Annotated in this window: 67 protein-coding genes (2 of these 67 cut by a window edge); 52 read left to right on the top strand and 15 right to left on the bottom strand. The window is 38.0% G+C overall.

The genetic code is table 11. The features are described 5' to 3' along the window. The 13 genes from ABD792_RS05575 to ABD792_RS05515 all read left to right on the top strand — a co-directional run. A protein-coding gene (locus tag ABD792_RS05575) for a DUF1501 domain-containing protein (protein WP_345004851.1) crosses the window boundary here: on the top strand, positions 1-670 show its 3' portion. It extends 788 nt beyond the left edge of the window; the window shows 670 of its 1,458 coding nt (coding positions 789-1,458); its start codon lies beyond the left edge, outside the window; its stop codon occupies positions 668-670. Between the two features lie 6 nt (positions 671-676). Continuing rightward, positions 677-1,720, top strand: a complete 1,044-nt coding sequence (locus tag ABD792_RS05570) for an NHL repeat-containing protein (protein WP_345004850.1) — start codon at positions 677-679, stop codon at positions 1,718-1,720. After that, positions 1,717-2,505, top strand: a complete 789-nt coding sequence (locus ABD792_RS05565) for an FN3 associated domain-containing protein (RefSeq protein ID WP_345004849.1) — start codon at positions 1,717-1,719, stop codon at positions 2,503-2,505. The genes ABD792_RS05570 and ABD792_RS05565 overlap by 4 nt, the downstream gene beginning before the upstream one ends. 7 nt (positions 2,506-2,512) lie before the next feature. Next, positions 2,513-4,639, top strand: a complete 2,127-nt coding sequence (locus tag ABD792_RS05560; RefSeq protein WP_345004848.1) for a c-type cytochrome domain-containing protein — start codon at positions 2,513-2,515, stop codon at positions 4,637-4,639. A gap of 37 nt (positions 4,640-4,676) precedes the next feature. Beyond that, positions 4,677-6,998 carry a GH92 family glycosyl hydrolase gene (locus ABD792_RS05555; RefSeq protein WP_345004847.1) on the top strand — a complete coding sequence of 774 codons (2,322 nt, stop codon included), beginning with the start codon at positions 4,677-4,679 and terminating at the stop codon, positions 6,996-6,998. Between the two features lie 16 nt (positions 6,999-7,014). Beyond that, positions 7,015-8,493: an alpha-L-fucosidase gene (locus tag ABD792_RS05550; protein ID WP_345004846.1), complete on the top strand. Its 1,479-nt coding sequence runs from the start codon at positions 7,015-7,017 to the stop codon at positions 8,491-8,493. A gap of 68 nt (positions 8,494-8,561) precedes the next feature. Beyond that, positions 8,562-10,826, top strand: coding sequence for a GH92 family glycosyl hydrolase (locus ABD792_RS05545; RefSeq protein WP_345004845.1), 2,265 nt, complete (start codon positions 8,562-8,564; stop codon positions 10,824-10,826). Between the two features lie 120 nt (positions 10,827-10,946). Continuing rightward, a complete protein-coding gene (locus ABD792_RS05540; RefSeq protein ID WP_345004844.1) occupies positions 10,947-13,193 on the top strand; it encodes a DUF4838 domain-containing protein in 2,247 nt (748 codons plus the stop codon). A gap of 188 nt (positions 13,194-13,381) precedes the next feature. Next, positions 13,382-16,726, top strand: a complete 3,345-nt coding sequence (locus ABD792_RS05535) for a VCBS repeat-containing protein (RefSeq protein ID WP_345004843.1) — start codon at positions 13,382-13,384, stop codon at positions 16,724-16,726. Between the two features lie 170 nt (positions 16,727-16,896). Next, positions 16,897-17,661: an endonuclease/exonuclease/phosphatase family protein gene (locus ABD792_RS05530; protein ID WP_345004842.1), complete on the top strand. Its 765-nt coding sequence runs from the start codon at positions 16,897-16,899 to the stop codon at positions 17,659-17,661. A gap of 234 nt (positions 17,662-17,895) precedes the next feature. Beyond that, on the top strand, positions 17,896-21,222 hold the full coding sequence (locus tag ABD792_RS05525; protein WP_345004841.1) for a SusC/RagA family TonB-linked outer membrane protein: 3,327 nt from the start codon (positions 17,896-17,898) through the stop codon (positions 21,220-21,222). A gap of 36 nt (positions 21,223-21,258) precedes the next feature. Further along, entirely contained in the window at positions 21,259-22,827 is a 1,569-nt protein-coding gene (locus tag ABD792_RS05520; RefSeq protein WP_345004840.1) for a SusD/RagB family nutrient-binding outer membrane lipoprotein, read from the top strand. Between the two features lie 145 nt (positions 22,828-22,972). After that, complete coding sequence (locus ABD792_RS05515; protein WP_345004839.1) at positions 22,973-24,541, top strand: FG-GAP repeat domain-containing protein; 1,569 nt, start codon at positions 22,973-22,975, stop codon at positions 24,539-24,541. Positions 24,542-24,597: 56 nt separating this feature from the next. On the opposite strand, the gene ABD792_RS05510 is transcribed toward ABD792_RS05515, so the two are convergent. The 3 genes from ABD792_RS05510 to ABD792_RS05500 all read right to left on the bottom strand — a co-directional run bounded on the left by ABD792_RS05510 (position 24,598) and on the right by ABD792_RS05500 (position 28,505). Next, positions 24,598-25,941, bottom strand: coding sequence for a Gfo/Idh/MocA family protein (locus ABD792_RS05510; protein WP_345004838.1), 1,344 nt, complete (start codon positions 25,939-25,941; stop codon positions 24,598-24,600). Positions 25,942-25,947: 6 nt separating this feature from the next. Then, positions 25,948-27,336, bottom strand: a complete 1,389-nt coding sequence (locus ABD792_RS05505) for a 3-keto-disaccharide hydrolase (protein WP_345004837.1) — start codon at positions 27,334-27,336, stop codon at positions 25,948-25,950. Positions 27,337-27,464: 128 nt separating this feature from the next. Next, positions 27,465-28,505, bottom strand: coding sequence for a substrate-binding domain-containing protein (locus ABD792_RS05500; protein ID WP_345004836.1), 1,041 nt, complete (start codon positions 28,503-28,505; stop codon positions 27,465-27,467). Between the two features lie 152 nt (positions 28,506-28,657). Here ABD792_RS05500 and ABD792_RS05495 point away from each other — a divergent pair, with 152 nt between their 5' ends. The 6 genes from ABD792_RS05495 to ABD792_RS05470 are packed head-to-tail and all read left to right on the top strand — an operon-like array spanning position 28,658 to position 34,902. Further along, positions 28,658-29,473 carry an SDR family oxidoreductase gene (locus ABD792_RS05495; RefSeq protein ID WP_345004835.1) on the top strand — a complete coding sequence of 272 codons (816 nt, stop codon included), beginning with the start codon at positions 28,658-28,660 and terminating at the stop codon, positions 29,471-29,473. A gap of 15 nt (positions 29,474-29,488) precedes the next feature. Continuing rightward, positions 29,489-30,652, top strand: a complete 1,164-nt coding sequence (gene uxuA / locus ABD792_RS05490; RefSeq protein ID WP_345004834.1) for a mannonate dehydratase — start codon at positions 29,489-29,491, stop codon at positions 30,650-30,652. Between the two features lie 60 nt (positions 30,653-30,712). Beyond that, positions 30,713-32,122 carry a glucuronate isomerase gene (uxaC, locus tag ABD792_RS05485; protein WP_345004833.1) on the top strand — a complete coding sequence of 470 codons (1,410 nt, stop codon included), beginning with the start codon at positions 30,713-30,715 and terminating at the stop codon, positions 32,120-32,122. 1 nt (position 32,123) lies between these two features. Next, on the top strand, positions 32,124-33,101 hold the full coding sequence (locus tag ABD792_RS05480) for a TRAP transporter substrate-binding protein (RefSeq protein WP_345004832.1): 978 nt from the start codon (positions 32,124-32,126) through the stop codon (positions 33,099-33,101). Between the two features lie 2 nt (positions 33,102-33,103). Further along, positions 33,104-33,595 (top strand): TRAP transporter small permease, encoded by a 492-nt coding sequence (locus ABD792_RS05475; RefSeq protein WP_345004831.1) that lies wholly within the window; start codon positions 33,104-33,106, stop codon positions 33,593-33,595. A gap of 2 nt (positions 33,596-33,597) precedes the next feature. Continuing rightward, on the top strand, positions 33,598-34,902 hold the full coding sequence (locus tag ABD792_RS05470) for a TRAP transporter large permease (protein WP_345004829.1): 1,305 nt from the start codon (positions 33,598-33,600) through the stop codon (positions 34,900-34,902). 85 nt (positions 34,903-34,987) lie between these two features. Here the strand turns inward: ABD792_RS05470 and kbl are convergent, their stop codons facing one another. Together kbl and ABD792_RS05460 are read right to left on the bottom strand one after the other, a co-directional pair. Continuing rightward, a complete protein-coding gene (gene kbl / locus ABD792_RS05465) occupies positions 34,988-36,175 on the bottom strand; it encodes a glycine C-acetyltransferase (protein WP_345004828.1) in 1,188 nt (395 codons plus the stop codon). Between the two features lie 13 nt (positions 36,176-36,188). Continuing rightward, positions 36,189-37,142: an NAD-dependent epimerase/dehydratase family protein gene (locus ABD792_RS05460; protein WP_345004827.1), complete on the bottom strand. Its 954-nt coding sequence runs from the start codon at positions 37,140-37,142 to the stop codon at positions 36,189-36,191. A 169-nt stretch (positions 37,143-37,311) separates the two neighbouring features. On the opposite strand from ABD792_RS05460, the gene ABD792_RS05455 reads away from it, so the two are divergent. Then, on the top strand, positions 37,312-37,773 hold the full coding sequence (locus ABD792_RS05455) for an Lrp/AsnC family transcriptional regulator (protein WP_345004826.1): 462 nt from the start codon (positions 37,312-37,314) through the stop codon (positions 37,771-37,773). Positions 37,774-37,802: 29 nt separating this feature from the next. Here the strand turns inward: ABD792_RS05455 and ABD792_RS05450 are convergent, their stop codons facing one another. Next, the gene (locus ABD792_RS05450) at positions 37,803-41,999 is read right to left on the bottom strand and encodes an ATP-binding protein (RefSeq protein WP_345004825.1); all 4,197 of its coding nucleotides are present in this window, start codon (positions 41,997-41,999) and stop codon (positions 37,803-37,805) included. A gap of 257 nt (positions 42,000-42,256) precedes the next feature. On the opposite strand from ABD792_RS05450, the gene ABD792_RS05445 reads away from it, so the two are divergent. The 32 genes from ABD792_RS05445 (at position 42,257) to ABD792_RS05290 (ending at position 108,415) form a co-directional block, all read left to right on the top strand. Beyond that, the gene (locus ABD792_RS05445; RefSeq protein ID WP_345004824.1) at positions 42,257-43,615 is read left to right on the top strand and encodes a Gfo/Idh/MocA family oxidoreductase; all 1,359 of its coding nucleotides are present in this window, start codon (positions 42,257-42,259) and stop codon (positions 43,613-43,615) included. A 117-nt stretch (positions 43,616-43,732) separates the two neighbouring features. After that, complete coding sequence (locus ABD792_RS05440; RefSeq protein ID WP_345004823.1) at positions 43,733-46,993, top strand: SusC/RagA family TonB-linked outer membrane protein; 3,261 nt, start codon at positions 43,733-43,735, stop codon at positions 46,991-46,993. An 11-nt stretch (positions 46,994-47,004) separates the two neighbouring features. Further along, positions 47,005-48,783: a RagB/SusD family nutrient uptake outer membrane protein gene (locus ABD792_RS05435; RefSeq protein ID WP_345004821.1), complete on the top strand. Its 1,779-nt coding sequence runs from the start codon at positions 47,005-47,007 to the stop codon at positions 48,781-48,783. Positions 48,784-48,852: 69 nt separating this feature from the next. Further along, positions 48,853-49,833 carry a LamG-like jellyroll fold domain-containing protein gene (locus ABD792_RS05430; RefSeq protein WP_345004820.1) on the top strand — a complete coding sequence of 327 codons (981 nt, stop codon included), beginning with the start codon at positions 48,853-48,855 and terminating at the stop codon, positions 49,831-49,833. 196 nt (positions 49,834-50,029) lie between these two features. After that, positions 50,030-51,571, top strand: coding sequence for an arylsulfatase (locus ABD792_RS05425; RefSeq protein WP_345004818.1), 1,542 nt, complete (start codon positions 50,030-50,032; stop codon positions 51,569-51,571). Between the two features lie 312 nt (positions 51,572-51,883). Next, on the top strand, positions 51,884-56,587 hold the full coding sequence (locus ABD792_RS05420; RefSeq protein WP_345004817.1) for a PKD domain-containing protein: 4,704 nt from the start codon (positions 51,884-51,886) through the stop codon (positions 56,585-56,587). Further along, positions 56,584-57,294: a hypothetical protein gene (locus ABD792_RS05415; RefSeq protein WP_345004816.1), complete on the top strand. Its 711-nt coding sequence runs from the start codon at positions 56,584-56,586 to the stop codon at positions 57,292-57,294. The genes ABD792_RS05420 and ABD792_RS05415 overlap by 4 nt, the downstream gene beginning before the upstream one ends. 37 nt (positions 57,295-57,331) lie before the next feature. Further along, positions 57,332-58,303 (top strand): LamG-like jellyroll fold domain-containing protein, encoded by a 972-nt coding sequence (locus ABD792_RS05410; protein ID WP_345004814.1) that lies wholly within the window; start codon positions 57,332-57,334, stop codon positions 58,301-58,303. A 98-nt stretch (positions 58,304-58,401) separates the two neighbouring features. Then, entirely contained in the window at positions 58,402-63,249 is a 4,848-nt protein-coding gene (locus ABD792_RS05405; RefSeq protein WP_345004813.1) for a LamG-like jellyroll fold domain-containing protein, read from the top strand. A gap of 235 nt (positions 63,250-63,484) precedes the next feature. Beyond that, complete coding sequence (locus ABD792_RS05400; protein WP_345004812.1) at positions 63,485-64,912, top strand: sulfatase; 1,428 nt, start codon at positions 63,485-63,487, stop codon at positions 64,910-64,912. Between the two features lie 379 nt (positions 64,913-65,291). Beyond that, positions 65,292-67,058 carry a class I mannose-6-phosphate isomerase gene (locus ABD792_RS05395; RefSeq protein WP_345004811.1) on the top strand — a complete coding sequence of 589 codons (1,767 nt, stop codon included), beginning with the start codon at positions 65,292-65,294 and terminating at the stop codon, positions 67,056-67,058. A 17-nt stretch (positions 67,059-67,075) separates the two neighbouring features. Next, positions 67,076-70,297: a GH92 family glycosyl hydrolase gene (locus tag ABD792_RS05390; protein ID WP_345004810.1), complete on the top strand. Its 3,222-nt coding sequence runs from the start codon at positions 67,076-67,078 to the stop codon at positions 70,295-70,297. An 8-nt stretch (positions 70,298-70,305) separates the two neighbouring features. Continuing rightward, the gene (locus ABD792_RS05385) at positions 70,306-72,708 is read left to right on the top strand and encodes a GH92 family glycosyl hydrolase (RefSeq protein WP_345004808.1); all 2,403 of its coding nucleotides are present in this window, start codon (positions 70,306-70,308) and stop codon (positions 72,706-72,708) included. A 90-nt stretch (positions 72,709-72,798) separates the two neighbouring features. Further along, positions 72,799-74,085, top strand: coding sequence for a glucosidase family protein (locus ABD792_RS05380; RefSeq protein ID WP_345004807.1), 1,287 nt, complete (start codon positions 72,799-72,801; stop codon positions 74,083-74,085). 58 nt (positions 74,086-74,143) lie between these two features. Then, on the top strand, positions 74,144-74,881 hold the full coding sequence (locus ABD792_RS05375) for a GntR family transcriptional regulator (RefSeq protein WP_345004806.1): 738 nt from the start codon (positions 74,144-74,146) through the stop codon (positions 74,879-74,881). A gap of 92 nt (positions 74,882-74,973) precedes the next feature. Beyond that, positions 74,974-75,900 (top strand): ROK family protein, encoded by a 927-nt coding sequence (locus ABD792_RS05370; protein ID WP_345004805.1) that lies wholly within the window; start codon positions 74,974-74,976, stop codon positions 75,898-75,900. Positions 75,901-75,910: 10 nt separating this feature from the next. Further along, on the top strand, positions 75,911-77,071 hold the full coding sequence (locus ABD792_RS05365; RefSeq protein ID WP_345004804.1) for an MFS transporter: 1,161 nt from the start codon (positions 75,911-75,913) through the stop codon (positions 77,069-77,071). Positions 77,072-77,202: 131 nt separating this feature from the next. Next, positions 77,203-80,427 carry a DUF1553 domain-containing protein gene (locus ABD792_RS05360; RefSeq protein WP_345004802.1) on the top strand — a complete coding sequence of 1,075 codons (3,225 nt, stop codon included), beginning with the start codon at positions 77,203-77,205 and terminating at the stop codon, positions 80,425-80,427. A 38-nt stretch (positions 80,428-80,465) separates the two neighbouring features. Beyond that, the gene (locus tag ABD792_RS05355) at positions 80,466-81,977 is read left to right on the top strand and encodes a DUF1501 domain-containing protein (protein WP_345004801.1); all 1,512 of its coding nucleotides are present in this window, start codon (positions 80,466-80,468) and stop codon (positions 81,975-81,977) included. 85 nt (positions 81,978-82,062) lie between these two features. After that, the gene (locus ABD792_RS05350) at positions 82,063-83,451 is read left to right on the top strand and encodes a DUF2231 domain-containing protein (RefSeq protein WP_345004800.1); all 1,389 of its coding nucleotides are present in this window, start codon (positions 82,063-82,065) and stop codon (positions 83,449-83,451) included. A gap of 79 nt (positions 83,452-83,530) precedes the next feature. Then, entirely contained in the window at positions 83,531-83,653 is a 123-nt protein-coding gene (locus ABD792_RS05345) for a hypothetical protein (RefSeq protein ID WP_345004798.1), read from the top strand. 78 nt (positions 83,654-83,731) lie between these two features. Beyond that, entirely contained in the window at positions 83,732-86,701 is a 2,970-nt protein-coding gene (locus ABD792_RS05340) for a GH92 family glycosyl hydrolase (protein ID WP_345004796.1), read from the top strand. A gap of 7 nt (positions 86,702-86,708) precedes the next feature. After that, positions 86,709-89,507, top strand: coding sequence for a GH92 family glycosyl hydrolase (locus tag ABD792_RS05335; protein ID WP_345004795.1), 2,799 nt, complete (start codon positions 86,709-86,711; stop codon positions 89,505-89,507). A 381-nt stretch (positions 89,508-89,888) separates the two neighbouring features. Beyond that, complete coding sequence (locus tag ABD792_RS05330; protein WP_345004794.1) at positions 89,889-93,026, top strand: SusC/RagA family TonB-linked outer membrane protein; 3,138 nt, start codon at positions 89,889-89,891, stop codon at positions 93,024-93,026. 19 nt (positions 93,027-93,045) lie between these two features. Further along, positions 93,046-94,902: a RagB/SusD family nutrient uptake outer membrane protein gene (locus ABD792_RS05325; protein WP_345004793.1), complete on the top strand. Its 1,857-nt coding sequence runs from the start codon at positions 93,046-93,048 to the stop codon at positions 94,900-94,902. 209 nt (positions 94,903-95,111) lie between these two features. Continuing rightward, positions 95,112-98,435, top strand: a complete 3,324-nt coding sequence (locus ABD792_RS05320; RefSeq protein WP_345004792.1) for a VCBS repeat-containing protein — start codon at positions 95,112-95,114, stop codon at positions 98,433-98,435. Positions 98,436-98,589: 154 nt separating this feature from the next. Then, on the top strand, positions 98,590-99,885 hold the full coding sequence (locus ABD792_RS05315) for a GH36-type glycosyl hydrolase domain-containing protein (RefSeq protein ID WP_345004791.1): 1,296 nt from the start codon (positions 98,590-98,592) through the stop codon (positions 99,883-99,885). Between the two features lie 85 nt (positions 99,886-99,970). Then, entirely contained in the window at positions 99,971-102,274 is a 2,304-nt protein-coding gene (locus ABD792_RS05310) for a GH92 family glycosyl hydrolase (protein ID WP_345004790.1), read from the top strand. A gap of 252 nt (positions 102,275-102,526) precedes the next feature. Continuing rightward, positions 102,527-105,670, top strand: coding sequence for a beta-galactosidase, LacZ type (gene lacZ / locus ABD792_RS05305; protein WP_345004789.1), 3,144 nt, complete (start codon positions 102,527-102,529; stop codon positions 105,668-105,670). Between the two features lie 194 nt (positions 105,671-105,864). Continuing rightward, positions 105,865-106,635, top strand: a complete 771-nt coding sequence (locus ABD792_RS05300; protein WP_345004788.1) for an MlaE family ABC transporter permease — start codon at positions 105,865-105,867, stop codon at positions 106,633-106,635. A 62-nt stretch (positions 106,636-106,697) separates the two neighbouring features. Next, on the top strand, positions 106,698-107,420 hold the full coding sequence (locus ABD792_RS05295; protein ID WP_345004884.1) for an ABC transporter ATP-binding protein: 723 nt from the start codon (positions 106,698-106,700) through the stop codon (positions 107,418-107,420). A 20-nt stretch (positions 107,421-107,440) separates the two neighbouring features. After that, complete coding sequence (locus ABD792_RS05290) at positions 107,441-108,415, top strand: MlaD family protein (protein ID WP_345004786.1); 975 nt, start codon at positions 107,441-107,443, stop codon at positions 108,413-108,415. 22 nt (positions 108,416-108,437) lie between these two features. Here ABD792_RS05290 and ABD792_RS05285 read toward each other — a convergent pair whose 3' ends face one another. The 9 genes from ABD792_RS05285 to ABD792_RS05245 form a co-directional block, all read right to left on the bottom strand. Further along, a complete protein-coding gene (locus tag ABD792_RS05285) occupies positions 108,438-109,025 on the bottom strand; it encodes a CDP-alcohol phosphatidyltransferase family protein (RefSeq protein WP_345004784.1) in 588 nt (195 codons plus the stop codon). Between the two features lie 2 nt (positions 109,026-109,027). Next, complete coding sequence (locus ABD792_RS05280) at positions 109,028-109,948, bottom strand: mechanosensitive ion channel family protein (protein ID WP_345004783.1); 921 nt, start codon at positions 109,946-109,948, stop codon at positions 109,028-109,030. A gap of 10 nt (positions 109,949-109,958) precedes the next feature. After that, complete coding sequence (locus ABD792_RS05275) at positions 109,959-110,255, bottom strand: chaperone modulator CbpM (protein WP_345004782.1); 297 nt, start codon at positions 110,253-110,255, stop codon at positions 109,959-109,961. A gap of 2 nt (positions 110,256-110,257) precedes the next feature. Beyond that, on the bottom strand, positions 110,258-111,160 hold the full coding sequence (locus ABD792_RS05270) for a DnaJ C-terminal domain-containing protein (protein WP_345004781.1): 903 nt from the start codon (positions 111,158-111,160) through the stop codon (positions 110,258-110,260). A gap of 117 nt (positions 111,161-111,277) precedes the next feature. Beyond that, positions 111,278-111,952, bottom strand: a complete 675-nt coding sequence (locus ABD792_RS05265; protein WP_345004780.1) for an ABC transporter ATP-binding protein — start codon at positions 111,950-111,952, stop codon at positions 111,278-111,280. Continuing rightward, positions 111,952-113,214, bottom strand: coding sequence for an ABC transporter permease (locus ABD792_RS05260; protein ID WP_345004779.1), 1,263 nt, complete (start codon positions 113,212-113,214; stop codon positions 111,952-111,954). The genes ABD792_RS05265 and ABD792_RS05260 overlap by 1 nt, the downstream gene beginning before the upstream one ends. Further along, on the bottom strand, positions 113,211-114,296 hold the full coding sequence (locus ABD792_RS05255; protein WP_345004778.1) for an efflux RND transporter periplasmic adaptor subunit: 1,086 nt from the start codon (positions 114,294-114,296) through the stop codon (positions 113,211-113,213). Before ABD792_RS05255 ends, ABD792_RS05260 begins: the two co-directional genes overlap by 4 nt. Before the next feature lie 16 nt (positions 114,297-114,312). Beyond that, the gene (gene trxA, locus ABD792_RS05250) at positions 114,313-114,612 is read right to left on the bottom strand and encodes a thioredoxin (protein ID WP_345004776.1); all 300 of its coding nucleotides are present in this window, start codon (positions 114,610-114,612) and stop codon (positions 114,313-114,315) included. 252 nt (positions 114,613-114,864) lie between these two features. After that, positions 114,865-115,343: the 3' portion of a hypothetical protein gene (locus ABD792_RS05245; RefSeq protein ID WP_345004775.1), read on the bottom strand. The gene runs 7 nt beyond the window's last position; the window shows 479 of its 486 coding nt (coding positions 8-486); the start codon falls outside the window, past its right edge; its stop codon occupies positions 114,865-114,867.

Below are 115,343 nucleotides of genomic sequence, written 5' to 3'. Positions count from 1 at the left end.
GCAAGAAGCAGAATTTGGAGATCCGGAAATAAATAGCAGAATTGCCCAATACGAAATGGCCTACCGCATGCAAACATCGGTTCCAGATACTATGAATATTGATGATGAGCCTGAGCATATTATCCAGATGTACGGTATGGATGCCCTAACGCCCGGAACGTATGCCGCTAATTGTTTATTAGCGAGGCGTATGGTGGAACGCGATGTTCGGTTTGTTCAACTGTATCATATGGGGTGGGATCAGCATTTTGACCTGCCTTCACAAATAGAAAAACAAGCCAAGGACATCGATCAGGCAACAGCAGCCTTAATTATGGACTTAAAACAACGTGGCTTGTTAGAGGATACTTTGGTTATTTGGGGTGGTGAATTTGGAAGAACGAATTATAGTCAGGGCGTATTAACAGAAACGAATTATGGTCGCGATCACCATCCTAAATGTTTTACTATGTTCATGGCAGGAGGCGGTGTGAAACCTGGATTTACATATGGCGAAACAGACGATTTTGGATACAATATTGTAAAAGACCCGGTGCATGTACACGATTTACAAGCTACCGTTATGCATCTAATGGGAGTTGACCATACAAAATTCACTTATAAGCATCAGGGAAGACGATTTAGACTTACCGACGTGTCGGGACATGTTGTTCACGATCTTTTATCTTAACTAATTATGAGTCGTAGAAAGTTCTTAAAGCAATCCTCTCTGTTATCACTTGGTGTATTAACTACTTCAATGTATGGTAGTGCCTTTTCCTTTAATGCAAACAGCGATGTGATAATAGGTCATAATTCGCATCGCTATAAGGTGGATATGGCGTGGGGTAATTTAGATGTATCCAAAACGCCAGTTAAAGACTGTCATGAGATGGTACAGGATTCCAAGGGACGCATCGTTTTGCTTACCAATCATACCAAAAATAATGTGATTATTTACGACAAGTCGGGCAAATTTATTTCAAGTTGGGGAACCGAGTATCCTGGAGGGCATGGTCTTACTTTGGTTAAGGAAAATGGTGAGGATTTTTTATTGATTACAGATTACGAGCGTCATCAGGTTATAAAAACAACGATTGATGGAAAGGTAGTTTTTGAAATAAATTACCCTTCAGATACCGGAAAATATAATGATAAAAGCGAGTTCAAGCCAACAGAAACAACCGTTCTGGAGAATGGGGATTTTTATGTAGCCGATGGTTATGGAAATCAATATATTACGCATTACAATCATAAGGGAGAATTGCTCAATATCTTTGGAGGCAGAGGCGCCGAAGATGATAAGTTTTTAAATGCGCATGGGATCTGTTACGATAATAGGGACAAGAATAATCCCTCGCTTTTAATATCGGCCAGAGAGTTGAATATTTTAAAACGCTTCGACCTAAAAGGCAATTATTTAGAATCGGTTCCCGTTCCTGGAGCTTTGATCTGCAGGCCGGTAATTCATAAGAACGATATCTATTTTGCTGTATTAAAATCGAAAAATGCACCGAACAGCGATTCCGGATTTTTGTTGATTATGAACGATAGAAACGAAGTGGTTTCTTGTCCGGGTGCTACCGCTCCATCATATACCAATAGTAAATTAGAAGAATTATACCAAACGGTTAGGTTGTTTCAACACCCCCATGATGTCTGTATAGACGATGACGAAAATATGTATGTCGCACAATGGAATTCAGGTCAGACCTATCCAATAAAACTAATACGTGTATGAGGCTGTTAATGGTGTTTTGTTGTTTGGTGCTTTTTAGCTGTACCCAAAAAGGAAGTACACAATTTTTACAATCCAATCAAGTGAGTTTGGCACAGCCCAGAGTGATGGCTACAAGTACCTTAATAGATTCTTTTGTAACTATTAAAGCCGAATTAAAATTGGGCGATGTATCTATTTATTACACGTCTGAAGGAGAAGAACCGAGCCAATCCGCAACAAAGTATGAACGCCCCATCAGGGTGTCAAACTCAGGAACCTTTAAATTTAAGGCGTATCATCCAGATTGGAATCCTAGTGAAGTCACAGAATTGACACTCTATAAAAAAGGATTGGATGTAGATACTATTGTATGGCATTCTAACAGCAGTGAAAAATACAAAGGACAAGGTGAAAACACGCTAATCAATCAGACCAAAGCTTCATTGAATTTTAGTGATCCCCAATGGGTTGGTTTCGATACCATTGCGTCTGCGACCGTTTCATTTAAAGACAATACGTTTGTAAAGGCATTAACCGTAAGTTATTTAAACGATGTGGGATCTTGGATATTCCCTCCTGAGTCTATAACGGTTATTTTAAATGAAGATCCGTCTGCTAGAAAAATAAAAGAAATAGAACCCCTAAAGTCTATGGTTTCAAGGAAAATGGAAACGGTAAACATTCCAATTGACACAGAAGTACAGTCTTTAAGAATAGAGGTTCATAATATACAGTCTATACCGCAGTGGCATGAGGGGCATGGAGCAAAGGCGTGGTTGTTTATGGACGAATGGATTTTAAACTAAAGAAAGTATGTTAATAGATGTAAGAAACCTTAAGGGAAGTATTTTGTTTGTGGTATGTTTATTGGTGTCAGGCTATTCCAATGCTGCTAATGGAGACGATGTTCCCAGAATAGTACTGGCTTTAGGGCGTTTACATCCGCTAATTTTACATTTACCCATAGGAGCCTTATTGTTAACATTTTTTCTGGATATTGTTGGACGAATAAGAAAGAATTATCCGGGACAAACAATAAAAAACGCCCTTGGGTTTTCATCATTGTTTGCAATTATTGCCTGTGTTTTTGGATATTTTCTTTCTTTGGAAGATGGGTATTCGGGAAAGACTTTAGATATTCATTTTTGGACAGGGATCTTATCTGCCGTATTGATTACGTTACTATTTTTAGTGTCTACAAAACAAAATAAACAGTTAAAGCGATTGTTTTTTCCGCTATTTGTTGGAACGATTATTAGTATAAGTGTTGCCGGGCACTATGGTAGCGTTCTAACACATGGCGATGATTTTTTAACAGAATATATAAAAGCGCCACCAAAACTAGAAACTATAGAACACATAGACAGTTTAAATATGTACAATAATGTGGTGTTAAAGATATTTGATGACAAGTGTGTTCAATGCCATAACACCTCAAAAAGAAAAGGCGATCTGGCATTGGTTTCCAAAGAAAGTTTGCTCGCCGGAGGCGAATCAGGAGCCGTGATCTCCTTGGGGAATGCCGCAGAAAGTTTACTCTATAAGCATACCATACTTCCTATTTCAGACGAGGATCATATGCCCCCGGAAGGAAAACCACAATTAACAAAAGACGAGTTGTGGCTTATAAAATATTGGCTGGACAACAGTAAAGAGGTAGATAATAAAGTAGTAGCCATTGCAAAAAATGATACCTTAAACAAGTTATTGAAAAGATATCTGGTTTTTGAGGAAAAATATATTGAGGAGGCTTCTTTAGGAGCTATTCAAAGTGTAGAAGACGAAGGCTTCTTGGTTCGAAAGTTGGTGCCTACAGAACCCGAACTTTGGGTAAAATACAAGCGTAAGGATATTACAAAAGATGCTATTAAAGCATTGGCAGGTCTAAAAGAACAAATTGTTGAATTGGATCTGAGTAACTCGGCTTTGACCGACGACATGACGAGCGGATTGAAAAAACTAAAGAATCTGGAAAAGTTGGAGTTAAGGAAAACGCAGATAACGGATAAAACCTTAAAACACTTAAAACATCTAAAAGCGCTTAATGTCTTAAATCTTGTCGATAACGATATTACTGAGCAAGGTTTGGAGAACCTATTGCAGTCCATAACTCCGGAGCATGTGTATGCCTGGAAAACAAAAATAGATGAACGTTTGGCCCAAAAGTTAAGTAATGACTTTGATGTTAAGATAAACAGTGGTGTTACAGGCTTTGTAGAAGCGACGCAGTTAAAAGTACCTTTTATGGTAACAAAAAAGGCATTGTTTGTTGATACCATAAGCATTAAGCTCGATTCCAAGTTAAGAAACACAAAAATATTTTACACCTTAAACGGGAACGAACCTGATACCACAGCTTTACAGTATACCAAGCCTATAATTCTTGATACAAGTGCAACTATTGCTGTTAAATCTTTTAAAAAAGGATGGAATCCCAGCGAGACATTAAAGCGTGATTTCTATAAAGTAAACCATAAAGTTTCGGATTATACAATTATCCATCAACCAGAAAAACAGTATCCCGGATCTGATAAGCTATTTGATTTGGAATTAGGAACCTTAAATTTTAAAGACAATAAATGGACAGGGTTTTTGGGTAATGATATTAATACTATTATCGATTTAGGAACTGTTAAACCTGTAACGAAAATAGCGGTCGATTGTTTAGGACAACCAAAACAGTGGATTTTGTTTCCAACAGCCATAGAGGTTTATGCTTCTAACAATATAACCTCAGGGTTTAAACGAATTGGGGAGATGAAAACAAACAAAGACAATACCAACGACATGCCACTTATTGAAAGGTTTTTTGTTGAAATTCCCAAAACCGAAGCTAGATATTATAAAGTTATAGTCAAGAATCCTAAGGTGTTGCCTAAGGGGCATGAAGGCGAAGGTAATGCGTCTTGGATTTTTGTAAGTGAAATAATGTTTTGGTAAATAATTGATTAAAGTAAAAGAATAAATAAAGATTACGATGAATAAAATAAATATGAAATATTGGGGCGTTCTATTGTTAACACTATGTTTTTCCTGTAAGGAGGAGATAAAAGAAACAGTGTCTAACGAAGGAACTTCTAATGCCCTTGTAGATTATGTCAATCCACTTATGGGAACCGATTCAGAGTTTAAATTGTCCAACGGGAATACCTATCCGGCGATAGCAACCCCTTGGGCCATGAACTTTTGGACACCACAAACCGCTAAAATGGGTGATGGATGGGCTTATAAATACGATGACACCAAAATAAGAGGAATCAAGCAAACCCACCAGCCTAGTCCTTGGATTAATGATTACGCCGCCTTCTCGTTAATGGCCGTGACAGGTGACTTGAAGTTTCAAGAAGATGAGCGAGCCTCTTGGTTTTCCCATAAAGCCGAAATAGTAAAACCATATCATTACTCCGTGTATTTGGCCGATCATGACATAGTGGCAGAAGTGGCGCCAACAGAGCGGGCATCGCAGTTTAAATTTACCTTTCCAGAATCTGAGCAGTCCTATATTATTTTAGACGCTTTTTTTAAAGGTTCAATGGTTAAAATTTTGCCGGACGAACGAAAAATAATAGGCTATTGCAGAAATAACAGTGGTGGTGTGCCCGACAATTTTCATAACTATTTCGTCGCTGAATTTGATAGGGATTTTGAGATAACACATACCTGGCATAATGGATGGGAATTACAGGAAAACGCTAATGAAAGTGAGGGCGAACATGTTGGGGCCATTATAGGTTTTAAAACCAAAAAAGGCGAGGTTGTTCATGTAAAAGTAGCGTCATCTTTTATAAGTCCGGAACAGGCGGCTCTAAATTTAAAAAGAGAAATAGGTGATGATACCTTCGAACAAACCAAAGACAAGGCAAAACAAGCCTGGGAAAAGGAACTGAACCGCATCCAAATAGAAGATGACAATATAGATCGTATTAAAACTTTTTACTCTAGCCTGTACAGGGTATTATTATTCCCGAGAAAGTTTTATGAATTCGATGCTAATGACCAAATTGTACATTACAGTCCTTATAATGGCGAAGTATTGCCCGGTTATATGTTTACAGATAACGGCTTTTGGGATACGTTTAGGGCTGTATTCCCATTTTTTAATATGATGTATCCAGAACTGAATAGCCATATTATGGAAGGATTGGCCAATACCTACAAAGAATCTGGTTGGCTGCCCGAATGGGCAAGCCCGGGGCATCGCGATTGTATGATCGGCTCCAATTCGGCGCCTATCATTGCTGATGCCTTTTTAAAAGGGAATGTAAAAGAAAAAGATGTCGATGTGCTGTTTGAAGCCGTTTTAAAGAATGCAACCGTGTCCGAAGGCAGACCCGTTAATTCGGTGGGACGTGCCGGATTAGATTATTACAATACATTAGGCTATGTGCCTTATAATGTTGGTATCAATGAAAATGCAGCTAGAACCTTGGAATATGCCTATGCCGATTATACCATTGCCCAGATGGCTGAAAAATTAGGGAAGGATGATATCGCTAAGAAATATTATGAGAAGGCTATGAATTATAAGAAGCTATTCGACCCATCAAGTAATTTAATGCGTGGTAAGAACGAGGACGGATCTTTTCAAGCCCCCTTTAATCCACTAAAATGGGGAGATGCCTTTACCGAAGGCAATAGCCTGCATTATACCTGGTCGGTATTTCAGGATGTTCAGGGACTTATAGACCTGATGGGAGGCAATGAGGCGTTTGTAGCAAAATTGGATGAGGTGTTTTCTATGCCTCCGGATTTTGACGACTCTTACTACGGACAAACCATTCATGAGATCAGGGAAATGCAAATCGTGAATATGGGGAATTATGCGCATGGAAATCAGCCGATACAGCATATGATCTATTTGTATAATTACGCTGGGGCGCCTTATAAGGCACAAGCTCATATTCGTGAGGTGCTTACCAAACTGTACTCAGCCACACCAGATGGCTATTGCGGAGATGAAGATAACGGACAAACATCAGCGTGGTACGTGTTTAGTTCACTAGGGTTTTATCCGGTTACGCCGGGGACAGACCAATATGTCATCGGAAGTCCGTTATTTAAAAAGGCGACATTGCACCTTGAAAATGGAAATACTTTAAAAATCCTTTCAGAAGACAATTCAGATGCTAATTTTTATATTCAATCTGTAAGTTTAAAAGGAACCCCCTACAATAATGCCTTTTTAAATTATGAAGTCATTCAGAAGGGAGGCACTCTACAATTCAATTTAGGAGATACAATAAACAAAGACTGGGCAAGTAAACCAGAGAATGCCCCGTATTCATATAGTAATCAATAAATAATTATAAGCAAAGATGAAAAAGACATTACTCATTATTACAGTACTATTTTCAATACAATTGTTTTCGCAGGCAATTTATGAGGACGAACGTTATGTTCCTGAAACTGACCCTTTGGTTTTGGAAAAATTAGACGAATGGCAAGGACTTAAATTTGGATTATTAATGCACTGGGGTACATACAGTCAATGGGGTATTGTGGAGTCCTGGTCATTATGTCCAGAAGAATATGGTTGGTGTGAACGAAAAAAGGGTAGTAATCCAAATGACTATTTTGCTTATAAAAAGGAATATGAGGCTTTGCAAACCACGTTTAATCCAGTGAAGTTCGATCCAGACAGATGGGCAAAGGCGGCTAAAGACGCAGGTATGAGGTACGTGGTTTTTACAACGAAGCATCACGATGGATTTAGTATGTTCGATTCCAAATATACCGACTATAAAATAACCTCCCCTAAAACCCCTTTTTCATCCAATCCTAAAGCAAACATTGCAAAAGAAATCTTTAGTTCCTTTAGGAATCAAGGACTTTGGGCAGGAGCCTATTTTTCAAAGCCCGATTGGAACGTTAAAAGTTATTGGGATCCTTACTTTCCACCAAAGGACAGAAATGTAAATTATTCACCTGTGGATTATCCCGAAAAGTGGCAAGAGTATGTAGATTTCACCCATAACCAGATTATGGAACTAATGACTGACTACGGAAAGATAGATATCCTTTGGTTAGATGGCGGTTGGGTGGCCAAAACACCTAAAGCAGAGATTACAGAATGGTATAAACATAATATTGCAAATGATGAAGAGGGGTATTTAAAGCATCGAATTATCAATCAGGATATAAAAATGGATGAGCTGGTGGTAAAGGCTCGTAAAAAACAACCAGGATTAATAGTAGTGGACCGTGCGGTGCATGGTAAAAACCAAAACTACTTAACACCCGAAAACCGTGTACCAGAGAAAACCTTACCATATCCATGGGAGTCTTGTATTATTTCCGGAGGAGGTTGGTCTTACACTCCAAATGCAAAGTATATGAGTGCCAGAGAAGGTATCCATATGCTTGTTGATGTTGTTGCCAAAGGAGGTAACTTACTGCTTAATGTTGCGCCAAGCCCAGAGGGAGAGTGGCAACAAGATGCCTACGATCTTTTAAAGGCTTATGGAGACTGGATGGATGTTAACAGCACTGCTATTTATGAAACAAAACCGATAGCACCTTTCAAAGAAAATAATATTTGTATGACCCAGAATAAAAAGGGCAATGTCTTTTTATTCTATTTGGCAGCAGAAGGAGAAGATAAAATCCCTGCTGAGGTTGTTGTAAAATCCATTACGCCAAAAAGGGGTGCAAAGATTACCATGCTAGGTTCGAATAAAAGACTAAAATGGGTAAAACAGGACGAAGGGTTTAAAGTAATTATTCCAGAAAGTTTAAGAAATAATTTGCCTTCTAAATATGCCTGGACATTAAAGATCGAAGCAGTAAATAAGTAGATGTTAGGCTGGTATGTTCTACTAATATGTCTGAAACATACCAACCTTTTTAAAAATAGAAGAAACAGATGAAGACCGTTAGTCTTAAAATTTTTTATTTAAAGTTTAGATTCCAATACAGTTTACTTTCTATAATTGCGTTGTTGTCGCTTTGCGATATTCATGCGCAACAACCCGCCGATTATGTCAATCCGTTTATTGGGACTTCAAATTATGGTGCTACATATCCCGGTCCTATTGCGCCGAGAGGAATGGCAAGTATCAGCCCCTTTAATGTGGCGGGACCTCAGAATCTGCCATCAGAAAAGGATAGTGGTTGGTTATCGAATCCCTATGTGCATCAAAATACCTTTTTAACAGGATTTAGCCAGGTGAATTTAAGTGGTGTTGGTTGTCCCGATTTAGGAGTTTTATTATTAATGCCTACCACGGGAGCCTTAGAGACAGATCATTTAAAATATGGATCTACCTATTCTAACGAAATAGCTAAAACCGCTTATTACAGTACAGAAATAGATAAATACAATACAAAAGCCGAGTTTACAACCTCAAAGCGTGTAGGGGTTAGCAAATTTACCTTTCCGAAAGGACAGGCTAATATTTTGCTGAATTTAGGACTGGGGCTTACCAACGAGCAGGGAGCGATGGTTAAAGTGGTATCTTCAACCGAGATAGAAGGCATGCGCACTGTGGGGTCGTTTTGTTATAACAGCCCGGAAGCTGCTTATCCGGTGTATTTCGTGGCCAAATTTTCCAAACCGGCCGATCATTTTGGAGCCTGGAAAACGCCTTATACTTATGAAGGGGTGGAGGCCCAATGGATGGGCTATAACGGAAAAACCCGTATTATGGAAAATGCCACCAGAATGGTCGTTGGAGATAGTATAGGGACGTACTTTACCTATAAATTTGACAAGCAGGAGACTGTTGAGGTTAAAATAGGTGTGTCGTATGTAAGCATCGAGAACGCCAGAGAAAATCTGGAAAAAGAAACCGCGAACAAAACCTTTGAAGATATCCATAAGGAAACCTATAACGAATGGAACACATTACTTTCCAGGATTAGGGTTGAAGGGGGGACAGAAGAGGATAAAACCATTTTTTATACAGCGTTGTACCATACATTAATTCATCCCAATACGCTCAACGATCTTAATGGAGATTATCCTGAGATAAAAACGGGCAAGATAGGTAATACTTCCGGAACGCGCTTTACGGTTTTTTCGCTTTGGGATACCTATAGAAATTTACATCAGTTAATGTCGTTGGTGTATCCGAAGCAGCAGTTGAATATGATCAACAGCATGCTCGATATGTACGATGAAAATGGCTGGTTGCCGAAATGGGAACTAAATTCAACAGAAACCTTTACGATGGTTGGTGATCCTGCAAGTATTGTTATTACAGACACTTATTTAAAAGGCATTAAGGATTTTGATGTAGAAAAAGCCTATGAAGCCATGCTAAAAAGTGCCGATCAAACAGAAGGTAATCCGTTACGTCCCGGATTAAAAGATTATATTGAAAAAGGCTATTTAACCACCGATAATGGAGGCTCTGTCTCAACAACGGAGGAATACAATGCTGCCGATTATGCCATTGCGTTATTGGCTAAGGAACTTGGAAAAAATGAGGACTATAAACGGTTCAAAACGCGTTCCATATCTTATAGAAAATTGTTTGACAAAGATTTGGATTTATTAAGGCCCCGGCTTCCAAATGGTAACTGGTATGAGCCATTTGATCCCAATGCAGGTGCTAATTTCACCAAGAATGTTGGGTTTATTGAAGGAAACGCATGGCAATATGCCTTTATGGTGCCTCATGATATTGAGGGTCTGGCAAAACTAATGGGTGGGAAAAAAGCCTTTTCAAAACAATTGCAAAAAGTATTTGATACGGATCAATTCGATATGGCCAACGAACCGGATATCGCCTATCCGTATTTGTTCAATTATGTAAAAGGTGAAGAATGGCGTACACAGAAACTAGTAAAAGAATTGGTTCATAAGCATTTTCAGAACAAGCCAGGAGGTGTTCCCGGTAATGATGATACAGGAACCATGTCTGCCTGGTTGGTTTATTCAATGATGGGAATCTATCCCGTTGCTCCCGGAGAACCAAAGTATGCCATTACAACTCCTATGTTTGATAAGATTACCATTCAATTGGATTCAAAATACTATAAGAAAAAAGAATTAGTAATAAAGAAAGCACGTAATAATAATGGTTACATCAAACAAGTAAAGCTTAACGGTAAGATCCATAAAGGGTACTTTATAGATCATGAAACATTGGTTAATGGAAACACATTAGAGATTGTGTTAAAATAATTCAGAATGTTGTTGAGCGCCACAATTTAAGGAGGCGCATTGGGTGGTGTATCGGGGACTGTGTTTAATTCGATATAGCACCCCATTTGTTTAGTGGAATAAAATTTAAATATATGTAAAATGAAGGCTATCGTTTTGAAATACACATTGGCATGGTGCCTTGCGGCTATTGTGGTGTCTTGTTCTAATCAGGATAAGTTGATATTGGTTAACAATGGAGAAGCGGATTATGAAATTGTGGTCCGGGACAACACTTCAGAGGATAATCATAGATCAGCAGAAATATTACAAAATTATATGCAACAAATAAGTGGAGTTACCCTTGCCATTGTTAATGAGAGCGAACAAAGTAATGATGTTGCCCAAATTTATATTGGTAGCCCCTCCGATGAAAATCTTGAGGAACATACTATTCAGATTCAAACCGATAATAAAAACCTGATCATAGCTGGTGGTTCGGATTTGTCGGTAAGGCAAGCCGTTTATGAGTTTTTAGAGGTGTTTTTAGATTGCAAATGGTATGCGCCGGAAGCAGAAGCCATTCCCGATAATAGAACAATCATACTGAATAAACCGATTGATTACAAATACACCCCCGAAATAACCACACGAACCGTGCACTCCAGACTGTTTTACGAAAATCCCGGTTTTGCAGATAAACATAAAGTTACAACAGAAGCCTTTCCGTATTACGTGCCTACGGCCAGGGTGCATACGTTTCACAAGTTTGTACCGGAAGAAGTCTTTTATAAGACGCATCCGGAGTATTTTGCGTTACGCGGGAATAAGCGTTTACCCACACAGTTATGCCTAACAAATGAAGCGGTCTATAACATTGTTAAAGATTCTGTTGCCGCTTTATTTAGTCAATTTCCAGAGGCTTCGGTCATTTCAGTGAGCCAGAATGATAATCAGCAGCACTGTACCTGTGAAAATTGTAAAGCTATTGATGCTTCAGAAGGAAGTCCTTCGGGGACTATGATTCAGTTTGTAAATAAAATAGCGGCAGATTTTCCCGATAAGACCATTTCAACATTGGCTTATCAGTACACCCGGAAACCTTCAAAAACAAGGCCTTTGGATAATGTATTGATTACATTGTGTTCTATAGAATGTGACAGGAGTGGTCCCATAGAAGAAAAATGTATCGATTTTGCCAATGATCTAAAAGGCTGGAAGGAGATAACAGAAAACATCAGAATATGGGATTATACGACCCAATTCACTAATTTTTTAGCCCCTTTTCCTAACATACATACCCTTCAGCCTAACATTAAATTTTTTAGGGATAACCATGCGAAATGGATCTTTGAACAACATAGTAGTAATCCAAGTGAATTGTTCGAACTACGTTCTTATGTCATGGCCAAATTGTTATGGAATCCTGATAGAAACAAGAATGAATTAATAACTGAATTTACCAATGGTTATTATAAAGAGGCAGGCATTTATATAAAGCAATACGTCGATTTAATCCATGAAAAAATAAAAGAACATGGTGATTTTTTCCTCTTTTTATACGGTGATCCGTCCCAAGCATTTTCATCATTCTTAAATTCTGAACTATTAGCAACCTACGATGGGTATTTTAACAAGGCAGAAGAAGCGGTTGCGCAAAATGCCACTGTTTTAAAACGGGTTAAGGAAGCCAGATTAAGTATAGATTATGCTATTCTTGAGGCTTGCAAAAAGAATTTGAACAAAGATTTTAGTATGATCCTCATAAATGCCCATGGCGGTAAAATGATTAACCCCGATGTGATTAAGCGCCTAGAAAGGTTTTACAATACCTGTAAAAATGCTAACATAACCTTAATGAACGAAATGCGATTTACGGTTGATGAGTATTATGCAAATTATAAAAACACTATGACCGTCGCCACACAACCAAACAAAGCACTTGGAAAAAAGGTGATTTTGCTTACGAAGCCGAAAAAATATGCTAATGAGGATCCACAGGTTTTGACAGACGGGGCTTTAGGAGGTAATAGTTTTTATGCTAACTGGTTGGGCTTTGAAGGAAATCATCTGGAAGCGGTTATCGATCTTGAAGAGAAACAAGCCATCCATTCCATTTCCACGGCCTTTTTACAAGTTACCAATCATGTGGTCTTTTTTCCGAAATCAGTGACCTATTACTATTCTAACGATAATAAACACTTTTCAAAATTAGGAACCGTAGTTAATGATGCGCCTTTAAGTAAGACAAGCAAGATTAACGATATTAAATATTTTGATTTAGAGTTTCCGGTTTTAGAAGCAAGATACATTAAAGTTGTAGGAGAGAACATGAACGAGCCCCCCTATTGGCATCATGCGGCAGGCCTTCCTTCTTGGATCTTTGCCGATGAGGTTATTGTTGATTAATTTCTTACAATATCTGGTAATAAGTGCTTAAAAACATCCAGGTGTTAATGGATTCGTCTTTTGCTAAGTGGTGTTGGTCGAAATAATTAAGCGTTTTAATAAAGATTTTGATTATTTTATAGCTAAACCTTTAGTAGTGTCTTAATCAAAAGGAAATACGCTCCTTTTTGTAAATCACTTATGCAATTATGAAAGAAATGATAGGGAACACAGTACAATTTAGGTTAATAATTTTGTTATTGCTTTTTGTGTCATTTGCATGTTACTCTCAAAATCAAAAACGATTTACTTTATTAAAATCATCCCATACAGGTGTAAAATTTAGTAATGATATAACGAGTACCAGAGATAAGAATATTTTCTTATATGCTAATTTTTATTCTGGAGCTGGGGTAGGTGTTGGCGATTTCAATAATGACGGTTTACAAGATATCTATTTTGCTGGGAATATGGTTCCCGATAAGCTTTATTTTAACCAGGGGAATTTAACTTTTAAAGATGTCACTAACGAAGCGGGTATAGAAGATGATGGAGGGTGGTCTGCCGGAGTTACTGTTGCAGATGTCAATAATGATGGCTTTTTGGATATCTATGTAAGTAGAGAACTTTATGATTATAATCCCGAGAAGAGAACAAACTTACTTTATATCAATCAAGGAAACGGGACATTTGTTGAATCCGCCAAAGCATATGGTTTGGACAATTCACAACGGACAAGGCATTCCGTTTTTATGGACTATAATAAAGATGGATTTCTTGATGTTTTTATGTTAATTAATCCTCCCAATGCGGGAATACTCTCAGAATATTTTGGTTCAAATAAGTTAAAGGTCGAATCGCACGTAAGGTTATATAAAAACACGGGAAAGAACTATTTTGTGGATGTTACAGAAGAAGCAGGATTAAAGTATTCAGGGTATCCCAATGCTGTTTCGGCAAGCGATTTAAATAATGATGGCTGGACAGACCTGTATGTGACAAATGATTTTCAGGAGCCTGATTTTTTATTTGTAAATAATAAAAACGGAACGTTTACTAACGTCATAGATACTTCCATGAATCATATATCAAATTTTGGTATGGGAGTGGATATTGCAGATATTAATAACGATGGACTTTTGGATGTTTTTGTTGTGGATATGTCAGCAGAAGATAATTTCCGATTAAAGTCCAACATGAGTGGAATGAACCCAGAAGCCTTTTGGAAAGTTGTTAATAAAGGAGGGCATTACCAGTATATGTATAATACGTTGCAGTTAAATAATGGAAACATGGTATTCAGCGACGTGGCACAATTAACAGGCATGGCTTCGACAGACTGGAGTTGGAGTAATCTTATAGCCGATTATGATAATGATGGGTTAAAAGATGTGTATGTTACTAACGGTCTGCTTCATGATGTTAGGAATACCGATGCAGATAAAGCAGCGGCAGATTTCATAGATAAAACATCCTATGAATGGCTTAAATTGCATCCAGATGGAGGTGGAATTACGAGTATTTTTGATATTCTGGATTTAGATAAAGTCGTTAACATGGCTCCTTCTCAACCATTATCCAATTATATCTTTAAGAATAATGGGAATTTGGATTTTAGTAAGGTGATGACGGAATGGGGTTTAGACGAAAAATCGTTTTCCAATGGAGCTGCATATGTCGATTTGGATAATGATGGAGATTTGGACATGGTAGTCAATAATGTGAATAGTAAAGCCTTTATTTACAGAAACAATTCAGAAACTTTTTCAAACGCAAATTTTATTAGGATCAATCTTTTTGATAGCGAGCATAAGTCAGTATTTGGTGCTAGGGTAACGCTCTATAATGATAAACAAATTCAGGTTATGGAATCGACAAATGTGAGAGGGATTTATTCTGCATGCGAACCTTTGGTGCATTTTGGTATAGGGAATAGAGAGAGTGTAGACAGCATTGTTGTTGCATGGCCAAACCAGAAAAAGACTATGCTAAAGGACGTGAAAGCCAATCAACTTCTGAAATTGGATATGAAAGATGCCCTTGTTGTAAATAAAGGAGATGCAAATAGTGAAAAAGATCGTATCCTTAAAGATGTAACACAATCCTTTAGTATTAAATACAGGCATAGAGAAAATAGCTTCGATGATTATAAATATCAGGTGTTGTTGCCACATAAGATGTCTCAATTTGGGCCAGCAATGGATGTGGCTGATGTGAATAACGATGGGTTGGATGATTTATTTATAGGAGGAGCAAAAGGTTTTAGTGCCGTCCTTTATATACAAGAGGAAAATGGGGAGTTTTATCTGAGTTCCGAAGCATTATGGGATATGGAGAAAGAATACGAGGATATTGATGCGTTGTTTGTAGATGTTAACGGTGATAATTATAAGGATCTATATGTTGTAAGTGGGGGAAATGCGTATCCTAAAGCACATGCAAACTATTTTGATAGAGTTTATTTTAATGATGGCAAAGGAAATTTCTCCAAGGGTATGCTTTTAAATGAAGCGACGGGTAGCGGATCAAAAGTAATAGCCGAGGATTATGATAAGGATGGAGATCTGGATTTTTTTGTTGGAAGTAGACACGTGCCACGCGAATATCCAACACCTGCATCCAGTGTGCTATTAGAAAATGAAGGAGGAGATTTGGTTAACAAGACAAATTCACTGGCTCCTATTTTGAATGATATTGGAATGGTTACTGATGCGGTATGGGCCGATTTTGACGGTGATAACGATTCCGATTTAATTATAGTCGGGGAATGGATGCCCGTTACGGTTCTTAGGAATGACGATGGGGTGTTTTCAAAAGTCTCAGTGGATGGTTTGGATAATTCTACAGGATGGTGGTTTAGTATCGAAAAAGGGGATTTTGATAATGATGGCGATATCGATTTTGTAGCAGGTAATCTTGGGCTCAACTATAAATACAAAACATCTAAGGAAAGACCTTTTGATATTTATTATTCAGATTTCGATGAAAATGGAACTAATGATTTGGTTTTAGGGTATTACGATAAAGACAAGCATTATCCACTTCGGGGATTTTCATGTTCATCACAACAAATTCCAGAACTTAAAAAGAAATTTAAAAAGTATGATGTTTTCGCTTCTTTAGAAATTGATGATGTATATGGAAAGGGTAATTTAAATGAAGCCTTGCATTATAAAGCTAATACCTTTGCCTCTTCTTATATAGAAAATTTGGGCAATAGTCGTTTTAAGATGTCTCCATTGCCTATTCAGGCACAGTTTTCCAATATTAATGATATTTTGGTTAAGGATATAGATAATGATAATAATTTGGATGTTGTTGTTGCCGAAAACCTGTATGTGTCGGAAATAGAGACGCCTAGAAATGATGCAGGGATAGGGCTTGTTATGTTGGGAGATGGTAAAGGTGGTTTTAAGTCTATTAAGCCTAGAAAAAGTGGATTTGTTATTAGTAGCGATGCAAAACAGATTGAAACGATAGAAATCGGCAATGAAGAATTTGTTTTAGTAGGGAATAACGATGCTAAGCTTCAGGTGTTTAAAGTTTTAAATTAAAGAAGCTTCATTTCTAAGAAAGTAGTGTGAATTAAAGGGTTAGTTAAGGTTTTATTAGGTAAATGTCTGGACTATTAAAAATAGGAGTATTAAATATGAAACGTTTTATTGCAGTATGTCTATTATGCCTATGTGTAGTTGGTTTATCTAATAGTCAAGTTTATAAGGCAATGACTTATAATATTCGTTATGATAATCCGAAGGATGGTGAGAACCAATGGTCAAAGAGAAAAGCATTTTTATGCAATCAAATTACTTTTTATGATCCCGATGTTTTTGGGATACAAGAAGGCTTGCAACATCAAGTGCAATATATAGATAGTACGCTTGTAAATTATGGTTATGTAGGAGTAGGAAGGGATGATGGAAAAACAAAAGGAGAGTATAGTGCTATATTTTACAATTCAGATAAGTTTGAAGTTTTGGAAAGTAATACCTTTTGGTTGTCCTCTACACCAAATATGATTTCCGTAGGCTGGGATGCATCCATGGAGCGCATCTGTACCTATGCTTTGTTTCAAGAAAAAGAAACGAAGCAAAAGTTTTGGTTGTTTAATACGCATTTTGATCATATCGGACTAAAAGCAAGAGAAGAAAGTGCTAAACTTATAGTAAATAAAATTGCTGAGTTGAACCAAAATGATTTTCCAGTAGTTCTTATGGGAGATTTTAATTTAAAACCAAACAGTATTCCAATAACATATCTGTCGGATATTTTTAGCGACACAAAATTGGTAAGTAAATCTAAACCTTTTGGCCCAGAAGGAACCTTTAACGGTTTTAAGTTTAATGAACCGGTAAAAGATAGAATTGACTATGTTTTTGTAAGTAAAGATAAAATAGAAGTTAATAAGTATGCTATACTTAGTGACTCTAAAGACTGTAAATATCCGTCAGATCATTTACCAGTATATGTCGAGGTTGATATCAAATAAGCTTAAATATTGTTTTTGCAATTATTTACGTATTTCAAAATTGTTTTGCCAACTTGAAAGCCCTTGACTTACTGAATGTGAACTTATTTTTTTCGTTAAGATTTGCATAAAAAGTTACAAGTATTCTAAAAAAACAACCTCCGTCATTTTAGACTTGTTGTTGGTCGAAAAAAGAATGATTTAATTCCTAATAATTTGTTAATTCAACAATTATTAACTCAAAACTAAAAATTTATGATTCAAAAAGTACTAAAACTACTGTTTGTGTTTTGTTTGTTCGGTTTTCAATATGCCGAAGCTCAAACTGCAGTGTCTGGTGTTGTGTCCGATAGTAAAAGCGGAATACCCTTGCCAGGAGTTAACATTATTGTGAAGGGGACTTCTAAAGGAGTTGCCTCAGATTTTGATGGGAGATATTCTATTGATGCACCTGCGGATGCTACATTAGTATTCTCTATACTTGGATATGCAACGAAGGAAGTTGCAATCTCAGGAAAAACGACAATTGATGTTCAGTTGGAAGAAAGCACTGAAGCATTAGGAGAAGTTGTTGTTACGTCGTTTGGTATAACTAAAGAGAAACGAGCGATTGGTTATGCAACAGCGACTATCAAGTCAGAAGAGTTGGTTAAAACCGGGACGCCTAACGTGGCTACGGCTTTATATGGTAAAGCGCCAGGGGTTCGAATTGAAGCAACCTCAGGAGGGTCTACCAGTGCCGTAAACATCCAGATTCGTGGATTGGCATCTATTACGAATAATACACAACCGCTTATTGTGGTGGATGGTATTCCAATACGTAACGAAAATGTTAGTAATAACAACTATTGGGGCGATCAACGTATTAGAGGTAATGGTCTTTTAGACATCAACCCAGAGGATATTGAAAACATATCGATTCTTAAGGGAGCTTCTGCTGCTGCATTATATGGTAACGAGGCAGCCAATGGTGTTGTACTTATTACGACTAAGAGTGGTAAAGGAGTTAAAAAAGGTCTAGGAGTTAGTTTTAACAGCACTTATACTATGGATAAGGCAGCTTACTTTCCAAGATACCAAAATGTAAGAGGTCCTGGTTACCCGGTTTATATATTTGATGCTGGGCAAGATGAGGATAGGTGGTTGTATTACGACCTAGATGGCGATGGTGTAAATGAAACACGTCAGCCTATAGGAACCTCTCTTAACTATGGTCCTAAATTTGATGGGGAACCAGCCTTGGCTTGGACTGGTGAGGTTATTCCTTATAAGGCACAAAATGGCCCTAAAGGTTTGTTTCAAGATGCTCACAACTTTATGAACAACGTTTCTATTGTAAATTCAACAGATAAGTCCAATTTACGTTTTTCTTACACACGTCAGGATAACGAAGGTTTAAGTAAAAATTCAGAGAACGACAAAAACATCTTTAACTTAAACTCAACATTTCACTGGAATGATGATTTAAGAACAGATGTTTTTATCAACTATATCAATTCCAAGGTTAAAAACAGACCGTATTCCATCGATCGTTTAACTAATAATTTTGGTGGTATGATGACACGTTTTGATAGTGGTGACTGGTACCATGATTATTACAAGACTAGTTTAGGCTATCGTTTTGTTACGGGTAATGGAAACAGCTTAACACCAGAAGAAAATCTAAGAATACCAGGTTATAGAGGTGATGTTTTGGATTTTACTTGGAGAGTTAATGAGCACCGGTATGAGGAAAACACCGATCGTATTATTGCCAGTATTACACAACACTGGGATATTACGGATGAGTTGAAATTGAGAGGTAGAATATCTACAGATTATACAACCTTCCAATCTACAGATAAACGTTCTACTACACGTCCGTTAATTTATGGACCTTCAGGTTATTACGGTATTCAAAATTCTATTGATAAGATTATTTACGGAGATATCCTTTTAACTTATACCAAGGAATTGACTCCCGATTTAAACATGAGTTTGATGGCTGGTTATAATGGAACAAAGCAATTCCATTACAGAACTAATAGAGGTACGTCTGGAGGATTAAGTGTAGAGAATTGGTTCTCTGTATCAGCATCAACCAATACACCTGGTGCAGGAAGTAATGAATGGGCTACAGTTAAAGATGCGTTAATAGGAACGGCTAACTTTGATTATAAAGGATATCTGTTTGTTGAAGGAACCGTTCGTCGTGACCGTACCTCCAATATGAACGCAAATATCGACAATACATTTTATTACCCTTCTGTAAACTCAGGATTTGTGTTCTCGGATGCTTTTGAGGTGCCAGACTTTATTAATTATGGTAAATTGCGTGCCTCTTGGGGTAAAGTGGGTAACTTCCCTCCAATTTATGCTGCAAATATTGCGTATAATCAAAATACTTTGGGCTCACAAGGAGGTGGATCGGTTATTTATACATCGCTACCTGGAAATGCAGGAAACGATGCTATAAAATCGGAGACTAAGCGCGATACCGAATTCGGTTTGGAGCTTAAATTGTTCAATAGTGCATTGAATGTGGATGTGACTTATTATGATTCAAGATTAGAAGACCAAATACTTCCACTATCGTTACCAAACTCTTCGGGATCTTCTTCTGTGTTAACCAACATTGGTACCATGCGTAATAAAGGATGGGAGATTGGATTAAATGCAACGCCAATTTCATCAGGAGATTTTACATGGGATACAGGTATTAATTTAGCATTCAACAAAAATACGGTAGAATCTTTAGCTCCAGGGTTAGAAGAATTAATCCATGCCAATTATGATGGTAGCGCAGCCTTGTTAAAATCAGAGCCTGGATCTGCAGTAGGAAACTTTTATGCACACCCTGTAGCGACTGATGCCAATGGTAATAAAATAGTAGATCCTAATGGATTATATAAAGTAGATCCAGACGAATGGATTAAAGTTGGTAATGCTCAGCCAAAAGTAATAGGTGGATTCTTTAACTTCCTTACATACAAAAACTTGACCTTAAGTGCTATGGTCGATTACCGAATTGGCGGACACGTAATGCCAACGGCAATAAACTGGATGATCGGTCGTGGTTTAACAGAGGAAAGTTTAAAAGGCATGGATGCCGAACATGGTGGCCTATCTTGGTATGCTGACGCAAACGGTGATAGACAATTAGTTGATACAGGAACTGCTCAAGGTCCTAATGGCGAAGTAGTTTACGACGATGGTATTATTTTAGATGGAGTTAAAGCTGATGGAACGCCAAACGATTACATTACGACTAACCCAGAGTATTACTGGATAACCTATAACTGGGGTGGACCACAGTACAGTCCTAATACACGTTATGAGTTGTATATTAAAAAGAATACCTATGTTAAAATGCGTGAACTTTCTTTAGCTTACCAATTCCCTAAAGGTGTAGTGGATAAATTAGGCTTCCAGGATTTACAATTATCGGTGTTTGGTAGAAACCTATTCTATTTCTATAGAACATTAAAAGATATGGATGCAGAGCAATTAACAGCTGGTTCTCGTTGGAATCAAAATGTAAACAATGCAGGAACAAACCCGGCTAGTAGAACATTTGGATTGAGCTTAAGAGCTAAACTATAAATTGTAAGAAAAAGAATAACTTAAAAAGTTTAAAAAATGAAGAAACATATTTTCATATTACTAATGGCAATTGTTATTGCATTTACCGGATGTCAAGAATCCGAATTTGCAGACAACTATGCCAATCCAAATAAAATTGGAGAAACAACGGTGCCAAAGCAGTTTACAGGTGTTTTGGTAGCCAACAAAGATTATGTGCTACCCGCGTACTGGAACTATTTTGTGGTGAATCGTACATCAACTAGACGGTGGACCCAATCGGTAGGATGGGCGAATGACCTAGGACAGTATGTTGTTGGTGCTGCCAGTGTTGATGGACAGTGGAATACGTTTTATTCTGTTTTTCAGCAGTATAGAGAGCTAGAGAAAGTGTATAATACGCTTTCAGAAGAAGCGCAGCAAAAAAACAGGATTTTTTGGTTAGCAGCAACAGTTTACGTTTATGATCATACTCAAGAAATGGTAGATCTGTTTGGATATATTCCATTCAGTGAAGCTGGTAAGCTAAGTCAGAATGGAGGAGATTATTTAGCATCTTTACCAGCGTACGATTCTTCAGTTAGTATTTATACAACGTTGTTAGATGATTTAAAATCTATAGCAGACGAGTTAAATGGGATTTCTTTGGATAATGCTACAAGCACAATTTTTGAAACCCAGGATTACATTAATAATGGAGATTTAACACTTTGGAGAAAGTACTGTAATTCATTAAGATTACGTATCTTAAATCGTGTATCGGGTTCTTCGGAGTTCTCTTCACGAGCAGATTCTGAAATAGCAAGTATCTTAGGAAGCTATCCAGTTATCGATTCTAATGACGAGAACATTCAAATTGATGTAATTAGTTTAGATACGCCTATCAATTCTGAAGGATTTCAGAGTGGGCTAGAAGATTGGAATGGTAATGTTGCTGGTAAGGCAATGATTGACCACATGTTGGCAAGTTCTGATCCAAGATTAGTGGCTATGTTCGAGCCAGGTGAAAATGCAGGAGGTGTTTATCAGGGTATCGATCCGTTGGCTGCTAGTAGTGATCAACAGGATTTAATAGATGACAGTATGGTAAGTATATACAACCGTTCTACATTAAGCCGAAACGATTTTTTTCCAGGTATGCTTATGAATGCTGCTGAAGTAAGTTTTATAAAGGCAGAATATTACTTAAGAAGTGGAAACGATGCGTCTGCTAAAGCAGCTTACGAGATGGGAATTGAACAATCGATAGAGTGGTATTATTGGGTTAATACACTAACGAATGATGGTATTTCTGGAGCATTAACTCCTGTAACTGGAACTGAAATTGATGCTTATATTGCTGATGCTGAAATAGCATGGGGTGGTACAAACGCAGAAAAATTAGAATTAATAGCAGAGCAAAAATGGATTCACTATAGTGTGGTTCAGTTAAACGAGAGTTGGGCAGAAATTAGAAGATTGGATTTACCAATGTTAGATTTTCAACCTGATGCATCAAACACACAATCTTTACCTCCTGTAAGATGGTTGTATCCTGATAATGAAAGATCAAGAAACACAGATAATTACCAAGCTGTTTCGTCTATGGACAATATGACAACTAAACTTTTCTGGGATGTAAACTAAAGTAAGTTTCATCAAAATTTTAAAAGGGCTATCTACATTTTTAGACAGCCCTTTTTTTATTCATCTTTTTTGTATGGAATTTGGAAAAGTAGGAATAATGATCAAGCTATTTTATTAATTTTACAATAATACATAACAATTATAAATGACATCGCTTAAAATAGTTCTAGGAACCTTGGTGTTGCTAAGCATATTTCTACTAGGGCCACAATCGGTTGAAAGTAGGCATGCTTATCGTCCTATCGATGATAAAGTTTTTTCAGATTCGATCATGTCTGGAGAACAATTGGCCAAGATTTATTGTAAGATGTGCCATTTGTTTCCTGAGCCGAATCTGTTAGATAAGGAAACATGGGTTTCGGGTGTGTTACCAAATATGGCATTGAGGTTAGGAATAAGAGCTAATAGTGTAGATCCCTATGAAGGGCTTTTGGAAGAAGAAGTTAGCATTATAAAACCATTAGGTGTTTATCCCGAAGCATCATTGCTTTCTGTAGAGCAATGGAATAAGATTGTAGATTATTATGTTAGAGAAGCTCCTAGTGAGCCATTAGGGCAGAAAAGAACAAGTGCTATAGCTAATATTGGACTTCCTAATTTTAAGGTTAAAAGTATTTCCATAGGAGATAAACCTTTACCGATGACTTCAATGTTGAAATTTGATGATTCTAATGCTGAATTATATGTAGGAGATGCCCAAGGTGTTATGTATGTAATGGATAGCAAAATGAGGCTAAAGAATACTTGGCCGGTATCCAATGCCCCAGTTGATATAGACTTTCCTAAAGGAAAGGAACCGAGAGTGTTAAGTATAGGTGTTTTTAGGCCATCAGATCAAAAGTTGGGGAGTCTTACATCTTTGTATAAGGATAAGTCTTCAGGTCATTTTGAAGTTGACTTACAGCAGTTGCCAAGACCAGTTCAATTTCAAACAGGAGACCTAAATATGGATGGTAAAGAAGATATTGTTATATGTGGGTTTGGAAACCATTCCGGTAAGCTGTTTTGGTTAGATAATTTTGAGGTGGACAAAGCGCATGTGCTAAAGGAAATGCCAGGAGCCAGAAAGGTTGTTCTAAAGGATTTAAATAACGATAATAAGCTAGACATTGTAGTTTTGATGGCGCAAGCATGGGAACAAATGTCAATTTTTTATAATCAAGGGAATAATACTTTTAGAGAGAAAACGGTTTTGCGTTTCCCGCCAGTGTATGGAGTGAGTTGTTTTGAACTTACAGACTTTAATAAGGATGGTTATCTCGATATACTTATAACAAATGGCGATAATTGGGATTTTTCCCCAATTAGAAAAAATTATCATGGGGTTCGGATTTATTTAAATGATGGACAGGATAATTTTGAAGAAGCTTATTTTTATCCGTTGTATGGTGCAACAAAGGCTGTTGCTAGAGATTTTGACGCTGATGGTGATTTAGATATTGCAGCGATCTCCTTTTATTCTGACTTTGATATTCCAGAACAATCATTTGTTTATTTGTCTAACGAAGGGAATATGGAGTTTAAAGCTTTTTCTACTCCCGAAGCGGCTAATGGTAAGTGGCTAACAATGGAGGTGGCAGATTTAGATGTGGATGGTGATTTAGATATTGTTTTAGGATCCTATTTTCATAATGTAGGAGAGATGACAAAGTTGATTTTCAAGGGAGTACTTTCTTTTCCTCAAATAATTGTACTAAACAACGAATTAAAATAAAAAAGAAGCTGTCTAAAAAAGACAGCTCCGTTAATGTTTTTGTTTACAAAATAGACCTATAACTTAGGCTCCCATCCTGGTTCGTAAGTACGCGACCATAATGTCATGGCATCGCGATCGAAGATGCGACCACTTGTTTCATCAATATCAAATGATTTTCCAATGCGGGACGCTATGTTGGCATAATGTGTCATCGCCTGACTGATGGCGCCTTGCAGTATGGGTGAGTTTAAAGATTCCTTACCCCGAATGGTCTCGAAGAAATTAACGGCATGACGTGTTGTTAAGTTGCCTCCGCCACCAAGGGCAATACCACTTTCTTTGCTTTCCGATTGGCTGTCTTTAATAAGTTTGCCTTTCAGATCGTATAAGCTATAGCCCCCACGGTCTACAAATACCGAGCCGTTAGAACCATGTATAATGGTACCACGCCCTTTGCCATACTTGTTATAGTTGTTTCTACTCTGGCAATCCCATTGTATAACGCGATTGTTGGTGAATTTAAAGGTTGCTTCCATGGTATCGTACATCTCCCAACCATCATCTTTATAATGGTATTTCCCGGATATAACGTTAACATGTTCTGGGTACTTTACATTTAAGGCCCAACGCGCTATATCAAGCTCATGTGTGGCGTTATTTCCCATTTCGGCTGTTCCGTAGTCCCAGCCATACCAATGCCAGTTATAATCCCATGTATTGTCTGTATACGCTCTTCGTGGTGCAGGTCCCTGGAACAGATCCCAATCCAAGCCATCTGGAGGAGCAGTTTGCGTTTGTTTAGGTACTTCACCTCGGCTATTAACGTAAAAGGCTATAGCCTTATATACATCACCAATAATACCATTGTGAATATCCTTTATTATTTCTGTAGTTTCCAGGGACGAACGTTGCTGATTACCCATTTGAACGACCTTGTTGTATTTTTCTTGAGCAGCTACGACCAATTCGTTTTCACGACCATTATGGCTGCAAGGTTTTTCCAAATACACATGTTTGCCAGCCTGCATGGCCATAATGGCTCCTGGCGTGTGCCAATGGTCAGGCGTTGCCATAAACACAGCATCAACGTCCTTATCTTCCAAAATCCTGCGAATGTCATTTTCCAGAGCGGGTGCTTTCTTAATATGCTTTGCTACATAAGTGGCAGCCTTTTCTCTTTGGCTTTTCATAACATCACATAAGTACAGTAATCTAGCATTGCTCTCTTTTCGCGCAATGGGTTCGATGTAAGCTCCATAACGTCTTCCAAGTCCTTGAATAGCAATATTAATGCGATCGTTGGCACCTATTATATTCGAATAGCTTTTAGCAGACATAGCATTAATACCATTACTGAAAGCAAGTCCTACAGCACCTACAGTTGTTTTTTTTATAAAATTTCTTCTATCTGTACTCATAACTAATTAGTTTTTATCGTTGTTAATTGGACGTATTTTTATATTTCTAAAAGAGACCAAATCCCCATGGTCTTGCAGTAAAATAGGACCCTTTTCGGCTTCTCCAAAATTTGGCCATTTAGCATACTTGCTTTCTTTTACCAGTTTACGGTAATCGTCGCTTTTGCGCTCATATTCTAATACTTTAGTGTCGTTTAGCCAATGTTCTACATGATTGTTTTTTGAAACTATGCGAGCGGTATTCCATGTGCCTATTGGATTGACAGGCTTTTTTGGATCGGCTTGAATCAAATCGTAGAGGGATGCTATGGTTCTACTACCTTCATGGTTACCTAATTTAGCATCGGGATGTTTGGCATCATCAAGGATTTGAAATTCTAATCCAATGGCAGAGCCAGTGCCTTTGTTGAGTTCGGTGTCTACATAGTATTTAATACCACTATTGGCTCCCTCTGTAATTTTAAAATCTACTTTTAGTTCAAAATCGCCATAAGCTTCAGTCGTTACGATATCTCCACCTGCATTAGATTCTTCACCGCCTGATGCCAAAACAGTTAGGACGCCGTTTTCTATCTTCCATCCTTTTTCAGGAAATGTTTCTAGCTTGGCACCACGCCAACCTTTGGTAGTTTTTCCATCCCATAGTAGTTTCCAACCGTTTTTTGCTTCTTCAGTAGTCAAATTATTCTTAGTGTTTATAGGTGTGATGGTTGTTGTCGTACTATATTTTTCAACTTCATTAGTTATTATTTTTACGTTTTTCCACATAACCTGTGTCCCATTTTTTTCTTCGTTGTTTCCAATGCCGTGTACTTGTAAACCAATGAAACCAGATGCAGTTTTGTCATCGATCAAATAGGATGCTGGAACCCCGTTAATCCATGTCTTAATAGTATCGCCAATAGCTTCAATTCTGTATTTGTTCCAGTCATTCTGTTTAAATGCCTTTTGGGCTGCGGGGTTGTCGGCAAGCGGGTATAACCAACCTCTCCTGGATTCATCATAAATACCACAACTCCAGGCTCTTTCAGAAGGGTCTATTTCTATCTGATAGCCGTGAACTCTTCCGTTTTTATAGGAAGGAATACTGTTACTGCGTATTTGAATACCTGAGTTTAATTTAGGATCTACCTTGTATTCCAGTTCCAGAATAAAATCGCCATACATTTCGTTAGAGCATAAAAAGGTATTAGGTGTGTTAAGTGTAGAAGTCCCTATAATAGCATTGTCTTTTACTTCATAGGTCGCTTTACCACCTTTAATATGCCACCCGTTTAGGGTTTTACCGTCGAAAAGGTTTACCCAAGGCTCAGATGTTTTCTTGGTTTCATTGCAACTTGTAAGTAATAGTAAAGCAATTAATGAAAAGAATCCTGTGATTTTAAGTTGTTTCATGTTAATGTCATTTTAATTAAAGTATAGTTCTTGAAGTTGTATGTTGGTTATTGTTTTATAGGCATCTTTGGATAAGATTACGTGTTCGCACACGAAAATAGAAAATAATTGATAATTAAGTTCATTTTCTAGTTAAAATTTATATTTTCTTTAGTTAATATTTCTATGGGTGAATATATTTTTTGTTCAGGTACTTTCTTTTCAATTAAATAGTCGCTCATTATAATGACTGATTTATAACCCTGATCAAATGGTTTTTGTGAGATTAGAAATGAAACTTTATCTTCAGTTAAGCACTCAATATTTTGGTCTGTGCTGTCAAAGCCTATTAAGGCTAATTTTTTTGATGTAATAGAAGGGATACAATTGGCAATGGTTGAAATTCGGCTGCTGGGTACGTAAATACCATTAATTGAAGGGTTGTCGCTTAATATCTTGTTTAATTTTTCTTTTAGTTGCTTTGTGTTTTTTAAATCAATAATATTTGCGATAGTACTATTAATTGATATCCTATTATTAATGAAATAGTCGTTAAAACCATGTATGCGTTCGGAAATAGCATAATGGTTTTCAGCATTTAATCGGGTATGTATAATAAGAACAGAACAGTTTTCTTTAAAACACAAGTGCATTAATTTTCCGGCTAAAAAACCACCTTTAAAGGCATCTTGACCTATAAAAGATAGGTTGTTAAAACCTTCAAGATCAACATTTATAAATAAATAAGGGATGTTCTTGTTTTCTAATGTTTTGGTTATTTGTGTTGTTTCCTTTGTAAATATAGGAGCTATTATTACGCCATCAGGATTCGATGCTATTAAAGCATCAAAAGCATCAATATATGAAGTAGCATCGAATTGATCAAAGCTAAAGTTGTTTATGGTAATACCAAACTTTTCGACATTTTCTTGTGCATTTTGAGTGCCTAATAAAGGTGCTTTCCAAAATGTGTTTTCTTCATCATGTCGGGGTATTAGCGTAGCAATTTTTAATTTTTTGTTGAGAGCTAACGAACTCGCAATTTTATTGGTTTTAAAGTTGCGCTTTTTTATTATGGCATTAATTTTTTCGGCTGTTTTTTTAGAAACACCGCCACGGTTATGAAGGACTCTGTCTACGGTCCCTGCAGAAACACCGGCTTCTTTAGCTATGTCGTTTATTGTAATCATACGCATTTAAATGGCTAAGTTAGCAATTTCCTTAAGTACATATTACATTTTTAGCGATCTTACAAAACAATGGTAAATTGTGGTAAAATCATTTTTTATACTATATTTGCGTGTGCGAGCACGAAACAAAATACAAATAAACAAAAAAATTAATGAATTCGCTTTTTAATATTGAAGATAGTGTGATTTTGGTCACAGGAGCCTGTGGGGTATTGGGAGGTAGTATTGCCAAATATTTATTGCAAAAAGGAGGAAAGGTAGTGCTCTTGCACTATAAAGAGGGGCCTTTGTGTCGTGTTGTAGAAGAGTTGAAAGAACAGGGCTTTCCAGTAGATGGTTATGTTTGTAACGTTCTGGAAGAGGAAAGTTTACGGTTGGTAGCCGAAAAGATTGTTGAGAAATACCAAAAAATAGATGTGCTTATTAATGCTGCTGGTGGTAACAAACCAGGTGCGACAATAGGTGAAGATCAAACAATTTTTAACCTGAAAATGGAAGATTTTAAAGCTGTAACCGATTTAAATTTAAATGGAACTGTAATTCCATCCATTGTGTTTGGTGAAGTTATGGCAAAACAAAAGAAAGGGGTTATTATCAATTATTCGTCAATGGCAGTAGATAGGGTTATTACCAGGGTAGCTGGGTACTCTGCGGCAAAAGCAGCTATGGAGAACTTTACACGTTGGATGGCAGTAGAGATGGCTACAAAGTTTGGAGATGGGATACGGGTAAATGCTATTGCTCCTGGTTTTTTTGTGGGAAATCAAAACCGCCGTTTATTGATCAATGAGGATGGTTCTTATACACAAAGGGGAAACGATATTATTAAAAATACACCAATGAAGCGTTTTGGTGAGGCCAATGAATTGCATGGTGCAATTCATTTTTTATGTAGTGAAGCCTCTAAGTTCATTACTGGGGCTGTTATTCCTGTAGATGGAGGATTTAGTGTTTTTAGTGGGGTTTAATAAATTAGAATCATAATGAAAGAGACGTTTAGGTGGTATGGTGTTAAAGACACAGTAAGTTTATCAGATATAAAGCAGGCTGGAGCAACTGGAGTAGTTACAGCTTTGCATCATATTCAAAATGGGGAGATTTGGGAAACAAAGGAGATCTTAAAGGTGAAGAATGCTTTAGAAGATGTGGGACTGGAATGGTCTTTTATTGAAAGTATTCCCATTCATGAGAATATAAAATTAAGAAAGGGAGATTATTTACAACGAATTGAAAACTATAAACAAAGTATAATTAACGTGGCTCAATGTGGTATTAAACACATATGTTACAATTTTATGCCAGTATTGGATTGGACGCGTACCCACCTGTTTTGGGAGCTTCAAGACGGGAGTACAGCCTTACGTTTTGATAAAGTAGATATGGCTGTTTTCGAATGCCATATTATCGCCTTGGAGGGCAGTGAGAAAACCTATTCCAAAGAGATTCTAAAAAAAGCTAAGGCTAGATTCGAGTCTATGGAACCAGAAGAAAAGCAACGTTTGGTAGATGGCATTTTAAAGGGATTACCAGGTACAGTAGATGACCTTACGATTCCTGTGTTTAAAGATATGATTGTACAATATAAAGGTGTTACCCATGAAGATTTAAAAGAAAACTTATCTTATTTCTTAAATCAGGTTGTTCCAGTGGCCGAAGCATATGGCGTTAAAATGGCGATTCATCCAGATGACCCGCCTTTTGATATTATGGGCTTGCCCAGAATTATAAAATCCGAGAAGGACTTGGAAGATTTGGTGGGCTTTATTGATAGTCCCTCCAACGGGATAACATTTTGCACTGGATCCTTAGGAGCTAATCCAGAAAATGATTTGCCGAAAATGATTGAGAAGTTCGGAGACCGTATACATTTCCTGCACTTAAGGAACGTAAAGCGCGAAAGCGATGGTAGTTTTTATGAAGATAACCATTTAGAAGGCTCATCCGATATGTACGAAATCGTTAAGGCCGTTTTAAAAGTTGAAAATCGTAGAGGCGTTACCATTCCAATGAGGCCAGACCATGGACATCAGATGTTGGACGATTTAAAAAAAGAAGAGATACCGGGCTATTCGGCAATAGGGAGATTGCGTGGCCTAGCAGAAATTCGTGGCCTTGCTATGGGTATTAAACGAAGTTTGGACTTGTAGTGATTTAAATGTTCAATCTAAAAAAATAATGCTAACAAATAAAACAGATAATCAATATAAATGGCTCAGATAAAAGCAAAAAACTTTATAACCGATAATTTTTTACTCCAATCCAAAGAAGCAGAGATTTTATATCATGGGTATGCAAAGAATATGCCCATTATTGATTATCATAATCATTTATCAGCTAGGTTAATTGCAGAAAACAAGCCAATAGGTAATATAACCAATGCCTGGTTAGCTGGCGATCATTATAAGTGGCGAGCCATGCGAGCTAATGGTGTTGATGAAATATTTATTACTGGGTCAGTATCTCCGGAAGAGAAATTCCTTAAATGGGCAGAAACAGTACCTTATACAATTCGTAACCCATTGTTCCATTGGACACAGTTAGAATTGAAACGCTACTTTGGTATTGATGCTATTTTACAGCCTAGAACAGCTAAGGAAATCTATGAAAAGGCAAATGTGGTATTGGCTTCCAAAACACCAGCCCAATTATTGGAAGATATGAATGTTGAATTGGTCTGTACTACAGACGATCCAACAGATACTTTGGAATACCACCAACAAATAGCAGCAGGCAATTTTTTTACAAAAGTGTTGCCTACATTCCGACCAGATGAATTGTTTTTTATAGGGCAAACCAGATTTGTAAACTATTTAAAAAAGATGGAAGCTTGTGTAGCGTTTTCTATTGATAGTTTTTCAGATTTGTTGAAGGCTATTGAAGGCCGCATAGCTTATTTTCATAAAAATGGTTGCCGGTTAAGTGATTACGGAGGTGACCCGATTGTGATGTTGGAATTTACAGAAGAAGAAGTGATGGCTATTTTTGATAAGCATCTAAAAGGCGTACCATTATCTGACTCTGAAATTAACAAGTACAGAAGTTATTTGCTGGTATATTTAGGAAAGCAGTACCATAAAAGAAATTGGGTACAACAATATCATTTGGGAGCATTAAGAAACAATAATACAAGGTTGCAAGAACAAATTGGAGCCGATGTTGGATGCGATTCTATTGGAGATTATCCAATGGCCAATGGTATGTCTAAATTATTTAATGCACTAAATAGCAGTGATCAGCTAGCCAAAACTATAACCTATAATTTAAACCCGTCGCAGAATGAAGTATTCGTAACGATGATGGGGAATTTTAATGAAGGAGGAATACCCGGAAAAATGCAATGGGGATCTGGATGGTGGTTTTTAGACCAGAAAGACGGCATGGAAAGACAAGTAAACACCCTCTCCAATATGGGGTTGTTGAGTAGATTTGTTGGCATGTTAACAGATAGCCGTAGTTTTTTGTCCTTTCCAAGACATGAATATTTTAGACGTATTCTATGTAATTTGATTGCAGACGATGTAAATAAGGGCTTAGTACCTGATGATTTAGAATTCCTTGGGAAAATGATACAAGATATTTGTTATAATAATGCTGTAAATTATTTTGAATTCAATTAGTATGAAACGATATAAAACACTAATCACTTTAATTCTTTTGTTGGGCCTATGGTCTTGTAAAAAGGAATCCAGTACAAAAACAATGTACTTAGCTCATGGTTTACCACAAACGCATCCAGTTCATAAAGGTATTTTAAAATTTCAGGAAGCGCTTCATAAAAAGTCGAATGGAAAGTTAGAGGTAAAAGTTTTTCCCGATGGGCAATTGGGGTCAGAGCGTGAAGTATTGGAGTTGTTGCAAATAGGAAGTGTTGCTATTACCAAAGTAAGTGCAGCTACTTTGTCTAATTTTGTACCCGAATATAGTGTCTTAGGTATTCCTTATTTGTTTCGGGACAAAGCACATCAATTTAGTGTGTTAGAAGGCGAGATAGGAAAGTCTATTTTAAAAAAGGGGAGTAAGTTTTGGTTACGAGGACTCTGTTATTACGATGCTGGTAGCAGAAGTTTTTATACTAAAGAAAAAGCAATACGGACACCGGAAGATTTAAAGGGCTTGAAAATAAGGGTGATGAACAATCAAATGGCTATTAATATGGTTAATGCTCTTGGAGGTTCGGCGACGCCACTAGCCTATGGCGAGTTGTATACGGCTATTCAACAAGGGGTTGTAGATGGTGCCGAAAATAATCCGCCATCATTTGTATCGTCCAATCATTACGAAATAAGCAAGTATTATACACTGGATCAGCATTCAGCCGTACCAGATGTGCTTATCATGGGAACAAAATATTGGGATAAATTAACAGATCAGGAAAAACAATGGGTAGAAGCAGCTGCCTCAGAGTCATCTGAAGCACAAAAACAGTACTGGAATGAATCTGTTGCCGAGTCCATGAAAAAAGTCAAGGATAAAGGGGTGGAAATTATTATTCCAGATAAATCCCTGTTCGCAGAGAAATCAAAATCTGTCTTGGAAACATTCGAAAAAGAGTATCCCGAGCTGGCAGATTTAGTACATCAAATAAAAGCACAATAATTATGAAGCGTATAGATTTTTTGTTTAATAAGATTAATCGCCTTATCGAATTTTTTTTGGTTAGCATTTTTGGTCTTTTGGTCTTGGATGTCCTGTGGCAAGTTTTTTCACGGTATATTTTAAGAACATCATTTTCATGGACTGAAGAGTTAGCTCGATTTTCATTGATATGGCTTTCTATTCTTGGAGCAGCATATTTGAATGCCAAGCGAGAGCATTTGTCAATGGACTTTTTATATCAAAAGCTATCTGCTAAAAAACAAAAGAAGGTTTCTTTAATTATAGAAATATTTATATTTCTGTTTGCAGCTATAGTAATGGTTGTTGGTGGTTTTAATTTGGTGTTTATCACTTTAAAATTAAATCAACTATCAGGTACATTACAAATTCCTTTGGGCTATGTTTATGCTATCATGCCTCTTAGTGGCTTACTAATTATGTGTTTTTCGTTGTATCATATGTCGAAAATTTATACAAACCAGTTAATAGATTAATTATGAGTATTGAAGTTATAAGTATATTGGTACTGTTTTTAAGCTTTTTTGTACTACTGATGCTAAAGGTGCCAGTGGCTTATAGTATTGGAATATCTACAACTATTAGCCTCTTGTTGAATATTGATAGATTGCCAGGGTTAACCACCATTGCCCAACGTATGACGACAGGAATTGACAGCTTTGCATTGTTGGCCATTCCATTTTTTGTATTAGCTGGCGAGATAATGAAACGCGGCGGTATAGCCAATAGGCTCATTAATTTTGCCAAATCTTTAGTAGCCAGTCTTCCTGGAGGCTTGGCATACGTTAATATATTGGCATCTATGTTGTTTGGTGCCATTTCTGGGTCGGCATTGGCTGCTACCTCTGCAATTGGTAGTATAATGACCGACAGAATGGAGAAAGAAGGATTGCCAAGAGCCTTTAGTGCTTCCGTAAACATAACGTCTTCTACTACAGGATTATTGATTCCACCGAGTAATATTTTAATTGTTTTCGCCTTGGCAAGTGGAGGATCTGCATCGGTAGCAGCTTTATTTGTAGCAGGTTATTTACCAGGTATTTTATTAGGCCTTGCGTTAATGGGTTATGTCGCCTTTGTTGCGATAAAAAGAGATTTTATAAAAGGATCACGAGCTAGTTTTGGAGAGGTATGGGGATATTTTAGTAAAGCCTTTTTTAGTTTATTGTTGTTAGTTGTTGTTGTGGGAGGGATCGTAGCAGGAATTTTTACGGCTACAGAAGCATCGGTTATTGCTGTTTTATATGCAGCGGTTTTGGCTCTGATCTATGGAGATGTAAGCACTAAGGATTTTCCAGATATATTGTTGACGAGTGCCAAAACTACAGCGGTGGTTATGTTTTTGATATGTACCTCTATGGCAATGTCGTGGCTGTTTTCCTTTGAAAGTATCCCGGAATTAATGAGTAACTTTTTATTGGGTCATTTTAGTAATAAGTTTGCCATATTTTTGGTGATAAATATTGTGTTGTTGCTTGTTGGGACTTTTATGGATATGACACCAGCAGTACTTATATTTACACCTATTTTCTTGCCAGTTGTAGTTGCATTGGGTATGGAACCTGTGCATTTTGGAATTGTTATGGTACTTAACTTATGTATTGGTTTGTGTACACCCCCTGTAGGAACTATTCTCTTTGTTGGGAGTGGTATTGCCAATATATCAGTTACTCAGGTTGTTAAACCGCTGATTCCTTTTTTGATAATTATGGTTATCGTGTTGCTATTAGTAACCTACATCCCTGAAATATCTATGTTATTACCACGATTATTTGATTTGTAAATAAGACACAATATATATAACGAAATAAGCCCTTGATAACTATTTCAAGGGCTTATTAATTTAGAGATATATTAGATTGAGTGTGTTACGAAATGACGTTTAATTCTTTTCCAACTTTTATAAATGCTTTAATAGCTTTGTCAACATGCTCTGGTTCATGAGCAGCAGACAACTGAACTCGAATCCTGGCTTTACCTTTAGGGACCACAGGATAAAAGAATCCAATAACATAAATACCTTCATCCAAAAGGCGTTTAGCGAACTCCTGTGCTATGGTTGCCTCACCTAGCATAATAGGAACTATAGGGTGGGTGCCTTCTACAATGTTAAACCCAGCAGCAGTCATTCCCGAACGAAATTGTTTGGTGTTGGCCTCCAATTTGTCTTTTAAGTGTGTAGATGCTTTAAGAATGTCCAGTACTTTTAAGGTAGCTCCAACAATGGCCGGTGCTAAGGTGTTTGAAAACAAATAAGGGCGTGAATGCTGTCTTAAAATATCTACTATTTCTTTTCTAGCAGCTGTAAACCCACCGGAAGCACCGCCAAGGGCTTTTCCATAAGTACCCGTTATAATGTCAATGCGCCCCATAACGTTGTTATACTCATGAGACCCTCTTCCAGTAGCTCCTAAAAATCCAGTGGAGTGACATTCGTCTATCATTACTAGAGCATTGTACTTATCGGCTAGGTCACATATTTTATCAAGTTGAGCGATAGTGCCATCCATAGAGAAAGAGCCATCGGTAACTATTAATATGCGTCTAGAAGAACTAGCAGCTTTAAGTTGCTCTTCTAAGTCCTCCATGTTGTTGTGCTTGAACCTAAATCGCTTCGCCTTACATAAGCGAATGCCGTCAATGATAGAAGCATGATTGAGTTCATCCGATATTATAGCATCCTCGGCATTTAACAATGGTTCAAAAAGTCCTCCATTGGCATCAAAAGCGGCAGCATATAAAATACAGTCTTCCATGCCTAAAAATTCGGCAGTTTTTTTCTCCAGTTCTTTGTGAATATCTTGTGTTCCACAAATAAACCGCACAGAAGAAAGTCCGAAACCATGAGTTTTAATAGCTTCTATTCCAGCCTCAAGAACATCGGGGTTTGCCGCTAGCCCCAAATAGTTGTTGGCACAGAAGTTAAGTACTTCGTTTTGGGCTGTTGTATTTATTAGAGCACCTTGTTTAGATGTTATAATACGTTCGTCTTTATAAAGACCGCTATCTTTTATGTCTTGAATATCGTTTAATAAGTCATTTTTAATACTGTACATAATGTCTTTAGATTTAAATTTTTTCTAAATAAGTTGCTTTTAGGTTTTCAATCATATCTTCAGTCATGGTTTCCAAATTGTAATTTGGTTTCCAATTCCAATCATTCTTGGCATTTGTGTCATCAATACTTTTTGGCCACGAATCTGCAATATCTTGTCTAAAATCGGGTTTGTAAGTTACTTTAAAATCGGGATAAATAGTTTGGATTGCATTTGTTATTTCTTCAGGATTAAAGCTTACACCCGCAATATTGTATGAAGTTCTGGTTTTAATGTTTTCAGAAGGCGCATCCATAATTTCAATAGTTGCTCTTATGGCATCATCCATATAAATCATTGGAAGCGTGGTCTTTTCACTTAAAAAACATTCAAAAGATTCATTTTTAATAGCTTTATGAAAAATGTCCACAGCGTAATCTGTAGTACCTCCACCTGGTAAGGATTGGTATCCTATAACGCCAGGATAACGAATAGAACGAATATCCAATCCGTATTTTTTATAATAATAATTGGCCCAATTTTCACCGGCAGCTTTGGTCATGCCGTATACTGTTGCAGGTGTTAGGTTAGAATCTTGAGGTGTGTTGTTGCGATTTACATTAGCTCCAAAAACAGCAATCGAACTTGGGAAAAATACCTTACTAATATTATGTAGTCTGGATACTTCAAGTACATTAAAAAATGTTTTCATGTTGATATCCCAAGTTAATAGCGGATTCTTTTCGCCATTTGCCGATAAAATAGCGGCCATATGATAAATTTGAGTAACATTATACTTTATAACAATAGCTGTTAAAGCCTCAAAATCTGTAGCATCCAATATTTCAAATTGACCGACAAATGAAGCATTATCCCTTAAGTCGGTAGCGATAACATTATTAACCCCGAATTTATCTTGAAGTCTTTTTGATAGAACAGAACCTAGTTGTCCGCTAGATCCCGTTATTAATATGGTGTCTTGTGTCATTATATTATAAGTTAGTAAAGAACAAAATTACTTAAAATCAATGTTTTGCAATTAAAACATCTTTCTTAAATAATAAAAAAAGTAAAATCATCTTTTATTTTGAATTTATTTATTATTATTTACTTTTATAGTGATGTAAATAAAAGCTTAAAAGTAAATTTATCTTTAGATGGAAAAAATAGATGAAGTCGATTTAAATATTTTGCGTATCCTGCAAAAGGATTCCAAAAAGACAACGAAAGAAATAGCAGAAATGTTAAATCTAACAGTTTCGCCAGTATATGAGCGTATTAGACGCTTAGAGAAAAAAGGATTTATAAAAAATTATGTGGCACTTTTAGACAAAAAAAAAATCCAAAGACCTGTCACAGCTATTTGTATGGTATCGTTGCGTTATCATGATCAAGGATTTATTGACAAATTTGACAGACAAATTCGAGCACTGCATGAAGTTCAGGAATGTTATCATATGGCAGGGAAAGTCGATTTTTTTTTAAAAATTAACTTAGAAAGCCTTGATGTGTATCATGAATTTGTGAGAACAAAACTGTCTAAAATTGAAAATATTGGTGTTTTGGAAAGTTATTTTGTACTTAAAGAAATTTTTCAGACTACCGAGTATTATATTTAGTGTACAATTGACCATACAGGTAAATATTGTTATATGGAAAAATGTATTTTATGCTCATTTAAAACGTGATTTAATCCTTTTTTTTGAGAGTCCTTTTTTAAAGCCATAGGTGTTTTTCCAAATTCTTCTTTAAAGCATTTTCTAAAATACTTAATATCTCTATAGCTAACCATAAAAGCTGCTTCATTAATATTGTAATTATACTTGAGAATGAGTAATGCTGCTTTTTTTATACGTAAGGTTCTGTAAAAATCAATAAGTGTTTTGCCTGTAATTTCTTGGCATTTTCTATAAATACTAGAATAACTCATGTCAATTATGTTTGCCAGCTCTTCTAATTTAAAGTCCGGGTTATCTAGTTGTTTCGAAATTTCTTCGGTTAAACGTTGTATAAAAATTTCATCTTTAGATTGTAAGTTAGAGTCTTCAGGAAGACTTATTAATTCGGTTTTGTATTTGGAGAGTGTTTTGTTTTTTGCATTAATAATATTATTAACTTTAATAAAGAGCTCATTGAAATTAAAAGGTTTTTGAATAAATTCAATAGCTCCAGATTGTAAGCCGTGCAATCTGGCGGCAGTGGTATTTCTTGCTGTTAAAAGTATGACAGGAATATGGGCTGTAAGAGCATTTTTTTGGAGTTTTTTACACATGTCAATCCCATTTAACTCGGGCATCATTACATCGCTTATTATTAGATCTGGGATATGCTTTTTAGCCAATGCAATGCCTTGTTTGCCATCGTCGGCGATTATAATGTTATATGAGTTATGAAATATATCTCTTAAAAAAATCTGCATTTCAATATTGTCTTCAACAATAAGAAGGGTGTTTTCTGGTTTTTGGATGCTTTTAGAAGAATTCATTAGGACGCCATCCAACTCTAAATTTAAAGAAGAATTTAAAGAAGGTACTTTATCCGTTATTGAAACTTTTTGGTCTTCCCTTAAATTATTTTCTTTAGTGCTTAAGGCAACTTTAAATTGTGTGCCTTTTTCTTTTGAGGATTTCACCTTAATTTTTCCATTATGAAGTGCTACCAGTTCTTTAACCAAAGCAAGCCCAATACCTAAGCCCTTTTTGCGTTTGCCCGTTTCCGATTGATAGAATAACATAAATATATTTTGAAGTTCTTCTTTTTCAATACCAGGACCCGAATCATTAATGGTAATTTCGATACTATCTTGCTCTTTTTTTAGTCTGGCTTTTAAACTGATGGTGCCTTCCTGAGGTGTAAATTTAAAAGCGTTTGACAGTAAGTTGTAAAAAACATGCTCAATTTTGTCGGAATCATACCAAAGAGTAACCTCTTCTGAAGGATATTCCTGAATAAAATCAATATGTTTAAAACGAGCTTGTTCTGCAAAGGATTCTGCAATTTCTTTTAGATGTAGTATAAGGTCCTTTTTGGTAGCGTAGATCCGTATTTTATCTAGTTCTTTATTTCTTACAGTTGTAAGTTCGGAAGCTATGCGAGATAACCTGTGAGCATTATTCTTTATAATTTGAAGTCGCTGTTTTAAGAGAAAATTTCCAGTTGATTTCGCGCGGTCAAGCATATCGTCTATGGGCCCCAGTATCAAGCTTAAAGGCGTTTGTATTTCATGGGACATCTTGGCGAAAAAGTTCATTTTTAAACCGTATAGTTCCTTTTCTTTTTGGTTCTCCCATGCTTCTTTAACTAACTTTTTCTTTAAACGTATCCAGAGGTAAACCCCGTAACCTATTAAAAGAAAAATAATGAAGTAACTTAAATAGGCTATATTTGAAAGCCACCAAGGTGGGTTTATCGTAATGGTGATCGCTTTGGGGGGAATATCCCAAATACCGTTTTCGGATCCTGCTTTTACCTCAAAAATGTAGGTGCCATGAGGGATCTTTGTGTACGTAGCCCTCCTGTCTGGTCTTGCAGGAATCCAGTTCTTATCAAAACCTTTCAAACGATAGGCATAATGATAATTTGAACTTATAATATTGCCTATGGCACTAAACCTAAAAGAGAAGGAGGCTTGATCATAATTGACATTTATTTTGGTAGTACGTTCAACAATATTTTTAAAAAGGGGATCCCCTAAAATAGAACTAGCGGGTTTGTTAAGGATTTCAATTTCATTTATATATATGTGCGAATTTATATTTTCCTTGTTTATTGTAGCCGGATTAATAACATTTACTCCATATTCGCTTCCAAAATAAAGTAAGCCATTTTTATCTTTAGCTGCATTGTGCCGACTAAAGTTATCTCCGGTTAGTCCGTCTATTTCAAAGTAAGATGTTAAGGCGTTCGTTTTTAGATTATAGTGATGTAATCCTCTATTGCTCCCAAGCCATAGGTTATCTTTGTTTTCTGCCAATGCGGAGAAATAAAAATAGTTTCCTAAATAGTTAGCTCTACTATAATTTTGGAACGTATAATCTTTAAGATTGAATTTGATAACTTGTCCTGATGTCGTGCTAATCCATATAGACCCATCATTGTCGGTCGATAAAAATTTGGGATTATAATTCCTATTGTCTCCTACTGCTTTTATGTAATAATTATGCCTAGTGAAATAGGAATTTGAAAGCCCATCTGAACTTTCATTAAAACGAAATAGCCCACCATCCAAAACGCCAACCCATATAACGCCATTTTCGTCCTCTATAATGCATTCTGATGCCCTGCCAAACAGGCCGTGTTTAGAATAGTCAAACTTAGCTAGGAGCTTTTGGTTTTCCGAAAAGATACTTAAACAGCCATACGAAGATACCCAAACCCGCTTTTTGGAATCGATAAATATTTCTGTGATGTCATTTAACTCGGTTCCATTTAGGTTTGTGATCTCTATGTTTTTAAATATGTTGGTTTTAGGGTCGTACACCCACAATCCGTTTAAGTAGGTTCCAATCCAGATGATATTTTGGGGATCCTCTTGAAGTGCATTGATATATTCTCCTTTAAAGTACAGATTGCCTGATTTTAGTTTGTTGTATTGTACGGTGGTATAATCGGGTAATATTCTGTTTAATCCTTTACCATCTGTCCCTATCCATAAAGAACCATCGGAAGATTTTAAAGATGATAGAACATCAACATTTAGAGGTGCATTATTTTTTAATCCGCTAAAAAAGGAAATATTGCTAAGATTATTGGGTAGTATGTTGATAATCCCCTTTTTCAAGGTCAGGACAATATTCCCGTGAGAATCCGAGCTTATATAATTTACGGTATTATCACTAAGTGTAAACGGGTTATTTTCGTCTTTTTTAAAAATAAGAGCCTTATCGTTTTCTATTTTATATAACCCACTGCCATCAGTCCCTGCCCATAGAGTGCCGTAATTATCTATATGAAGACAACGAAATATAGCGTAGCGGTTTACATTATCTCTTTCTTCAAACAAACCATAGCGCTGTATTATCCTATTGTTAGTAACATCTAATTTTATGAGACCATCATAATAGGTAGCAATCCATAATATGCCTAGCTTATCATTTAAAAGATCGATTTTGTTAAATTCATTTTCTGTAAGATTTAAAGTTTGAAATGTCCCCGAATTAAGATTGTATCTATAAAGGAGTCCGTCCGAAGTACTAAAGAATAGCTGGTCGTAATTTACAACGGCAATGCTGAAAAAAGAAGTCGATTTAAGAGATAGAGTTGAAAGGTCGACAATTTTTTTAAATTCGGAGGATTTCTGATCATACCTATATATAATACCCTTATTAGAGCCAAACCAGGTATAGTGATCGTCCGAGCTAATACTTATTATATAATTCGCCTTGTCTTTGCCAGAAATATAGCTTTTATATGAGCTATAATTTCCTAGTGAATCAATTTTAGTAAGCTCTCCCTTTAAAGTATACAGCCACAAATTTTTGTGATGATCCTTTTTTATTTTATAATTACTGTCTCCATTAAAATCTTCTCCGAAAATTTCTCGATACCTTAAAATTGAATAATCAAGACCATTGTACTTATAGAGGCCATCATCATTTATAAACCATAAGTAGCCTAAAGGCCCTTCTTCAATATTACAACTAGCATTAAACGTTCTGTCTAATTTTATAAAGTATGAATTGCTTTGTCCAATGCTAAAACAGGTAGGCATTATTAACAGATATACTGTTAAAAGCTTTCTTATTCCTGTTTTATTAATTAAATGGCAAAAGGACATTTGTTTACGTTTAGAAGTTAAAAAGTCGGCAAACCCCAACAATTTGGAATTTGTTGTTGATTTTATCAAAAAAAGTAATGATTCTCAAAATTAGCATTTTTAACTGTATTAATACAATAAATCTTGTGATGACAGCTATTTTTCGAGCTTTATATTTCTCACGAGTAGTCATATTAACAAAAAGTAGGGGTCATTTTGGTCTTTACTTTATTTGAAAGTCTTATTAGCGTAAATAACCCCTTAAACTTTTTTTCTTCTCGTACTAATTTTGGAGTGGTTCGATGGCTCATGCCGTTTTTAGAATTGTGAATTAAATAAGAATATAAATGACATCAAGACGAAATTTTGTTAAGACCACCGCCCTTGTGGGTGCGGGAGCAGCCTTACTTCCTAACCTGTCGTTCGGGGGCATGCTGTCCTCTGATGGCCAGAAGCTCAAACTGGGTTTCATTGGGGTTGGATTAAGAGGCACTAACCACTTAAACAATGCTTTACATAGAAAGGACGTAGAGATCACGGCCATTTGCGATATCGACCCCAACAGGATCAGCATAGCCCTGGACAAGATCGACAAGGCGGGCTTTAAGAAGCCCGAGGTCTTTGGCAGCAACGATTACGACTACAGGAACCTTCTGGAACTGAAGAACCTTGATGCCGTTATTATATCCACGCCATGGCTATGGCACACCCGTATGGCCAAGGACGCCATGCTGGCTGGCAAGTACACCGGGCTCGAGGTATCGGCGGCCAACACACTTGAAGAATGCTGGGACCTGGTAAACACACACGAGAAGACGGGCACCCACATGATGATCCTGGAGAACGTGAACTACCGTCGCGATGTACTGGCCGTACTGAACATGGTAAAGCAAAACGTGTTTGGGGAGCTCGTGCACTTTAGGTGCGGTTACCAGCATGACCTGCGCTTTGTAATGCTTAACGACGGAAAGACCGCCTATGGCAAAGGGGTGGAGTTTGGCGAAAAGGGCATATCGGAATCCGTATGGAGGACCCAACACTCTGTATTAAGGAACGCCGACGTATACCCAACGCACGGTGTTGGTCCGATAGCAGCAATGTGCGACATTAACCGAGGCAACCGATTTGTATCTTTAACCTCTCACGCTACCAAAAGCCGAGGACTGCATAATTACATAGTTGATAATGGAGGTAAAGACCATCCCAATGCAAAAGTGAACTTTAAGATGGGAGATGTAATTACCTCTACCATCGAAACGGCCAATGGCGAGACCATCATCGTTACCCACGACGTATCGTTGCCAAGACCCTATTCATTAGGATTCAGGGTACAGGGAACGAAGGGCCTGTGGGAAAAGGACGGGGACAGGATATACGTTGAAGGGCAATCGAAGCCACATCGCTGGGACGAATCCAAAGCCTGGTTGGAAAAGTACGACCACCCGCTCTGGAAGAAGTACGGCGAACTGGCAACGGGAGCAGGGCACGGCGGCATGGATTTCTTCGTACTACAGGCCTTTGTGGAGTCTGCCAAGCAAAACATAGCACCACCGATGGATGCATACGATGCGGCCGCATGGAGTGCCATTACCCCGTTGTCGGAAGCTTCCATAGAAAACAACGGCCAACCCCAGGACTTCCCCGATTTTACCAGAGGGACCTGGATTAAACGAAACCCCTACAACTGGATGAAAGACAGTTATTAAATGAATCTCATAAAATGAATACTAACATAAACCAAAACCAAAATTAATGAAGAACAAATACAACGAAAGACAATCTAATTCAAGAGTAATAACTAAAACTAATTTTAAATCAAACTTATGAAGAGAATACTAACAAACGGATTGTGTGTGCTGTTATTGATCCTTACCTGTTCAATGCAAGCACAAGAAAACACCGTAACAGGAACCGTTAAGGACGAATCGGGTATACCGTTATCTGGAGCAACGGTTACAGTTAAAGGAACAACCAGAGGGACATCGGCCGATTTTGATGGTAATTACTCCATATTGGTCAATGAAAATGATGTGATTATAATATCTTATATAGGATACTTAACACAGGAATTTACTGCAAAGGGTAAAACAACGATTGATGCAGTTTTAATAGAAGACGTATCAACACTCGAAGAGGTCGTAGTGGTTGGTTTTGGTACACAAAAGAAGGAAAATGTATCAGGCGCTACAACGTTCGTTAAGATGGATGAAATTATTGGAGATAGACCTATTGTCAATGCTGCAGAATCATTGCAAGGAGTTGCAGCAGGGTTACAGGTCACAAACACATCCGGGCAACCCGGAGCTAATAGTGTTGGCATAAACATTCGTGGGTTTACATCTATAAATGGAGGAAGCCCCTTAGTTTTGATTAATAACGTTGAAGGTAGTTTAGAAGATTTAAATCCAAGGGATATAGAATCAATTTCAGTATTAAAAGATGCGGCAGCCAGTTCTATTTATGGTGCAAGGGCAGCATTTGGAGTTATTCTTATTACAACTAAAAAAGCTAAAAGAAACCAAAAAGTAAGATTTACGTATGATGCTACCACGAGTATCTCCACAACTGCCGATTTACCGCAAAAGGCAACCACAAGAGAATTTATCGAAGCACTTAATGAATGGGGCGTTAGAGATTATTTTGCAGGTCAGAATGTGGAAGATTGGTTAGGTTATTTGAATTTGTATGATACCGATAGAAGTCAGTTAAATTTAATCTCAGACCCAGTAAATGGAACAACGTATCCAATCCACTTCGATACTGCAAATTCACAGTATTATCCCTTGGCAGATTCTAATCTTATAGATGAGTTTTTGAATAATTTTGGACATTCTACCATACACAATTTTACCGTAAGCGGAGGCGCCGAAAAAGTGGCATATCGTTTAAGTGCTGGTTATACATTCGAGGATGGTATTATGGTTACTAATCAGGACAATTTCAAAAAGTATAACATTAACAGTTCGGTTAGTGCAGATATAGCACCCAATCTAGAATCTACAACTAATATTTTATATAGATCGAGTGTGCAAACAAGACCAATGGCTTCTTATTCACAAGCAATTCAATTGCGTATGTTTGATCCAACAGGATGGTTGGATATTGATGGAGAAGCTTTTCCTGTGGATACGCCAGGTAACTTGGTACGTTATAGAGAACCTTCAAAACGTTATATAGATAATACAAGATTGTACCAACAATTAAAATGGGAGCCAGTTAATAACTTGACATTAATAGGAGAGTATACTTATGAAAAGGATCTGGTAAGTAATTTTACTGTGAATAACGGTCGTCGATTTGCCAGAGCCCATTTATTTACTGTTAATGGAACGGCAGAAGACGAAATTAGAAACAGTTCTGTTGCAAGATCAAAAAATCAGACAGTTTATAATGCTTTAAACCTTTATGCTAAATATCAGTTGAGCCTGGGTGATCATAATTTTAATGTTTTAGCAGGTTTAAACCGAGAAGAAGAAAATTTTGAATCTTTCTCCGCATCAAGAAATGGTTTAATAGATATTACCACCCCAACCTTTGAATTGGCCGAAGGTGATAATATAGATATTAGTGAAGCCTTTTACGACTGGTCTATTGTTGGTTATTTTGGTCGTTTAAACTACAATTATAAAGAACGCTACTTTGCAGAAGCGAATTTTAGATATGATGGCTCTTCAATTTTTGCTGAAGGCGATCGCTTTGTAGAGTTGCCTTCATTCTCATTAGCCTGGAATATTGCAAAAGAACCATTTATGAAGAATGTAGATTTTATATCTATACTAAAACCAAGATTCTCTTGGGGAGAAATAGGTAATCAAATAGCAACCAATCCGTTAACAGGAGGCAGAGATTATTACCCCTTCAATCCTGGTTATGAATCTTTCTTTGCTAGTTGGATCAATCTAAATAGCGATTTACGTTATTTAACTTTTGAGCCTGCTCAGTTAATAAGTGCAGGCTTAACATGGGAAGAAATAGTATCTACCAATATAGGATTGGACCTAACAATGTTTAAAAATCGTTTAGATACCAGTTTTGAAGTTTATAGGAGAGAAACATTGGGAATGCTAAGAGAAGGTGAACCGTTACCTGGCATTCTGGGAACAGGAGCACCATTTCAGAATGTGGCAGATTTAGAGACCACTGGTTGGGAAGTAACAGTAGGATGGAAAGACCGTATAGGAGATTTTAGATATAACATTAATGTGAATGTTTTTGACAATGTTGCAGAAATTACCAAATTCGATAATCCCGGAGGTTTAATTAGCCAATTTAGAGAAGGTGCTAGAATTGGAGATATTTGGGGATATGTAACCGATGGCTATTATACCGTTGACGATTTTGTGCCAGGAACCTTAAATGCAGACCTTTCAGGTCCAGATAGAGAATTGAAACCGGGAGTGCCAACCTTTATAGGTCAAACACCCTATCCTGGTGATGTAAAATATAAAGACTTAGATGGAGATGGTTTCATAGCAGCTGGTAATTCAACGGTTATTACAGAGCTGGACAGTCAAGGGAATCCAATTAAAAATTCTGATGGTGTAATAACTACAGGGGCTGGCGATAGAAAAGTAATTGGTAACAGCAGGAAGCGTTATCAGTTTGGTGTCAATGGTTCTGCGTCTTACAAAGGGTTTGATTTCTCTTTTGTACTAAGTGGTGTAGGCAAACAAGATAGCTGGAGAAATTCTGATCTTATATGGCCTTATCCTTCTGTATTTGATAATATATATAAGCATCAATTAGATTACTGGACGCCAGATAATCAGGATGCCTTTTACCCCAGGATATACGGAGATCCTAATAACGGAAATACAGATAGTAACTATGGTAGAAACAGGAGAGTTCAAACCAAGTATCTAAGTGATGAGAGTTATTTGCGTATCCAGAATATAACGTTTGGTTATAGTTTAGATAGTAAATTTTTGGACAAATTAAAGGTGGATAAGTTCAGAATATTTTTGTCAGGAAATAATATTCACACCTTCGATAAGTTGCCTAAAGGATTAGAGCCCGATCAGGGATCAAATGGAGTGTATCCTATTATGACACAGTATTCTTTAGGATTAAATCTATCATTTTAAAAAATAGCATTATGAAGAAAATAAGATTTATTTTAATATACGTAATAAGTAGTTTGTTCATAACTGCTTGTAACAATGATGAGTTTTTGGATAAAGCTCCGAAAGATGAACTGTCTGTAGCAACTATATTCAGTACTTATAACAACATCAAGACCTATGCTTGGAGTTTTTATGACTTCTTCGATAGCTACGGAAGAAGTACAAGCTGGTCGGCTACGCGAGATTTGGATGGTGATTTGATGTTGGGAGGAAGACGAAGTTACATCTATGGGGAATATAATGTGCCTACTACAGATGGCAGATATACCAATTCCTATACCAATATCAGAAAGGTTAATATCATGCTGGACAATTTAGATAAAGCCGATATAACTGATGAAGAAAAGGCACATTGGAGAGGGGTAGGTCTGTTTTTTAGAGCGCACGAATATTTTACATTGTTATCTACTTTTGGTGGGGTAACCTGGGTAGAAAATGAACTCACTGATCTGGATACTGAGACATTATTCGGGTCTAGAGACAGTAGAGATTTGGTGGCCGATAATATCCTAAGAGATTTATTATTTGCAGTAGATAATATAAAATCAGATGGCGATGGAGATAATACCGTTAATGCCGATGTCGCCCGCGCTTTATTATCGCGTTTTGCGCTGTTTGAAGGTACTTGGAGAAAATACCATAATTTAGGAAATGCCGATAAGTTTCTTAATGCTTGTATTACTGCTTCTCAAGAGTTGGTAAATAAGTATCCTACTATTATGAATAATTACGATCACGTTTTTAATAGTGAAGATTTGGCAGGACAATCAGGGATATTATTGTACAAGCATTATGTAATAGATGAGTTGACACATTGGGTCTCTACCAATACACGATCTACTAACAATAAGTATGACCTCACCAGAAAGGGAGTAGATAAATTTTTAACTAAAAATGGCTTACCAATTTATAATGCAGGTAATACACAATTTTTAGGAGATAAAGATTTTAACGCAGAATTTAAAAACAGGGATAATCGCTTACTTGTTATGACACCGCCTCCTTATCAGGTTACTGGGAATGGCTCTCAGGATTTTGGTTTTATATCATCAGATCCAGCAGACCCAAGTAGAGAATATTTCCCAATTCTGGAGGCCATAACAGGAGGGTTTCCTTATAAAAATTTACCGGACAGAAACTGGTCAGGACGTGTAACAGGAGGTGTGCCTAATTTTACACAATTAACGCCTACACAAACCAATAATGGTTATCGTTTTTGGAAAGTGTATAACGAGCATAATTATAAAACGTCCTCAGCAGATATTAGTGATATGCCTATATTCAGAATGGGTGAAGTGATGCTGAATTATGCAGAAGCTGCATTCGAAATGGGGCAATTTAATCAAGCTATTGCAAGTATAACTATTAACCCCCTTAGAACCAGAGGAGGGGTAGCAGGAATGGATGTAGGAGCAATTACAGCCGATTGGGATCCTACAAGAGACACGACTGTAGATCCCGTTTTATGGGAAATTCGTAGAGAAAGAGCTGTTGAATTGATGGGAGATGGCTTTAGAAGAGATGATTTAAGACGTTGGAAAAAAATGGATTATGCAACCGATGTAAAATTGGGAAGATGGGTAAAAAAGTCCGACTATCCAACAGTTAAGATTCAAAATAATGCATCAGAAGGTTATGTGCAGTTTTTAGATGATATACCAGGTGCGTTTCCAGAGTATTACTATCTGTATCCGCTACCATCTAACGAATTAGTTATAAATACAGAATTGGAGCAAAACCCGGGGTGGTAGTACTGTATTTTACAGAGACCTGTGGAGATTCTCCACAGGTTTAATATCATCAATTTAAAATTTAAAACAATGAAAAAATATAGAATAAAATACTTAATACAGCTATTGTTACTAACGATTGTATTTGCCTGTTCACCCAATGAAAATGGGTTGCGCAAAGGTGAAGAGCACGTAGATCCCAGTTTGTTGCCAAATGCTGATTTTACAGCATCTGCTACCTCCATTTTTCAATTTGAAACCATTAATTTTTCACCTAGTGATGTTAATGAAGGCGATTTATATTCCTGGAATTTCCCGGGAGGAAGCCCTGGAAGTAGTATCAGTTCAAATGTAACGGTTAAGTATACGGTAAAAGGAACTTATCCAGTGTCTCTTAAAATTAGAAACGAATTTGGAGCAGAAGAGGTCGTTAAGGAAGGGTACATAACAGTTGAAGGGGAACCTTTGGACCCAGCTGTTAGAATTCGATTGAATTTTGAGCAAAGCTTATTTGAAGAATATTCCGAAGAGAACGTTACGGGTTCTGTTTCTGGGTACGAAGCAGGTATCGTAAACGACTTTGCAGCAACTATTGATGGTAGTGGTCTTACTATTAATGGCTATAACGGTATAACAGGAAATAATCCCAGAACAGTTGCCGTATGGGTTAAAACAAGCAATACAGCCAGACAAGGTGTTGCAACATGGGGTAACAGCGGAACATTTAGTAGAAATACCTTTGTTATAAATGGTAACGGAACCGTTAGATTTGAATTTCAGGGAGGCGGTTATAATAGCCCGTCATCAGTAAATGATGGTGCATGGCATCACATAGCATACACATATGACGGACAAAGCCTTAAAATTTATATAGATGGTGTTGTAGATCTTTCAGTAAGTGAAAGCAGGGTGAATACAGCGGTTGCTGGTGACAGGCAAATTACGATTGGTTCAGAAGGTGCTTCCGATGGAAGCTTAACATTTAGGCCTTATACTGGAGCGATGGATGATTTTAGGCTTTATAATAAAGCATTGACTTCTGAAGAAATAGAAGAATTAGCAGGAATTTAACATGTATTTTGTGGTTGATTAATAGCGATGGAAGAGGCATCGGCATATTTATAGAATAATTCTATGATGCCTCTTTTTCTTACAAGTCTATGCTGTCAATTCCAAAATACGTTATCAGAATTAAATCAATTCAGATACGCTTTCAAATTAAATTTTCATGAATATGTTTTATCAAGAACGGTTGTGTCATCTTTTTATGATTTTAATCCTCGCATACTCCTGTAAACAGGAAAACGCGCAAGAGGCTTTTAATCAAAGTCCCAATATAATTTATATTCTGGCCGATGATTTGGGTTATGCCGAGTTGGGTGTTTACGGACAAACAAAGATTGAAACACCTAACATCGACCAGTTGGCTAAAGAAGGAATGCTTTTTACACAACATTATTCGGGAGCACCCGTATGTGCGCCCGCAAGAGCATCATTATTAACGGGCTTGCATTTGGGGCATTCGCCTGTAAGAGGGAACGACGAATGGCAGCGTGGCGAACCTGGGGATGTATGGAATTATGTTAAAGTAGCTAAAGACTCTACATTGGAAGGGCAACGCCCATTACCAGCAAATACACTAACCATCCCTAAATTGCTCAAAGAAGCTGGTTATACTACCGGTATGTTTGGTAAATGGGGCTTAGGTGCGCCACATACACAATCAATACCTACAACGATGGGGTTTGATTATTTTTTTGGATATAATTGCCAACGTCAGGCGCACACATACAATCCGTTACATCTTTACGAAAATGATAAACGGTATCACTTAGCGAACGATACCGTGCCTCCAGGGACTAAACTAAATAAAGAAGACGATCCGTATGCCGAGACCTCTTATAAAAAGTATAACCAACCCTATTATGCTCCCGAAGTAACATATGAGAAAATAATAAGTTTTGTAGATGGCGTAAAAGAAGATCCATTTTTTATGTATTGGGCAACGCCCATTCCGCATGCAGCATTACAGGCTCCAAAACGATGGGTGGACTATTACGTTAAAAAATTTGGGACAGAAGAACCTTACTTGGGGAGTAAAGGGTATTTCCCTGTAAGATACCCCCATGCCACGTATGCGGCCATGATATCTTATCTGGATGAAAATATTGGTAAACTTATAGCTCATCTCAAAGCAACAGGAAAGTATGAGAACACACTCATCATTTTCTCTTCCGATAATGGACCAACATACAATGGGGGCTCAGATTCTCCATGGTTCGATAGCGCTAAACCTTTTAAAAGTGAGTATGGTCGCGGTAAAGGCTTTGTTTACGAAGGTGGGATACGTGTCCCTATGATAGCTTCCTGGCCAGGTCACATTAAATCAGGAACTAAAACAGATCATATTTCGGCGTTTTGGGATGTTATGCCTACACTGTGTGATGTAGCTCAAATTAAAAAACCAGAGACCATCGATGGTATAAGTTTTTATGAAACACTAACGCAGCAAGGGAAGCAAAAGGAACATGAGTATCTGTACTGGGAATTTCCGGAGTACAACGGTCAGGTAGCCGTAAGAATGGGTAAGTGGAAGATACTCTGGAAAAACATAAAAAAAGGAAATAAAGACATCGAACTATACAATATAGAACTAGATCCAGCAGAAGCAGCCGATGTAGCAGCCGATAATCCTGAAGTTATAAAACGTCTGTTTGATATCATAAGATCAGAGCATAGCACACCTCTAGTGGATAGGTTCAAGATTAAAGCTATAGAGGAGATGACGGCACAAAGTGAAGAAGATTAAAATAGAAAACGTTCTGTCGTTAATCTTTAAACTTTTTAATAAAAAAGAATTCCTTGACGCTCAGCGTCGGGGTTTCCGTTGAAATTGTCATTCCCGTTAAATCGTAGATTCATGAATACCTTAATTTAAAATATGTTTTGATGAATAAAACGGGAATCTAAACACAGAATTTCGGTTTTTTGCCTTGTAGGGTCAAAATGAAACGAGCGAAACCTGTACAGAGACAGAACTTGTCGAAGTATACCCCCTGAGGGTCTGCCTCGGGGATAGTTCGTTTCAAGAAATTCTTTATTGTGAGAGCGTAGCAATAGCATGNNGGTTTTTATCAAAATAATAGAAAAAGATAGAAAAGGAGATATTTTGCTAGAGCAAGACTATCCTGTCTGGATAGATATGATGGAAGAACCGGGTGTTAACATGGAAGCCGCCAGGGAGGCATTCGATGCTTACTGGGAGCACCATACGCACCATAAGGGCGACCGCTCTAAGCAGTTTGAGCAGTGGTACGCGATCAACTCCAGGCGTTTAGATGCCATGGGCAATGTGATCTCGGCCGTGCAGGTAAAAAGGGAGTTCCAGCGTTTCCGAGCTGGAGCTATGGTCCAGCAACAAGGACAGTGGTTTAACTATGGTCCTATAAACGTAGGGCCTAGAAACGGCATCAAGAAAGACGGGGGCCGTGTAAAGGACATTGCGTTCCACCCTGCCGATGCCAGCACCTATTACGTATCGACCTTTAAAGGGGGGCTTTTTAAGACCACCGACGCAGGGAACAGTTGGACACCTTTAACCGACCACTTGGTGGAGGAGGTGTATATTTCTCAGGTAGACCCTACCAATGCCAATACCATTTACATCGGGACGAATTTGGGCGTTCTGAAGTCTAACGATGGCGGTTCCAGTTGGGGCGCTACCGCTCTGACCACGAGCAATACCAATGCACTGTTGATAAAGCCAGATGAGCCTTCTGTGGTTGTTGTGGGGAACGACAGTGGTATCTACCGTTCGTTGGATGGGGGAGCGAGTTTCAGTATGGTACAATCGGCAGTAAGGGTCGAGGAACTGCGCGTGCACCCTGCCAATCCCGATATCATGTATGCTGGGACCGATGGTTCCCCTTCGCAATTTTTCCGTTCTACCGATGGCGGTGTTAGCTGGACGGAGAACACGACGGACTTTGGGCAAGGCACCTTTATGAAGTTGGCCGTGACCCCAGCGTCCCCCAACATGGTCTATGTTATTAATTCAAGGGACCATCTGGGAGACGACTCGTTCGAGGGCGTATATCGGTCAACGGACTCCGGGGTGTCGTTTACAAAGCAGTCTGGGGGCACTCCTTGTATAACAGGATATGACAACGGGGGCGCCATTTCCAGGGGGCAGCCCAATTACAATCTTTTTATAGTGGCCGATCCAACTAATGCCGATGTGGTGTATGCCGGAGGCGTAAAGTCGTGGAAGTCGATTGATGGTGGTGCGACCTGGTCGCAGGTATTCAATGATGTTACGGCCGATGGGGGCGGGTTGCATTTAGACCAGTTAACCTGGGCCTACTCTCCCCATACCAATGTGCTGTTTGCCGTTAACGATGGAGGTATCTATTACTTAAACGCTAACAATAAATTCCAGCAGATTACCGATGGATTACCAGTAGCCGAGGTCTGGGAGTGTGCCCAGAGTCAGACCAATCCCGAGGTGGTAGCCGGCGGAACGTTCCATTGTGGTATCAAGCTTAACCGTGACGGTGTATGGTACAGTCCCTGGGGCGGTGATGAGGCCACGGTAATATTTGACTATTCAGACGATACCTATGCCTACCATTTCAAGTACGAGAAGATATCTAGATCTACCGATGGCGGGATGTCCTTTCAACGTATCAATCCCTCTACTGCAGACCGGGGGGAGTATACCGGTACGGGTGTGCTCGATAAGAGCGATGTCAATACCCTATTTGTTGGTTTGTTCGAGGTAGAGCGCATCAATAACGCACGGACGGCTAGCTCATCGACCGTTTGGGATAAGATTTCATCCTTTGGGGGCAGTACCAAGATCAAGAAGGTCGAGCAGTGTGATGCCGACCACAACGTTATGTACGTGTCCAGGGGGAACGGTAATTTTTACAGGTCGGATGATGTTCGTGGAGCCAGTCCGACATGGACAAACCTAACCAGCAGTTTGCCTTCAAGCGGAACCATTACCGATATAGCGACCCATCCTACCGATAGTAATATTGTGTACATGCTACAGGGGAGCAAGATTTACAGATCGACCGATAAGGGAGGTAGCTGGACGGATATCTCTACTGGTCTTCCCGGTGTTGCCTTATTAGAGATGGTTTACGATAAGTCGAGCGATGAAGGGATCTACGTTGGTACCGATATAGGGGTCTATTATAAGGATGCTACCTTAGGGAGTTGGATCGATTACTCGAACGGTTTGCCTGCCATCCGTGTGTCTGGAATGGACATATACTATGGAGCTACCAGAAATGACAGTTTCCTAACGGTCTCAACCGACGGAAGGGGCTTTTGGAGGACTGCGCTTAATGATATTACATTACCGGTACCCACAGTTGGTTTTTCTGCAGAAAAAACTAACATCTTTACAGAAGAACAAATACAATTTACCAATGAGACTACTGGGATAGAAGTTGGATCCTTTATGTGGACTTTTGAAGGTGGTGATCCACAAACCAGTATTGACAAAAACCCGAAAGTTACTTACAATACACCAGGATCCTATGCCGTAACACTAACATATGTTACAGATGCCGGTACCGAGATAAAATCTGAAGCCAATTACATAAATGTAACACAATTGCCAGCGCCTGTAGCAGACTTTGTTGCAAATACACAAACAGTTTATCAGGGAAATGCGGTTACGTTTTCAGATGCCTCTCAAAACAACCCGTCGTCATGGAGTTGGACTTTTGAGGGTGGAGAACCAGCTACAAGTACAGAGCAAAATCCTTCAGTAATTTATAATACTTTAGGGACATTCAAAGTAATTCTTCAAGCAACCAATAGTGCAGGTTCAGACACTAAAGAGGTAATAGATTACATTACCGTAGTTGAAAATGCTGGTACAGGTCCCTTACAAGGGCACTACAATTTTCAAGGAAATCTACTAGACGATTCATCTTATAAAAGAGATTTAACAGTTGTTGGTGGTTATACCCCTGTTTATGTAAACGATAAAGATGAAAATACTGAGAGCGCCTATCAAACACCAGGGAGCAGTGGGCAGTATTTAACAAATTCCTATAAAGGTATTGGAGGTAATGGAGAGCGTACAGTGACAGCATGGATAAAAACCACTAATGTAGGAACCCGTAAGACCATCGTTTCCTGGGGAGAGAACGCAGTAGGTAGTATGTTTAATGTTATGGTCGAGAATGGCAATATTAGAGTGGAAGGAGGTTCCTGTAATGTACAAAATGATGATGCTACAGTAGAACGACTCGATAACGATGTCTGGCGCCATATAGCAGTAACATATAATCCTGTTGATGGTGACAAAATGAAAGATGTCAAGCTCTACATAGACGGAGTATATTATGCCAACCAGCCAGATACAGGAGATTCTTATAATTCTGAAGCTACAATCATAAATACTAGTAACACGGTAAATGATTTACAGATAGGTAATGCTGGTTATAATGTGAATTATTTTTGGAGGGGCGAACTGGATGATGTTAGAATTTATTCCAAAGCCTTAACTGCTCAGGAAATTGTAACGGTAATGAATGAGACGGTCAATATGCCCCCTGTAGCCAATTTTACTTCCGATAATACAAGCATTTATGTAGGAGAAGAAATTGCTTTTACCGATACATCATCAGGGATGCCAAAAACTTGGTCTTGGGTGTTTGATGGTGGAGAACCAGCAACAAGTACGGAGCAAAATCCAAGTGTGGTATACAATACACCAGGCACCTATGAGGTAAGCCTAACAGTTACTAATGATTTGGGAACCGATACCAAAGCTGTTACCGATTATATAACTGTTGCCAATCCTCCAGCACCAACAGCCGATTTTAGCTCAGATAAAACTGAGGTATGGGAAGGAGAACAAGTAGCTTTTACAGATACTTCAACAGATATTCCAACTTCTTGGTCCTGGGCTTTTGTTGGAGGAACTCCAGAAACAAGCTCAGAACAAAACCCGACAGTGACCTATAATACAGAAGGGGTTTACTCGGTGTCGTTAACAGCAGCCAATGTGCAAGGCTCCAATACCAAGGAATTGACAAGTTATATAACAGTTAAAAAGCCAGTTATTCCAAATTTGGCTGTCGATAATTACGCGGTAGCCGTGATTGATGAATCGTGTCGAAGCAGTAATAATGGTAAGATACAAATCGTGCCTCAAGCCGATTACCCATATACAGCCGTTGTTACGGGTAATGGTTTTGATCAAACCAAAACGTTTAATCAAACCACGCCTTTAAATGTGGATAATCTCGTAGCAGGAACCTATACAGTATGCATTACCATAGAAAATGCCCCTTATTACGAACAGTGTTTTTCAGTCGTTGTTTCAGAACCCGATAACCTTTCGGTATATTCCAAAGTCAATAACACCAAAAATGCTGTTGAATTAAGTTTGTCGGGTGCTTCAACATACCAGATTAGCTTAAACGGAAAGACCTTTGCTACTTCCGAACAACAAATTACGGTAAACCTTAAACCCAATACAGTTAATGAACTTACTGTAAATACCGATAAAGAATGCCAAGGCCTATATAAGGAAACGATTGTGCTCAATCAAACAGATCGGTTTTATCCTAATCCAGTTCATGATACGGTTACCTTATTACTTGGAGAGGCAACAAGGCAGGCAGGTGTTGCGAACATAGCTATGTATTCACAATTGGGTCGGCAGGTTTACAGTTATAGGCATGATGTTTCTATTGGAAAGCTGGCCTTAGATGTAAAGCATCTTCCCAAAGGGTTATATATCATAACCATAGAGTCCAATGGGATAATAACAAACCATAAAATGATAAAACAATGAAAAAGACACTATTGTATATCAGTTTATTTGTATCGGTATTTAGTATAAGTTGTAGTAGCGGTGGAGGTGATAATGATCCTGATCCAGAACCACAACCTCAAAAGCCAACGGCTGCAAGTTTGGTTTTTCCTGAGCAAAATTCGGAATGTACAGAGGGAACAAACCTTACGGCAACTTCTAGTACAATTACATTTCAATGGAATGCAGGTGCCAATACAGATACTTATGAACTGAGTTTAAAGAATTTGATTACTTCCGAAGTAACTAAACATTCAAGTACAACAAATCAATTAAGTATTGAACTTTTACGAGGCACACCCTATTCTTGGTCTGTAACCTCAAAATCGAAAGCCGTTAATGATACAGCAACCAGTGCTACATGGAAATTTTATAATGCCGGTGAAGGTGTTGTTAACTATGCGCCTTTCCCTGCAGCGGTGGTCGCTCCTGTACACGAAAGCAATATTGCGTCTACAACTTTGGTGACATTGGAATGGGCAGGAAGCGATGTCGACAATGATATAGCGTCCTACGATGTATATTTTGGGACTACAGAATCACCTGCACTTCTAAATTCAGAAATCACGACAAGTTCATTGTCTAATGTTGCAGTCATATCAGGTACGACTTATTTTTGGTATGTTATCACAAAAGACCAACAAGGGAATAGCGCAACTTCCGAGCTGTTTAGTTTTTCTGTAAACTAAAAAAATAACAACAAATTAACTAATTAAACTACATATTATGAAAATAAAATTACTCTCATTATTGATGCTATTTATGGGGGCTTTAGTTTTTGGGCAGACACTTCAAGCCAATTACGAGTTTGCCACAAATGGTGATTTAACAGATGTTTCCGGAAATGGAAGAACATTAACCAAAACAGGAAGTCTGTTAAAAACATTTGTTACTGATAATTATAATAACGCAACAAGTGCTTTTGATGCTCAAGATGCAACAGGAGAATATCTGGTTGCAACAGGTTATAAAGGTATTAACGGGAATAATGCCAGGACCGTAACAGCATGGGTCAACTTAAGGGTTGGAGGTAATAGGAGAACAATTGCTTCTTGGGGTATAAATTCATCTGGAAAAATGTTTAATGTAATGATTGAGGGAGGTAAGATACGGGTTGAAGGAGGTACTTGTAGTATTTTAAGTGATGGAGTTGCAACGAATAGTGTATGGCATCATATTGCAGTTACTTTTGATCCGACTACTGATGGAGCTAAATTATCCTCTTGTAAAATGTATATCGATGGTGAGTTGCAAGCAATAGGTAGCTCATATAATCCAAGTACGGTTTTAAATACAGATTCAGGTACTAATGATCTTCGTATAGGTGAAGCTGTGTATGGTACAACTCATTTTTATAGAGGAGCATTAAATGATATTCGTATTTATTCTAAAGCGTTAACGTCCTCAGAAGTTACTAATGTTATGTCGGGAGCAACTTTAGGTGTTAACGATGTGACTTTTAGTGCTAACGAACTTAAAGCCTATCCGACAGTTGTAAAAGATTACCTTATGATAGAGACGAACGTAAACCAAACCTTGGATATTGTGGTGTATAACTTATTAGGGAAAGTTGTAAACAAAATAAACTCAAAGCAAAGTGTAACGGAGATTAATATGGATGACCTTGCCAGTGGGGTCTATATTGTTAAAGTAAGATCGGGATTAAAAGTGTCTGGTATAAAAGTGATAAAGGAATAGACTGGAAGTGAAATAGAATGCATTGTAAAACAAAAACGAAAAGAGGGATGAAATAAAAACATTAAAAACCATTTAACTAACCAATTAATTTAACTCTTATGAAAAACCCTTTAACCTTTAAAATTATTAAGTTATATAGTAATACCATATGCTTTCTCATCTTAGCAATGTTAATAGCGAGCCTGTTTTTTTTCTTAACAGGTACTAGGAAGGAAATAACTTTAGAGATGGAAGACTACCCTATCTGGATAGATATGATGGAAGAACCGGGTGTTAACATGGAAGTCGCGAGGGAAGCATTCGATGCTTACTGGGAGCACCATACGCACCACAAGGGCGACCGCTCCAAGCAGTTTGAGCAGTGGTACGCGATCAACTCCAGGCGTTTAGATGCCATGGGCAATGTGATCTCGGCCGCGCAGGTAAAACGGGAGTTCCAGCGTTTCCGAGCTGGAGCTATGGTCCAGCAACAAGGACAGTGGTTTAACTATGGTCCTATAAACGTAGGGCCTAGAAACGGGATCAAGAAAGACGGGGGCCGTGTAAAGGACATTGCGTTCCACCCTGCCGATGCCAGCACCTATTACGTATCGACCTTTAAAGGGGGACTTTTTAAGACCACCAACGCAGGGAACAGTTGGACACCTTTAACCGACCACTTGGTGGAGGAGGTGTATATTTCTCAGGTAGACCCTACCAATGCCAATACCATTTACATCGGGACGAATTTGGGCGTTCTGAAGTCTACCGATGGCGGTTCCAGTTGGGGCGCTACCGCTCTGACCACGAGCAATACCAATGCACTGTTGATAAAGCCAGATGAGCCTTCTGTGGTTGTTGTGGGGAACGACAGTGGTATCTACCGTTCGTTGGATGGGGGAGCGAGTTTCAGTATGGTACAATCGGCAGTAAGGGTCGAGGAACTGCGCGTGCACCCTACCAATCCCGATATCATGTATGCTGGGACCGATGGTTCCCCTTCGCAATTTTTCCGTTCTACCGATGGCGGTGTTACCTGGACGGAGAACACGACGGACTTTGGGCAAGGCACCTTTATGAAGTTGGCCGTGACCCCAGCGTCCCCCAACATGGTCTATGTTATTAATTCAAGGGACCATCTGGGAGACGACTCGTTCGAGGGCGTATATCGGTCAACGGACTCCGGGGTGTCGTTTACAAAGCAGTCTGGGGGTACCCCTTGTATAACAGGATATGACAACGGGGGCGCCATTTCCAGGGGGCAGCCCAATTACAATCTTTTTATAGTGGCCGATCCAACTAATGCCGATGTGGTATATGCCGGAGGCGTAAAGTCGTGGAAGTCGATTGATGGCGGTGCGACCTGGTCGCAGGTATTCAATGATGTTACGGCCGATGGGGGCGGGTTGCATTTAGACCAGTTAACCTGGGCCTATTCTCCCCATACCAATGTGCTGTTTGCCGTTAACGATGGAGGTATCTATTACTTAAACGCTAACAATAAATTCCAGCAGATTACCGATGGATTACCAGTAGCCGAGGTCTGGGAGTGTGCCCAGAGTCAGACCAATCCCGAGGTGGTAGCCGGCGGTACGTTCCATTGTGGTATCAAGCTTAACCGTGACGGTGTATGGTACAGTCCCTGGGGCGGTGATGAGGCCACGGTAATATTTGACTATTCAGACGATACCTATGCCTACCATTTTAAATATGAGAAGATCTCTAGATCTACCGATGGCGGGTTGTCCTTTCAACGTATCAATCCCTCTACTGCAGACCGGGGGGAGTATACCGGTACGGGTGTGCTCGATAAGAGCGATGTAAACACTTTGTTTGTAGGTTTACTTGAAGTAGAACGTATCAATAATGCACGTACAGCAACATCATCGACCGTATGGGATAAAATATCATCTTTTGGAGGAAGTACCAAGATCATAAAGATTGAGCAGTGTGATGCCGACCACAACGTTATGTACGTGTCCAGGGGGAACGGTAATTTTTACAGGTCGGATGATGTTCGTGGAGCCAGTCCGACATGGACAAACCTAACCAGCAGTTTGCCTTCAAGCGGAACCATTACCGATATAGCGACCCATCCTACCAATAGTAATATTGTGTACATGCTACAGGGGAGCAAGATTTACAGATCGACCAATAAGGGAGGTAGCTGGACGGATATCTCTACTGGTCTTCCCGGTGTTGCCTTATTAGAGATGGTTTACGATAAGTCGAGCGATGAAGGGATCTACGTTGGGACCGATATAGGGGTCTATTACAAGGATGCTACCTTAGGGAGTTGGATCGATTACTCGAACGGTTTGCCTGCCATCCGTGTGTCTGGAATGGACATATACTATGGAGCTACCAGAAATGACAGTTTCCTAACGGTCTCAACCGACGGAAGGGGCTTTTGGAGAACAGCACTTGATGATGTTATAGAGCAAGCTCCAGCAGCCAATTTTACAGCTAATTATACCTCTACAGTTGTAGGTGGGGCAATTAACTTTACCGACACTTCAACGAATTTACCAATGTCATGGTCCTGGAGTTTCGAAGGAGGTACGCCGGTTACTAGTACCGATCAACACCCAATGGTAACATATAATACGCCTGGAACTTATAATGTAACACTTACGGTGACAAACTCAGCAGGTAATAATACTATGGTGAAAACATCTTATATTACAGTAGTTTCTAACGGAGGTACATTGCAGGCAAAATATTTGCTGAGTGGAGATTTTATAGATTCATCTTTATATCATAGGGACGCTGCTAATACAGGAGTAGTCTTTGTGTCTGATGCTACAAAAGGAACAGTTGCCGATTTTGATGGTACAGATCAATTAGCTATTGCAGGGTACTCAGGTATTTTGGGATCGGCAGATCGTTCTACTACAGCCTGGGTGAAAACAAGTACCGCTAACAAAGCTATTATGGCTTGGGGAGGTACTTCAACTTCAGCCAAATGGATTTTTATGTTAAATAGCTCAGGACAGCCAAGAGTAGAAGTAGCAGGAGGTTATATTGTTGGGACAACTAACGTTGCGGATGGACAATGGCATCATGTGGCTTATTCCTTTTCAGATGATGGAACCCCTAATACAAGTGATATAAAACTATATGTAGATGGTGTTTTAGAAACAATTAGTGCTACGGGGGCTCAATCAATAAGTACAACCGATGGTGGAGATGTAAAAATAGGTAATGATCATACGTCAAGAATGTTTGTTGGTCAGATGAATGATGTGCGTTTGTATTCTGAAGCACTTACAGGACAAGCTATTAACGACATTATGAACAATACAGCTTCTCCAGTAGCCAATTTTACATCCGATGTCACTTCGGTAACCGAAGAAGAGACGGTTAATTTTACAGACACCTCAACCAATGCACCAACCTCTTGGTCGTGGACGTTTACAGGAGGGACACCAAGTACAAGTACCGCTCAGAATCCAAGTGTGGTATACAGTACTGCAGGAACCTACGATGTAATGCTTACGGCAACTAATGCGGTTGGGCAAGATGTCGAGACAAAGGTAGGCTATATTACGGTCACCAGTGCCGGAAGTGGCGATTTACAATTATATCACAAATATGAAAACACATTGAATGACGAATCCTCATATACAAGAGATGGGATAACTTCAGGAACTGAAAATTATGAAACTGGATACGATGGTAGTGCTTATTCGGTTGACGCCAATAATACTATTTCAATACCTAATTACAATGGTATTTCTGGAAACAATGCTAGAACAGTAACAGCTTGGATAAAAACGACTACGTCAGGAACAAGAAAGACAGTGACTTCTTGGGGTACCAATGCTTCTGGACAGATGTTTAATGTCATGGTAGAGAATGGTAATGTAAGGGTAGAAGGAGGTTCTTCTAATGTACAGAATGACGATTCCACCGTTACACTTCTGGATAATAATGCATGGCGGCATATTGCGGTGACCTACGATCCCGCAGATGGTGATAAACTAAAAGATGTCAAAATTTATATAGACGGTGTGTATTATGCCAACCAACCGGACACGGGCGATTCTTTTAATTCTGAGAATACGACAATCAATACTAATGCAACCACTAATAATGTGGAGGTTGGAGCCGCTTCTTATAATGCCAATTACTATTGGCAGGGTGCACTGGATGAGGTACAGATATATTCAAGAGCCTTAACAGCTCAGGAGATTGCAAGTATGGTTCCCACACCCTGTAGCGATATAATTTCGGATAGTTTTGAGAGCGGGTTTGGTAACTGGAACGATGGGGGACAAAATGCTTCCTTAGATAGCAATAATGCTAACTCAGGAGTATATAGTATAAGGCTGAAAGGAGGCAATAGTAGTTCTAACATGTATTCTAATAGTTTAGATTTAGCATCCTATGGGACAGTTTCGTTTAGTTTGTCATTTATCTCTCAAAATGTAGATAATGGGGAGAGCTTGGTATTGGAAATGTCAACTAATGGAGGGGGAACCTACAGTACTATAAAAACCTGGGTTGAGGGGACAGACTTTAACGATGGAGTAAGGTTGAATGATGCTTTTAATATTACAAATACCTTTAGTTCAACCACAGTATTCAGATTACGCTCAACCTTTTCTCATAATAATGAGTCGGTTTATATTGATGATGTCGTAATAAGCGAATGTATAGTGTCCCAGGCTAAGGTTGCGTCTTCTAAAAAAGAAAAACTCATCAATGAAGCAACGGTTGATATTGTATCAGTAAATATTTATCCAAATCCGGCAGCCGACGAATTGAAGGTGTCATATAGAGGGCAGAAAGAAGCCAGTCTGTATCTGTTTACTATAAATGGAAACTTGATAGCAAAACAGGTCATATTGAAGGAGTATGATAATAACATTGTGATAGGTCATCTTTCAAAAGGTATGTATTTATGTGTTGTTAAATCCAAGGAAGGAGAGGTGTTGTTAACCAAAAGAATAATAAAGAAATGAGAGTGTTATAGAGATTAAATAATTTTAGTTATGACTCCCCGGCAGTTATCTGCTGGGGCGTATTAAAGTATATTTAAATAGAAGCTATTGTTCTTAATTTTTTTCGATGCTATTGAACTCTTATTGTTAGAAATATCTTGATTGTAGGATTTATGAGTCGATAAAGTGTAAATAGGATTTCATGAGTATTCAAGTGTATGAAGAGTTATTATAGATTAAAGTAAAATATAAAAAAATGAACCGGTCGAATTTATATAGAATAACTGCACTGTTAATCCTGATTATTTTTCAGGTAATGGTTTCATGTTACAGTACTGATAAAAGTAATGAAGAAGTACACAGAAAGCCTAATGTGGTATTGATTTTAGTCGACGATCTTGGTTGGGCCGATGTTGGTTTTATGGGGAATCCAGTGTACGAAACCCCTAATCTTGATAAGCTGTCCAATGAAAGTTTGGTGTTTAATAATGCTTATGCGCCAGCAGCCAATTGTGCCCCCAGCAGAGCTTGTATTATCACTGGGAAACAGACACCAAGTCATGGTATTTTTACGGTCGGCTCGTCCGAAAGAGGAAATGTAAATGATAGAAAGTTAATACCTGTTCCAAATACAACAACTTTGGATAGCAGTTTTATAACTATAGCCGAAGCTTTAAAACAAAAGGAATATGTTTCGGCGTCCGTTGGTAAATGGCATTTGGGAGAGGATCCTCAAAGCCAGGGGTTCGATTATAATATAGCCGGATCCCATGAGGGGCATCCAAAATCGTACTTCAGTCCTTATAAGAATGAACATTTGGAGGATGGTGAAAAGGGAGAATATCTTACCGATAGATTGACCAATGAAGCCATACATTTTATGGAATCTCAAAAAGAACATCCTTTTTTTCTGTATTTGCCTTATTATACAGTACATACACCATTGCAGGGTAAAGCAGATATTGTAGAAAAATATCGAAAAAAGATTAATGGAGATTCTAGATTTAATGCTACGTATGGAGCAATGGTTGAATCTATGGATAGTAACGTAGGGCGATTACTTAGTACTATTGAAACTCTTGGTTTGTCTGATAATACTATAGTGATCTTTACCTCAGATAACGGAGGTTTAGCCAGTGTATCGTCCCAGTTTCCTTTAAGGGGAGGAAAGGGATCTTATTATGAAGGAGGTATAAGAGTACCCTTGTTGATTAAATGGCCCGAAAAGATTAAAACTTTTAGGAAGGTAGAAACCCCTGTTTCAGGATTGGATATTTTTCCAACATTGTTAGATATCGTTAACGACACAACCAGTCATAAAACGGATGGCGTGTCTTTGCTTCCCATTTTAGAAGGGAAGAAATCAACACCTGAAAGAGCCTTGGTTTGGCATTTTCCAATATACCTGCAATCGGTAAACCCACTTAAAGAAGAAGCCAGGGATTCATTGTTTAGGACACGACCTGGAAGTGTAATTAGAAAGGGAAAATGGAAGTTACACGAATATTTCGAAGAAGGTGATCTTGAGCTTTATGATTTAGAAAAAGATTTAAGAGAACAAAAGAATGTATACACAGACCATCCAGAAATAGCCGAAGCATTATATAGGGAGTTACAACAATGGAGACGAGATCATAATGCACCAATGCCTAAAAAGAAAAATCCCTACTATGCCGCAAAGTAATTTTTACGATGTGTTTGGCTATAAAAAACACACTAGATAATTAACTATTCCTTTATTTGAAAATATAGAAACATAAAGTCTCTTCAGAATTATACCTTATTGGTTGTTGCAATGTTGTAGTGCTCAATAAGGTATATGTTTATATTTTTGATTATATTTCTTAATAATCACACTTCCAAAGCTAATACCTTTGTTTAGTTTGTTTTTAGAGAACACCTACTTAGTCCTGTTTTAATAGAAAAAATTATAAATACAATTTAAATAAAGGTGAAATTCATCTTTTTAAAAAAGATAAAGTAATTGTTGAACAAAAATATACAATATAAATGTTCATACATATGAACATAATTTATATATTTGCGTAATCTTAGTTAAAAAAATGGAAAGAAAGACAAGTCAGTATTTAATGCCTGTTAACAAAGAAACGATAGGTAATGGAGGGTACGATATAAACCCGGTGCATCAATTAATAGGAAGTCATGTAGCCATTGGTTATAAATCTTTGGCAGATAGGTTGATGCATGAGAAAGTAGTTATTGTAGAAGGCTATGTTGGAGTAGATTGGAACGAAGTAATAACGTCTTTAATTACTGTTTTTAAGGAAAACAATAAATCGGTATTTGCATACAATATCAAGGAATGTATGAAGCCCGAAGAAGAAATAAATGTTATGGTTGAGCCTTATTTAGGAGGTGACGATCCAGTGTTTGGGAAAAAGACAGATATAGCCCTTAGTAATTATTTTGATGCAGAAAAAATATCGAATATAAAGGAAGACAAAAGTAAAGATATTAATATTATCTATGGAACCGGGGCAAGTCTGTCCGGTATTAATGGCTGTTTGGTTTATTTGGATTTACCAAAAAACGAATTGCAGTTCAGGATGCGGGCTGATGCTATCACAAACTTGGGATTGTCCACAACCAAAGACCCTAAACAAATGTATAAGCATTTTTATTTTGTGGATTGGGTCGTGTTAAATGAAGAGAAGAAAAAATTGTTGCCCCTAATTGATATTATTGTAGACCAACAGCGTCCCGGGGTGCCTACGTGGACCGAAGGAGAAGCTTTAAGAACAAGTTTGTCAAAGCTGGCCAAAGGGTATTTTAGGGTAAGGCCTTGGTTTGAGCCTGGTATTTGGGGAGGACAATGGATGAAGGAGCGCATTGATGGTTTAAATAAAGAGGTGCCTAATTATGCATGGTCTTTTGAAATGATCGTGCCAGAAAATGGATTGGTTTTTGGAGACGAAAACGGACTGATGGAAGTCTCTTTCGATATGCTTATGTTTCATGAGTATGAAAACGTATTAGGAAAAGCGGCAAGGCGATTTCAAGATGAGTTTCCCATTCGATTTGATTTTTTGGATACTTTCGATGGCGGTAACCTATCTGTACAATGCCATCCAAAGCCAGATTATATTAAAAAAGAGTTTGGTGAAAACTTCACACAAGATGAAACTTACTATATTCTGGATGCTAAGGAAGGTGCAGACGTCTACTTAGGATTTCAGGAAGATATTAATCCAGTAGCCTTCAAGAAGGCTCTCGAGCACAGTTATAAAACCAAGGAGGAGCTTGAAGTTGAAAAATACGTACAAAAACTGCCAGCCAAAAAACATGATTTGTTTCTTATACCCCACGGGACAGTCCACTGTTCTGGTATAAATAATCTTGTATTGGAGATTAGTGCGACCCCATATATTTTTACATTCAAAATGTACGATTGGCAACGTATGGACATGGATGGGAATCCAAGACCCTTAAATATAGACCGAGCCTATGATAATTTAAACTTTAGCAGAAAGGGGCAAGTTGTACAAGACACCCTAGTGTCTAAGCCTTATGTTGATTCATCTGGAGAGAATTGGAAAAAAATACATTTACCTACACATCCAGATCATTTCTATGATATTTGCCGATATGAATTCGATGATGAAATTATTGTTGAAACATTAAATCAGTGTCATGTCTTAATGCTTGTGGAAGGGACTGCGGTAACATTGGATTTATTAGATGAATCCCAAACCTTTCATTATGCAGAAACCTTTGCAGTATCAGCAGCAGCAAACAGTTATCGCCTCGTTAATAAGGGGAAAGAAACAGCAAAAGTAATCGTCTCGTTTGTTAAGGATGAGGCTTGTTAAATATTAAATTAAAATAAATGAAATTTAAACTCTTGATTGCAGCCGCCATGTCTTTTACCGTTGGGTATACCCAAAATGCAACGGTATGGCAGATAGGAAAATCGGATAATAGTAGTGCTGAGTTTGCTTTGGCAAAAGGTGAGTACAGCAAATTCCTTGAAAAGGACTTTGGGTGGGAAGATCGGTTTTATGTTATAGGCTATTCCCATGAAGCAAATGATTTTCCGTTTGTACTGCCAGGTGCAATGGATTATTGGGGTGGAACCTCTGGATTGGCCGGAATACGTCCGCACGAAATCAATATTTTATTTGGGCTAAGCGAAGAACCTAAAAGAGACCCTTGGAGCTTAGTTGTTGATGTTTTAGATTGTAATCCAGAAACACCGCCTTACTTTAAGGTAACGGTCAACAATAAATCATGGAAGTTTAAATTGGACAAAGGTTACAATGCGGAAGCCTTAAAAGGAGTAAACTCCGGCACTAAAGAGCAAAAGTTAAACATTCCAATTCCCGAAGACCTGATAAAGTATGGAGGGAATAGAATTCAGTTAACAACTTTGGAAGGAAGTTGGTTGGTATTCGATCAGGTACGTCTGGAAGGCCCTAAAAACATAAAACTATTAACACCAGAAAACGCATTTTTAAGAAGCGTTAGCCCGGCCGATTATGAGTTGGAAGTTAATGGAGAAATGGTGCAGCCTTTGTTGATAGATGTACAGCATCTCCAAGGCAGTCCGAAACTTGAAATACAGCTGGATGGCAAGGTCATTTTTGAAGAGATAGTAGAGCATGGGCGTAATATTTATGAAGCCCCTATGGCTGTGGTTACATCGTCAAAAGTTAGCAATTATGTTGTTTTACTCAATGGGACTCCGATTGAAAAGGGTACAGTAAATAGAACTCCAAATAAGACCAATAGGTTGGTTGATTATGTGGACACCAAAATAGGAACGGGACATTCCAGGTGGATGATTGCACCCGGGCCATGGATGCCCTTTGGAATGGTTAAAATAAGCCCCGACAATCAAAACGAAGGGTGGCAGGCTGGATATCAGCCTACGTTTGAAAGTGTAGGAACCTTTAGTCATATACATGAATGGACCATGGCAGGTTTGGGGACCTTCCCCACCAATGGGCCATTGATAACTGAAGTGGGGAATCAAGGAGAACCCGATTCAGGATACCGCTCGCGGGTTGATAAAACGACCGAAGAGGCACCTTTGGGTTACTATTCGGTGCTTTTAAGTGATTATAATATCAAAGCTGAGTTAACAGCAACAACACGTGCCAGTTTCCAGCGTTATACCTATCCGAAGGATATACCCAACTCCAGAATACTGGTCGATCTTCAAATTCCTTCGGAGTATGCCTATGCTATTAAAGAAGCGCATTTCAAAAAGATAGACGACCATAAGATAGCAGGTTATAGTAAACAGGTTTCACCATCCGTTTGGGGAGAACAATACTATCGAAGTAAAATGGTTGAAGGTGGTGATAAAACAAGGGAATGGGATATTATTGCACAAGAGTATACGGTTCATTTTGTAATGGAATTTGACCAACCCATTAAAGCCTTTGGTACATGGGTAAATGGTAGCAAAGAGGGTAAAGGAGATGCTGTTATTATGAACGATGCCGAACTAACAGTTGCCGATCCCGAAGATATTGTTGCTTTTGTTGAGTTTGACACGTCCGAACACCAGATAGTCCAAACAAGAACAGGTATTTCATATGTAAGTATAGACAATGCGGTACTTAATTTGGAAGAAGAAATAACCAAGCCCTTTGGTTGGAGCTTTGAGAAAGTTAGAGAGTATCAAGAAAACACTTGGAACAATTTGTTTAAGAGGGTACAGATTACATCAAATAACAGATTAGAAAAAACAAGATTTTACTCTAATATGTATCGTGCTTTAGTAAGTAGAAATATATTTAGCGATGTAGATGGTAGTTGGGTAGATGCTGATGAAAATATTCAAAAGTTTAGCGATCCTAATGATGTTGCTTTGGGGTGTGATGCTTTTTGGAATACCTTTTGGAATTTGAACCAGTTTTGGAATCTGGTGACGCCGGAATGGTCATCAAAGTGGGTGAAATCACAATTGGCAATGTACGATGCCAATGGCTGGTTGGCCAAAGGCCCTGCAGGGATGGAGTATGTTCCTGTAATGGTTGCAGAACATGAAATTCCACTCATTGTAGGCGCTTACCAAATGGGGATTCGAGATTATGATGCCGAAAAAGCGTTTAATGCTGTTTATAAAATGCAAACCACCAAAGGTGAGCAGGTAGGTAACGGATATGCCGGAAACAGGGATTTGGAAACCTATTTAAAACATAAGTATGTGCCTTACAACAAGGGCCGTTTTTCGAACACTCTGGAATACTCCTTTGATGATTTTACCGTATCTCAGTTTGCAAAATCTTTAGGTAAAACAAAAGTGTTTAACGAATTTATAGATAGAGGATACTGGTGGAAACACGCTATAGATCCCGAAATAGGATTTGCTAGATTGAGACATTCGGATGGTACTTGGTTTAAGGATTTCGATCCAATTGAAACAGGTGGAAATCATCAGTTTGCAGAGGGGAATGCCTGGCAGCTTACCTTTTTTGTGCCACAGGATATTCCGGCATTAGCAGAAATAATAGGCGAAGATGAATTTGTAAAGCGTTTAGATGGAGGCTTTAATGTTAGTAGTAATTGGCGTTACAATGCACCAAATGAAAAATACTGGGATTTCCCTGTGATCCAGGGGAACCAACAGTCCATGCACTTTTCGTTTATGTTTAATTGGGTAAAACGCCCTTGGTTAACCCAGAAATGGAATAGAGATATCTTATCCCGTTTTTATGGTTATGGTGTTTCTAATGCCTATTTGGGCGATGAAGACCAGGGGCAAATGAGTGCTTGGTATATGATGTCGGCTTTAGGGCTGTTCCAAACCGATGGCGGTACGAGGACAGAACCTATTTACGAGATTGGAAGTCCGTTGTTTGAAAAAATAGAAATAGATTTAGGAAACCAATACAACAGAGGCAAGACTTTTATAATTGAAGCTAAAAATAATTCTTTCAATAATAAATATGTGCAAAGTGCAACACTTAATGGTAAAGTATTGAAGAACTTCTGGTTTCCGGCCGGTGAATTGTTAAAAGGTGGGAAACTGGAATTGGAAATGGGACCCAAGCCGAATAAACAATGGGGTGTATATGAGATGCCTCCCAGTCCTAAATAAATAATAAGATGAAAGTCTTTAAACTAATAATTGCTGCCTTTTTGTTGAGCCTTTTTGTAGAGGCATGCAAGCAGCAAAATGTATCTAAGGATAGGTCTTTGGTTGCCCTGACTCAATATGTTGATCCTCAAATAGGCTCTGTGCACGGACGTTGGTTTTTTTACACACCCGCAGCACGCCCTTTTGGTATGGCCAAATTAGCACCACATACCAATGGCTATAACAGTGCCGGAGGCTGGGGACCTACTGGTTACGACGACAGGCATACGTCTATTGAAGGCTTTGGGCATTTTCATGAATTTCAAATAGGCGGTTTGGTATTCATGCCCACAGTTGGGGATCTAAAAACGGTACCAGGAACCTTAGAAAGCCCTAATTCTGGTTATCGTTCTCGTTTCGATAAGATTACCGAACATGCCGAAACGGGATACTATAGCGTACTTTTAAAAGACTATAACATTAAAGCCGAATTAACAGCTACCGAACGTGTAGGCTATCAGCGTTTCACATATCCCGAAACCAAAGAAGCACACGTTGTGATAGATCTGGGGCACAAGCAAGGCGAAAGTGGTGATGTTACGAATGCCTTTGGTAGCATTGTAAATGGTACGGAGGTAGAAGGTTATATAGAAACCTATCCCGAATATGTTAAGTTTTGCGATCCGGGGAAACGCGTTAAAATGTATTTTGTGGCAAAACTCAATAAAAAGCCTATACAGGTTGGAAGCTTTATTGATAGCATTCAAAAACCAGCAGAATTTAAAACTGAAGGAATCAATAATGGTTTGTATCTCACTTTTAACATGGAGCAGGATGAGGTTTTAGAAATCCAAACGGGATTAAGTTATACATCTATTGAAAATGCGCGTTTAAACTTGCAAACAGAATCAAAAGGAAAAACATTTGATGATGTCAAACAAGAGTCTAAGGGCATTTGGAATGAAAAATTAAATAACATTGTTGTAGAAGGTGGTCAGGAAAAGGATAAGACTAAGTTTTACACCGGGTTGTACCATGCACTGTTGGGAAGAGGTCTTGCTAACGATGTTAATGGACAGTATCCCAAAGCCGATGATGAGATTGGGCAAATTCCTCTGGATGAAAACAACAAACCTATTTATAACCACTATAATACCGATGGCATTTGGGGAGGGTTCTGGAATTTGAGTCAGCTTTGGGCTTTGGCTTACCCCGATTATTTTAGTGACTATGTCCAGTCTAATATTGACTATTATAAAGATCGTGGCTGGTTACATGACGGAGGGGCTAATGGTGTGTTTACAAACGGCGTACAGACCAATTTTCAGGGTCTTCTATTAGCTTCTGCTTACAACGTAGGAATTCGTGATTTTGATGTAAAAACAGGTTATGAAGCAGCCATTAAAAATGAGCTGGAATACCGCGGACGCGATCTTGGTAATGGTAAATACGACCTGGCTTATTTTGTAAAAGAACATTACGTACCCTATAAAGATACTATTATATCTAATGGGTGGGTGTTTAATTTTGGAGCCTCCCATACTCTGGAATACAGTTTCAGTTCCTACGGTGTGGCACAAATGGCCGGAAGTATGAGAGATACTTCTAATTACAAGAAGCTTATGGCGCAAGCGGGATACTATAAAAATTTGTTCGATCCCGAGACTAAGTTTATACGTCCCAAGTTAGAGAACGGAACGTTTATAAAAGATTTTGATCCTATGCGGGGGTGGGATGGATTTCAGGAAGGTAATGCCTATCAATATACCTGGTATGTGCCGCATGACGTGCAAGGACTCATCAATTTAATAGGGAAGCCACTGTTTAATCAGCGTTTGGAAGATATGTTTGTCAATGCACAAAAAAGTATGTTTGGCGGTGGATCGGAAGAAATACACAGTTTTTCCGGTGTAGAAAAACTATACAATCATGGGAATCAACCCTGTTTGCATGATGCTTGGTTGTTCAATTATTCAGGGAAACCCTGGTTAACCCAAAAATGGGTGCGTACTATCTGCAATGAGTTTTATGGAACAGAACCTTTACATGGATATGGTGTGGGACAGGATGAAGACCAAGGACAGTTAGGGGCTTGGTATGTCATGGCGTCTATGGGATTATTTGATGTACAGGGGCATAGTGCTGCTAATCCAACCTTTCAATTTGGTAGTCCGTTGTTTGATAAAATAACGATCCAGTTGGATGAGACATACTATGAAGGGAAGGAGTTGGTTATTGAAACGGTTAATCAGTCAACCGATAATCATTACATTCAAACAGCATCTTGGAATGGAAACCCCCTGGGCAATAACTGGATGTTACATCGCGATCTTATGAAAGGTGGAACCTTAAGGATTAGTTTGGGAAAAGAACCAAACACAAATTGGGGGGTGGAGTCGATGCCTCCATCGATGTCTAATTCAAAAGAATAGAATATTATAAAGAACCTATCATTCAAAGCTGTCAGATTGAGTGTGGTCGAAGTCAAAGCGACGATCTTTTTAAAAATAAAAAATTAACAGATGAAACAATTAGTGCTAACTGTAATAACGTGTGTTTTGATAGCATGCTCCGGAAATAAAGAAAACAAAGCATTAGCAAAAAAAATACTGACTGACCCCGGGTTTAAAGAAGTAAAGGAAAGAGCTCTTGAAGTGGTTAAAACAGGCTTTAATGCCGGCGATGGCTATGGTGAGGTATGGATCAGGGATTATAATACCTTTATCGAATTGTCAGCAGAAGTGTTCGATAAGGAAACCCTTAAAGAAAATTTACTGGTCTTTTTTCGTTTACAGGGAGAGGATGGTAATATCATAGATGGTTTTATTCCGAAGGAGAAGGCCGTACAGACCGAAGGCGGCTATCAATACATTTATTCCGATTTGGAGCCAAACTATTGTGGACATAAAAATACGGTGGAAACAGATCATGAAACTTCCTTGATACAGGCTGTATATAAATATATTAAGAAAACAGGAGATACCGGTTTTTTAAGTATTAAAATAGGGGATATAACGGTCGCCGAACGTATGGAACAATCCATGGCATTTTTAATGGATCACCGCTGGTCCGAGAAATACGGTTTGATATACGGAGCCACTACTGCCGATTGGGGGGATGTACAGCATACCCATCCCTGGGGTGTTTATATAACCGATGATACGGTGTATTGTGTAGATATTTACGATAATGCCATGCTATTGATTGCATTGGATAATATGATGGAACTCATTCCCGAAACTAAAGGAAAATGGCAAGCGATTCGCGATGAGGTAGCAACAAATACCATGAAGGTGTTATGGGACGAGAAGAATCAAAAATTTATTCCTCATGTGTATTTGGAAAAATCGCCTTATCCTGCAGATTTTAACGAAAATGAGATCTATTATCACGGTGGTACTGCGGTTGCTATTGAAGCCGGCCTGTTGAATAAAGAACAGATTAAAATAGCCGTGGATAAAATGGTTGCCAATGTAAAAGCTTCCGAAGCAGGTTCCATTGGGCTTACCATGTATCCGCCATATCCCGAATGGGCTTTTGAGAACAAAGGGATGTATCCGTATGGGTATCAAAACGGTGGAGACTGGACCTGGTTTGGAGGGCGTATGATCCAACAATTGATAAAGTATGGTTTTGTTAAAGAAGCTTACGAACAAATGCTACCTATGACCGATCGCGTGATTAAAAATAATGGTTTTTTCGAGTGGTATACAGTCGATAATAAACCCGAGGGCTCAGGGACATTTAGAGGCTCAGCAGGAGTTTTATATGCCGCTATAGAACAGTTTTATGATTGGGCTAACGAATAAGTTAAAAATGTCATATATTTAGCATTCATTAATATGAAAAAAAACGAAGGCTTCAATAATGAATTTTAAGTTAGATCAAAATAGTCCCGTACCACTTCATGCTCAAATAGAAGTGTATTTAAGAGAGCTGATAAAAAGAGAGGATTATATTAAAGGAGACAAGCTTTTACCAAAAGAAGTAGCCTTGTCCAAAAAGCTTGGGGTATCAAGGAATACGATACGACAAGCCATTAATAAATTGGTACATGAAGGACTTATTGAACGTAAAAAAGGTATTGGAACCAAGGTTATAGCCAAGAAAATATCAACGCGCCTCGATAACTGGATTAGTTTTACCAAAGAAATGCGCAACCAGGGTATTGAAGTAGTTAACTACCTTGTGAACATAGCTTTGGTGCAGGCAGAGAAAGAAGTCTATGAAGCATTAGGTGTTCCAGAAACAAAAAAAGTATGGAAATTAGAAAAGATAAGAGGATCTAAAGAAGCAAAATACCTGTATTCAGTTTCGTATTTCCACCCAAGGATAGGTATTACAGGCGATGAAAATTTTATGATTCCTCTGTATGAATTATTAGAGAGAGAACATGATATTATAGTGTCCACATCCAAAGAAAAATTAAAAGCGGTCTCAGCCGATGCTAAAATAGCGGAGATGTTAGATGTTAAAAAAGAGATGGCTATTTTAAAGAGAGAACGATTGGTTTTAGATGTGGGAGATAGACCAGTGGAATATAACACCGTCTATTATCATACAGATTATTTTACTTACGATATAGATATTAAAAGAGAACTTTAATAGAAAATAACCAATAATGGACAAACGTGTTTTTAATTATATTGTATATACATTTGAACATTTTAGTGTAATAAATTTTTAAAATTATAAGGATGAAAAACAACATTGCCATTGGAGTCGATATTGGCGGAAGTCATATAACAAGTGCGGCTGTAGATATTAATACCCTTGAAATAATTTCGGGAACGACACATTCTGTAAAAGTCAATAATAAAGCCACTAAGGAAGATATTTTTTTAAACTGGAGTCAGGCCATTAATAAAACCATAGCCGACGTTTCCAAAGAAACAGACGTGCATATTGGGTTTGCCATGCCGGGACCTTTTCATTATAAAACGGGATTGGCCATGTTTGAAGGTAACGACAAATATGAAAACCTGTATAATGTATCAGTACCCAATGAATTGGCAAAATATATTAACGCCAGTTCGGTTAATATGCGGTTTATTAATGATGCTACGGCTTTTGGAGTTGGCGTTTCCGCAATGGGAAAAGCTAAAAATTATAGTAAAACGATAGCCGTGACCCTTGGTACTGGATTTGGTTCAGCATTTATAAAGGAGGGCGTGCCTCAGGTTAATGCCGATGATGTGCCCGAAGGAGGCTGTTTATGGGATGAACCTTATAAGGATGGTATAGGAGATGACTATTTTTCAACACGTTGGTGTATTAAACGTTATTATGAATTAACATCAAAGCAGGTGCACGGTGTTAAAGACATTGCCGAAGCAAATGATGCCCATTCAAAACAGGTTTTCACGGAATTTGGTGCTAATATGGCCGAGTTTATGATTCCTTTCCTCCAAAAATTCAAACCAGAGCTTATTATATTAGGTGGGAACGTATCCCTAGCCCACGACTTCTTTCTGCCTACTTTAAAACAAAAAATTAGCGAGGCTGGATTACTAGTTGATTTCGAAATTTCAAAACTAATGGAAGATGCAGCCATTATAGGTAGTGCCAAACTATTTGACTTACATTTTTGGGAACATGTAAAGAATGATTTACCTAACCTCTAAATATAAATGAATGACTTCAAAAAGAATCCATTTAACTAAGATTTTACCAGTTTTCCTCACCTTTATCGTCATGGGATTTGTTGATATTGTAGGTGTTTCAACAGGCTATGTGCAAAAGGATTTTGAACTTTCCGATACGTTGGCGCAATTTATCCCTTCTATGGTCTTTATTTGGTTTTTTGTATTTTCAATACCAGTTGGCTTATTACAGGATAAAATAGGTAAAAAGAAGATGATGAACATTGGTATTATAGTAACCTTATTAGGCATGTCGCTTCCCTTTGTTAATTACTCTTTTATTATGGTCTTAATTGCTTTTGTATTTATTGGTATAGGAAACACGATTGTACAAGTTGCTGCAAACCCATTATTACAGGAAGTAACACCAAAGGAAAAATTATCAAGTTTTTTAAGCCTTTCACAATTCGTAAAAGCGATCACCTCGTTACTGGGGCCTATTATCGCCACCTATATGGCTCTACATTTTGGTGACTGGCGATTGGTATTTATTGTTTATAGCGTGGTTTCCATTATTTCCCTGTTATGGTTATATACTACAAAAATAGAAGAGGTTATTAAGTCCGATACACCTGCAACATTTGCTTCTTGCATAGGCTTGCTTAAAAATAAATTCATCATTGCAGTCGTGATAGCCATATTCCTGATTGTTGGTGCCGATGTAGGGATGAATTCCAATATTCAAAGCTTTTTAATGAAATTACACGGACTAACCTTGGAAAGTGCATCCTATGGCATAAGTGTTTATTTTACGGCTTTAATGATTAGCCGTTTTCTGGGGGCCATATTATTACAGTTTTTTAAGCCTATCTTCTTTTTAGTCAGCACGACTACTTTAGCTCTAGTAGGTGTACTGTTGATTTTACTTTCGCCTACAGTATTTTTGGCCCAAATTGGTATCTTTATAGTAGGTTTGGGAGCAGGGAACTTATTTCCTTTGGTATTCTCCATAGCCATTAACAAAATGCCAACAAGAGCCAACGAAATATCGGGGTTATTGATTATGGCAGTAGTTGGTGGGGCGGTCATTCCACCAATTATGGGGGCAGTAACTTCTGTTTCTGGAGTTGTAGGTAGCATTTTGGTTTTGATTGTGTGTTTTGCTTATATGTTTGTATTGCCATTGATCGATAGCAATAGAACCAATACTTGATAGAGAAGGTCAAGACAAGTAGACAGGATGTAGGGGTTTGATGCAGTTAAAGTGATATTTAGCTTAGGTTATAGGAGCATGGATAAATAAGTAGAAAGGAGCAATAGGTTGAAAAGTATTTTGTAACGATCATGATAAAATTATATAAAAGAGACATATTATTTATAGTAATTGCTTTTTGTATTTCATGTAAAGGGCCGGAATTGCCCGAGACAGTTTATTCGCAATATCAAAGTCTTCCAAATGAAGTTGACTTTAACAAGCATGTAAAACCAATATTATCGGACAAATGTTTTTTATGTCATGGTCCGGACAAGGGAAAAATTGAAGGCGGTTTACAATTACATGCAGCTCAAGCAGCCTATGCAGAATTAACAGAATCTCCGGGTAAGTTTGCCATAAAACCTGGTAACCTGAATAAAAGTGAGGTATTTCACAGGATTCTATCAACAGATCCAAACGAAATTATGCCGGAGCCTAGTTCTCACTTAACATTGTCCTATTATGAAAAAGCAGTTTTAATAAAATGGATCGAAGATGGCGCAAAATATAAGGATCATTGGGCATTTATTAAACCTAAGGCTTATAAGATGCCGAAAGTTAAAAATAACAATTTTGTTGCCAACCCTATCGATAATTTTATATTGGCGCGTCTAGAAAAGGAAAAGTTAGAGCCAAGTCCCAGAGCAGATAAGGAAACTTTATTACGTAGGGTATCTTTGGATCTTACAGGTTTACCACCTACTATAGAAGATATAGATGCTTTTTTAAGCGATGATGCACCAAATGCTTATGAAAAACAAGTAGACAAGTTGCTGGCTTCGAGTCAATTTGGTGAGCAGATGGCTTTAGGTTGGATGGACCTCTCACGGTTTGCAGATACCCATGGTTACAGTGTGGATCGATATAGGGACATGTCGCCTTGGCGTGATTGGGTGATCGATGCTTTTAATAAAAATATGCCTTATGATCAGTTTGTAACCTGGCAATTGGCGGGCGATTTATTAGAAAACCCCACCAAAGAAACCATTTTGGCAACAGCATTTAACCGTATTCATCCTCAAAATATGGAAGGCGGTATTATAAACGAAGAATTTTTGGTAGAGTATGCTGTGGACAGAGCGACTACAACGGGACAGGCTTTTATGGGACTTACCGTTGCTTGTGCTAGGTGCCACGATCACAAATACGACCCAATTTCTCAAAAGAATTTTTACGAGTTAACCAGCTATTTTAATAATATAAATGAGTCGGGGCAAATTTCTTTCAATAATGCAATGCCTGTCCCAACAATGCTTTTGCCAACAGAAGAAGAAGCTAAGGTAAAACAGTATCTCGAAAACTTGATGGAGACTACGGAAGAAAAAATAGTAGCAAGGGAAGGTTCGGAAGGTGTTTTGGGATTCAATGCATGGCTAAAAGAAGGAATTTACAAATCTGCATTAAAAACAGATCCCAAAGCGGGTTTAACAGCTTATTTTAATTTGGATAGTCAAGGCTTGGAGAATCTCTTAACCCCGAGTCAAAAAGGAACAATGAAGCGTGAATCGCGCGAAAATCTTGAAGTCCCTCTTACAAAAGGCAAAAAAGGAAAAGGCATTTTGTTTGATGGTGATACATGGCTGGATTTAAAAAAGGCAGGGGTTTTTGGCCGCAATGATGCCTTTAGCATTAGCGTTTGGGCTAATGTTCCGGAAACTATTAAAAATGGTAATATACTTCACAAGGGAGATGGTGCCATTCTTTATAATTGGCGTGGGTATCATCTTAAGATTGTCGATGACAAACTGGAATTAATGATGGCGCATACAGCGCCCGATAATGCCATAATAAAAATCTCAAACGGTGGTTTTCCTAGAGATGAATGGGTGCATTTTGCTATAACTTATAACGGATCCAGTAAAGCAGAGGATTATAAATTATATGTAAATGGTAAAGAAGTAGAAACAACGGTTAAAACGGATAATCTTTATAAGGATATACTTTTTAGAAGAGGTAACGAACCAGGCTTACAATTAGGAGCCAGGTTAAGGGGAAAAGGAATAAAAGGAGCCGTTGTAGATGAAATTAAAGTGTACGAAAGGGCATTGTCGGCAATTGAGATCATGCAATTGGCAGAGACAGATGATGTAAAGAAGATGTTTTTAAAGGATATTACAGAGCTTTCATTAAATGACAAAAAACTGTTGCAAGATTTCTACTTAAAAAAGATTTATCATGAAGGAGATAGTCAACAGCGACAACTGGCGAAATTAAGAAAACAATATGTAGATAGTGTAGAGAAGATCCAGGAGGTAATGATTATGAAGGAATTACCAGATCCTGTTCAGGCCTATGTTCTGGAACGGGGTGATTATAAAGCCAAAGGAGAGAAGGTCTTTCCTAATACCCCTGAGGCTTTGCTCCCCATACCGACAGACTATCCTAAAAACCGATTGGGGCTGGCAAAATGGTTGTTTCATAAAGATCACCCACTAACTGCAAGAGTGGCAATAAACAGGTTTTGGCAACATTACTTTGGACAGGGTCTGGTAAAAACAAGCGAAGATTTTGGAAATCAGGGAGAAATGCCATCACATCCAGAACTATTAGATTGGCTGTCAATCCATTTTAGAGCATCCGGGTGGGATGTTAAAGCATTACAGAAATTAATAGTGATGTCCAATACCTACCAGCAAGCGTCAAAGGCTAATGAATCTCTGTTTGAACGGGATGCCGAAAATAAATTATTAGCAAGAGGACCTTCCATGCGTTTAACAGGAGAAATGTTAAGAGATAATGCATTGGCCTGTTCAGGACTGTTAAATAAAACCATTGGAGGAGAGAGTGTAAGCCCTTATCAGCCTGAAGGGTTATGGAGTGTTAATAATGCTAGGTACAAACAAGATACTGGCGAAAATTTATACCGCAGAAGTTTGTATACTATTTGGAAACGATCCGTACCGCACCCTACCCTTGCTACTTTTGATGCGCCAGCGCGCGATGTTTGTACCGTTCGTAGACAGAAAACTAACACCCCATTACAAGCCTTGGTTTTGCTTAACGACCCCATCTATATTGAAGCCGCCAGAGTTATTGGAAAGGATATGGCTGGTTATAAAGATCAAAAAGAGGCCATAGCGACTATATTTAGAAAGCTTACAGGGAGAAAAATTAAAAAAGAAGAACTGCAATTGCTGGTAGAGCTTCATGAAAGTGAGTATATGAAGTTCGTTGATAATATAGACAAAGCAAAAGGGTGGTTAAATACAGGAGCATATAAAATAAAAGAAAGAGACAATAAGGCATTGATAGCGGCTAACGCCGTAACAGTCAATACCGTTATGAATATGGATGCATATATAACCAAGAGATAGGTATTTCTATTTTGATGTCTAATCAAAAATAAAGCATTATGTGTAATAATCATGATAAGTTAAGATCTAATAATAAGGACCTACAGAATATTGAAAAGCAGTGGGATCGAAGAACGTTTTTTAAAAAGACGTCCTTAGGACTAGGTGCTATAGCCTTAGGATCCTTACTTAATTCGGAGAAGTCGTGGGCTAATGTAGGTTCTTTTGCTGATGATAAGTATGCTCTAGATGCTTTAGTCAAGAATAATTTAGGACTACCCCATCATTTACCCAAGGCGAAACGTGTGGTTTATCTGTTTCAAAGCGGAGGACCTTCCCAAATAGATCTGTTTGATTACAAGCCCAAGCTTAAAGATATGTTTGGTAATGATCTTCCCGATTCTGTAAGGGCAGGCCAACGATTAACAGGGATGAGTGCCGATCAGACAGCTTTTCCAATAGCACCTTCCATAATGAATTTTAAACAGTATGGAGAATCAAGGGCATGGGTAAGTGATGCCATGCCCTATTTATCGGAAATAGCAGACGATTTGTGTTTTATAAAGAGTATGCATACCGATGCCATTAACCATGATCCGGCTATTACTTTTTTTCAAACAGGAAGCCAACAACCCGGGCGTCCTTCTATAGGATCATGGATAAGTTATGGTTTGGGATCCGATAACGATAATTTACCAACATTTATTTCACTTGTTTCTAAAAACGGAAGCGGGCAACCGCTGTATTCCCGTCTCTGGGGTAATGGCTTTTTGCCTACAGAACATCAGGGTGTTCAATTCCGTTCAGGAAAAGATCCAGTACTGTACTTGGGAAATCCCGAAAATTATGATGGTGAGGATCGCAGAAATATGCTCAATTACTTAAATAAGCTAAACGGTATAGCATACGATACCTATGGTGATTCGGAGATAAATGCCAGGATTTCTCAATACGAAATGGCCTATAAAATGCAAACGTCGGTACCCGAAGTTACAGATACTTCAGATGAACCCGATTATATTTTCGATATGTATGGAGAAGATAGTCGTAACCCGGGAACATATGCCGCTAATTGCTTAATGGCGCGTAAGCTGTTGGAGAAAGATGTAAAGTTTGTACAGTTATATCATCAAGGTTGGGACCAACATGCAAATTGCCCGGGAGGGCTTAAAATGCAATGTAAGAATACCGATCAGGCGACGGCCGCATTGATAAAAGATTTAAAGCAAAGAGGGATGCTGGAAGACACTTTGGTGATTTGGGGTGGCGAATTTGGGCGTACCGTGTATTCGCAAGGGCAGTTAACAAATACCAATTATGGTCGGGATCATCACCCAAAGGCATTTACCATGTTTATGGCCGGTGCTGGAATAAAACCTGGATTTACCTATGGTGAAACAGATGATTTCAGTTACAACATTATTAAAGACCCAGTGCATACACATGATTTTCAAGCAACTTTACTGCACCTTTTTGGTATTGACCATGAAAGGCTGATCTATAAATATCAGGGACGAAGATTTAGGTTGACTGATGTTCATGGAAAGGTGGTAAAAGATATTTTAAGTTAAAACAAAAAAGCAAGGGATGAGTTGGCTATTAAAAGGCTTAACTGTGATTTGAATGAAGAGTATTTAGGAATAATAAGGGGTTTTTATGGAGAGTAATGTTTCAGATTTTATACTGTTTATAGGAAGGTTTCACCCACTTATAGTGCATCTGCCTATTGGATTTTTATGTTTCGCTTTTATGCTTGAGCTTGTTGGACATTATAAAAAACAACCAGCAATGACTTCGGCTATTCCCTTGGCTTTGCTAACTGGGGCTATAAGTGCAGCGGTAGCTTGTATTTTGGGATTCATGCTCTCAAAAAGTGGAGATTATGAGGCAGACGTTTTAAATGTACATTTTTGGTTTGGAATAGCCACAACGGGCATCACCTTTTTGGCATGGTTAATTCGGAGTGAAAAAATTAACATTTCAAAATTTGAAAAAGGAAAACACCATATATCTAGCTTGGCACTTATAGTAGTCTTACTAAGTGTTACGGGGCATTATGGCGGAAATTTAACCCATGGAGATGGCTATTTAACAAAGTATGCGCCTTTTGGAAAGAAACCAATCAAAGAGTTGCCTCAAATCTCTAAGCTAGAAGATGCCATTGTTTATGACTATTTGGTAAATCCTATCCTTCAAAATAGATGTGTAAGTTGCCATAATAACAGTAAGAAAAAGGGAGGACTTTCATTTCAAGATACGATTGCTATTCAAAACGGTGGTAAAAATGGGGCGGCTTTTGTTGCTGGAAATGCTGCGAAATCCGAAATGATACGCCGTGTCCTTTTGGATGAGCATCATGAAGATGTTATGCCGCCAGAAGGTAAAACACCTCTTACTGAAGAAGAGGTGGAAATTATGAAATATTGGATAAATAATGCCAATGCAGATTTTAGTATTAAAGTAGGGTCGGTTAAAACATCAGAAGCTATTAGAAGTATCGCTTCTAATATGTTAAAAATAGAAGGTGTAGTAGAAAAAAGTGTCGAAACCTTGCCCATACTCAGTAAGATTAACGATGAGATATTAAATGAAGTTATTGCAAGTGGTTTTAAAGTGAGAGAGTTGGTATTTGAGTCAAATTTATATGAAATTGTATTACCCACTTCGACGATAACAGAAGACAATAAAGACGAGCTTGATGCCAAACTTCTGAAGTTATTGAAGATAAAGGAACATATTTTTTGGTTGTCCTTAGGTGATAATTCTTTAAATGACAGCCATCTGGAAGTGATAAGCCAGTTTAAAAACTTAAGAAAACTCAATCTATATAAAAACCAAATAACCGATTCAGGGGTTATGGCTTTATTGGATAATGAGAGCATTACCAGTTTGAACTTATATCAAACAAACGTCACCAAAAAAAGTTTAGACCTGTTTTCCAAAATGAAGAACCTGAAAAGAGTATATCTATGGGGAACAGACATACATAAAAATGATTTAAGCCCATATCTCTCTAAAGAACATTTCCCGGAAATTGTACTGTAAAATAAAAAAGTAAAGGTTTAGCATAGAGCGTAATCAAATATTTGCTAATAACCAAACGTGTAAAAAATATACTGACAAAATGATTTTAAATAGAGTAATTCAAAATGCCTTATGCTTTTTGCTAATCATGGCTTCTTTAAATGTAGTTGCCCAAAAACCTGTCAATGAATTAAAATGGAATATTGGAGTTTCGGATAATTAAATTTTCGAATTTGCTTTAGCTCCAAGTGACTATAAAGAATTTGTTCCTAATGGTTTTGGGGGAGCCAATAGCTATTTTGTGGTTGGAGCATCTAATGTTAAAGAAGACTTTCCATATCTGTTACCGGGCCCTAAAGATGCTTTTTCCGGTTATGGGTATTGGGCCGGTCTGGCACTAAATACATTACCCGTTTATTTTGAAATAGTCAAGCTGCCTAGAGAAGGCAAATGTGTATTGTCAATAGATTTTGCAGATGTTAATGTACAGCAGGCGCCTTTGTTTCGCTGTACCGTAAACGGTGTAAATTATGAGTACCAGTTAAAAGAAGGGGCTTCCGAATCACCCGACAAGATAAAGGGAAAGCCCCAACAGGTTTCTTTTGCCCTACCTGTTTCCATTCTTAAGGAGGGGATTAATGAAATAGTCTTTCAGAACATGACCGGTAACTGGTGCGCTTTCGACGCTATTGCTTTTTACGGTCCATTGACATTGAAGATAGGTGCTCCAGGTAACACCCTTTTGCATGCGGTTGAATTTGCCGATAGTGAACAAGAACAGAAAGGTAAGAAAACCTTACCATTAAGACTCGATATGCGACATATTGGTAAAAAGGTTAAGATCAAGGTGGTAGTCGATGGTTTGGCATTAGAACACATAATGGAGGCTGGACACTCCATACTTGAATTTCAATTTCCAGCGGTAGATAAGCAAAAAACGTCACAAGTTCAGGTTTTTGTAGATGGCAAACTGAAATATGATGCCAAATTGAACCGTAAGCCAGCCCCGATGGTGCAACCGGTCGATTATGTAGATCAGTTTATGGGAACAAGCGGCTCTCGATGGATGATCGCCCCTGGACCTTGGATGCCAATGGGGATGGTAAAAATAGCTCCCGAAAATGAGGACAGTCAATGGAAAGCAGGTTATGAGTATCAAATAGAAAATGTGATGGGCTTTAGTCATCTTCACGAATGGACGATGGCAGGCTTGCTAATGATGCCAACAAACGGCCCATTACGTATTCAGCCCGGCCCAGCCAGCAATCCAGATCTGGGTTACAGATCCAGGATTGACAAACAAAAAGAGAAGGCCGAAATAGGAAGATATAGCACTTACCTCACCGATTATGATATTAATGTTGAGTTAACAGCTACCACCCGGGCTTCTATGCAGCGGTATACTTTTCCCGAAAGCAAAGAAAACAGGGTGTTGATAGACCTTCACTTTCCTGCCGAGTATACCTGGGATTTGCAGGATGCCGAAATTAAAAAGATAAGTGATACCGAAATAGAAGGCTGGGCGCAGTCACATTGTTCTGCTACGGGTTATGCTGGGAGTCAGGACTACAAGTTGCATTTTGTGATGCAATTCGATCAGCCCATTGTACAGATGGACGGGTGGGTATTGGATCGTATTAAAGAAAAAATCAATAAAATTAATAGCCAGTCCTACGATCCAGATTGGTTGCGCTGGTATCCCCAAAAGTATGATATAAAGGATGCAGGAGCTATAGTTAATTTTGCTAAAGGCACGAAAGAAGTAAAAGTAAGAACAGGTATTTCCTTAATAAATATTGAGCAAGCAAAGCTAAATCTTCAAGAAGAGATGGTAAAACCTTTCGACTGGGATTTCGAAGCCATTGTAGCCCACCAAAAAGCAACCTGGAATAGATTGTTGAACCGTGTGGAAATCGAAACGCCCGATATGCTCCAAAAGAAAAAGTTTTATACCAATTTCTACAGAGCATTGAGTCCAAGAACGACTTGGAGTGATGTAAACGGTAAATGGATGGATATGAATGAAAGGGTACAGCAGACCGATCCGTCTAGACCCGTTTATGGGAGTGATGGTTATTGGGGATGGCATTGGAATCTGGTGCAATTTTATAACCTAATAGCACCAGAATATGCTTCGGGTTGGATTCATACTTTTTTAGAAATGTATGACAAAGGAGGCTGGTTACCTATTGGAAATCCTGGTATGGAGTATTTCAGGGTGATGATCGGGCAGCCCGAGATACCCCTTATTGTTTCGGCCTATCAGCATGGGATTAGAGATTTTGATACGGATAAGATGTACAAAGCATTGTACCATCAACAAACCGCATTAATGGAAAAGTACCCTGGAGGCGGCGAAGTCGGTAATGAAAGTTATATTTATTATTTAGATAAGGGCTATGTACCACTTAACCAGGAATATCAAAGTTATGTATCCAATACCATGGAGTATGCCTATCAAGATTGGTGCTTTGCACAATATGCGCAAGCAATTGGGAAAGACTCTACCTATCAGGTCTTTATGAAACGCTCGGAGAATTGGAGAAACATATTTGATCCAGAAACAGGATTTGTACGCCCTAGGCATAAGGATGGCAGCTGGTTGGAAGATTTTAGTCCTTATCATGCACCCGGATTTTGCGAGTCTAACAGTTGGCAATATACTTGGTATGTACCACAAAATGTAAAAGGCTTGGTTGATGCTATGGGAAGAAAACGTTTTATAAAAGTATTGAATGAGGGGATGGTATCTTCAGAGAAAGTCTATTTTAATGCATTGGCCGATAATTTTACCAAATACCCGATCAACCATGGTAACGAGTCTAACATGCAATCGGCATACCTTTTTAACCATGCCGGAGAACCCTGGTTGACCCAGAAATGGGCACGGGCCATTCAGGAGAAATACTATGGTTTGGGGCCCCGGGATGCGTATCCGGGTGATGAAGACCAAGGTCAAATGAGTGCCTGGTATATTATGAGTACTATGGGGCTGTTCCAAATGGATGGAGGCAGCAGCATCAACCCAAATTACGAAATTGGAAGTCCAAGGTTCGAGAAAGTAACCATTCATTTAAGCGATAACTATTACAGCGGTAACACCTTTGTAATTAAAGCTAATAATGCCTCAAGGGAAAATAAATATATACACGCAGCAGAACTCAATGGAAAACCATTAAAAACTTGGAAAATCCCCCAAGCAGAATTGATTAAGGGAGGTGAATTGATTTTGGATATGAAAAGTACTCCTAAGAAAAATAGTTTTAAATAAAGTTTAAATGAACAAAGACACAAACAATTTTGAAGCATGCGTATTTAATGCAATATACCTTGTTAAGAGGCAGATCAAGTCAGTTTTGTTTTTTATAATGGTTATAGCTATGACCAATGCAGTTCAGGCGGGTCCAGGAAATATTGCAGGTAAGGCAAAAGCCACTACCAGCAATAGTTTAAATTCCGAATTTGATATTAGCCATGTAAATGATGGTGTGGTACGTTATGCTAATTTGGGTGAATGGGCTTCGAACAGCAAAATGAATTTCTGGGGAGGTGTAAACTACCCCTGGATGCAACTAGATTGGGATAGCCCACAAACCATCAACAAGGTTGTATTTTACGATCGAACTACGTTACATTCGCACACAGCTGGTGGGACATTGTATTTTAGTGATGGTACTCAAATTAGCGTTACGGCTATTCCAAACGATGGAAGTCCGAAAACCATAACATTTCCAGACAAGAACGTAGAATGGATCAAGTTTCAGGTTACTGATGGTGATGGTGATTATTTGGGATTATCGGAGATAGAAGTATTTCCTGCACCAACCGATTATGAAGATTACGTATCGTGGGTGGATCCCTATATTGAAACCACAAGAGGGCGGTATTTTTATTTTGTTACGGGTAGTCGCCCGTTTGGAATGATAAGTGCTGCGCCAATGACCAGAAATAAAAACCAAATGGGGGGAGGCTATAACTATAACACAACAGAAATTTTAGGATTCCCTCAAGTACACGGTTGGATGCTTTCGGGCTTAGACCTTATGCCTACTACTGGTGATGTTGATCCGTCGTTAGGAGAACAAAACTGGAAATCGCGCTTTTCACATGGTGATGAAATCGTACAGCCCGGATACCATAAAGTCTTCCTGGAAGATTATAATATATGGGTAGAACAAACCACGACGGATCGTGTAAGTTTTTATCGTTTTAAGTATGCTAAAGATGCCATATCGAACCTCTTGATAAATCTGGGTGGGTATATTGGTACCAGTACCATGACCGATGCTAAAGTAACTAAGGTAAGTGACACCGAAATACACGGTTCCGTAAATACTATGGGCAGGTTATGGGGAGGGCCTGATAATGTCACCCTGTTTTTTGTGATCCAATTTGATAAGCCTTTTGAAAAAATGAGCGGATGGGCAGATACAAACAAATATGAAAATGTAGAACATCTTGTTGGAAGTTCCGAAAAAACACCGAGAAGACCAGAAGGATGGACTTATTATGAAGCGCCTACCTCAGGGGTAAGTGCGCTATACAATGTTAAGGAAGGGAGCGAACTAAAGGTGAAGATGGCCATCTCTTATACCTCGATTGAAAATGCCAAGAACAATCTAATACAGGAATGTAATCATTGGGACTTTGATAAGGTAAGGAAAGAAGCCAAAGAGGAATGGAACGATTGGTTGGGGAAAATTGATGTAAAAGGCGGTTCCGATGCCCAAAAAATTAAATTCTATACCGATTTATGGCATGTGTTATTAGGACGGCATAAAATTGATGATTATAGTGGCGATTATCCAGATTATACTCAAGGATACAGGGAAGGATCGCACACCCTTAATGCCAAATTAAAGGTAAGAACCTTGCCTAAAAATAGCAATGGAAAGCCTAAGTTTCACATGTATAATTCAGATGCCTTTTGGCTAACCCAATGGAATTTGAATATTCTGTGGGGTCTAGCATGGCCCGAAGTACTGGATGATTTTTCTGCTTCGTTAGTGCAGTATGCCGATAATGGTAAACTTTTACCAAGAGGACCCAATGCCGGGGGCTATTCCTATATTATGACAGGCTGTCCCGCTACCCCTTTAATTGTATCTGCATATACCAGAGGTTTATTAACAAAGGTAGATCATAAACACGCTTATAAAGTCATGAAGCAAAACCATATGCCTGGCGGGATGTTGGAGGCAGATAACAATTATATTGAAAAAGGCTATTTTATTGATAATGCCGGGAGGACCTTGGAAGCAGCCTTTCAGGATTGGTCGTTGGCGCAGATGGCTTCAGGATTAAAAAAGGAGAAAGATGCAGCCTATTTTCTAAAACGTTCTGAGGGGTGGAAAACATTGTATAATGAACAATACCAATTGATTTTTCCAAAAGGCAAAAAAGGCAATTGGTTACATACCAATCCGTTAAGTGGACAAGGTTGGGTTGAAGCCAACGCTTGGCAGGCCACCTGGTCAGTATCTCATGATATTCCCGGTCTGGCAACGCTTATGGGAGGTAATGAGGCTCTTTGTAATAAGTTAAATTACGCCTTTGAACAAGCAGATTCCACCGATTTTGTATTTGCTTATGGTAATGGTTACGTTAGTTATGCCAACCAACCAGGATGTAGCAATGCCCATGTTTTTAATTATGCTGGAAAGCCATGGTTAGCACAATATTGGGTACGTAAAGTTAATGAACAAGCCTATGGCGCTATTACACCAGATAAAGGCTATGGAGGTCATGATGAAGATCAAGGGCAAATGGGAGGTGTAAGTGCTTTAATGTCGTTAGGGCTTTTTAGCTTAAAAGGGAACACGTCATTACATCCTGTGTATGAAATAACGAGCCCGGTTTTTGATGAGATAACAATTAAACTAAACTCTGATTATTACCAGGGAAGCCGTTTTGTAATAAAAGCGTATAATAACTCTAAGGAAAATAAGTATATCCAAAATGCCCGCTTAAATGGAAAGCCATTAAACCAATATTGGTTTGAACATATCGAATTTTCAAAAGGAGGGCTTTTGGAATTGTGGATGGATGCAAAACCGAATACAAATTGGGGAGAATAACAATTTTATTTTCAAGAGATATTCTTTGTTTAATGTGAATTTTGATGACAATATTTTAAAATAAGCGATTTGAATGGATGGTTTTCTATTAAGATGATAAACAAAGGATTAAAATAATTTAATTAAAACTTGCTTGCATCAATTTTTTTATTACTTTTGAATATGTATATACATATGGACATTAAAGAATGATTCCAAATGCAATCAAATTTGATTGTTTTTACAATCATTTAATATGTTCATACATTCTTACAATTGTTTAACTGAACTGCATAATATATGATAATAAATTACATGTAAGACTGGTATTGTTGATGCCAGATACGGATTGTCCGAACCTTAAAAACCAATTCAATATTAACTAATAATTAAGCTAAAACTATGAAATGTAAACTATTACTAAATCCCCAGTGCTATTCCAAGCACAGTTTATTTGGGATTGTTCTCTCAGGTTTCCTGTGTGTTAGTGCATGGGCAACCAATAATAACCTTTCAAAAGGAGATAAAAACTTTTATCTCGAAGGGCAAACAGATAGTGTAATCCCAAGTGTTACCATACAACAGAATGTATCAGGGAAAGTACTCGATGAAAATGGGGTGCCTTTACCCGGTGTTAGCGTGCTCGAAAAAGGCACAAATAATGGAGCTTCTACAGATTTTGATGGGAACTACACATTAAAATTGACGACTGCCAATAGTGTATTGGTGTTTTCGTATGTAGGATATACTACAAAAGAGGAAGTTGTTGGTTCAAGGACAACTATTAATATTACGATGGAAACAGATCAGCAAGAGCTGGAACAAGTGGTTGTTGTTGGATATGGAACCAAAAAAAAATCGGAAGTAACTAATGCAGTTGTACAAGCTTCAGGAGATGAAGTTAAAAAGTCTACAGCTGTATCCTTGTCAAATGCACTTTCAGGAAAAATGGCTGGACTTTATGTCAACCAACGGAGTTCAGCACCTGGTTTTGACGATGCCCAAATTCTGGTACGAGGATTTAATACCTATCGTAACAACTCAGCATTAATTGTTATAGATGGAGTTGCCAATGCCGATCCTGATGGGCTTAACCGACTGGATCCTAACGATATTGAGTCGATTTCTGTATTAAAGGATGCCTCTGCAGCTATTTATGGGGCACAATCCGCTGGAGGTGTGATCTTAGTAACTACCAAGCGTGGAAAAACAGGGAGACCTACTTTTAATCTTACAACAACACAGTCGTTTCAGTCACCTACTGTCAAAGTACGATCGGCCAATGCGTTTGATTATATGGATGTTCTTAACGCGAGTAGAGTATTAGATGGTGATACACCTGATTTCCCGGATGAATTAATCGCATCATTTAGAAATGGAGAGCGTAGAGCAGAAAATTGGTGGGATGCTTTGGTCGATGGCCCTGTGGAACAATCAAGGCATTCGCTTACAATGCGCGGAGGTACAGATAGAATAAGATATTTTGCCTCTTTAGGAACCACTTCGCAGGGAGGAATTCTTCGTGGCGATAATAAAACAAAGTTAAGACAATACAATGTAAGGAGTAATTTAGATGTTTCCGTTACTAAAAATTTTGAAGTAGGTCTGGATTTGTCGTTAAGGGAAAAGTTTACACAAACACCTCAAGGTGGAGCTGGAGGAGAAATAGGTTCTTTAGCATTTACGAGTCCATTGCAAGAAGCTTACATCGATGGAGATTATCGATACCCAGGTGAAGGTTGGTCGCATTTAAACCCTGCAGCTAGAGTTTTAAGCCCAGGTTATAGAAAATTTACCTCAGATGTGGCTAGTGGAACCATTAAATATAAATATGATATGCCCTTTGTAAAGGGATTGTCTTTACAAGGGTTTGCTTCTATCATTAAAACCATGAACTATAACAAATCGTTTAACTATGTCTGGGACTATTACGAGAAAAATTCAGATGGAGATATTGTAAAGAAAACATCCAGAACTGTTGAAGATATTGGTTTAACTGAAGATTTTGCTCAAAGTTTAAGGGTTACTTTCAACACAAAGTTAGGGTATAAAACAACAATCAATGACCTTCACAACATCGATGCGTTTGTAGCTTTCGAGCAAATGGAGTACAAGACTAATAATTTTCTGGCTTCACGCTTAGGTTATCCTTCGCCTTTAATAGATCAGTTAAATGCGGGAAGTCAAGATCGTGCTAATTGGGGTGCCTATGGTGGTGCTTCCGAAGATGCAAGACAAAACTATTTTGGTCGGTTAAGTTACGATTTTGACGGAAAGTACTTTTTAGGCTTTAATTTTAGATACGATGGCTCTCCAATATTCCCGAAAGAAACGCGTTGGGGCTTTTTCCCCGGTGTTTCAGCAGGATGGACACTTAGTAAAGAAAGTTTTATACCGGATGCGTTTAGCAACTTTAAGATAAGAGCCTCATGGGGACAATTGGGTAACGATAGGGTAGATCCGTTCCAGTATATTGGTGCCTTTGGTTATGCCAGTGGATGGGTTGTTAGTGGTAGTGATCAACGTGGTATAGCAGCAACTACAACACCAAACCCTAATATTACCTGGGAAGTAACAGAAACTACCGATATAGGTTTGGAATTAGGGTTTTTAAAGAATAAGCTAACTTTTGAAGTTGATATTTATAAGTCAAAGACCACTGATATATTAGGTGCGCGCCAAGCGTCCATTCCAACTTATACAGGCTTATCCCTTCCTGATGAAAACATTGGGGAAATGGAAAGCCAAGGTATAGAATTACAGGCAGGTTATAAGCAGAATTTTGGTGAGTTTAATTTAAGGCTTAGTGGAAACTTCTCATTTAACGAGAATAAGATCATTTATTTTGATGAAGTACCGCAGGCTGAAGAATACCAGAAGTTGGAAGGCAGGCCTTTGGGGTCAGAACTAATGTATAAAGCAATTGGGATTTACAGAACCCAGGCCGATCTGGATAACAATGTAAATTATCCGGGAGCCGGTTTAGGAGATCTGATTTTTGCCGATCTAAATGATGATGGTGAAATTAATGGGAACGATAGATATAGAAATTTTGTAAGCGCATTTCCGAAGACAAACTTCGGTTTAACAGCAGGCTTAGACTATAAGAATTTTGATTTAACCATGCTATTTCAAGGCCAAAGCGGAGCTAAGTTTCGTTTAAGTAATGGATTTAATTCCGGAGCCGCAGGAAATGGTCTTGCTTATGTAGCCAATAATAGTTACGATTTGGACAATACAAATGCTGTATTGCCACGAATTCGAGCAACAGGAACAGGAGCTGCAAACAATGATTTTTGGTATCGAACATCTAACTGGTTACGTTTTAAATCGATAGAATTAGGGTATAACTTGCCTAAAGATGTTATTTCCAGAGTGGGCTTAACAAACTTAAGACTCTACTTTTCTGGAGAAAACCTGTTTATGATCTTCAATAGTTTAGAAAAGTATGGGGCAGGCGATCCAGAATTCCTTTTAGGAAATGGAGGGGGCTATCCAAATATGAAGAATATGACGTTGGGACTTAATGTTACTTTTTAAAATAAATATGGCAAATCAAATGAAAAATAAGAATAGAATAATAAAAAGCAATATAGTTAAGAGCGTGTATACTCTTTTAACTGTTGTATTGTTAGCTACATTAAATTCCTGTAGTGAAGACATCTTAGACAAGCAACCACTGGATACATTGTCAGAAGGGAATGTATTTAATGATCCCGTATTTCTTCAAGGGTATGTATACAATATATATAACGGTATTAAGCCTCCCTGGAGTCCAGGAACAGGCGGTTATATTGGATTAACAGATATTGCAGCCTATGCTCCCGATACACACAATAGAGCAGGAGGATTTAGAGACTATTTGGAAGGGTTGTTAAGTCCAGATAACGTTACAAGCCTGACAAATATTTGGGCAGAGGAGTACGATTATATAAGAAAGGCAAATATCTTTTTTGAAAAGGTAGAAGGTTCCGAAATAGATCCGACAGATTTGGATCATATGAAAGGACAAGTACATGCACTAAGAGCATGGATGTATTTTGAGCTTATTAGAACCTACGGAGGCGTACCGTTAATTACTACTAGTTTTCAGTTGGATGATGAGTCCTTTGACATAACAAGAAATACTTATGACGAATGTGCGCAATTTGTGTTAAGCGAGTGCGATATGGCAATTCAATTGCTTGATGGAGCGAGTTCAGATCCTGGGAGAATAAGTAAAGGAGCTGCTATGGCGTTAAAAGCCAGAATGCTGTTGTATATGGCAAGCCCTTTAAACAACCCATCTAACGATCAATCAAAATGGCAAGCAGCGGCAACGGCAATCAAAGCAGTCATCGATATGGGTTATACCTTGCATGATACTCATGAAGATTTGTTTAAACGTCCAATTAAAACAAATGAAATTATCTTTGGTAAGGACTATACACCTGAAAATCGTATTCCAGATTGGGGGTATAATTACGATTTTTGGCCAAGTGGTTTTGATGCGAGACAACGTTTAATGCCTACACAGCATTTCGTAAATATGTTTCAGTTAACAAATGGAGAATACCCGTATGAGGATGATGGAGTTACAGTAAATGCAGCTTCAGGATACGATCCGCAAAACCCAAATGTTAATAGAGATCCAAGATATTATAGTTATATTTTATACCCAGGAGCAGGTCCAGTCAACATTAATGATGGTTCTAAAAGTACCGTTAGGTTGTATGAATATTGGGAAGATGCCAATCCAAATGCCGATAATGCGCCACCGTACCAAAACCCAAATACTGTAGATCCTATTAATGGACAGGAGTTATTCGATTTTGGTAGAGACTCTAAAACCTATTGGGTAAAAGGATTAACGCCATTTCACTGGAGAGTCCAAACAGGGTATACTTTTAAGAAATTATTAGACTTCGAAGGCCCACGTGCTAGTTTTGATTATCACTATGCACAAGCAACTCCCTATATGAGATTGGCTGAGTTTTATTTAAACTATGCTGAATGTCAAATTGCTTTAGGAGATGAAGCCTTGGCAAGAGAGTATATTAATAAAATACGACAAAGAGCTTCTGTAAACATGCCAGATATAACTAGTTCTGGAGTGGATTTAGTGAGAGATTATAGAAATGAGAGAGCGATAGAATTACACTTAGAAGATACCCGTTTTTACGATTTGATGCGTTGGAAAGCTGGCCCTGGGTATGTAGACAAAACAGTCCGGGGATTAACCAGTGTGACTATGGATTGGACAGGAGCACAACCGGGAGATTTATTAGGAACACTTCACTATACCTATGGAGAAATTACTGAAGCAGACGATAGAAACGCATGGCCAGGGGATCATTATTATTTGTTCCCTATTCCAAGAGAAGAAATTCAAAGGAGTAATAATGCCTTAGAGCAGAACCCAGGATATGGAAATTAAATTTGAGTTAATAATTTAGTTGTTTAGTTTCTTTTTGATCACAAACTTACCTAACGGTAGGTTTGTGGTTTTTGTATTTATACAAGTAAATAGACTTTTGCTTTATTTGAAATAATAAAAAGGTATAATATTCCGGTGATCATTAATTGACAAACAACCTAGATAAATAGCTTTAGTTAGGAATAAGAAAAAGAATTAAAATGAATGCAATGCTAAAAAAAATAGGAGTGCTTTTTATAGCTATAAGTTGTTTTTGCTGTAAACAGATTACTAAGAATGTTAATGAGAAGATATTTGTTGAAGTGCCTGTGGACAAATCTGGTGTTTCTTTTGAAAACAATCTTACCGAGAATGATTCCATCAACTACTTCAACTATATGTATATCTATATGGGAGGTGGTGTTGCCATTGGCGATTTAAATAAAGATGGCTTACAGGATATCTATTTTACCGGGAATATGGTAGAGAATAAACTCTACTTAAACCAAGGCAATTTAAAATTTAAAGATATCACAGAAGAAGCAAAAGTTGCCGTGGATGATCGATGGGTTACGGGCGTAACGATGGGAGATGCCAATCAAGATGGTTGGTTGGATATTTATGTAAGTGTTTCTGGAAAATGGGCCACGACAAAAAATTTGTTGTATATAAATGATGCAAAAGAAGGCGAAGTTCCCACCTTTACAGAAGCAGCAGAACAATATGGTGTGGCCGATATGGGAAATAGTACTCAGGCCGTATTTTTCGATTACGATAAGGATGGCGATCAGGACCTGTATGTAATAAACTACCCAATTGTCGATTCACGTACCAGTATAACCGAGTTTTTAAACAATCGTAATAAAGCAGCATACCATAGAAGTGACCGATTGTACAGAAATGATGGGATAGGTAAATTTACAGATGTAACAAGACAATCAGGTTTGGATAAATATGGATTGTCCTTAGGGGTTTCCGTTGGAGATTATAATCAAGATGGTTGGCCCGATGTATATGTGTCCAATGATTTTAGTACACCAGACTATTTTTTGATAAATAATCAGGACGGTACGTTTTCAGACCAGAACCTGAACCTGACAAACCATACCTCTTATTTTGGTATGGGATCAGACGTCGCCGATTTTAATAACGATGGTCTATTGGATTTGTACCAGGTAGACATGATGCCCAAAAGTTATAGACGTGCCAAAGAGAATATGGACAGTATGAACCCAGAACGGTTTTACAATATTGTAAACCACGATATGCACCATCAGTACTCTATAAACACCTTACAGTTAAATATGGGGATCGATGATGTCGGGATGCCTCATTTTGGAGATATTGCAAGACAAGCAGGTGTGTCCTCAACAGATTGGAGCTGGGGAGCGTTATTTGCCGATTTTGATAACGATGGGTTCAAGGATTTGTACGTAACTAATGGCGTAAGAAGAGATATTAACAATAGTGACTATTTTAGAAGTGATGAGGTTAAAGATTTTGAAAACGGTAACCCGCTAGATCTTACCAAAAAGATACCTTCTGAGAAAATTGAAAATTATGCCTTTAAAAACAACGGAGATTTAACATTTTCGGATGTATCCAAAAGTTGGGGTGTTAATTTAAAAGGATTTTCTAACGGGGTTGCTTATGCCGATTTGGACAACGATGGCGATCTAGATTTGGTGGTAAACAATCTGGATGACAGAAGCACCATCTATGAAAATAAGGTAAGCAAAAACCAATCGAATAATTATTTAAGATTAAAGTTAGAAGGGCCTAAGGCGAATGCATTCGGATTGGGAACCAAAATATGGATTGAAGATGGTGCCCATAGTCAGTTTCAGGAAATGACACTAACCAGGGGTTTTCAATCGTCGGTGGAGCCGATCGTGCATTTTGGTGTTGGAAAGAATGAAATCATAGAAAAGGTTAGAGTCCTTTGGCAGGATGGAAAGGAAGAGGTTCTTCATAATGTGAAATCAAACCAGACCCTTAGCGTTAATTATTCCAATGCGTTATTAGCTGAACCTAAAAAAACGAAGCACCCCACCAAGGCCTATTTTGAAGATATTACCAAAACAGCGCAATTAAAGTATAAACATGAAGAAAATTGGTTCGATGATTTTCGTTATCAGGTATTATTACCACATAAAACCTCACAGTACGGTCCCGCCTTGGCTGTTGGCGATATAGACGACGACGGGTTGGACGATTTTTATATTGGAGGCGCTAACAGAGCCTCAGGTAAAATGTACCGACAAAATGCAGATAGAACCTTCTCTGAAACAGCAACTGAAATATGGGAAAATGATAAGAACCAAGAAGATGTTGGTGCTACATTTTTCGATGCCAATGGCGATGGTTTGTTAGACCTTTATGTGGTTTCCGGAGGTAACGAATACAGACAGGGGCATGCCTATTACCAAGACAGATTCTATCTTAATAAAGGGAATGGGATTTTTGAAAAATCTACAGAGGCCTTACCTGAAATGACCGAAAGTGGATCTACGGTAGTTGCATCAGACTATGATAATGATGGCGATTTGGATTTGTTTGTTGGAGGAAGAATAACGCCAAGAAATTACCCAACAGCCCCCAAAAGTTACATTTTAAAAAATGAAAGCACTTCCACAGAAGTGAAGTTTATAGATGTAACCGCAACTGTAGCCCCCGATTTATTAAATCTGGGAATGGTAACGCAGGCTGAATGGCTAGATATGGACGGTGATAGCCATAAGGATTTGATCATTATAGGAGAATGGATGGGCATTACCTATTTAAAAAATGAAAATGGTAGGTTTGTAAACAACAGTGAAGCAGCCGGCTTTTCAGATACAACTGGTTGGTGGTTTGGAATGCAAAGTTTTGATTTTGATAACGATGGCGATCAGGATTTTATCATGGGTAATTTGGGTAAGAACTATAAATATCAGGCAAAACCCGATTCACCATTTAGTTTGTACACTTACGATTATGATAACAATGGTAAAAAAGACATCGTATTAAGTTACATAAGTAAAGGTATTCAAGTGCCCGTGCGTGGCAGGGAATGTTCCTCACAGCAAATACCGGCCATTAAGGTTAAGTTTAAAGATTACCATTCGTTTGCCACAGCCAGTTTACAGGATATTTATTCTACCGAACATTTAGAAAAGTCTACCCATTACCAGGTAAAAAGTTTTGCCAGTTGCTATGTGGAAAACTTGGGTAACGGACAGTTCAAATTAAAACCTTTGGATCGTTTTGCACAGTTGGCAGCTATTAATACCATGGTTATAGACGATATAAACCAGGATGGTCATTCCGATGTCGTGTATGCGGGTAATTTATATGGCTCGGAAGTTGAGACGCCAAGAGGAGATGCCAGTTACGGTGGTCTGTTGTTAGGAGATGGTAAAGGAGACTTTAAGTCGCAAATGCCTTATGAAAGTGGATTGATGGTAAAAGGAGAGGTAAAAGCTGCAAAAAAAATGCGATTGGCAAATGGTGAAACAGGTATTCTTTTTGCCAAGAATAACGATTATTTACAGCTTTTAAAAATTACAAATTAATTACTCTTCATAAGAATGTTTTTAGCGAATCAAGAGTGTAAATAGAAAGGGTGAAGTCTATAAGCACATGATAGTAGCTATAAATGAGAACTTATTTTTTCAAGTTTCAGGATTCAATTGAAGATATTAATATGATATTGTTAAATTTTTTAAAATGAAATATTTGTATTTGTGTGCGGTGTGTGTGTTTGTAATATCCTGTGCCTCGTTACGTGACAAGAGTTTAGATTTGGTTAAAAAGATTAATTCCGACCAATCGTTGCAAAAGGTGGAGAACTTGGCAAGAAAACTGATGAAAAAAGGTTTTTATGCAGGCTCGGGTTATCAAATGGTTTGGTCCCGCGATTTGAATACTTTTATAGAATTGTCGTGCGAAGAATATGATGTGGACGTTATCCGTGAAAATTTGGTCATGTTCTTTCATTTCCAACAAGAAAATGGAGAACTTCTCGATGGTTATGTCCCAAGGGATGCTTTTACATGGGGAGACCCCAATACTTATGAGTCCAAGACCGCTCCTGGCCATATTGGTTTTAAGAATACCGTAGAAACCGATCAGGAGACTTCTCTAATTCAGGCTATTTTCAAATATATAACAAAGACTGGAGACCGTTCTATTTTAGAGGAAAAGGTGGTAGGGAAAACTATCTATGAACGATTAAAGCTGTCTATTGATTGCCTTTTAGAGGAGAGGTATTCTAAAACGTATGGTTTGATCACCGGAGCAACCACCTTCGACTGGGGCGATGTACAAGTAGAGGGAGGGGATGTAGTTGATATTGATGAGCTGACCCATTGTAGCATCGATATTTATGATAATGCAATGTTAGCTATAGCTTTGGACAATATGGAGAAAATGGCTTCCGATCCCAAGGACAAATTAAGGTGGACAAACCTTTTAAGGAGTATCAAAGCAAACTGTAAAAAATACTTGTGGGATGAAAATAACAACAAATTTATTCCCCACATTTACATAAAAGGTTCCCCCTTTCCAGAAAGTTTTAACGAAAATGCCATTCATTATCATGGAGGTACGGCTATAGCTATTGAAGCCAGTATGTTGAACAAAAAAGAGATTGCGGCTGTTCTTGACCACATGGTAGAAAATGTAAAGCTTTCAGGAGCGCCTTCTATTGGATTAACTGTTTACCCTCCCTATCCGTCCGAAGTTTTAGGAAAGGGTATATCCGCACCATATGAATACCAAAATGGAGGGGATTGGACTTGGTTTGGTGGAAGAATGATACAGCAATTGATAAAAAATGGTTTTATTGAGGAAGCCTATGTTCTTATGAGGCCTATGGTAGATAGAGTATTAATTAACAATGGTTTTTACGAATGGTACAAAATCGATGGAACACCAGCAGGATCATCAGATTTTAAGGGGTCGGCAGGGGTATTAGCTAAATCAATTATAATGCTCAAAGAATGGGCAAGTTTACAACCATAATATTAATAATTTCTTCATAGAGATATTGAAAATATTAAGATTTAAATAATTTATATATAAAATTAACATCAAGAACTATTAACTAATGAATATAAACTTCAGACTACCATTTTTTATAGCACTCATCTTTGGGTTCTCAGTTTTTGGGCAAACCCATAAAACACCAGTAGACTATGTCGATGTGTTTATGGGAACTTCCAATTCTCGGTGGATGTTGGGGCCTTATGCGACTATGCCATTTGGAATGATACAATTGGGGCCAGATAACCAGGGCGCCAATCAGGGATATAACTGGATGGCAGGCTATGAATATGCCATAAACAGTGTGGATGGTTTTAGTCACCTACATGCATGGACCATGGCAGGTTTACGTATCATGCCCACCACGGCAGACTTGGCGTTTACCGACGAGCCCACCGATTCACCTTACAAAGGCGCTGGGGCAGGTCCGCATTCACGTATTTTAAAGGATTCTGAAAAGGCTTCTCCGGGATACTATTCGGTCTATTTGTACGATCATGATGTACGGGCAGAAATGGCGGTAACCACTAGGTGTGGATTACAACGTTATACCTTTCCCGAAAAAAAAGAGTCCAGAATATTAATCGATTTGTTGTTTCCCGTTGAATACAATTTTAATATAAGTGATGCCAAAATAACGAAAGTTTCAGATACAGAAATTGAAGGCTATGCCATGTCGCATACAGGTGGCTTTAATGATTATAAATTATGTTTTGTGCTTCAATTTAACAAACCCTTTCAAAGTATGAATACATGGGTAGATTCAAAACTAAAACGTAATAATAATGAAGTAACAGGTAAAGGAAATGTCGGTGCATTTGTAAAGTATTCCACGAAGGAAGGAGAGCAGGTTTATGTGCGTTCTGGAATCTCACTGGTTAGTGTCGAACAGGCCCGGTTGAATTTAAAAACGGAGATGGAACCTTTTGGATGGGATATTGAAGCAGTGAAAAAAAATGCACGCGATGTATGGAACAAGCGGCTATCTACAATTAAAGTAGAAGGCGGTGCCGAAGAAGATAAAAGAAAGTTTTATACCAATTTGTATCGTGTGTATGCAGCCAAACAAACATGGAACGATGTAAATGGAAAATATGTGGATCCTTGCGAAAATGTACAACAACTTCCAAAAGGCGTTGACATTTATGGAGGGGATGCCTTTTGGAATTCGTTTTGGAATCTCAATGGATTGCTATCAATGGTATCGCCGGATATTATGAAAAATTGGGTATTGACCCAACTGGAGCTATTCGAAAAAACTGGTTGGACAGGTAAAGGCCCTACAGGTTTGGAGTATTCCGGAATTATGGAAGGATCCCATGAAATGGCACTTATGTTGAGTGCTTACCAAAAAGGCATCTATACTGAAAATCCCGAAAAATTGTATGCCGCCATGAAAAAGAATGTGACGGTTCAGGGCAGCCGTTATGATTGCGGTGGGTCGGTAGGTAATGTAGCCTTGGATACCTATATTAAATATGGGTATATGCCAAGAGATTTAGGCGTGACCAATAAAACGTTGGATTATGCTTTCGATGATTGGTGTGTGGCACAAATGGCAAAAGCTATTGGAAATAAAAAGGATTATAAATATTTCTTAAAGCGCTCGGAGAGTTACAAAAATAATTTTCATCCAGAGCTTAAATATATAGTGCCAAAAGACAGTCAGGGTAAATGGAAAGAAGATTACAATCCTTTCGATAATGATAACCTGATAGAAGGCAATGGCTGGCAGTATACTTTGTATGTGCCACATGACATTTTCAGTGTGGTTAACATGGTTGGAAAAGACTTGTTTAATGACCGATTGGAACATGGTTTCGAAGCCTCTAAAGCACATAAATATGCAGCACATGCGCTGGACAGAACAGGAGGGCAAAAGTCCGAATATTATATAAATCAGGGTAACCAGGTGAACATGCAAGCTGCCTGGCTATTCAATTATTCTGGAAAACCTTGGCTGACCCAAAAATATACCAGGGATATTATGGAAACCTATTACGGATCTACACCCTACCACGGTTGGGAGGGAGATGAAGATGAAGGGCAAATGGGCGCTTGGTTTGTTATGAGTTCGATGGGATTTTTTGAAATGAACGGCGGCGGTGAAGCCGAACCAATAATAGACATTAGTAGTCCCCTATTCGAAAAAATAACGATTCACTTGGATAATGATTTTTATAAAGGAAAGCCCTTCGTGATTGAAGCTAAAAACAATTCTAAAGAAAATATATATATCCAATCCGCTCAATTAAACGGAAAAAAATTAAACCACTTTCAAATAAAGTTTAAAGATATTGTAAATGGTGGTAAACTGGAGTTTCGTATGGGATCAACCCCTAATAAACAATGGGGCGTCAAAAAATAACGATGTCATAGGTGAGACATCTCCAAGTCGTTAAAAGATTATAAAAAAACAACTGGTAGGTACTGGTATTGAAAAATGATTAGAATAGCGCATGTTTTTTTAGAAAACTTGTGGCGATTGTAACAGAAAAATTTATTTTCCTTAAAAATCAGTTTGGCAGAACCTGTTTTGATGGAGATAACTTCTTAAAACATAAGCGATAATGTATATTTGGGAGTAAAATCATAAAACAACATTAAACGAGCTCTAATAATGAAGTTAAAAAATGCATGTATACTTTTAGTATTAATATCATTGTTTTCATGTAAAGAAAAGGATATTACAAAACCGATTTACACCGCAGGAAACTGGGAAAATCCAGAATGGGAAAATCCGGAAATTTTTCAAATTAACAGGGAAGCCCCAACAGCTTCGTTTTACAGATATAGCGATACCCAATCGGCGTTAGGTAATGCATCTTGGAACAATTCTCCTCGGTATAAGAGTTTAAATGGCACCTGGCATTTTTATTATGCCGATAGTGTTCAGGCAAGACCGGTTGATTTTTATAAAACCGATTTTAATCTAGAAGGTTGGGATACGATTGATGTACCTTCCAACTGGGAGATAAAAGGTTATGGTATTCCCTTTTATACTAACGTAAAGTACATGTTCCCAGCCAATCCGCCCTATATTCCGCATAACATGAACAATAACGGAAGTTATAAGCGTAATTTTGAAATCCCTGAAAACTGGAATGGTAAAGATATTTATTTGCATTTTGCTGGTGTAAGCGGTGCCATGTATATTTGGGTAAACGGTCAGCAGGTAGGGTATAATGAAGGCGGTAAAACGGCAGCCGAATTTAATATAACCGCATTTGTTAAACCGGGAACTAACGATGTCGCCGTCCAGGTGATGCGTTGGTCTGATGCGAGTTACATGGAGGATCAGGATTTTTGGAGATTGAGTGGTATTGAGCGTGACGTTTATGTGTATGCAGCCAATAAAGTGACTCTAAGAGATTTTAAAGTAATTGCCGATTTGACTAATGATTTTAGGGATGGTGTGTTTAATGCATCCCTAAAAATAAATAATAACACCGAGGTAGCTGTAGAGAAGGATATAGATGTGAAACTACTGGACGGGACTCAAGAGGTCTATGCAGAGACCAAAACAATTGCATTAAAACCAGGAAGCAATACCGTTAATTTTGCTAAAAATATACCAGATGTTAAAACGTGGAATGCGGAGCATCCTAACCTGTATACTTTGTTGCTCACCGTAAACGGAGAATCTACAGCCGTTAAAGTAGGTTTCCGAAACATCACCATTAAAAACAGTCAGTTTTTGGTTAATGGAAAGGCTGTTCTGATAAAAGGTGCCAATTTACACGATCACAGTGATACCGAAGGTCATGTAGTTACCGAAGCCCTAACTATGAAAGACCTGGAAGTGATGAAACAAAATAACCTGAATGCCATTCGTTGCAGTCATTACCCTAAGAACCCGTTTTTCTACAGGTTATGTGATACCTATGGTTTCTATGTGATCGATGAGGCCAATATTGAAACCCATGGTATGGGAGCTACAAACCAGGGATTGGACAATAATCTGGAAGCGCAAAAAAAGCATCCTGCGTACTTACCACAATGGGAGGCCATGCATATGGACAGAACCGTAAGAATGTATCAGCGTGATAAGAATCATCCCTGTATTGTTACCTGGTCGCTAGGGAACGAGGCCGGTAACGGTCAGAACTTCTTTGCTACCTATAAATGGCTTAAGGAACAGGATAACACCAGGCCCACCCAATACGAAGGGGCTTTAAACTATGAAAATACAGATATTACACCTCCAATGTATTGGACTATTGAGCATATGATCAGCTATGCCGAAAGAGAGAATACCCGACCTTTAATTCCGTGTGAATATGCCCATGCCATGGGAAATAGTGTTGGGAACTTACAAGACTATTGGGATGTTATCGAAGCTTACGATATTATGCAGGGAGGCTTTATCTGGGACTGGGTAGACCAAGGCCTTCTTACCGAGAACGAAAATGGAGAGAAGTATTGGGCCTATGGTGGTGACCTGGGAGGGTTTGATTTTCAGAATGATAAGAATTTCTGTTTGAACGGTATTGTAAATCCCGACAGAACCCCGCACCCATCACTTTATGAGGTTAAAAAAGTGTACCAGTACATTAAGTTTAAACCATCAAACCTAAAGGCTGGAGAACTAGAAATAAAGAATATTTACGATTTTACAAATCTTAATGTCTTTGATTTTTCATGGAAACTATTGGAAAATGGGGTAGAGAAAGCATCAGGAGATTTACCAACTTTAGATATAGAGTCCTATGCATCGAAGAAAGTTAAAGTAGATTTACCGGCATTGCAAAACAAGAATGCCGAATACCATTTAAATGTTTATGCAAAAACCAAAACGGCTACCGATTTAGTGCCTCAGGGTCACGTAGCAGCTTACGAACAATTTGAGTTGGCTAAGCCTAAGACCGATGTGGCATTACAAGAGGGAGGAACCCCAATACAGTTAAATACAGAAAATAATACAGTTACCATATCAGGAACAGGCTTTAGTATTGCTTTTGATAAAGTTTCAGGAGTCCTTAGCTCCATAGATTATGGTAATGGCAATATACTTCTTGAAGGCATACAAGCTAATTTTTGGAGAGCCCCCACCGATAATGATTTTGGTTATAGAATGCCTAAGAAATTAGGGGTATGGAAAGCAGCAACCAAAGAGCAGAAGTTGATAGCTATAGATGCAAAGTCAGCTTCCAATAATACCGTTAAGGTACAGACCAAATACGAATTACCGGCAGTAAAAGGAGAGGTGACTATTAATTATACGATCGATACCTCCGGTGCCTTGCAAGTAGAAACCAGTTTATCGGGTGTGGCATCCGATCTGCCTGTGCTTCCAAAGTTTGGCAATACATTTATAATTAAGAACGAATACAAGAAAGTGAAGTGGTTTGGTAGAGGGCCGTTTGAGAATTATCAGGACCGTTATACGGCTGCTTTAGTGGGAGAATATGAGGCTTCCGTTTCAGATTTGTATTTCCCATATATCCGTCCACAGGAAAATGGAAACAGAACCGATGTACGCTGGGTGTCTTTTACAAATAATGAAGGTCATGGTATAGAAGTGTTAGGTGTTGATCTGTTTAATTTTAGCGCACACCATCAGTATAACGACGATTTTGATGCCGGAGAGAGCAAGCAACAGCGTCATACCATCGACATTAAAAAGCGTGATTTGGTAAATATCAATATCGATGCCAAGCAGATGGGTGTAGGAGGCGATAACAGTTGGGGTCATATGGCGCATAAGGAATACCAGATTCAACCTCAAGACCTAAAATACACTTACATTATAAAGCCACTATAGGATTCTTAAGGGCTGCGGTTTTTACAAAAGAGCGTACATTTAAAATGTGCGCTTTTTTGTTTTTACCATAAGTAAAAAACTCTTTGTATCTTTAGTAAGAGTATTCTTGGTAATTAATACTAATGCTAGATGACTTTAATCATTTCGTATAAAGTTTTCTTGTAATACTTTTAGTTATCACAACCAGTATTTTTATGATAAGATCGAACAAAATAGTGTCGTTTTTCATAGAAATTGGCGAGCTTACATATTTTATGCGTCGGTTTTTTAAAGAAGTATTTACAAAGCCATTTGAGTTTAAAGAGCTTTTAAGGCAGTGTTATAATATTGGGAATCGTTCGCTTTTACTGGTAGGTGTTACTGGTTTTATAATAGGTTTGGTAATAACGTTACAAACGAGACCTACCTTAGAGGAGTTTGGAGCCGAATCCTGGATGCCTTCTATGGTGAGTATTTCTATAATTAGGGAAATTGGACCGGTAATTATAGCTTTAACTTTTGCTGGACGTATTGCTTCTGGTATAGGAGCCGAGCTAGGCTCTATGCGTGTTACCGAACAAATTGATGCCATGGAAGTTTCGGGCACTAACCCTTTTAAATATTTGGTGGTTACACGAATTTTGGCAGCTACATTCATGCTCCCCATTTTAGTCATTTTAGGAGATGCTATTGCCCTATATGGCTCTTACATTATTGAAAATGCAAAAGGCGATGTATCCTTTCTATTATATTTTAATAAGGTGTTTGATGCTTTACAGTTCAGCGACATTATTCCAGCAACAGTTAAAACCTACTTTTTTGGTTTTGCTATAGGGTTGGTTGGGTGTTTTAAGGGATATTACTGCGAAAAAGGTACTGTAGGTGTTGGTTTAGCAGCTAATTCAGCTGTTGTTTTTTCATCCATGTTGTTATTTATTATCGACTTTATTGCGGTTTTTGTAACCGATATATTTTTTGAAATTTAAAACTGATGAGCCGATTGGAAGACATACAAAGCAGAGTTGAGGATGTACTAACGAGGAAACGTATGTTCGAAATTAGAGATCTAAAGAAGAGATTCGGATCAAAAGATGTTTTAAATGGGTTCAACCTGGAACTTTTTGAAGGCGAAAACCTAGTTATAATGGGTAAGTCTGGTTCAGGTAAATCGGTTATGATTAAATGTTTGGTGGGGTTGATGCAACCCGATTCTGGGAGTATTAAAATAATGGATAAAGATATTACAACACTTAATCGAAAGGATCTGGACGAATTGCGTACTGAAATAGGGTTTTTATTTCAGGGTAGTGCTTTGTACGATTCCATGACGGTAAGGGAGAATTTGGAATTTCCTTTAAGGCGACATAAACGCAAGCTAGGCGTTATTGGTGATACCGATCAACTTGTAGAGGAAGCTCTTGAAAATGTAGGCTTGTTAAGCACAATAGATTTAATGCCAGCAGAGCTTTCTGGCGGAATGCAACGTCGCGTAGCCTTGGCACGAGCACTAATTTTGAGACCCAAAATTATCCTGTACGACGAGCCTACCAGTGGTTTGGATCCAATAACCGCTAAAGAGATCGTAGAGCTTATGCGACGGGTGCAACGTCAATATCAAACATCATCACTTATTATTACACATGACATCGATTGTGCTCGTGTTGTATCTGAACGTATTGTTTTACTTGTGGATGGGGTTGATTATGCACAGGGAACTTTTGAAGAATTGGCAGCATCGGATGATGAAAAAATACAGGCATTTTTTAAATGATTAATTAATATAAGAAACCAATGAAAAAAACAGCTAACGAAAAATTAAGACTTGGCGTCTTTGTGATTATAGGACTGTCTCTTTTTATAGTTGCTATTTATTTAATTGGAGAGCGCCAAAACATGTTTGCTAAAAATTTTGGCATCAGTGCTAATTTTAATAATGTTAACGGGCTCATGCAGGGTAATAATGTACGTTATTCAGGTATTAATGTGGGTACGGTAAAAACAATTGTCATGCTTAACGATTCTACCATTCGTGTAGATATGCTTATTGAAGAAAAGATGAAACAGCACATAAAAAAAGATGCAATTGCTACAATAGGTTCTGATGGGTTGGTTGGTAATATGTTGGTCAATATTATTCCCGGTAATGGTGATGGCGCTCCAATATCAGAAGGAGACTATATTGAATCGTATACCAAGATAGGCACTGGTGAAATGCTTAATACTTTAAATGTTACCAACGAAAATGCCGCGCTGTTAACAGCCAAGTTATTAGAGATTACTAATGCCATTACAAATGGAAAAGGAACCATAGGCATGCTTATAAACGATACAGTAACAGCCAATAATGTAAAGGAAGCCATTAATAACTTAAAAAGGGTTAGCGTAGAAGCGCATAGGACTGTGCAACATGCCGATTCGATAATTACAAGCATAGACTTTAGGAATAGTGTTGCAGGTGTTTTATTGAATGATACGATAGAAGCCAATACGATTCGACGTACTATTTCAAATTTAGAGACTTCCAGTGAGGATATAAAAGCAGTGATAACCAATCTAAATGCAACATTGGTTGACTTTAGATCGGGTGATGGCGCGATTAATTTCCTACTCAACGATTCGGTGTTTGTTAGGGATTTAGAGACTTCTATTAAAAATATTAATGAAGGCACTAATAAGTTTAACGAAAATATGGAAGCATTGAAACATAGTTTTTTAACACGTCGGTATTTTAAAAAGATGGAAAGAGAACGTAAACGAACCGAATGAAGTACAAGCCGTTAAGAAAATTTTAGTGTGATTTTTGTTGGTGTTTGTTTTTGATGGCCCAATAAATCCCTTTTACATCCGAGGCCCAATCTTTATACATAAAAATAAGCATGATTTCTTCAAATGTTTCCAGAAGTCCTATACCAATCATAAGATAGAATAGGATGTATTCTGGAGTAAAGAACAATGCATATAAAATAAAGACACTTTGTATAATAGCCGATAGTTTTGCTAAATAGGTGTGAAAAGCAGTGGCTTTGCCATATTTAGCGTATGCAATTAACATTTGTATAATATAGGGTACAAAAGCAATAAGAATAATGGTATAGTTGGTTTTAATAAAACCTGTTTCAAAATAAAGCAAGCCCACAAGTCCAATAATTAAAGTAATTTGATCGCCAAATGAGTCCAGTTGAGAGCCTCTGGGACTGCATATATTAAGTTTTCGAGCTAAATACCCATCAATGGCATCGGTTGTATAGCTTATTAATAAAAACCAAGAGAAGATTAATCGCAGCTCAAACCAAATAAATAGTAATAAAAATGGTGCAGCTACTATGCGGTAAAAAGAAAACCAATCGGCTATATTAAAGTTTTTGAAGGTAAGCATGTTTAAGTGGAATTTTTGCCCTTTACGTCTATTTCTAATTTTGGTATTTTGATGAGTTCTAAGGTAGAGGACGCTAATTGTACACTGCCATTTGTTTGTTTGATGGCATTTCTAATAGTGTCGTGTAAAAGATGTTTTGTAAACCGTCTTTTTTTGAAGTCAACAATGTATCTTAAGTTAAATTGAATCCAGTTATCATTTAGTGTGATGGCAAGAGTTGGATCTACTTGAGCATCTTCAATATAGAATTTATTAACAACCTCTTTCCATTGTGCTTTCGATTTAGAAGTATAATCTGAAAGGATATCAATTGCAATTTTAATAATTATTGATTTTGCCTGTTCGATATCTGAACCGTACCGAATAGGTAGGTTTAGTTCATCCCAAATAAATGGAAAATCTTGCGAATAGTTATAAATAGGACCTTTAAAGACAAAGGCATTGCTCAGTTTTACAATACGACCACTATAATTATCGCTGCTAACCCATTGTCCTATTTCCATCATGGTCGTATAAATACTATCTACATCGATAACATCTCCCTTAATGCCGTTAATTTCAATCCTGTCTCCGGGTTTGTAGACTTTCACCAGGAAAATGTATAAGGAGCCGGCTATACTAAGAATGAGCTCCTGGAGCGTAAAGGCCATACCCGCAGTAACCAAACCCAGAAGTAACGTGAAATCTTTAATCGATCCCGTAAAATATACCACGGATAGCGTGATAAGCAGGATGTATCCCAATATTTCGATGCCTTTCTGGGATTTATAACGTAAAGCTGTATCTGGAATGTTTTTCTTTAATTGTTTTCTGGAAAACTTAATCAGCACCAGAATAATTACGGCTAAACTTATAAATTTAAAGATATTCCATAGTAGCGAGTGTGTTGCTATCCATTGCCTTATTTGTTCTAAATCGTTCATTCTAAATAGTTTAAAAATCTTCGTAGAGTCGTAACTTATTATGAAGGGTGTTAATTTCTTGCTTTAGGGCATCGACCTGTTTTAACAGGTTATAAATAGCATCAATACCAGCAAAATTGATATCCAGATCATAATGCAAGCGCATCATTTTTTCAACTTCGTTTATTTGGGTAAGATGTATGTAATGCTCTTCTTTAACGATAATAATTTCAATTAAATCGTAGTCTTGCAATGCACTAATAAACTTTTTCGGGACGTTGTAATGCAAACAAAATTGTTGTATGGAAATTAAGTTTTGAGTGTCCATGATTATCTGAGTTTTGATAATTCTTTAAATAATGTCTTTTCCTTTTCATTAAGTTTTTCAGGTAATTTTATGGTGAATGTGATGTATAGATCACCAAACTGTCCCTCTTTTTTATATTTGGGAAAGCCTTTACCTTTAAGTTTAATTTGTGCGCCATTTTTAGTTTCTGGTTTGATGTTGAGTTTTACTTTGCCATCAAAGGTGTTTACCATAAGTTCTCCTCCTAATATGGCTTTATATAGATCCAGATCGACTGTGGTATACAGGTTGTCCCGATCTCTTTTAAATTTTGAGGTATTAGTGATGGCAAACTGGATGTACAGATCACCGTTTGGGCCACCATTTAGGCCTTTTCCTCCATGACCTTTAATTTTTATAACTTGTCCATTTTCTACCCCAGCTGGAATGGTAATACGAATGTTTTTATTGTTTACCGTTAAGGTGCGTTTATGGGTTGAATAAACATCTTTTAGGTCGAGTTGCAATTCGGCATTGAAATCTTGTCCCCTAAATTTTACACTACTACCAGATCTTGGGTCTCTGGCATGACCAAACATGTTTTCAAAGAATTCTGAAAAATCGTTTTCTGAGAAATCACCGGAACCTTGATAGTATGTTTGTTGTCCCTGCCCCTGCCTTTGTTTTTGCTGTTGCTGTTTGGCGGCTTCGTAGGCCTCGGCATGTTGCCAATGCTCGCCGTAAGCATCATACTTTTTCCTGTTTTCCGGGTTGCTCAGAACTTCATTGGCTTCGTTAATCTCTTTAAACTTTTTTTCGGCCGCTTTATCATTTGGATTGAGGTCCGGATGGTATTTACGGGCTAATTTCCGATAGGCTTTTTTAATGTCGGCTTCGGTAGCATTTTTTGAAATACCTAATATTTTATAGTAATCTATAAATGCCATAGATGTGTTTTTTTAAGGTTAACGCATCGATACTATTTAAAAGTAGGTTAATTTATTTAAAGCATAAATGATAAATATCAATCATATGTCGGATCGCTTTAATTAAAAAAGAAGCCTTTAACGCAGGATCCGGCCATCTTCCATAGTAATGATCCTATGGGTTCTATTAGCAAAATCCTCATCGTGTGTAACGATAAGTAATGATAAGCCCTGTTCTTCACTCAACTGTTTAAAGATATTGAATACGTTTTCAGAATTATAACTATCTAAATTTCCAGTAGGCTCATCCCCCATAATAATGGAAGGGTTATTAATAAGTGCTCTGGCAATGGCAATGCGTTGCTTCTCTCCTCCCGAAACACGAGATGCCTTCTTTTTTGCCAAGTGTTCTATATTGAGCATTTTAAGTTTGTTAAAGGCATCATGTTCAATTTCTTGATAAGATCGTTCTCCTAATTTTTTAGCAGGTAACATAACGTTCTCCAATACCGAGAATTCTGATAAAAGGTAATGGAATTGAAAGACAAATCCAATATGTTTGTTTCTAATGTATGAGAGGTGGTCTCTGGATTGTCCCGTAATTAAGCGATTATTTAATAAAAGTTCCCCATCGTATTCGGTGTCCATTGTAGAAAGAATATAAAGTAGCGTCGATTTGCCACAACCCGATTTACCCATGATGGAAGTAAACTCTCCTTTGTTAATTTTAAAGCTTATGTCTTTAAGCACATGAAAAGATACGGGTTTCCTAAAGTATTTGTTAATATGCTTGGCTTCTAAAATAGTACTCATTACTGACCTCTTATAATTTTTACGGGATCTATTTTCTTTGCTTTTTTGGCAGGTAAATATCCTGCTAAGAAGGTAGATAGCATGGCAAATACAAATCCAATGAGAAAAAATACCGGTTTTAAATTAACCGGAAATGTTTTTATGGTTGGAAGTGCTTCCGTATTAAATGGAATATTATCAATGATGTTAACTAATATAAGTCCAATAAGTAGTCCCAGGACGCCTCCGACAAGGCCAATGATCATGGCTTGACTCATAAAGATGTGTTGGACGTCTTTGCCAGAAAAACCAGTAGCCTTTAATATGGCAATGTCGTTCATTTTTTCATAAATGAGCATGTTTAAAATATTATAGATGCCAAAGCCCGCAACGATAAGCAAAGTAATAGAAACCGCATAGGTTATCAGGTTTCTTATAGAGGAACCTGTTTCAAACTGGGCGTTGGCTGTTTTAATGTCTATGGCTTTAAGTTGGAATTGCTGCTCAATGTTTTTGGACAAGGTTTCAGCTTTGTCGATATCATAAAGTTTTACATTTATATCGGTAATGTAATTTTCGGGTTCACCTAAAATACGTTGTACCGTTTTTAGGTTTGCAAAACTTTGTATAGCATCAATATCTGCTATCCCACTTTGATAGAGGCCAATTATTTTAAGAGGGAATATGTCTCCTTTAATAGTGCTTACCTGTACGCGGTCGCCTACCGATAAAGACATCTTTTTTGCAATGCCTGCACCTAGTAGTATACCATTGTCGTTGTTGTAAAGCATTTCGGGAGATCCCTGTACAATATAATCTTTAAAATTGAATAACCTGGTTTCATCCAAGACGTTTATGCCATTGAGATTACCCCCTAGTTCTATGGATCCAGCTATATAGAATATTTGTGTTTTAATTTGAGGTAGGGCACCCCGTACGTTTGTGTCTTTATTTAAATAATGTATAATGGGTAGGGCATTGTGTATTTTTTTCTGAATTAGTTTTGGTTTTACCGAGTGTATTATATTAAAACTGTTTTTAAAGGCCTCGTATTGCTCGATGGGTTGCTCTTTTGAAGGTTCAATTTCGTTGTAGATATGGATGTGTGGGGTTTGGTTTAGTATAAGATCATCTAACATTTTGTTAAGTCCAGTCATAAAACAAACCAATGTAATGTAAGCACCAATGCCAAAAGTAACACCAAGGGCAGCGGTTGCAGTTTGCTTTATTTTTGTGAGCAAGTGCGTTTTTGCAATGTTTAATGTAACTTTCCAGTTAGTCATTGTTTGGGTTTATATATGTAGGTGTCTTTAGTTATGCCGGAGCTTATCTCTATAAATTCTAGATTTTGTGCACCAGTGGTTATGGTTACCAAACCATAGTCTGTTTCAACTTTATTGTTGTCAATCAGGTATGTTTTGGGAATGGTAAGAACCTTGTCTTTTTTTTCAATAATGATGTTAGCTTCACCAGAAAGCCCTGGATAAACAACCTTAGGAGCATTATCGAAAATGGCCTCTACTTTAAAGGTTTGGTTACGTATATCCTTTTTCGGATATATTTTTGAAACGCTTGCAGTAAATGTTTCGTTAGGATAAGCATCTAAACTTATAATTGCTTCTTGGTTTGCAGAAACGCGTACAATATCTACTTCGTCAACCAACATTTCAATGACAAAGTTGTTTGTGCTACCTATGGCGCCTAATGGTTCCATGGTATTAACAAGTTCACCTGGTTCTTTATATAGGGCGTATACTTTGCCTTTTATTTTACTTTTTATAGTAAAGTCGTTGGTGGTTATTAATGTTGTTCGATAATTGTTTTCCGCTTGTTTTAAGGCTGTTAGCAATTCATTTTTTGTTCGGTTGTATTTGTTTTCAATAGCTTTTAGAGTGTTTGTAGAGAGTTCATAATTTAGCTTTTTATTGTCATACTCTGCTTTCGATCCGATGTTTTGCTGCCATAGGGTTGCTTGTCGAAAGTAGTTAATGGAATCGTTATTGTGCTTCAGTTGAGCTGCGGCCATATCATCTTGTATACTGCGTAAAACAGCATCTTTACCGTTGTAATTTTCCCTGGCCAACTGTAATGCTAATCTGGCGTTTTCTGTGTTTAGTTTAGGAGTGTTATTAATGATTTGAATGATAGCTTCGTCTTTAGAAACTACTGTGCCTTCTTCTGCTAGGTTCTTGTCCAGAATACCCGAAACAACAGCGTAGATTTGGTACAGACTGTCCGGCTGTATAGTAGCGGAGGCGTATACAGATTCGGTTAATGTCGTTTCCTTAGGAAGTATTTTATCCACACTGGTATTGCAGGAAACAAAAGTAAGAAGCATACTTATAAGTACTGTTCGCTTTATCATAGAGCTGTGCTTTTGTTTATGAATGAGATCTTATAATTGCTATAATATCATTTTTTTGAAGTACGCCCGATTGCCTCCAAAGTTGTTGGCCATTTTTAAATAATAGCATGGTGGGGACACCACGTACCTGATATTTGGTGGCCAAGGCTTGGTTTTTGTCAACATCAATTTTAATGATCTTTACAGAGGTGCCTAATTCATCTTTTACCTGTTTTAAAATAGGGGCTAGCATTTTACAAGGCTCGCACCAGTCTGCAAAGAAGTCTATGAGAACTGGTTGGTTGGAATTTATAATGGTCTCAAAGCTACTTTTCATTGTTTATAGTATTAGGGTATTTATATGTTTTTATGAGTATCCATTATTAGTAATAATTTGCATGCTGTCATTTAGAACGGAGCGTGGCGAAGAATCTTTAAATTATATAAGATTGTTTAAGAGATTCCTCCAAAGCCTGTTTTGAGCATGTCGGAACATAGTATGACAAAGCTCTGTTTTTACTTTATGTCACATAACGGATATTCAATATTTTTTTGTCCAAAGCGATTTATAAATGTAATGGTTTTTAGCTTACTTCTTTAATTCCATATCAAGTTTGGCCAGTAAAATGAGTTCCGATTTGTTAATTCCTGAAAACGAAGCAGCAATAGCACTTGCTGTTCTAATTATTAATTTATTTACGGCATCTGTAAATAAATGCTTTTGTTCATTTTTATAGGCTATAAAATCGTTAAAGTATTTTTCAATGCTAAGCTCTGTTTCATGGGTGTTGAGCCAGTCAAAAACAATTTCTATCTGATAGGCAGCATCGGAGCCAAAGGCATCATTAATGTCGTCGACCTCAAGCCACTGATTTTTTACAAGCTCTTTCAGCGTTTCAAATTCCTTGGTTTCCACAACCCGATCTGCTGCTGCAATGGCATAAAATAACTTTCCAAGGTTTTGGTAAAACTGTAATGTCATGTTCTTGATAGCATTCATTTTACTAAACATTAATTGATGTAATAAAGGTACATACAAACCATTGTATGGTATATGATATTGGTCAG

Source organism: Snuella lapsa (assembly GCF_039539345.1).
Taxonomy (GTDB): domain Bacteria; phylum Bacteroidota; class Bacteroidia; order Flavobacteriales; family Flavobacteriaceae; genus Snuella; species Snuella lapsa.
This window is presented reverse-complemented; position numbering and strand designations above follow the sequence as displayed.

Bases quoted from the DNA above. Each gene is read 5' to 3' on its own strand.
- ABD792_RS05410 (WP_345004814.1), top strand. From the start codon at position 57,332: ATGAAAATAAAATTACTCTCATTATTGATGCTATTTATGGGGGCTTTA.
- ABD792_RS05475 (WP_345004831.1), top strand. From the start codon at position 33,104: ATGAAGCGTATAGATTTTTTGTTTAATAAGATTAATCGCCTTATCGAA.
- ABD792_RS05365 (WP_345004804.1), top strand. From the start codon at position 75,911: ATGACTTCAAAAAGAATCCATTTAACTAAGATTTTACCAGTTTTCCTC.
- uxuA (WP_345004834.1), top strand. From the start codon at position 29,489: ATGAAAGAGACGTTTAGGTGGTATGGTGTTAAAGACACAGTAAGTTTA.
- ABD792_RS05405 (WP_345004813.1), top strand. From the start codon at position 58,402: ATGAAAAACCCTTTAACCTTTAAAATTATTAAGTTATATAGTAATACC.
- ABD792_RS05445 (WP_345004824.1), top strand. From the start codon at position 42,257: ATGACATCAAGACGAAATTTTGTTAAGACCACCGCCCTTGTGGGTGCG.
- ABD792_RS05535 (WP_345004843.1), top strand. From the start codon at position 13,382: ATGAAAGAAATGATAGGGAACACAGTACAATTTAGGTTAATAATTTTG.
- ABD792_RS05275 (WP_345004782.1), bottom strand. From the start codon at position 110,255: ATGGACACTCAAAACTTAATTTCCATACAACAATTTTGTTTGCATTAC.
- ABD792_RS05360 (WP_345004802.1), top strand. From the start codon at position 77,203: ATGATAAAATTATATAAAAGAGACATATTATTTATAGTAATTGCTTTT.
- ABD792_RS05455 (WP_345004826.1), top strand. From the start codon at position 37,312: ATGGAAAAAATAGATGAAGTCGATTTAAATATTTTGCGTATCCTGCAA.
- ABD792_RS05435 (WP_345004821.1), top strand. From the start codon at position 47,005: ATGAAGAAAATAAGATTTATTTTAATATACGTAATAAGTAGTTTGTTC.
- ABD792_RS05555 (WP_345004847.1), top strand. From the start codon at position 4,677: ATGAATAAAATAAATATGAAATATTGGGGCGTTCTATTGTTAACACTA.
- ABD792_RS05280 (WP_345004783.1), bottom strand. From the start codon at position 109,948: ATGAACGATTTAGAACAAATAAGGCAATGGATAGCAACACACTCGCTA.
- ABD792_RS05390 (WP_345004810.1), top strand. From the start codon at position 67,076: ATGAAATTTAAACTCTTGATTGCAGCCGCCATGTCTTTTACCGTTGGG.
- lacZ (WP_345004789.1), top strand. From the start codon at position 102,527: ATGAAGTTAAAAAATGCATGTATACTTTTAGTATTAATATCATTGTTT.
- ABD792_RS05480 (WP_345004832.1), top strand. From the start codon at position 32,124: ATGAAACGATATAAAACACTAATCACTTTAATTCTTTTGTTGGGCCTA.
- kbl (WP_345004828.1), bottom strand. From the start codon at position 36,175: ATGTACAGTATTAAAAATGACTTATTAAACGATATTCAAGACATAAAA.
- ABD792_RS05315 (WP_345004791.1), top strand. From the start codon at position 98,590: ATGAAATATTTGTATTTGTGTGCGGTGTGTGTGTTTGTAATATCCTGT.
- ABD792_RS05375 (WP_345004806.1), top strand. From the start codon at position 74,144: ATGAATTTTAAGTTAGATCAAAATAGTCCCGTACCACTTCATGCTCAA.
- trxA (WP_345004776.1), bottom strand. From the start codon at position 114,612: ATGAAAAGTAGCTTTGAGACCATTATAAATTCCAACCAACCAGTTCTC.
- ABD792_RS05470 (WP_345004829.1), top strand. From the start codon at position 33,598: ATGAGTATTGAAGTTATAAGTATATTGGTACTGTTTTTAAGCTTTTTT.
- ABD792_RS05310 (WP_345004790.1), top strand. From the start codon at position 99,971: ATGAATATAAACTTCAGACTACCATTTTTTATAGCACTCATCTTTGGG.
- ABD792_RS05330 (WP_345004794.1), top strand. From the start codon at position 89,889: ATGAAATGTAAACTATTACTAAATCCCCAGTGCTATTCCAAGCACAGT.
- ABD792_RS05255 (WP_345004778.1), bottom strand. From the start codon at position 114,296: ATGATAAAGCGAACAGTACTTATAAGTATGCTTCTTACTTTTGTTTCC.
- ABD792_RS05345 (WP_345004798.1), top strand. From the start codon at position 83,531: ATGATTTTAAATAGAGTAATTCAAAATGCCTTATGCTTTTTGCTAATC.
- ABD792_RS05545 (WP_345004845.1), top strand. From the start codon at position 8,562: ATGAAGACCGTTAGTCTTAAAATTTTTTATTTAAAGTTTAGATTCCAA.
- ABD792_RS05425 (WP_345004818.1), top strand. From the start codon at position 50,030: ATGATTTTAATCCTCGCATACTCCTGTAAACAGGAAAACGCGCAAGAG.
- ABD792_RS05395 (WP_345004811.1), top strand. From the start codon at position 65,292: ATGGAAAGAAAGACAAGTCAGTATTTAATGCCTGTTAACAAAGAAACG.
- ABD792_RS05565 (WP_345004849.1), top strand. From the start codon at position 1,717: ATGAGGCTGTTAATGGTGTTTTGTTGTTTGGTGCTTTTTAGCTGTACC.
- ABD792_RS05320 (WP_345004792.1), top strand. From the start codon at position 95,112: ATGCTAAAAAAAATAGGAGTGCTTTTTATAGCTATAAGTTGTTTTTGC.
- ABD792_RS05530 (WP_345004842.1), top strand. From the start codon at position 16,897: ATGACTTATAATATTCGTTATGATAATCCGAAGGATGGTGAGAACCAA.
- ABD792_RS05380 (WP_345004807.1), top strand. From the start codon at position 72,799: ATGAAACAATTAGTGCTAACTGTAATAACGTGTGTTTTGATAGCATGC.
- ABD792_RS05350 (WP_345004800.1), top strand. From the start codon at position 82,063: ATGGAGAGTAATGTTTCAGATTTTATACTGTTTATAGGAAGGTTTCAC.
- ABD792_RS05550 (WP_345004846.1), top strand. From the start codon at position 7,015: ATGAAAAAGACATTACTCATTATTACAGTACTATTTTCAATACAATTG.
- ABD792_RS05265 (WP_345004780.1), bottom strand. From the start codon at position 111,952: ATGAGTACTATTTTAGAAGCCAAGCATATTAACAAATACTTTAGGAAA.
- ABD792_RS05400 (WP_345004812.1), top strand. From the start codon at position 63,485: ATGAACCGGTCGAATTTATATAGAATAACTGCACTGTTAATCCTGATT.
- ABD792_RS05335 (WP_345004795.1), top strand. From the start codon at position 86,709: ATGAACAAAGACACAAACAATTTTGAAGCATGCGTATTTAATGCAATA.
- ABD792_RS05505 (WP_345004837.1), bottom strand. From the start codon at position 27,336: ATGAAACAACTTAAAATCACAGGATTCTTTTCATTAATTGCTTTACTA.
- ABD792_RS05325 (WP_345004793.1), top strand. From the start codon at position 93,046: ATGAAAAATAAGAATAGAATAATAAAAAGCAATATAGTTAAGAGCGTG.
- ABD792_RS05370 (WP_345004805.1), top strand. From the start codon at position 74,974: ATGAAAAACAACATTGCCATTGGAGTCGATATTGGCGGAAGTCATATA.
- ABD792_RS05260 (WP_345004779.1), bottom strand. From the start codon at position 113,214: ATGACTAACTGGAAAGTTACATTAAACATTGCAAAAACGCACTTGCTC.
- ABD792_RS05290 (WP_345004786.1), top strand. From the start codon at position 107,441: ATGAAAAAAACAGCTAACGAAAAATTAAGACTTGGCGTCTTTGTGATT.
- ABD792_RS05430 (WP_345004820.1), top strand. From the start codon at position 48,853: ATGAAAAAATATAGAATAAAATACTTAATACAGCTATTGTTACTAACG.
- ABD792_RS05515 (WP_345004839.1), top strand. From the start codon at position 22,973: ATGACATCGCTTAAAATAGTTCTAGGAACCTTGGTGTTGCTAAGCATA.
- ABD792_RS05385 (WP_345004808.1), top strand. From the start codon at position 70,306: ATGAAAGTCTTTAAACTAATAATTGCTGCCTTTTTGTTGAGCCTTTTT.
- ABD792_RS05295 (WP_345004884.1), top strand. From the start codon at position 106,698: ATGTTCGAAATTAGAGATCTAAAGAAGAGATTCGGATCAAAAGATGTT.
- ABD792_RS05570 (WP_345004850.1), top strand. From the start codon at position 677: ATGAGTCGTAGAAAGTTCTTAAAGCAATCCTCTCTGTTATCACTTGGT.
- ABD792_RS05510 (WP_345004838.1), bottom strand. From the start codon at position 25,941: ATGAGTACAGATAGAAGAAATTTTATAAAAAAAACAACTGTAGGTGCT.
- ABD792_RS05525 (WP_345004841.1), top strand. From the start codon at position 17,896: ATGATTCAAAAAGTACTAAAACTACTGTTTGTGTTTTGTTTGTTCGGT.
- ABD792_RS05415 (WP_345004816.1), top strand. From the start codon at position 56,584: ATGAAAAAGACACTATTGTATATCAGTTTATTTGTATCGGTATTTAGT.
- ABD792_RS05540 (WP_345004844.1), top strand. From the start codon at position 10,947: ATGAAGGCTATCGTTTTGAAATACACATTGGCATGGTGCCTTGCGGCT.
- ABD792_RS05520 (WP_345004840.1), top strand. From the start codon at position 21,259: ATGAAGAAACATATTTTCATATTACTAATGGCAATTGTTATTGCATTT.
- ABD792_RS05495 (WP_345004835.1), top strand. From the start codon at position 28,658: ATGAATTCGCTTTTTAATATTGAAGATAGTGTGATTTTGGTCACAGGA.
- ABD792_RS05300 (WP_345004788.1), top strand. From the start codon at position 105,865: ATGATAAGATCGAACAAAATAGTGTCGTTTTTCATAGAAATTGGCGAG.
- ABD792_RS05500 (WP_345004836.1), bottom strand. From the start codon at position 28,505: ATGATTACAATAAACGACATAGCTAAAGAAGCCGGTGTTTCTGCAGGG.
- ABD792_RS05285 (WP_345004784.1), bottom strand. From the start codon at position 109,025: ATGCTTACCTTCAAAAACTTTAATATAGCCGATTGGTTTTCTTTTTAC.
- ABD792_RS05270 (WP_345004781.1), bottom strand. From the start codon at position 111,160: ATGGCATTTATAGATTACTATAAAATATTAGGTATTTCAAAAAATGCT.
- uxaC (WP_345004833.1), top strand. From the start codon at position 30,713: ATGGCTCAGATAAAAGCAAAAAACTTTATAACCGATAATTTTTTACTC.
- ABD792_RS05560 (WP_345004848.1), top strand. From the start codon at position 2,513: ATGTTAATAGATGTAAGAAACCTTAAGGGAAGTATTTTGTTTGTGGTA.
- ABD792_RS05460 (WP_345004827.1), bottom strand. From the start codon at position 37,142: ATGACACAAGACACCATATTAATAACGGGATCTAGCGGACAACTAGGT.
- ABD792_RS05440 (WP_345004823.1), top strand. From the start codon at position 43,733: ATGAAGAGAATACTAACAAACGGATTGTGTGTGCTGTTATTGATCCTT.
- ABD792_RS05355 (WP_345004801.1), top strand. From the start codon at position 80,466: ATGTGTAATAATCATGATAAGTTAAGATCTAATAATAAGGACCTACAG.